The sequence below is a fragment of the Pseudomonas sp. NMI542_15 genome, from assembly GCF_021283425.1.
GTDB lineage: Bacteria > Pseudomonadota > Gammaproteobacteria > Pseudomonadales > Pseudomonadaceae > Aquipseudomonas > Aquipseudomonas fortuita.
On record NZ_JAJSRO010000003.1, the window covers coordinates 1 to 115,343 of the forward strand.

The following is a 115,343-nucleotide window of genomic DNA, read 5'->3' on the forward strand; positions in this document are numbered from 1 at the left end:
GCGCCGCCCGCGCGGCGCATCGCGACGCAAGGCCGCTCCCACATCTGTTTCGGGCCAGTCTCTCCTGTGCCTATGGCGCGCGCACCCTGGGTGCATGGCTGGAGATCGATAAAGAGCGACTGCGCCCACTTCAATACCGCATGGAACAAACAAGGCGGACAGCGGTGGCCTCACAGAATGGACTGGCCCGGAACAAATGTGGGAGCGGCCTTGCGTCGCGATGCGCCGCGCGGGCGGCGCTCGGTCTTGCAGGCGCAGAAAATGTTGTGACTAACACCTGGCCGCCTTCACGCAACCGGAAGGCAAGCCCTCACTGCTTCATGCCCAACTCGGCATCATCCATCAGTGCCTTTGCCATGGCACTCAGGTAATGGGCAGCCCATATCATCATTGGCTTCTCATCCATCAGCCCGGTAATGGTCAGTTCGCGCACATAGCCCATCAATTCCGACGACTGCTCGCGGGCATCCCTGCACGGGATACCGGGCTCGATGCGGAACAATGGATGCGTGCCGTTTTCGCCCTGGTAGGAAGTTGTCTTGCCGACGGTGAACTGGGTGTCTTCTGTTGTCATTGTTCAATCCCCTGATAATTCTCGACTGCCTGGCCTGGCCTCAGCGGGCATCTGCACCTGAACCAATGCAGACTCAAGCAAAGCCCGCAGCGCCTCCAGTTCATGCATCGTGGTCATCATCAGGATCGAAGCCGGCGACCTGGGCTGCAGCTGTATGGCGTGGTGCACCACGGTTGCGGCACACAGCGCGTGATCCGTGGCCTGGATCAGGGTGTCTTCAAGGGAATGGGCGTTAAGGGGTGGATCGGGGACTATCTTCAGCATCATGGTTCACCTAGTGATAAAGGCCACTACACACCTGCTGTCAAACAAGAGGGTGGCAGCTGTACATGGGTTGACAGACCGGTAGGCAAACCAAAACCCGGCGCACACGAAGTGCCCCATGTACAGCTGCCATAAAGGCAAAGCGATGCGGTTTGACCTAAGCGGCCTGTCAAAGCCGGTCACTGATTTGGCAGCGACCACCCGAGACTAGGGCCCGATCCAGAGCACCGCAATGGCTTGAAGGGGGTTGGGAGTATGTTTGGGAAATGGACTACATGGAATAGGTGAAAACCTAAAATGATCTGCCGAAACTGGCCGGAATGCGGTGAGGCTGGAAGGTGTTCGCCTCACCTTTTGCAGCGCCTGTGAAATCGCGCGCCGCCCGCGCGGCGCATCGCGACGCAAGGCCGCTCCCACATCTGTTTCGGGCCAGTCTCTCCTGTGCCTATGGCGCGCGCACCCTGGGTGCATGGCTGGAGATCGATAAAGAGCGACTGCACCCCCTTCAATACCGCATGGAACAACCAAGGCGGACAGCGGTGGCCTTACAGGATGGATTGGCCCGAAACAAATGTGGGAGCGGCCTTGCGTCGCGATGCGCCGCGCGGGCGGCGCTCGGTCTTGCAGGCGCAGAAAAAATCAAGGCAAGCACCTGTATGCCCCACCCGTTCTAAACCCATATCACCCAAACCTATTAACCTCCCCCCACCCCACCCGATTCCCTACACTCGCAGCATCCCGCCTCAGGACCGCCCCCATGCCCGAGACCCTGCTCAGCCCCCGCAACCTGGCCTTTGAGCTCTACGAAGTGCTCGACGCCCAAGCCCTCACCCAGCGCCCGCGCTTTGCCGAGCACAGCCGCGAAACCTTCGACGCGGCACTGGCTACCGCCCGCATCATCGCCGAAAAGTACTTCGCCCCGCACAACCGCAAGGCCGACGAAAACGAGCCGCGCTACGTGGACGGCCGCGCTGAACTGATCCCCGAGGTCAAGCCTGCCGTCGACGCATTCCTCGAAGCCGGCTTCCTCAACGCCAACCGGGACTTCGAGTTCGGCGGCATGCAACTGCCCAGCCTGGTCTCGCAGGCCTGCTTCGCTCACTTCCAGGCTGCCAACGCCGGGACCACGGCCTACCCGTTCCTGACCATGGGCGCAGCCAACCTGATCGAAAGTTTCGGCACAGAGGAACAGAAGCGTCTGTTCCTGCAGCCAATGATCGAGGGCCGCTACTTCGGCACCATGGCGCTGACCGAGCCCCACGCTGGCTCGTCTCTGGCCGACATCCGCACCCGTGCCGAACCTGCGGGCGACGGCAGCTACCGGCTCAAGGGCAACAAGATCTTCATCTCCGGTGGCGACCACGAACTGTCGGAAAACATCGTGCACATGGTGCTGGCCAAGCTGCCGGACGCACCGCCCGGGGTGAAAGGCATCTCGCTGTTCATCGTGCCCAAGTACAACGTCAACCCCGACGGCAGCCGTGGCCCGCGCAACGATGTGCTGCTGGCCGGGCTGTTCCACAAGATGGGCTGGCGCGGTACCACCTCCACCGCGCTGAACTTCGGCGACAACGACCAGTGCGTCGGCTACCTGGTCGGCCAGCCGCACCAGGGCCTGGCCTGCATGTTCCAGATGATGAACGAGGCGCGTATCGGCGTTGGCATGGGCGCGGTGATGCTCGGATACGCCGGCTACCTGTATTCGCTGGAATATGCCCGCCAACGGCCGCAAGGCCGGCTGCCGGACAACAAAGACCCGCTCAGCCCGGCGGTGCCGATCATCGCGCACACCGATGTGAAACGTATGCTGCTGGCACAGAAGGCGTACGTGGAAGGCGCCTTCGACCTGGGCCTTTACGCCGCGCGCCTGTTCGACGATACCCACACCGCCGATGACGAAACGTCCCGCACACAAGCGCAGGCGCTGCTCGACCTGCTGACCCCGATCGTCAAGTCGTGGCCCTCGACGTTCTGCCTCAAGGCCAACGAACTGGCCATCCAGATTCTCGGCGGCCACGGCTACACCCGCGAATACCCAGTGGAGCAGTACTACCGCGATAACCGCCTGAACCCGATTCACGAGGGTACCGAGGGCATCCAGTCTCTCGACTTGCTTGGGCGCAAACTGGCCCAGAACAATGGTGCCGGGCTCAAGCAACTCATTCGGCTTATGGCAGCAACTGGCGAGCGCGCCAGCCACAACCCAAACCTTGACCCCCTGCGCCAGCCGCTGGAGCAATTGGTCAACCGCCTGCAAAGCGTAACCTTGGTACTGCTCGGCGATCTGGCCAAAGGCAAAGTCGCTGACACCTTGGCCAATTCGGCCCTGTACCTCAAAGCCTTCGGTCACTGCGTGATCGGCTGGCGCTGGCTGGAGCAGGCGATTCACGCAGAGCTCGGCATGCTCAAAGGCAACACCGCCGACCGCGACTTCTATCAGGGCAAGCTGCAGGCCGCGCGTTATTTCCTGACCTGGGAAGTACCGGGCTGCCATAATGAGCTGGCATTGCTAGAGGCGCGCGACAACACTTGCCTCACCATGCAGGACGAGTGGTTCTAAGGGGGAGCCACCGTGTACACGGAGGCTTTTGCATGTTCGATTCCAGCGCCCTGCTGCGCCAGCGCTTTGCCGCGCTGCGCAGTACGGCCGAGTTGTTTTCCCTGCGCCATGTGAAACAGTCGCACCAGGCGCTGTCGGTTCGCCGCAATGTTGCCGAACCGCCGCTCTTCAGCCAGGACGAAGGCGCCATGCTCACCGCGCGGGTCAATGGCGTGGAGGCCTATGCGGCCACCGCCGACCTCTCCCAGGCTGGCCTGCAACGCGCATTGGAACAAGCCGAGGCGCTGGCCCGGCAGATTGCCCGACACAGCCTGCTGGACCTGCGCAACCAGCCGGTGACCAGCGCACGCCACGACCATATCTCGCCCAACTTCGACCAGCCCGTCCCCTCCCTCGCCGACTGCCTTGGCCTGCTCGCCGCCGAATCGGCCAGCGTGCCCAAAGACAGCCGTCTGGTGGACTGGCAGGCCAGTCTGGGCCTGAGCCTGGTGGAGCAAACCTACCTGAACTCCGCGGGCGCCGAACTGCGCCACGCACAGCGTTTCCTGTTCCCGGGGCTGGGCGTAACCGCCAGCGATGGCCAGGACAGCCAGAGCCGCAGCCTGGGCCGCGACAACTTCGGCCAGCAGGGCGGTTTCGAAATCATCGAGCGCTGCGGGCTGGTCGGCGCCGCCCGGCGGGTGGCCGACGAGGCACTGCAACTGCTGCTGGCCCCCAACACCCCCAGCGGCCCGCGCGACCTGCTGCTGATGCCCGACCAGATGATGCTGCAGATCCACGAGTCCATCGGCCACCCGCTGGAAATGGACCGCATCCTTGGCGACGAGCGCAACTACGCGGGCACCAGCTTCGTCAAAGCCAGCGACTTCGGCCACCTGCAGTACGGCTCCCGTCTGTTGAACGTGACCTTCGACCCGAGCATCGGCGAAGAACTGGCCAGCTACAGCTTTGATGATGACGGCACCCCGGCCAGCAAGCAGTTCCTGATCCGCGACGGCTTGCTGCTGCGCCCACTGGGCGGCGCGCTGTCGCAGTTCCGCTCAGGCCTGGACGGCGTGGCCAACAGCCGCGCCTGTGGCTGGAACCGTGCGCCGATCGACCGTATGGCCAACCTCAACATCGAGCCGGGTGACCAGAGCCTGCACCAGCTGATCCAGGGCATCGAGCACGGCATCCTGATGCGTACCAACCGCTCCTGGTCCATCGACGATGCGCGCAACAAGTTCCAGTTTGGCTGTGAATGGGGCCAGTTGATTGAAAACGGCGAGCTCAAAGGCATCGTCAAAAACCCCAACTACCGTGGCATCTCCGCGCAGTTCTGGCGCAACCTGTCGGCGGTCGGCGACCGCAGTACCTTCCAGGTGCTGGGCACGCCCAACTGCGGCAAGGGCGAACCCAACCAGGTGGTGCGGGTCGGCCACGCATCGCCGGCCTGTGTGTTCCGCCAGATCGATGTATTCGGAGGAGACGCCTGATGAAGCACGCTTTCGAAACCCTGGTTGCGGATGTGCGCGCCGCCCTGCAAGCAGGCGAGCAGTTCACCCTCGGCTACAGCGCAGAACAGTCGCAATTCGTGCGCTTCAATCACGCCAAGGTTCGCCAGGCCGGTGAAGTGAGCCAGGCCAGCGCGCAGCTGCGGCTGGTGCGCGATGGGCGCCAGGCGGAACAGCAGGTGACCTTGAGTGGCGACGTGCAACTGGATCGCCAGCGCCTGAGCGATGCGCTTGAGCAGCTGCGCCAGACCTTGCCGCTGCTGGCCCTCGACCCTTACCTGCGCCTGGACCAAAGCGCCTGGCACAGCCACAGCCAGCAGGAACACCCCCTGCCCGCACTGGACGAAGTACTGGCCCTGCTCGACCGTGAAGCTGGCGACCTGGACCTGGTCGGCATCTACGCCGCCGGCCCGATCTGCCGGGGCTTTGCCAGTTCCTTCGGGGCCTTTGGCTGGCACCAGGCCAACAGCTTCAACTTTGACTGGAGCCTGTTCCACGAAAACGGCCAGGCGGTGAAGGCCAACTGTGCCGGCCAGCTGTGGAGCGTCGACGACTTCATCGCACGCTTGCGCCAGGCACGTGAACAACTGGGGTTCCTAGGTCGCACGGCGGTCACCCTCAAGCCCGGCAGCTACCGCGCCTACCTGGCGCCTGCGGCCATGGACGAAATTGCCGGCATGCTGTGCTGGGGCGGGTTTTCCGCGCAGGCCCTCGCCACCGGCAACAGCGCCTTGCAGCGCCTGTACAACGGCGATGCACGGTTAAGCCCGCTGGTGAGCTTCACCGAACAGGTCAGCGGCTCGCTGAGCCCGGCGTTTTCCGATGAAGGAGCGCCACGCCTGGATGTGCCGTTGATCCAGCAAGGCGCAGCGCTGCAACGCTTGGTCAGTGCGCGCAGTGCGGCCGAGTTCGAACTGCAGGCCAACGGTGCCGACAGCTACGAGTCGCCCTGCGCGCTCAGCCTGGCGCCTGGCAACCTGGCCAGCGAACAGATCCTTGAGCGGCTAGGCACCGGGCTGTACATCAGCAACCTGTGGTACCTGAACTACTCTGACCTGCCGGCAGCGCGGATGACCGGGCTGACCCGCTTCGCGACCTTCTGGGTGGAAAACGGGCAGATCCAGGGGCCGGTGAGCACCATGCGCTTCGATGACAGCCTGTACAGCCTGCTGGGTAGCCAGCTGGAGGACCTGACCCGGGAGCGCGAGATGATCTTGTCGACCAGCACCTATGGGCAGCGCAGCACCGGGTCGAGTCATTTACCCGGGGCACTGGTCAAAGGCCTGACCCTGACATTGTGATTGGCATTACCGACCCTTTCGCGGGGCAAGCCCGCTTCCACAGAGATCTCACCACATCAGAGGGCAGTGGAGATCTTGTGGGAGCGGGCTTGCCCCGCGAAGAGGCCGGCACAGACAAAAGAGGACGTCATGCCTGAGCGCACCCCGCTGGACCCCGTCACCGCCCGCTGGATCCCCTGGGTGGTAGCCATCGCTTTCTTCATGCAATCCCTGGACGGCACCATCCTCAACACTGCGCTGCCGGCCATGGCCCGTTCACTCGCTGAAGACCCGCTGCGCATGCAGGGTGTGATCATCGCCTACATGCTCACGGTGGCCCTGCTGATCCCCGCCTCGGGCTGGATTGCAGACCGCTTTGGCACCAAGCGCATCTTCTTCAGCGCCATCTTGCTGTTCAGCTTCGGCTCGCTGCTGTGCGCCGCCGCCAACAGCCTCGGTTTTCTGATCTTCGCCCGCGTCGTGCAGGGCCTGGGCGGTGCGCTGATGCTGCCGGTCGGGCGGCTGGTGGTGCTGCGCGCCTACCCGCGCAGCGAGCTGGTGCGGATCATGAGCTTCATCACCATCCCAGGCCTGCTCGGGCCATTGCTAGGGCCAACCGTCGGCGGCTGGCTGGTGGAAATCCTCAGCTGGCACTGGATCTTCCTGCTCAACCTGCCAGTAGGGCTGATCGGCTGCATTGCCGTGTGGAAGTTCATCCCGGACCTGCGCGGCGCGGAGCGAACCTCGTTCGACGGCCCTGGATTCCTGCTGTTTGGCGCAGCCATGGTACTCATCACCATCGCCATGGAAGGCCTGGGCGAATTGCACCTGCCGCACCTGCGGGTGATGTTGTTGCTGTTCGCCGGCATGGCCTGCCTGGCCGCCTACTGGCTGCGTGCCGGGCGCGACCCCGAGCCGCTGTTCTCGCCCAGCCTGTTCCGCGTGCGCACCTTCGCCATCGGGATCCTCGGCAACCTGTTCGCTCGCCTGGGTAGCGGCGCCCTGCCGTTCCTCGTGCCGTTGCTGCTGCAGGTGGCGCTGGGGTACTCGCCGGCGCAGGCCGGCATGAGCATGATCCCGCTGGCAGCGGCGGCCATGCTGGCCAAGTCGATTGCCCGGCCGCTGATCGAACGGTTCGGTTATCGCATCATTCTCACTGGCAACACGTTGCTGCTGGGGGTGCTGCTGGCAAGCCTGGGGCTGGTGGACGAGCAGACGCCCTATTGGCTGCTGCTGGTACAACTTGGCCTTCTGGGCGCGGTGAACTCCATGCAGTTCACCGCGATGAACACGGTTACCCTGATCGACCTCGACGACGCCAGCGCCAGCAGTGGCAACAGCCTGCTGTCAGTAGTCGCACAGTTGGCGCTGAGCTTGGGCGTAGCCTGTGCCGGCGCCCTGCTGGGCGGCTTTACCGCAGCGGGCAGTGCCGAAGGCGTGGAGACCACCCTCGGCGCCTTCCAGCTGACGTTTGTCACCATTGGCATAATGGCGATGCTGGCGGCAGCGATCTTCCTGCAACTGGCGCCGACGGACGGAAGGCGTGCCCGTCGTCCGGAACAACACATGGAACCGTAGGGCGAATGGCCACGAGGCTGGTAGACTGTGCGGCATTTTTTCGCTTCGCAACGCAGGCCCGCCTCGTGACCACCGAATCCACCGCCTTTGCCACTTTGCCGTTGTCCGCCGCCATGCTGGCGAACCTGGACGCCCTCGGCTATGCCTCGATGACGCCGATCCAGGCCCAAAGCCTGCCCGTCATCCTCAAGGGTCAGGACCTGATCGCCCAGGCCAAGACCGGCAGCGGCAAGACCGCCGCCTTCGGCATCGGCCTGCTCAACCCGATCAACCCGCGCTACTTCGGCTGCCAGGCGCTGGTGCTGTGCCCTACCCGCGAGCTCGCCGACCAGGTGGCCAAAGAGCTGCGCCGCCTGGCCCGCGCCGAGGACAACATCAAGATCCTGACCCTGTGCGGTGGCGTTTCGCTGGGCCCGCAGATCGCTTCGCTGGAGCACGGTGCGCACATCATCGTCGGCACCCCGGGGCGCATCCAGCAGCACCTGGACAAAGGCACCCTGGTGCTCGACGGCCTGAACACGCTGGTGCTGGACGAAGCCGACCGCATGCTCGACATGGGTTTCTTCGACGCCATCGCCAGCATCATCGGCAAGACCCCATCGCGCCGCCAGACCCTGCTGTTCTCGGCCACCTACCCGTCCGGCATCAAGCAGCTGGCCGCCGACTTCATGCGCAACCCGCAACAGGTCAAGGTCGAGAGCCTGCACACCGACAACCAGATCGAACAGAGCTTCATCGAGATCGACCCACAGCACCGCCTTGAAGCCGTCACCCGTGTGCTCGGCCACTACCGCCCGCAATCCTGCGTGGCGTTCTGCTTCACCAAGCAGCAGTGCGAGGACGTGGTTGCCCACCTGACGGCCAAGGGCATCGTCGCCCAAGCCTTGCACGGTGACCTGGAGCAGCGCGACCGTGACCAGGTACTGGCCATGTTCGCCAACCGCAGCAGCTCGGTGCTGGTGGCCACCGACGTGGCCGCACGCGGCCTGGACATCGATGGCCTGGACATGGTCATTAACGTGGAACTGGCGCGTGATGCGGAAATCCACGTGCACCGCGTGGGCCGTACAGGCCGTGCCGGCGAGAAAGGTGTTGCGGTCAGCCTGGTGGCGCCAGCCGAAGGCCACCGTGCCCAGGCCATCGAAGACCTGCAGAAAAGCCCGCTGCGCTGGGACTCGCTGGACAGCTTGAAGAACAAGGGCGGTGAACCGCTGCTGCCCGTGATGACCACGCTGTGCATTGCCGCAGGCCGCAAGGACAAACTGCGCCCTGGGGATATTCTTGGTGCGCTGACCGGTGATGCCGGCATCCCGGGCAAGCAGGTGGGCAAGATTGCCATCTTCGACTTCCAGGCGTTTGTTGCCGTCGAGCGCGCCCTGGCCAAGCAGGCCATGCAGCGGCTGAACAGCGGCAAGATCAAGGGCCGCGCCCTGAAAGTCCGTATTCTCTAAAATTCGGCAAGGTCCCTGTGGGCGCTCCGATTAACCCGCTTCCACAGGGTTCAGCATTTCAAATCTGAAGGTTCATACCGTGCACTCCACCGACGTGATCATCCTCGGCGCCGGCGCCGCAGGCCTGATGTGCGCCCAGCTCAGCGCCCGCCGTGGCCGCCGGGTGCTGCTGCTCGACCACGCCAACAAGCCCGGCAAAAAAATTCTCATGTCCGGCGGCGGCCGCTGCAATTTCACCAACATGTACACCGAGCCAGCCAACTTTCTGTCGCACAACGCGCACTTCTGCAAGTCGGCCCTGGCCCGCTACACCCAGTGGGACTTCATCGAACTGGTGTGCAAGCATGGCGTTGCGTATCACGAGAAGAAACTCGGCCAGCTGTTCTGCGACAACAAGGCCAGCGACATCCTCGACATGCTGCTGGCCGAATGCGACGAGGCCGGCGCCGAGATCCGCATGCACACCAGCATCGAACACATCGAGAAGACCGAAAGCGGCTACCTGCTGCAGACCAGCGGCGGCCAGTTCGCCTGCCAGTCACTGGTGATCGCCACCGGCGGCCTGTCGATCCCGACCCTGGGCGCCACCGGCTTCGGCTACCAGGTGGCGCGCCAGTTTGGCCACACCCTGCTGCCAACCCGCGCCGGGCTGGTGCCGTTCACCATCACCGAGCCCCAACTCAAGGCACTGTGCACCGAGTTGTCCGGCACCTCGCTGGACTGCACCGCCAGCTGCAACGGCACCAGCTTCCGCGAGAACCTGCTGTTCACCCACCGCGGGCTGAGCGGCCCGGCGATCTTGCAGATTTCGTCGTTCTGGGAAGCCGGTGACACGGTCGAGATCAACCTGCTGCCGGACCGCGATGCGCTGACCTGGCTGCAACAGATGCAGGCCGAACGTGCCAATGCCGAGCTGAAGACCGTGCTGGGCGAGGTATTCACCCGCAAGCTGGCCAACCTGCTGGCCGAGCAATGGTTCGAGTCCAGGCCGATGAAGCAGTACACCCCTGCGGAACTGGCACAGATCGCCGAAAAACTGGCGAACTGGCAAGTGGTGCCGGCCGGCACCGAAGGCTACCGCACCGCCGAAGTGACCCTGGGCGGCGTGGATACCCGCGAGGTGTCGTCCAAGACCATGGAATCGCTGAAAAGCCCCGGGCTGTATTTCATCGGGGAAGTGCTGGATGTCACTGGCCACCTGGGTGGCTTCAACTTCCAGTGGGCGTGGGCGTCGGCCAACGCCGCAGCGCAGTTCGTGTAGAGTAGAATCCATTCAGCAGCACGGAACGCTTCTTGCTGGCCCGTGCTTGGAGCCGTTACTGGGGCCGCTGCGCGCCCCAATAACCGGCCCTGAAAGGTATTCTTCTGATCACTGCCTAGCAGGCCATCATGTCATCGAGCTCGTTCCGTCAGTCACTGCGTCGCCTGTGGGGCCAAGACAAGTTCAGCTACAGCATCCGGGTCACCATCGCCCTCACCGGCAGCCTGGCCCTGTGCTGGTACCAGAACGAGATGGCCCTGCTGATTCCGCTGTTCCTCGGCATTATCGCCAGCGCCCTGGCCGAAACCGACGATAGCTGGCAGGGCCGCCTCAGCGCCCTGGCCGTTACATTGGTGTGTTTCGCCATCGCTGCACTGGCGGTCGAGTTGCTGTTCCCCTACCCCTGGATCTTTGCCGTCGCCCTGGCCTTGGCGGCGTTTGGCCTGACCATGCTCGGCGCCTTGGGCGAGCGCTATGGTGCGATTGCCTCGGCGACACTGATCACGGCGGTTTACACCATGATCGGGGTGGACCAGCGCGGTGGCCAAGTCACGGACTTCTGGCACGAACCGCTGCTGCTGGTGGCTGGGGCGGCCTGGTACGGGCTGCTTTCGGTACTGTGGCAGGCACTGTTTTCCAACCAGCCTGTGCAGCAGAGCCTGGCCAAGCTGTTCTTCGAACTGGGCAGTTACCTCAAGCTCAAGGCCAGCCTGTTCGAGCCCATCCGCACCCTCGACGTCGAGGCCAGGCGCCTGGAGCTGGCCCAGCAGAACGGCAAGGTGGTGGCAGCGCTCAACGCAGCCAAGGAGATCATCCTGCACCGGGTGGGCAACAGCCAGCCAAACTCCAAGGTCAGCCGCTACCTCAAGCTGTACTTCCTGGCCCAGGACATTCACGAGCGGGTCAGTGCCTCGCACTACCCCTACAACGGCCTGACCGAGGCGTTTTTCCACAGCGACGTGATGTTCCGCTGCCAGCGCCTGCTGCGTAAACAAGGCTCGTCCTGCCAGGAGCTGGCCCGCTCGATCCGCCTGCGCCAGCCGTTTGTGCTGGCCAGTGGTTACCCAGAAGCCCTCGAAGACCTCAACGCTTCGCTGGAGCACCTGCGCCTCCAGAACAACCCGGCCTGGCGCAGCCTTTTGCGCTCGCTGCGGGCGCTGGCCGCCAACCTGGCAACACTGGACCGCCTGCTGAGCGCCGCCAGCAACCCGGACAGCCTGGCCGATGCCAGCGACAGCAGCCTGCTCGACCGCTCGCCTCGCTCGCTGAAAGACGTATGGACACGCCTGCGCACCCAGCTCACGCCGACCTCGCTGTTGTTCCGCCATGCCCTGCGCCTGCCGCTGGCGCTGTCGATCGGCTACGGCATGGTGCACCTGATTCACCCGACCCAGGGCTACTGGATCATCCTGACCACGCTGTTCGTGTGCCAGCCCAACTACGGGGCAACCCGGCGCAAACTGGTGCAGCGAATTTTCGGCACCGCCGTCGGCCTGACAGTGGGCTGGGCCTTGTTCGACCTGTTCCCCAACCCGGTCATCCAGTCTTTGTTCGCCGTGGTCGCCGGGGTGGTGTTCTTCGTCAACCGCACCACCCGCTACACCTTGGCCACGGCCGCGATCACCTTGATGGTGCTGTTCTGCTTCAATCAGATCGGCGATGGCTATGGGCTGTTCCTGCCACGCTTGTTCGATACCCTGGTGGGCAGCCTGATCGCCATTCTGGCGGTGTTCCTGTTCCTGCCTGACTGGCAAGGACGACGGTTGAACAAGGCACTGGCCAATACCCTGGCCTGCGCCAGCGTGTACCTGCGCCAGATCATGCAGCAGTATGCCCATGGCAAGCGGGACGACCTGGCCTACCGCCTGGCCCGGCGCAATGCCCATAACGCCGACGCGGCGCTGTCCACTACCCTGGCCAACATGCTGATGGAGCCAGGGCATTTCCGAAAGGAGGCCGACGTTGGCTTCCGCTTCCTGGTGTTGTCGCACACCTTGCTCAGCTACCTCTCGGGGCTGGGCGCGCACCGCGACACGGCCTTGCCGGCAGAGGTGCAGGAGCAGTTGATCGAAGGCGCCGGGCAAAGCCTGGCCAGCAGCCTGGACGAGATTGCCAACGGCCTGGCCGCGCGGTTACCGGTGGCCATTCACAGCGATGCTGAAGAGGCGCTGGCCAATGCACTGGAGCAGATGCCTGAAGAGCTGGATGAACATCAGCGGTTGGTGCAGACACAGTTGGCGTTGATTTGCCGACAGTTGGGGCCGTTGCGGACCTTGGCGGCACACCTGATCAAGGAAGGTGCTCCGGCCTGATTTTAGGGTGCCTGTGATTGCCTCTTCGCGGGTAAACCCGCTCCCACAGGGACTTCACAGGGCTTGAGACATATGGAGTGCCCGCGAAGAGGCCGGCACAGGCGATACAGATCAGAAGCCATGCTGGCGCATTAGCCGGGCATAGCTGCCATCGGCCTTCATCGCCGCAATCGCCTGCTCGAAGCGCTCGACGATGCGCTTATGTTCCGGGTGCTTCAGGCTCACCAGAATATGCAGGGTGTTCTCCCCTAGCGGCGGCTCGACCAGCATCACCCCATCACGCACTTCCTGCGGCTCACGCTGCAGGTTGTAGCGGGCCACATACTCGTCTTCCACCGCCAGGTTCACCCGCCCTGCCGCCAGCATTCGCACCGCCGATGAAAAGTTGCGCACCGGCACCTTGTGCAGGCGGGTATCGCCGTCAAATTCCGGCGAGTAGGCGTAATCACGCACCACGGCGATGCTGTAGGCGTACAAATCCGACTGGCGCTTGTAGTGGAATGTCTCACCCTTGCGTTGCAACAGATGAATACGGTTAGTCAGGTAAGCGTTGGAAAACTGCCCGATGTTGGCGCGTGAGTCGTTGTACCAGGCATTGATCAGTACGTCGTAGCGCCCCTCACCTACCCCCAGCAGCGCCCGCGCCCAGGGCGCCTCTTCATAGCCGCTGGTGTAGCCGGCACGGGCCAGCGCCGTGGTGACGATGCTGGTCGCCAGGCCGCCGCCCGGCATATTGGCATCAGTAAACGGTGGCCAGCTATCAGCCACCAGGCGCAGCTTGCCGTGACCCGGTGCGGGGGTTGCCAGCATCATTGCCAGTAACCCCAGAACACAAAGCAGTGGCCGCATGCTCACGTCCTTTCGTTATGGAGGGCACACACTGCCGACGAGATTACACAAAGCTGCCGCCGAGGGCAGCCGCCAATAGTGTCATTTAGCCTCTATTTTGGCCGAAGGGCATAGACCATGCGATGATCGAAGGCCCACTCAAGGAGTTCGCGCCAATGTCCGTCGACTGGCTCTGCAAGCACCACACCGACCTCGGCAAAGACCAGCTGTACGCCATTCTGCAATTGCGCACGGAAGTGCTCGTGGTGGAGCAGCGCTGCGCCTATCAGGAAGTCGATGGCCAGGACCTTACGGACGATACCCTGCACCTCATGGCCTGGCAGGATGACAAGCTGGTGGCGTACCTGCGCCTGCTCGATCCGCAGTCCCAAGGCGGGGATGTGGTGATCGGGCGAGTGGTGACTTCACCTGCGGCACGCGAGTCAGGTCTTGAAGAACAGCTGCTGCTCAAAGGGCTAGAGGCAGCGGAGCATTGCTGGCCGGGGGTGCCGGTCTACCTGTCGGCGCAGACGCATTTGCAGGCGTTTTATGCCAGCCATGGGTTTGCGGTGGTGGGCGAGGAACATCTTGAAGATGACATCCCGCACATCGGGATGCGCAAAGGCTGACATTGCCAGGGGTGCTTTGCACCCCTTGCGTCGGCAAGCCAGCTCCCACAGGTTCCGCGCAGGCCCCAGAGACACGCCTTATCTGTGGGAGCTGGCTTGCCGGCGATGAGGCCAGTACAGACGCCAGAAATCTCAGGGGTAACCCAGCACTTCGCGGATCTGGCGCAAGTGGCGGATGATCCACTGCTTGTCGATCGCCCCCCAGTCATGAATGCGGTAATGCCCGGCGTGGTTGCGTGCACCTTCCAGCTGTTCGAACTCGCAGACGATGTCCAGGTCGGCCAGCGCGGCGATGGTGTCCTGGGCCGTGCGCCGTGGCATGCCGGTAGCCTCCATCAGGGCGGGCACGCTGGTCGCGGTCTGGCTGTCAATCAGCCAGGCGACGTACAGGCGACGGTAGAAGCTGCTCTTGGTCTTGCTCACTTCCATGCTGCGTGGTCCTTAGCAGTTGCCCGGCAGCTCCCGATAGGTCAGGTAGACGCGCAGGTCGAATTCCAGTTGGTGGTAGTCCGGCTCCATGTGCTGGCAGAGCTGGTAGAACGCCTTGTTGTGATCGCGCTCGCGCAGGTGCGCCAGTTCGTGCACCACGATCATGCGCAAGAACTGCGGCGCAGCCTCCTTGAATAGCGAGGCAATGCGGATTTCCTTCTTCGCCTTGAGCTTGCCGCCCTGCACCCGCGACACTGCCGTGTTCAGGCCCAAGGCCCGGTGGGTCAGGTCGAGACGGTTGTCGAACAGCACCTTGTCGAGGTTCGGCGCACTGCGCAGGTACTGCTGGCGCAGATCCTGGGCATAGCCATACAGCGCCTTGTCGCTTTGCACATCATGGCGGTCGGGGTAGCGGCGCTGCAGGTAGTCACCCAGGCGGTCGCTGTCGATCATCTGCCGCACCTGCTCTTGCAGGTGCGGAGGGTAGGCTTGCAGATAACGTAATACGGTCATGGCGCTGCATTCGGCGTAACGAATGCCGATTCTAGCCAATCATGGCCCAGGCCAGGAGAAAATTGCCGGAAAGCCGCTGGCATCCGCCGCGGTCATCGGGTGAGCCACCAGAAAACCCTGCACATACTCGCAACCATTGGCCTTCAGCCAGGCCGCCTGGGCCAGGGTTTCAACACCCTCGGCGATCACCGTGATGCCGTAGTCGGCGCACAGGCCGATCACACTGCGGACCAAGGCAGCATCCACCGCCGAATCAGGCAAGCGCGCCACCAAGTGGCGGTCGAGCTTCAAGGTGTCGATCGGCAAGTCACGCAGCATGCGCAACGAACAGTCGCCTGCGCCAAAATCGTCCAGGGCCACACGTACCCCCAGCTCACGCAAGCGGTGTATCTGCTTGATAGCTGCATCAATGTTGTACATCAGCGAGGTTTCCGCGACTTCCACCTCCAGCTGCGCCGGGTCAAGCTGGTAAAGCTGGATCACCCGCTGCAACTCTTCGACCAGGCCGGGCATGACAAACTGCGCGCGGCTCAGGCTGATGCCGAGCACAAGGTCTGCCGGGAAGCGTTCGTACCAGGCCTGGCGCTGGGCCGCCCCTTGGCGGTAGATCCAGCTGGCCAGGCGGTTGATCAGGCGTGCTTCTTCCAGCAACGGAATGAACAGCCCCGGCGGTACGTCGCCCACGCTGGGATGCTGCCAGCGCAACAAGGCCTCGAAGCCACGCAGACGGCCATCAATGAAAGACACTTGCGGCTGATACACCAAGGTGAAATCCTGCTGTTCGATGGCGGTGCGCACACCGTCTTCCAGCATCAGCCGCGAGCGCGCCCGGCCGTTGAGCTCCTGGTCGTAGAAACGGTACTGCTGGCGCCCAGCCTGCTTGGCGGCGTACATCGCCGCATCGGCTGCGCGCAGCAGGCCTTCGACATTGGCTCCGCAGTCCGGGTAGGTGGCAATGCCGATGCTGACCCCAAGGCACACATCAAGCCCTTCGATCTGGTGGCTGATCGAAATACGCTCAAGCAATTGCTCGGCATAGCGCCCGGCCTGTTCGGGATAGGGCAGGCTGTCGAAAAGCGCGGTGAATTCATCCCCTCCCATCCGTGCCAGCAGGGCCTGGCTGCCCAGGCAATCCTTCAGTTGCTCGCCCACCCAACGCAGCACACGGTCACCGGTGTCGTGGCCCAACGAGTCGTTGATGCGCTTGAAGCCATCCAGGTCCATGTACATCAATGCCTGCGCCTTGTCCGAGCGCTCGTTGCGCAGCAACGCACCTTCGGCAGCCTGGTAGAAACCACGGCGGTTGAGCAGGCCGGTCAGCGGGTCGGTGACGGCCTGATATTCCAGCTGCTGGTGCAGGTTGCGCACCACCGACATGTCCAGCACGGTGACAACCATGGCCTGCTGGTCCGCCGGCAACGGTGCGCAGGACAACGCCACCGGCACCAGTTCGCCATCGAGGGTACGCAACTGAGCATCATGCACGCGGAAAATACGCCGCCCGAGGTAGGCCTGGTAGAAGTCAGACTCCGCCCACAGGCTGGCACTGGCCAGTTGCACGAGGTCGAGCAGGTGTACCCCCTGAAAATGCTGCACCGGGGCCGCCAGCAAGCGCGAAATGGCCGGGTTGGCAAAACTGATCACGCCCTGGGCATCCACCACCAGAATGCCCTTGGCAGCGTTCTCCAGGACCGACGCATTGAACGCCCTGGCTGCCTCCAGCTCGCGGGTCAGGCGCTGCAGCATGCGCCGGTTGCGCTGCTGGTCGAGCAAGGCCTGGACCTTGGGCTTGAGAATTTGCGGGTCGAACGGTTTGAACATGTAGTCCACAGCGCCGCTGGCGTACCCTTTGAGTACGGCCGCTTCGGACTGTTCGTTGGCGGTGAGGAATATGATCGGTGTCAGCCGGGTGCGCTGGCTGCCACGCATAAGCCGGGCGACTTCGAAACCATCCATCTCCGGCATCTGTACATCCAGCAACACCAGGTCGACATCGTGTTCGAGCAACGCACTCAAGGCTTCCGTCCCCGAGCTTGCCGTCAACACCTGCCAATCCTGCCGGGCCAGCAACGCCCGCATGCTGATGAGGTTCTCGGGGTAGTCATCTACCACCAGAAGGACCGAGCTGCCATCCAGTGGCTGTGGTTGAACTTGAGCTTGAGCGCCATCCATGCTGCTTCTCTGTTATGTGACCGACTTCAAAATACGGTTGGATCCATGAGTACTCTAGCCCTGAGGTGTCAACACGCAATGGAATCAGAACGCTATCAGTGGTTCAACTGTACGGTAGCCGACTAACGGTCGGTTTGCCGGAATTATGTTCCGCCTTTTTGTTGCCCATAAAAAAACCCGCATCGCTGCGGGTTTTTTTACTGCTGCCAGTCGATCAGTTGACCTTGGCGGCTAGCTCACCTTTCAGGTAGCGCTGGTACATGCCTTCCAGGGAGATCGGCTTGATCTTCGAGGCATTACCGGCAGTGCCGAAGGCTTCGTAACGGGCGATGCACACGTCACGCATGGCCTTGACGGTTTCACCGAAGAACTTGCGTGGGTCGAACTCGCTCGGGTTTTGCGCCATCAGGCGACGCATTGCACCGGTGGACGCCAGGCGCAGGTCGGTGTCGATGTTGACCTTGCGCACGCCGTGCTTGATGCCTTCGACGATCTCTTCGACCGGGACGCCGTAGGTTTCCTTGATGTCGCCGCCGTACTGGTTGATGATCGCCAGCCACTCTTGCGGGACCGAGGAAGAACCGTGCATCACCAGGTGGGTGTTGGGGATGCGCTTGTGGATTTCCTTGATGCGGTCGATGGCCAGCACGTCACCGGTAGGTGGCTTGGTGAACTTGTAAGCACCGTGGCTGGTACCGATGGCGATCGCCAAGGCGTCCACCTGGGTCTTCTTGACGAAATCGGCCGCTTCTTCCGGGTCGGTCAGCATCTGGCTGTGGTCCAGCACGCCTTCGGCACCGATGCCGTCTTCTTCACCGGCCATGCCGGTTTCCAGCGAACCCAGGCAGCCCAGCTCGCCCTCAACCGAAACGCCGCAAGCGTGCGCCATGGCAACGGTTTGCTGAGTAACGCGGACGTTGTACTCGTAGTCGGTCGGGGTCTTGCCGTCTTCACCCAGCGAGCCGTCCATCATCACCGAGCTGAAGCCCAGCTGGATGGAGCGCTGGCAAACGTCAGGGCTGGTGCCGTGGTCCTGGTGCATGCACACCGGGATGTGCGGGAATTCTTCGATGGCGGCCAGGATCAGGTGACGCAGGAACGGGGCACCGGCGTATTTGCGGGCGCCGGCCGAGGCCTGGACGATCACCGGGGAGTCGGTCTTGTCAGCCGCTTCCATGATGGCGCGCATCTGCTCGAGGTTGTTGACGTTGAAAGCTGGTACGCCGTAACCGAACTCGGCGGCGTGGTCCAGCATCTGGCGCATGCTAATGAGTGCCATTGTGTATCTCTCTCCCGACAAGCGTCGTTTGTTTCGTGCAAGCCTGCCGCAGGGGCGGTTGCTGTTCAAGTAGTGTGGGCCATTCACGCAGCCCGGCCAGTCACGGTGCCTTGCAGCCCCGCCCAATCAGATCGTTGGTTGCCACCCAGTACACCAGGCCTTCTTCGCCCTTGGTGTGGAAGGCCAGCATGCCATCGCTGTACAACGCACCCGAAGCACCCGGCTCGGACTTGAGCCGGTAGACCTGATCACCGCCGCCAAGGCGCACGTCGACCTGGTCGCGTTGTGCATCGGCGAAGCGCCACAGCACTTCGACCTGGGTGTCGCAGACCCAACGGGTCCAGTTGTCTGCCGGGGCGGGTGGCGCCGGCTGCAGCAGTGAGCATCCTGCCAGTGTCGCCAGGGCCGTTACGGCCAAAAGCGCTTTCATTACAATTCCTCTAGATGACCACAGAGCAGCCGCTTGGTTGCCTGGCCCGACGAAACGCGGGGTCATGGGCAACCCGGCGCCTTGCGCTGGTGGTCTTCGTCGTACTTTTCCAGGCCTTCCGGGCCTACGCGCTTGCTGATGACCGGCACCGTTTCGGCCTGCCACTCGGACTGGTAGCAACCACCCTTGGGCGGATGCGCCGGGTCGCCATCCGAGGCCGGGCTGCCGGAGCAGGCGCTCAGCAGGCCAGCCAGCATCATCACAGGCAATTGCTTGACCATCAGGCCACTCCCTTTGCCAAGCGCCGACGTCATCAGGCTTTGGCCCGCTCTTCCAGGATTGCTACCGCTGGCAGGACCTTGCCCTCGACGAACTCGAGGAAAGCACCACCACCGGTAGAAATGTAGGAGATTTGCTCGCTAACGCCATATTTGTCGATGGCGGCCAGGGTGTCACCGCCACCGGCGATAGAAAACGCTGCGCTCTCGGCAATGGCTTTGGCCAGCACCTTGGTGCCGTTGCCGAACTGGTCGAACTCGAACACGCCGACCGGGCCGTTCCACAGGATGGTCTTCGACGACTTCAGCAGCTCAGCGAAGTTGGCCGCGGTTTGCGGGCCGATATCCAGGATCATGTCGTCGGCAGCAACGTCGGCAATAGCCTTGACGGTAGCTTCGGCGCTCTCGGCGAACGCCTTGGCAACCACCACGTCGACTGGCAGCGGTACACTGACCTTGGCGGCGATGGCCTTGGCGGTGTCTACCAGGTCCGGCTCGTACAGCGACTTGCCCACCGGGTGGCCGGCCGCAGCCAGGAAGGTGTTGGCAATACCGCCACCGACGATCAGCTGGTCGCACACACTGCTCAGGCTGTTCAGCACGTCCAGCTTGGTAGACACCTTGGAGCCGGCAACAATGGCCGCCATCGGCTTGGCCGGGGCTTTCAGAGCTTTGCCCAGGGCATCCAGCTCGGCCGCCAGCAGCGGACCGGCAGCGGCAACCTTGGCGAACTTGGCCACACCGTGGGTCGAACCTTCGGCGCGGTGAGCGGTGCCGAAAGCGTCCATGACGAACACATCGCACAGGGCAGCGTACTTCTGCGCCAGCTCGTCGGCGTTCTTTTTCTCGCCCTTGTTGAAGCGCACGTTCTCGAACAGCACCAGCTCACCGGCTTGTACCGCGACACCGTCCAGGTAGTCGGCCACCAGCGGCACATCACGGCCCAGGGCCTTGCTCAGGTAGTCGGCAACCGGCTTGAGGCTGTTCTCGGCAGAGAATTCGCCTTCGGTCGGGCGGCCCAGGTGCGAGCAGACCATTACCGCCGCGCCCTTCTCCAGCGCCAGCTTGATGGTCGGCAGCGCTGCCAGGATACGCGCGTCGCTGGTTACCACACCGTCCTTCACAGGCACGTTGAGGTCTTCGCGGATCAGTACGCGCTTACCTTGCAGGTCGAGGTCGGTCATCTTCAACACGGTCATGAATGCAGTCCTTCAGGGCTGTTTGTTGCGGGTTGGGTGAACGACGTGCAGAAAGTGTTCGGCAACGTCGAGCATACGGTTGGCAAAACCCCATTCGTTGTCGAACCAGGCCAGCAAGTTCACCAGGCGGGGGCCGGAAACACGGGTCTGGCTGGCATCGACAATCGCCGAATGCGGGTCATGGTTGAAATCACAGCTGGCGTGCGGCAACTCGGTGTAGGCCAACAAGCCTTTCAGCGGGCCTTCCAGCGCGGCCTCGCGCAACACCCGGTTGACCTCGGCCGCGCTGGTGTCCCGGGCGGTCTGCAGGGTGATGTCCAGGCACGAGACGTTGACGGTCGGTACACGTACCGCTTTGGCCTGGATTCGCCCGGCAAGTTCCGGGAGCAGGCGCTCGATGCCACGGGCCAGACCAGTGGACACCGGGATCACCGACTGGAAGGCCGAACGCGTGCGGCGCAGGTCTTCGTGGTGGTAGGCGTCGATCACCGGCTGGTCGTTCATCGCCGAGTGGATGGTGGTGATCTGCACGTATTCGATGCCGAACGCCTGGTCCAGCACACGCAGCAGTGGCACGCCGCAGTTGGTGGTGCACGAGGCATTGGACACCAGGCGCTCGCTGCCGGTCAGGCACGCCTGGTTGATGCCGTAGACCACCGTGGCATCGACGTCGGCTTCACTGGCCATCGGTTGCGAGAACAGCACGCGCGGCGCGCCGGCGTCGAGAAAGCGCTGGCCATCAGCACGGGTGTTGTAGGCACCGGTGCACTCCAGCACCAGGTCGATGTCCAGCGCAGCCCAGTCGATGCCTTCGGGGGTGGCACTGCGCATAACCTTCACGCAGTCGCCATTGATATGCAGACAGTCACCGTCGACTTTCACCTCGCCGGGGAAACGCCCGTGGGTGGAGTCGAAGCGTGTCAGGTACTCAAGGCTGGCCTGGTCGGCCAGGTCGTTCAGCGCGACGATCTCGAACCCGGCCTTTGCCCCCCGCTCGACCAGCGCGCGCAGGACACAGCGGCCGATGCGGCCATAACCGTTGAGTGCAACTTTGTAGGGACGCAGGTGGGGCATAGGTAGCTCTTGAACTCCGGCAGTTGAACGGGGCCGCCATGCGGCCCATTCGCGACACAAGGCCGCTCCCACAGAGAACGGCATGCGCAATACCCTGTGGGAGCGGCCTTGTGCCGCGAACGAGGGCCAACGGCCCTCGCCTTCCTTGTATCAGTCTTCCAGCAGCTCTTCGGCAGTACCGAGGATGTTTTCCAGGGTGAAGCCGAACTCTTCGAACAGTGCCGAAGCTGGCGCCGACTCACCGTAAGTGGTCATGCCAATGATACGGCCTTCCAGGCCGACGTACTTGTACCAGAAGTCGGCGTGGGCAGCTTCGATGGCGATGCGCGCACCCACTTCCAGCGGCAGCACGGACTGCTTGTAGGCTGCATCCTGAGCGTCGAACACGCTGGTGCTCGGCATCGACACGACACGCACCTTGCGGCCTTGCTCGGTCAGTTTGTCGAACGCCTGAACAGCCAGGCCCACTTCCGAACCGGTGGCGATCAGGATCAGCTCAGGCTCGCCAGCGCAATCCTTGAGCACGTAACCGCCACGGGCGATGTCGGCGATCTGCGCATCGCTGCGCACCTGATGCTGCAGGTTCTGACGCGAGAAGATCAGCGCCGACGGGCCGTCCTTGCGCTCCAGAGCGTGCTTCCAGGACACGGCGGATTCCACCGCATCGGCCGGGCGCCAGGTGTCCAGGTTTGGCGTGCTGCGCAGGCTGGCCAGTTGCTCGATCGGCTGGTGGGTCGGGCCGTCTTCGCCCAGGCCGATGGAATCGTGGGTGTAGACGTGGATCACGCGCTGCTTCATCAGGGCAGACATGCGCACGGCGTTGCGGGCGTATTCCATGAACATCAGGAAGGTCGCGCCGTAAGGCACCAGGCCACCGTGCAGGGCAACGCCGTTCATGATCGCGGTCATGCCGAACTCGCGCACGCCGTAGTACATGTAGTTGCCATTGGCATCTTCATGGCTGACGCCCTTGCAACCTTTCCACAAGGTCAGGTTGGAGCCGGCCAGGTCGGCCGAGCCGCCCAGCAATTCCGGCAGCAGCGGGCCAAAGGCGTTCAGGGTGTTCTGGCTGGCCTTGCGGCTGGCAATGGTCTCGCCCTTGGCCGCGACTTCAGCAATATAGGCAGCGGCTTTTTCTGCGAAGTCGGCCGGCAGCTCACCGCTCAGGCGGCGCTTGAGTTCGCTGGCCAGCTCCGGGAAGGCAGCGGCATAGGCATCGAAACGCTGGTTCCATTCGGCTTCAGCCTTGGCACCGGCTTGCTTGGCGTCCCACTCGGCGTAGATGTCGGCAGGGACTTCGAACGGACCGTGGTTCCAGTTCAGTTCCTTGCGCGCCAGGGCGATTTCGTCGTTGCCCAGCGGAGCACCGTGGCAGTCTTCCTTGCCCTGCTTGTTCGGCGAACCGAAACCGATGATGGTCTTGCAGCAGATCAGGGTCGGACGGTCGCTCTTGCGGGCGGTCTCGATGGCGGTACGGATCTCGTCGGCGTCGTGGCCGTTGACGTTGCGGATCACCAGCCAGTTGTAGGACTCGAAACGCTTCGGCGTGTCGTCAGTGAACCAGCCTTCCACTTCACCGTCGATGGAAATGCCGTTGTCGTCGTAGAAGGCGACCAGCTTGTTCAGGCCCAGGGTGCCGGCCAGCGAGGCGACTTCGTGGGAAATACCTTCCATCATGCAGCCATCGCCCAGGAACACATAGGTGTGGTGGTCGACGACGTTGTGGCCTTCACGGTTGAACTGGGCGCCCAGTACTTTCTCGGCCAGGGCAAAGCCCACGGCGTTGGCCAGGCCCTGGCCCAGCGGGCCGGTGGTGGTCTCGACACCCGGGGTGTAGCCGAACTCCGGGTGGCCCGGGGTACGGCTGTGCAGCTGGCGGAACGACTTGAGGTCATCGAGGGTGACGTCGTAGCCGGTCAGGTGCAGCAGCGAGTAGATCAGCATCGAGCCGTGGCCGTTGGACAGCACAAAGCGGTCACGGTCGGCGAAACTCGGGTTGCTCGGGTTGTGCTTCAGATAGTCGCGCCAAAGCACTTCGGCGATATCCGCCATGCCCATGGGGGCACCTGGATGGCCGCTGTTGGCCTTTTGCACGGCATCCATGCTGAGGGCACGAATGGCGTTGGCACGTTCACGACGGCTGGGCATCGCTGATCTCCTGGGGGCTTGAATAGGTAGTGTTACGAAAAAGGCGGCCATTTTCGCCCACTGGGGGGGCTTGGGGCAATGACGTATGGTCGCAGTCGGGGGATTTTCCTGTGATTGGCATTCAATTCGGGGCAAAACCGGGTTAACCGCCCCGCCCATCACCCAATATCAAAACTTTTTGATATTGGCCTTGCTAGGGCATCGATGCCTGTCTAGACTGCCGCCCCATGAACCTGCGTGCGCAATCGAACCCCGAGCAACACGAAACATTGGCCGCCTTGTGCAAAGCCAGTGGGGACGCGCTGCGACTGAATGTATTGCGCGCCCTGGCCAACGACTCGTTCGGCGTGCTGGAGCTGGCGCAGATCTTCGACATCGGCCAGTCGGGCATGAGCCACCACCTGAAGGTGCTGGCCCAGGCCGAGCTGGTGGCAACGCGCCGCGAAGGCAACGCCATCTTCTATCGCCGCGCACTGCCCGACAGCCTGCGCCTGGGCGGTCGGCTGCATGCGGCGCTGCTCGAAGAAGTCGACGAGCTGGCCCTGCCGCCGGCCGTGCAGGCGCGAATAGCCCAGGTGCAACAACGCCGCGCGGTTACCAGCCAGGATTTCTTCCTGCGCGTGGAAGAGAAGTTTCGCGCACAGCAAGACCTGATCGCCGGGCTGCCGCAGTACCGCGAAAGCCTGCTGGCGCTGCTCGACAAACTGCATTTCGACCCGGCCGCCAGTGCCCTGGAGGTCGGCCCCGGGGACGGTGGCTTCCTCCCCGACCTGGCCCGGCGCTTCGCCCGGGTCACCGCGCTGGACAACAGCCCGACCATGCTCGAACTGGCGCGCCAGGTCTGCCAGCGCGAGGGGCTCGACAACGTGAACCTGCAGTTGGCCGATGCACTGGGTGCAACGGATGTGGCCGCCGACTGCGTTGTGCTGAACATGGTGCTGCACCATTTCAGCGATCCGGCCCTGGCCTTGCGCCAGCTGGCCAAGCGGGTGAAGGCAGGCGGCAGCCTGCTGGTCACCGAGTTGTGCAGCCATGACCAAGGGTGGGCGCGGGACGCCTGCGGCGACCTTTGGCTTGGCTTTGAACAGGACGACCTGGCCCGCTGGGCCAACGCTGCCGGGCTGGCCCATGGGGACAGCCTGTACGTGGGCTTGCGTAACGGTTTCCAGATCCAGGTCCGCCATTTCCAGCGGACGGCTGGCGACATACACCATCGGTAAATTTCAGGAACCTTCGAGATGAGCGAATACTCCCTTTTCACCTCCGAGTCCGTGTCCGAAGGGCATCCGGACAAGATCGCCGACCAGATTTCGGACGCCGTCCTTGATGCCATCATCGCCCAGGACAAATATGCCCGCGTAGCGTGCGAAACCCTGGTCAAGACCGGTGTCGCCATCATTGCCGGCGAAGTCACCACCTCGGCCTGGGTCGACCTGGAAGACCTGGTGCGCAAGGTCATCATCGACATCGGCTACAACAGCTCCGACGTCGGCTTCGACGGCGCCACCTGCGCCGTGATGAACATCATCGGCAAGCAGTCTGTGGACATCGCCCAGGGCGTGGACCGCTCCAAACCTGAAGACCAGGGCGCCGGTGACCAGGGCCTGATGTTCGGTTATGCCAGCAACGAAACCGAAGTACTGATGCCGGCACCGATCTGCTTCTCGCACCGTCTGGTTGAGCGCCAGGCCGAAGCGCGCAAGTCCGGCCTGCTGCCGTGGCTGCGCCCGGATGCGAAGTCGCAGGTCACCTGCCGCTACGAAAACGGCAAGGTGGTCGGTATCGACGCCGTGGTGCTGTCGACCCAGCACAACCCTGAAGTCTCGCAGAAAGACCTGCAAGAAGCCGTGATGGAGCTGATCGTCAAGCACACCCTGCCTGCCGAGCTGCTGCACAAGGGCACCCAGTACCACATCAACCCGACCGGCAACTTCATCATCGGTGGCCCGGTGGGTGACTGTGGCCTGACCGGCCGCAAGATCATCGTCGACTCCTACGGCGGCATGGCCCGCCATGGTGGTGGTGCGTTCTCCGGCAAGGACCCGTCCAAGGTCGACCGTTCCGCCGCCTATGCCGGCCGCTACGTAGCCAAGAACATCGTTGCCGCCGGCCTGGCCGAGCGTTGCGAGATCCAGGTGTCGTACGCCATTGGCGTGGCCCAGCCGACCTCCATCTCGATCAACACCTTCGGTACCGGCAAGGTCTCCGACGACAAGATCATCCAGCTGGTGCGCGAGTGCTTCGACCTGCGTCCGTACGCCATCACCACCATGCTCGACCTGCTGCACCCGATGTACCAGGAAACCGCTGCCTACGGCCACTTCGGCCGCGAGCCGCAGCAGAAGACTGTCGGCGACGACACCTTCACCACCTTCACCTGGGAGCGCACCGACCGCGCCCAGTCGTTGCGTGACGCTGCCGGCCTGTAAGCTTCCTACAGCACCAGGCGAAAGCCCCTGCCGAGCAATCGGCAGGGGCTTTTTTGTGACATATCGGCTGACAATCGCGCGGGGGCAAGCGCCCGCGAACCTGCCTAGGCTGGAGGGCCCACCCGCCATGCAAGGATGCTGGCCATGCCGTATCTGCTGTTGTTCACCCTGCTATTTACGCTGAACGCCCCATTGGCCAGGGCTACCTCATGCCCTGACTGGAACCCGCAACAGGCCGAGGCCGAAGTTGCGCAGCTGCGCGCCACGCTCACCCGATGGGACGAGCACTACCATCGCCAGGGTGTTGCCCTGGTCGCCGATGAACTGTACGACCAAAGCCGCGAGCGCCTGAATCACCTGCAGCAGTGCTTCGCGGTTGGCAGCAGCCCCTCCCCTTTGGCCAGCGCTCGTGGCCCGGTCACCCACCCCGTGCCGCATACCGGCGTCGACAAGCTGGCAGACCGCCAGGCCGTAGCGCGATGGATGGCCGGCAAGACCGGCGTGTGGGTACAGCCCAAGGTCGACGGTGTTGCAGTTTCCCTCACTTACCAGCAGGGTCGATTGGTGCAGCTCACCAGCCGGGGTGACGGTGTACATGGCCATGACTGGAGCCGACACATTCCACAACTGGGCGCAGTCACCCGACAGTTGCCCATGCCGATTGACCTGCACTTGCAAGGTGAGCTGTATCTGCGCCTGAACGAACATATACAAGCCAAGGCAGGCAGTACCAACGCCCGCGGCACTGTGGCCGGGCTGCTCGCACGCAAGCAACTGACCGCCGAGCAAGGGGACACTATCGGCCTGTTCGTATGGGGCTGGCCGCAGGGCCCCGACCAACAAGCCGAACGCCTCGCACAGCTCGCGCACCTGGGTTTCCCGGATAGCCAGCGTTACAGCATCGCCATCGACACGTTGGAAGATGCAACGCACTGGCGTGGGCACTGGTACAACTCCCCCCTGCCCTTCGCCACCGACGGCGTGATCCTGCGCCAGGGCCGCCGGCCGCCCGCCAAGCGCTGGCAGGCCAAGGCACCGTACTGGATCGCGGCCTGGAAATACCCCTATGTACAAGCCTTGGCCGAAGTGCGCGACGTGCGCTTTCGGGTTGGCCGCACCGGCAGGGTCACGCCCATTGTGCAGGTACAGCCGGTAACCCTCGATGACCGGCGCATTTCCCAGGTAAGCCTTGGCTCGCTGGCGCGCTGGCAAGCCTTGGACATCCGCCCCGGCGACCAGGTGGCCATCAGTCTTGCCGGGCTGACCATTCCACGCCTGGACCACGTCGTGCACCGCGCTGTCGAGCGCCAGCCACTGGCCGCGCCTGCACCCGACCAGCATCATGCCCACAGCTGCTGGCAGGCCAGCGAAGGCTGTGAAGAGCAATTCATCGCCCGGCTTACCTGGCTTGGCGGAAAACAAGGCCTGGCCTTGCCGCGTACCGGGCCCGGCACGTGGCGCCGGCTGGTCGAAGCGGGCTTGGTAACATCAATGACCGATTGGCTGCATCTTGATGCCGAGCGCCTGCAGCAGGTACCCGGCATAAGTAGCCTGACGGCCGCACAGCTGCTGGGCAGTTTCGACCAAGCACGCTCACGGCCATTCGATCTGTGGCTGCGGGGCATTGGCGCGCCCGTCAGCAAGCATCTGCAACTGACGGGCGACTGGGCAGAGCTGGCTTCACGCAGTGCCGGGCAATGGCAAACCGTGCCCGGCATTGGCGCAAAACGCTCGCGCCAACTTGTGGATTTCTTCGCGGCCCCTGAGGTGCAGGCCATTGCTGCACGGTTGGCGAAAACCGGCATAGAGGGGTTCCCCGCTAGCCCCCAGCGCATTGAGCAATGATTTTTTACCATTTAGCTCGTAGGAAAAACCCGAGATTCAAGCCGAAAACCTCACCAAGGGTTCCTAAATGGGCAAAACCAAGGCAGGATTTCCACCAACTTTTGCTGCCCCGCCCCGTTCAGGAGGCTTTTCATGAAACGCATTTCGACTCTTTTCCTGCTCGCATCACTGGGTTTGGCTGCGGGAGCTGTACAAGCGGCCCAGCCGGACCCAGGCCTGACCGGTTGCGCCGCCAAGCGCAGCGCCATCGAGAACCAGTTGAAAATCGCCCGCGACCACGGCAACAGCGACCAGGTCGCAGGGCTGGAGGAAGCACTGCGTGGCGTGGACAACTGCACCGACGCGAGCCTGCGCAAAGAGCGTGAGCAGAAGGTGCTGGATGCACGTCACGAAGTGGTGCAGCGGGAAAAAGACCTGAAGAAAGCCGAGAAAAAAGGCGACGCGGAGAAGATCAACAAGCGCAAGGACAAGCTTGCCGAATCGCGTAAAGAATTGCAGAAAGCGGTAGACGATCTGGATCACTGACAGCGATTTGCGTTGCCCTTACTGGCCTCATCGCCGGCAAGCCAGCTCCCACAGGTATCACACTGCCCTCAATTACTGCGCAGTACCTGTGGGGGCTGGCTTGCCGGCGATGAGGCCACAGCAGGCCATCAATGATTACGAAACTCGGTATGGCACGCCTTGCACGCCGCTTCGACCTTGTCCATCGGCGCTTTCAGCTGTGCAGCGTCCAGCGGCTGGCTGCGGCTGACATCGACCAGCTCGCCCGTAACGCTTTCCAGCTGCCGGGCCAGTTCATGAAAGCGCGCCTGGCGCTCCCATACCGCTGCGCGCGCGGCGCTATCACCGCCATCGCGTACCTCGGGGAAGTGCTGCCAGGGCTGGTGCGAAAGGCTGTCCAGCTTCAGCGCGCCATCGGCAAACTTCAGCCCGTCGAACGGCAGCCGGCCACGCAGCATACCGCCCAGGTCTTCGCTGGTCTTGAGCATGTCCTTGAAGATTACCTTGCGCTTGCCCAGCGGCGAGTTCGGGTCAACCCGGTCGCAACCGCTCAGGGCCAGGGCTGCCAGCAGAACAACGGTCAATCGCTTCAACATCACGCTCACTTCGGCCTACGCAAATGGGCGGCCAGTATCGCCGTCCAAGGGCCAAACACCAATAGCCACATAAAAAACAGGGGCGAATCTTCATGTTCGCCCATGACAGGAATGCACACATGACATCTGCCTTGCGCCACCTGGCCTGGACACTTCCGGTGCTGGCGTTGCTGGCCGGCTGCAACGGCGGCGAGACCGCCAAGCCCGAGCCCCACGCCATCGCCACTTATGCTCCGGCCACATTCAAAGACCTGCCCGCAGTCAGCGACGAAGACCTGCTGGCCGGTTTCTACGCCTGGCGCAACGGCTGTGAGAAACTCAAGCGCGACCCAGTGTGGGCCGCCACCTGCGAAGCGGCCGGCAACGCCACGGCGAGCGCCGCCCAGGTACGTACATTCCTTGAACAGAACCTGCAGGTATACGGCCTGCGCTCCGCCGAGAACAAGGCCAACGGCCTGATTACCGGCTACTACGAGCCGGTCTACCCCGGCAGCCTGAGCCAGTCAGCGACCAACCATGTGGCGGTCTACGGCATTCCTGATGACATGATCGTGGTCGACCTTGCCAGCGTGTACCCCGAACTCAAGGGTAAACGCCTGCGCGGCCGGCTTGATGGCCGGGTGCTCAAGCCATACGACACTGCCGAAGTGATCAACCGTAACGGCGTCAAGGCACCGGTGCTGGCCTGGCTGACCGACCCGATGGACCTGCAATTCCTGCAGATCCAGGGTTCTGGGCGGGTACAACTGGAAGACGGCCGTCAGCTGCGCCTGGGCTACGCCGATCAGAACGGCCACCCCTACCGGCCGATCGGCCGCTGGCTGGTGGAGCAGGGTCAGTTGAAAAAAGAAGACGTGAGCATGGGTGCCATTCATGCCTGGGCCCAGGCCAATCCGCAGCGAGTACCGGAACTGCTGGCCAGCAACCCCAGCTATGTGTTCTTCAGCACCCGCCCGGACAGTAACGAAGGCCCGCGCGGTTCGTTGAACGTACCGCTGACAGCGGGCTACAGCGTGGCCATCGACCGCAAGGTGATTCCGCTGGGCAGCCTGTTGTGGCTTTCCACCACGCGCCCGGACGGCTCGCCAGTGGTGCGCCCGGTGGGTGCGCAGGACACGGGAGGGGCGATTGCGGGTGAAGTGCGCGCCGACCTGTTCTGGGGCACCGGGCCGGAAGCCGGCGAGCTGGCGGGGAACATGAAGCAGCAGGGGCAGATCTGGATGCTCTGGCCTAAAGGCCAGCCACTACCTGAGGTACCTAAGGTACCTTGATCGGCGGTGGATTCTTCGCGGGCTCGCCCGCGAAGCAGGCAACGCGGTTTCAGATGGAAACCACGAAGAACGACACGATAATTGCCAACCCGGCAAACCACACCAGCGAGCGCAAGGCCGCCCAATCGGCCAGGTAGCAGATGATGTAAAGCAAGCGGCTGGTGATGTACATCACCCCCAGCACATCCTGCGTCACCTGCTCGGCATTGCCGACGATATCCGCCACCAGTACCGCAGCAGCAAACGCCGGGAACGCCTCGTAGCCATTCTGCTGCGCTGCATGGGCCCGCCGCGGCAAGCCCGACAAGGTATCAAGGAAAGCGCGCGGGTCGTGATTGTCCTTGAGGCCAAACCGGCCGCTGGCCACTTTGGCGATCAAGGCACACAGCGGGTTCAGCATCAGCGCGATCAGGATGCACCACAGGGCAACGGTCATGCTCAGGACTCCTTGTTCGAAAATAGGTTAGAGCTTCATCACCAGCATGCCTGCAAGGACCAGCCCGCAAGCTAGGAGTCTTGGCCCGCCAAAAGGTTCTTTGAGGTAACGCATACCCAGCAACACCACCAGGATCACGCTCAACTCCCGCAACGCAGCCGCCTCGGCCACCGACCCCAGGTGCATGGCCCACAACACCAGGGCATAGCTGAACAATACGCAGAACCCTACCGCCAGCCCGAGCCGCCATTGTGTACGCCAGAACAGTACAAACGGCGCCCGCCGCGCTATGCCAGCCAACAATGGAAATTGCCAAGCACTGAGCAGGGTCAGCCACACCAGGTAATCCCACGGTTTGCCCCACAGTCGCACGGCCTGGCCGTCGAACCAGGTGTAGCAACCAATGCACAGGCCAATCAACGCAACCACCGGCAACATCGACCAGGGCAGCCGGTCACCGCCGCCGCCCTGCCACAACAGGCAGGCCATTCCACAGGGGATCAACAGGATACCGATGATCTGCTGCTGGCTCAGCGACTCCCCGGCAAAGGCCAGAGTCAGCCCCAGCACCACCAGCGGCGACAGCCCGCGCATCAGAGGATAGACCAGCCCCAGGTCGCCCACGCGGTAGGCCTTGATCAGCAGATAGCGGTACAGCTGCTCGGCCAGCGCCGAGGCAACCAACCAGGGCCATATTTCCGCCGGCGGCACATCGACGAAGGCGACCGCCAGCACCGCGAACACCAAGGCCACCGTGTCCATGCTGGCGATCACCAGCAAGCGCTCGCCGCTGAATTTGATCAGGGTATTCCAGGTCGCATGCAGCAGGGCGGCGACCAGCACCAGGGATGTTGCCAACACGCCTTCTTATCCTTAATGGCTTTTTTATTGCTGTGAATATATAGCGTTCAGGGGCCGCTGTGCGGCCCCCTTACATGGGAACGATTGGAACGAATCCGGTCAAAGCTTGTGTCCCGAACCCCGTGCCAGGTCATCAAAGAACTGCCCGAGCCATTCGGGTAACGACTTGGAAGCCACTGTCACAGGATTCGGGATGCTTGAATTAGTTGCCGCGTTTATCTGCCTCACCACCCTCCTTACCTATGTAAATTACCGTTTCATCGGCCTGCCGCCCGCCATCGGCGTGATGGTCACGGCACTGCTGTTCTCCCTGATACTGCAAGGCCTTAGCCTGATCGGCTTCCCTGGCCTGGAAGAGCGCGTCGAAGGGCTGATGAACCAGATCGATTTCAACGACCTGTTGATGCACTGGATGCTGGCGTTCCTGCTGTTTGCCGGCGCCTTGCACGTGAACCTCAGCGATTTGCGCAGTTACCGCTGGCCGATAGGGTTGCTCGCAACGATTGGGGTGCTGATCGCCACCGTGGTCATCGGCTACCTGTCGCACTGGGTATTCGCGATGTTTGGCTGGCAAGTGCCGCTGATCTACTGCCTGCTGTTCGGTGCGCTCATCTCGCCCACCGACCCGATTGCCGTGCTGGGCGCGCTGCGTACCGCCAACGCCTCCAAACCGCTCAAAACCACCATCGTCGGCGAGTCGCTGTTCAACGACGGCACTGCGGTAGTGGTGTTCACCGTGTTGCTGGGCATCATCCAGCTGGGTGAAACGCCGAGCATGACCGACACGGCGATCCTGTTCGCCCGCGAGGCCATCGGTGGCGTGGTGTTTGGTGGCCTGATCGGCTACGCCACCTACCGCATGATCAAGAGCATCGAGCAGTACCAGGTGGAAGTCATGCTGACCCTGGCGCTGGTCATCGGTGGCTCGGCCATGTGCTACGAGCTACACGTTTCGGCGCCGATCGCCATGGTGGTGGCCGGCCTGATCATCGGCAACCTGGGACGCAACCTGGCGATGAACGACATGACCCGTCGCTACATGGACGGTTTCTGGGAGCTGATCGATGACATGCTCAATGCCCTGCTGTTCGCACTGATCGGCCTGGAGCTGTTGCTGCTGCCGTTCAACTGGATGCACCTGGCGGCCGGCAGCGTGCTGGCGCTGGCGGTGCTGCTGTCGAGGCTGCTGACCGTGGCCCCGGCCATCGTCCTGCTGCGCCGCTGGCGCCCGGTGCCCAAAGGCACGGTGCGGGTGCTGACCTGGGGTGGCCTGCGTGGCGGGGTGTCGGTGGCCCTGGCGCTGTCGCTGCCACTGGGCGAGGAGCGTGACCTGCTGCTGTCGATCACCTACATCGTGGTGTTGTCGTCGATCCTGGTGCAGGGCTTGAGCATCGGGCGAGTGGTGCGCAAGGTCAGCGCCCAGCCTTGAGATTGCCGGGGCCGCTTTGCGGCCACTCACGGCACAAGGCCGCTCCCACAGCGAGAATGCGACTTCCTGTGGGCGCGGCCTTGTGTCGCGATGGGCTGCGGAGCAACCCCAGAAAATCACTCGACTGCCGAATCCGGGAACTGGTCCTGGACATACTTGATCTCGGTGCGCCCGTGCGCTGCCGGCAAGCCGTCGTCACCGAGGTTGACGAACACCATCTTGTCGACGGTAAGAATGCTCTTGCGGGTGATCTTGTTGCGCACTTCGCACTTGAGGGTGATCGAGGTGCGGCCGAATTCGGTGGCAGTAATGCCCAGTTCGATGATGTCACCCTGACGCGAAGCACTGACGAAGTTGATTTCGGAAATGTACTTGGTCACTACACGCTGGTTGCCCAACTGGACGATGGCGTAGATGGCCGCCTCTTCGTCGATCCAGCGCAACAGGCTGCCACCGAACAGGGTGCCATTAGGGTTGAGGTCTTCGGGTTTAACCCACTTACGGGTGTGAAAGTTCATCTTTGCTCCTGACCTGCTTGGCTAACGTGTAGCAATGATGGCAGAGCGGCTGCCCTCGCTCCATTGAACATCGACTATCGTCGCGATTAATCGACGGAAAACCTTGGGCAAGCTGCCGGGGGCGGCTATAATCTGCGCCGCTTCACATGGTTGCCCACAGCGGTGCCATGCCCGCCACCTGTCCGAGGGGCGCTGCAGCAGGCTAGGCCTGTCAGGCTCGGATGGGGCGTTGCTCGCTCTCGCGGGCGCTTAACGCACAACGGCGCCCATTCGCACACTACGAATGGAGGCTCTCATGAGCGCTGCAAACATGCCTGCTGGTTTTACCGATTACAAAGTCGCTGACATCTCCCTGGCCGCCTGGGGCCGTCGCGAAACCATCATTGCCGAATCGGAAATGCCTGCGCTGATGGGCCTGCGTCGCAAGTACCTGGCCGAGCAACCGCTCAAGGGTGCGAAGATCCTGGGCTGCATCCACATGACCATCCAGACTGCCGTGCTGATCGAAACCCTGGTTGCCCTGGGTGCCGAAGTGCGCTGGTCGTCCTGCAACATCTTCTCTACTCAAGACCAGGCCGCCGCTTCGATCGCCGCCGCCGGTATCCCGGTATTCGCCTGGAAAGGTGAAACCGAAAAAGAGTACGAGTGGTGCCTGGAGCAGACCATCCTCAAGGATGGCCAGCCATGGGACGCCAACATGATCCTCGACGACGGTGGTGACCTGACCGAGCTGCTGCACAAGAAATACCCGCAAGTGCTGGACCGCGTGCACGGTGTAACCGAAGAGACCACCACTGGCGTGCATCGCCTGCTGGACATGCTGGCCAAGGGCGAGCTGAAAGTCCCGGCGATCAACGTCAACGACTCGGTCACCAAGAGCAAGAACGACAACAAGTATGGCTGCCGTCACAGCCTGAACGACGCCATCAAGCGTGGTACCGACCACCTGCTGTCGGGCAAGCAAGCGCTGGTGATCGGCTACGGTGACGTGGGCAAGGGCTCGGCCCAGTCCCTGCGTCAGGAAGGCATGATCGTCAAGGTCACCGAAGTTGACCCGATCTGCGCCATGCAGGCCTGCATGGACGGCTTCGAGCTGGTCTCGCCGTTCATCGACGGTATCAACGACGGCACCGAAGCCAGCATCGACAAGGCCCTGCTGGGCAAGATCGACCTGATCGTCACCACCACCGGTAACGTCAACGTCTGCGATGCCAACATGCTCAAGGCCCTGAAGAAGCGTGCCGTGGTCTGCAACATCGGCCACTTCGACAATGAGATCGATACCGCCTTCATGCGCAAGAACTGGGCCTGGGAAGAGGTCAAGCCGCAGGTGCACAAGATCCACCGCACCGGCGCTGGCAGCTTCGACCCGCAGAACGACGACTACCTGATCCTGCTGGCAGAAGGCCGCCTGGTCAACCTGGGTAACGCCACTGGCCACCCAAGCCGCATCATGGACGGTTCGTTCGCCAACCAGGTGCTGGCACAAATCTTCCTGTTCGAGCAGAAGTACGCCGACCTGTCGGCCGAGCAGAAAGCCGAGCGCCTGACCGTTGAAGTACTGCCGAAGAAACTCGACGAAGAAGTGGCCCTGGAAATGGTCCGCGGCTTCGGCGGCGTGGTCACCAAGCTGACCAAGCAGCAAGCCGACTACATCGGCGTGACCGTCGAAGGCCCGTTCAAGCCGCACGCCTACCGCTACTAAGTAGTCGCAGGCAACGCTTCGCAACGATGCCCAAGCCAGGCCGGCCCACACCGCCCTGGCTTTTACTTGCAACCTGCCGCTTGAAGCAGGCTGCTTGAGGAACGAGTGATGTCACAAGAACGCCGCTACAGTTTCGAGTTCTTCCCGACCAAGACCGACGCCGGTCACGAAAAGCTGATGGGCGTCGCTCGCCAGCTGGCCACCTACAACCCGGACTTCTTCTCCTGCACCTACGGTGCCGGTGGCTCGACCCGCGACCGCACGCTGAACACCGTGCTGCAGCTGGAGAGCGAAGTGAAGGTACCGGCCGCACCGCACCTGTCGTGCGTGGGCGACTCCAAGGACGACCTGCGCGCCTTGCTGGCGGAATACAAGGCTGCCGGCATCAAGCGCATCGTCGCCCTGCGTGGCGACCTGCCCTCCGGCATGGGCATGGCCAGTGGTGAACTGCGCTACGCCAGCGACCTGGTCGAGTTCATTCGCCAGGAAACCGCTGACCACTTTCACCTGGAAGTGGCCGCCTACCCCGAAATGCACCCGCAGGCTCGTAATTTTGAAACCGACCTGGCCAACTTCGTGCACAAGGTCAAGGCGGGCGCCGACAGCGCCATCACCCAGTACTTCTTCAACGCCGACAGCTACTTCTACTTCGTCGAGCGCGCACAGAAGCTGGGCGTGGACATCCCGGTGGTACCCGGCATCATGCCGATCACCAACTACAGCAAGCTGGCGCGCTTCTCCGACGCCTGTGGCGCCGAAATCCCGCGCTGGATCCGCAAGCAGCTGGAAGCCTATGCCGACGACACCGCCAGCATCCAGGCATTCGGCGAAGAAGTGATTACCCGCATGTGCGAACAGCTGCTGCAAGGCGGCGCACCGGGCCTGCACTTCTACACGTTGAACCAGGCCGACCCAAGCCTGGCGATCTGGAACAACCTGAAGCTGCCGCGCTGAAACTTTTTGGCAAAGTCTGCTTAAGAAATGATTAAGGCTTTGGACATAGACTAAAGCCTTAATCTTTTTCGGGTATACAGGTCTTGCCAGCCATGCAGCATCCCCAGCCATCGCGCCCACAGCTTGTCTACCTGGCTTTTGGCCCGGCAACCTATCATCAGGAAGCCTGCTTCAGCATTGTCAGCGCCCTCGCCCACTTGGGGACGACAGCAGCCGATGCCATTGGCATCCAGGTGTACACCGACAACCCACAGCCCTACGCCAAGCTGCCCGTCACTGTCCACTTGCTGGACGAAGCCACGCGCCAGGCATGGAACGCTCCTCACGGTTATCATTTTCGCAGCAAGCATGTGCTGCTGTGCCAGGTGCTACAACAACACCCGCTGGCAGTGCTGATCGACACCGATACCTTCTTCCGCACATCGCCGCTGCACCTGTTCGCCCGAGTGGCCCCAGGCAAGCTGCTGTGCAATGCCATCGGCCCGCGCTATGGCGCAAACCAGAAGTGCCTGCTGTACCGGAACCTACTGTCCATCCTGCAAACCCGGGGCCTGGCCGACTGCCAGATGCCACTGGTCAACTCTGGGGTAATTGGCCTCACAGCCGAGGACGCCGGTACCCTGGACCGCTCCATCGACATGATGGACGAGTTCTACCCCTTGGCTCGCGAGGCCTATACCCTCGAGGAGTTCTGCCTGGCAGTGGCGGCATACCGCAAACTGGAGGTGGCCGAGTGTACCGACGTCATCCACCACTACTGGAGCCGCAAAGCCCAGTTCCGTGCCAAGATCCAAGCCTGGCTGCGCAAGCACGGCCACGACCCATTGGGCGGCGAAGCGCTGGCTGACGTTGCGTTGGTCAACGACCAACTGCCGCGCCCCCCTACCCTGCACCGCTTGGGTTACAAGGCACTGAGCCTGACCCTGCCCAGCCACGAGCGCCAGTTTGCGCGCGAATTGCTCTATGGCTGCTACCCCTATCCCAATGAATTCGACCGCGCCTGCGCGCCGGCCTGGTGGGACAAAGCCCTGGAAAACCTCCATGCACGCCATGGCCGTATGGCACCCGAGCGGCTACGTCAATGCCTGCGTCACCCGGGGCTGCGGTTGTCGCTGGGCGAACGGCGCAAAGATGTCGAGGCATATTTGCTGAGGTCTTCCCAGGCTTGAGCAGCCCTGTGCTGGCCTTGAATCGGCCGAGCGCGTAATCTGCGGCCATGCCACTCGTCGCCCGCCTGTTCTGGATCCTGCTGCTCGCCTGCCTGAGCCCGTTGGCTCTGGGCGAGCGCCTGCGCCTGGTATCCGATGACTGGGCGCCCTACATTTATCAGCACGAGGGCCAGCCCCTCGGTATCGACTACGAAGTCACCACCGAGGTATTCAAACGCCTTGGGGTTGAGGTGGAATGGCAGTTCCTGCCATGGAAGCGCTGCCTGGCAATGATCGAGAAAGGCTTGGCCGACGGTATTCTGGACATCTTCCAGAGCGAGACGCGGCGGCCCTATCTGGTGTACGCCCCCGAGCCCATGTCGGAGGTCGAGTTCGTGCTGTTTCAGGCCCGCGCACGCCGCCATGCCGTGGCCGGGTTCAAGGACCTGGCGGGCCTCACCGTCGGCACCTCGCCCGGCTACGCCTATGGCGACGCGTTCAACCAGGCGACCCATTTTCGGCGTGAAGCCGCGCCAACGCAGGAAGCCAACTTCGGCAAACTGCTGCTGGGCCGTATCGACCTGGCAATCACCGACCGCGTGGTCGGGCATTACCTGATTCGCCGTCTGGGCCTTGAACAACAAGTCGAGGAACTCCCGCTGGCAATCAGCCGCCAAGCCCAGTACCTGGGCTTGGTGCGCAAGCCAGGGCGCGAAACACTGGCCCTGGCCTTTGCCGAAGAACTGCAGAGGTTCAAGCACGAACCGGCCTTTGCCGCCATCAGCCACCGTTACACAGGCGACATCGGAAACATTCTCAACGCCGTTGAGCAGCAGGAAAGCAGCACAGCGCGATAGCTCTGTTATACTCGGGCCTTCCCGCCCGGCTCACGCCCGGACGCTCGGCCTCGTAACAGGCATCCCGATCGGCACCGACGCACCTTCGCGTCACCCTCCGTTTCCCGGATGTGCAGTGAAAGCCCAGCTGGACCGGACGCGATCGCATCCCACCGATGCCCGTCGCGCCAGGCAGAACATCCCAACGGGCCCAGCCCACACGAGAACAGGATCGCCCATGTCCTTTGCTTCCCTCGGTCTCTCCGAGGCTCTTGTCCGCGCTATCGAGGCTGCGGGCTATACCCAGCCGACCCCCGTGCAACAGCGGGCGATTCCCGCCGTGTTGCAAGGCCGCGACCTGATGGTTGCCGCTCAGACAGGTACTGGTAAAACCGGCGGCTTCGCCCTGCCGATTCTCGAGCGCCTGTTCCCCGCCGGTCACCCCGACAAGTCGCAGCGCCACGGCCCTCGCCAGCCTCGCGTGCTGGTCCTGACCCCGACCCGGGAGCTGGCAGCCCAGGTGCACGACAGCTTCAAGGTCTATGCCCGTGACCTGCCACTGGTCAGCGCCTGCGTCTTCGGCGGCGTAGGCATGAACCCGCAAGTCCAGGCGATTGCCAAGGGCGTTGACGTGCTGGTTGCCTGCCCGGGCCGCCTGCTCGACCTGGCCGGCCAAGGCAAGGTCGACCTGGCCCATGTCGAAATCCTGGTGCTCGACGAAGCCGACCGCATGCTCGACATGGGCTTCATCCACGACGTCAAGAAGGTACTGGCGCGCCTGCCATCCAAGCGCCAGAACCTGCTGTTTTCGGCCACCTTCTCCAAGGACATCACCGACCTCGCCGACAAGCTCCTGCATAACCCGGAGCGTATCGAGGTCACGCCGCCGAACACCACTGTCGAACGTATCGAGCAGCGTGTCTACCGCCTGCCTGCCAGCCACAAGCGTGCGCTGCTGGCACACCTGATCACCCTGGGTGCCTGGGAACAGGTACTGGTGTTTACCCGTACCAAGCACGGCGCCAACCGTCTGGCCGAGTACCTGGAAAAGCAAGGCCTGACCGCTGCCGCGATTCACGGTAACAAGAGCCAGAACGCCCGCACCAAGGCCCTGGCCGACTTCAAGGCCAACAGCGTCCGCGTACTGGTCGCCACCGACATCGCTGCCCGCGGCCTGGACATCGACCAGTTGCCCCACGTGGTCAACTTTGAGCTGCCGAATGTTGAGGAAGATTACGTGCACCGCATCGGCCGTACTGGCCGCGCCGGTCGCTCGGGCGAGGCCATTTCGCTGGTCGCGCCAGATGAAGAGAAGTTGCTCAAGAGCATTGAGCGGGTTACCCGGCAGAAGATCGCGGACGGCGACCTGATGGGCTTCGACGCCAGCCAGGTAGAAGCCGAAAAACCGGAAGTACGCGAACGCCCGCAGAACAACGGCCGTGGCGGTCGCAACCAGCCCCGCGGCGAAGGTGGCAAAGACGCCAACGGTGGCCGCAAGGACAAAGGCAAGGATAAAGGCAAGGCCAAGCAGCCAGCGGCCGGCAAGCCTGCAGACAAGGAAAAGTCCGGCGACAAGCCGCAGCAACGCAAGCCGCGTGACAACAAGCCGCGCCAGCAGCAGGCCAGCCAGAACAGCGTGCCCAAGCCGCCAGCCGACCGTGCCCCGGATGAGTTCCTGGATGACGAAGTCGACAACTTCGGTAACCGCGCCGATTACGTCAGCCCGTACCAAGGCAAGAACCAGGGACGTAACCGTCGTCCTGGCGGTGGTACTGGTGCAGGCCAGAGCCAAGGAGGTGCTGCCCCGCGTAGCAACGGTGGCGGTGGTCAGGCTCGCAATGGCGGCCAGCCACGCACTGCAAACGGTGAGAAGCGCCCGCCGCGCAATAACAACGGTGGTGCTCGCCGTGATGGCGGTGGCCGTGGCCGCCCGGCCCGTGACGATGCTGCCCGGCAAGAGCCGGCCGTGCGCAACACGCGCCAGCCGGAAAAACAGCCGGTGATCATCCGCAAGGAGTCCAAGCTCGACCGTTTCCCGACGCCTGAGCAACTGGATGATCTGCCGAGCCGCCCGCGCGGTGAGCGTCCCGCCCTGTTGACCCGAAAAGGTTAAGCCAGAGGCAGCCTGTAGCGGCCCTGTCAGGGCCCTGAACGGGAAATGAAAACGCCGCCCAATGGGCGGCGTTTTCTATTGCCAAGGCAATGCTTACTTCTGCTTCACACCTTCGACACTGATATCCAGGTCGAGGGTCTGCGAAGTCGGGCCTGGGCCTTTGATACCGAAGTCGTTCAGGTTAAGGGTGGTGGTGGCGTTGAAACCAGCACGCTCACCACCCCATGGGTCCTTGCCTTCACCGTTGAAGGTGGCCTTGAAGGTGACCGGCTTGGTCACGCCGTGCAGGGTCAGGTCGCCGGTCACGTCAGCAGTCTTGTCGCCAGTCGACTTGACGGCGGTGGAGACGAACTTGGCTTCAGGATACTTCTTCACGTCGAGGAAGTCGGCGCTGGCGATGTGCTTGTCACGCTCGGCATGGTTCGACCACAGGCTGGCGGTTTTCAGGTCGACGCTGATCTTGCTGGCTTCAGGCTTGGCGCTATCCCAGGTGAAGTTGCCGTCGAAATCCTTGAAGGTACCGTGAATAAAGCTGTAACCCAGGTGGCTGATCTTCCAGTCGACAAACGCGTGCTGGCCTTCCTTGTCGATCTTGTACTCGGCAGCCATGACCTGGCCGGCGGAAAGCAGAGCGGTACCGAGCGCCAGAGCGGCAAAAGTCTTTTTCAACATCCTTATTTCCTTCCTATGCAATTGAGGTTGAGAGTCAAGCTTTGCGGCCCAACATGCGGGTCAGGGTCGCGTCACGGTCGATGAAATGGTGCTTGAGCGCTGCCAGGCCATGCAGCACGGCAAAAATCACCAGGCCCCAGGCAAGCCACAGATGAATCACGCCAGCCACATCTGCCTGATCAGGCAGGTCGCTGACCAGTGCCGGTACTTCGAACAGGCCAAACACCGATATGCCGACGCCGTCAGCGGTAGAAATCAGGTAACCGGCAGCCATCACCGCAAACAGGCCAAGGTACAGCGCCAGATGGCCCAGCTTGGCCGCTAGCCGTGTGGCCGCGCCGTGGTTGGCAGGTGCCGGTGGTGGCGGGCTGATGAAACGCCAGACTACCCGCAACAGCATCACCGCCAGCAGCACCAGGCCGATGCTCTTGTGCAGGTCCGGGCCGGCCTTGCGCCAAGGGCTGTAGTAGTCGAGGCCGACCATCCACAGGCCGAGGCCGAACAGGCCGAAAACTGCCAGCGCCACGCCCCAGTGCAGGATGATGCTGACCACGCCGTAGCGAGAAGGTGAATTGCGCAGTTGCATGTTGGCGTGTTTCTCCGTGGAAGCTGTGCACAGACTAACGCGTAACGTATCGAATAAAAGCGGAAAAAATTGCTTCGGATTATCGATAAATCCGATATGTATTGTGTAAGCTTCCCATTAAGGAAACATTAACGATAGTCGGGGAGAACACCGGCAACAAGCAAGCTGCTGTGGAAGCGGGCTTGTTCCGCGAAGGAGGGCACGCGGTGTCTGGCACCGGCTTTGCCGGTGTTCGCGGGGCAAGCCCGCTCCCACAGAGTCCCCGCTAACTCAGGGAGTTAGCGGGGACTCTGTGGGAGCAGCCAGCACCTTCGATCAATCAGCCAGCCTTGGCCTGGTTATTGGCCACAGGTTTCTTGGTCGGCTCGGATTTGGCTGTCGCCTTCTTGGTTTCGGCAGGCTTGGGAGCTGGCTTGTGCGCCGGGGCATGCTTGGCCGGGGCGGCCTTGGTTGCCGCAGGCTTGGCAGCCGGTTCCTTGGCTACAGGCGCAGGCGCTGCCGGGGCCGGCGCGGCCTGTGGAGCAGGCGCAGGTGCCGGCGCCACTTCCTCAGCTTTGGCGATTGGCTCAGCCTTCACCTCTGGCGCTTGCGCCCCACCGAACAGGCGTTTGAAGAAGCCTGGCTTGTCCTGCTTGGCCTCTTCGGGCTGCTTAGGCTCAGCTTTGGCCGGCGCCTTGTCAGCCTTGTCGCCCTTATCGGACGAACCACCAAACATATTGGAGAAGAACCCGCCCTTGCTGTCCTTGGTGGCCGCTGCACCGGCTGCCGCTGCCGCCGCAACCGGCACCGCCTTGGCGGGGTCGAACGACTTGCCGGCCAGCAGGTCCTGCGCCTGGCTGGCCGCACGCTGGCCACTGCGCAGGGCGCCTTCCAGGGTGCCTGGGTACAGGGCGTCGGTGTGCTCACCGGCAAAGGTGATGCGCTGCACTGGGCGCTCCCACAGGCGCCAGTACTTGCTGATCTGCCCCGGGCCATAGGCCAGGTACGCGCCGCCAGTACCAGCATCGGTGCTGTAGCGCTTCACCTCGTAACCGGTAAAGGCACCGCGGGCTTGCGGGTAGAACGCATGCAGGCGGATCAGCACCTGGTCGACCATCTGCTTGTCGCCAAACGCCTGCAGCAGGCGGGCATTGTCGCCGGAAAGGTTGATCACCACGTTGGCGCCGCCCTTGAGCGCGGGCTCGATCCACAGCATGCCGAGGCCGGTATTACTGAAGATTTCGCCCGACATGCGCGCGCGGCTTTCCCACACGGGCTTCTTGAACTTGAGCATCAGCTGGTCGCGCCAGCCATAATTGGTGCCTTTGAGCGCCGCCAGGTGCTGGTTGTCCAGGCCTGGAGTCATCTGGATCTTGGCCAGGGCGCGCAGTGGTACGGCCATGACCAGGTAATCCGCCTGGTAGCCGACACTGCCAACTTTGACCGTTACACCATCCTTGTCCTGGACGATGGCAGTGACAGGTGAGCTGGTCTTGATGGTCTTCAGCTGCTTGACGAAGGCCTGGGCCAGCACCGGGCTGCCACCGGGCAGGCGCGCGGCACGCAGGTCGCGGTCGCTGACACCACGGTACACTCGATTCTGCTGGGCGAAATACAGCAGCGACAGACGCGACGGCTCATCGTAACGGGTACGGATCTGCTGGTTGATCAGCTGACGGGCAGTGGCCGGCAGTTGCAGTTTGTCCAGCCAGGTGGAGACGTTGATCTGGTCGAGTGCGAACAGCGTGCTGGTTGCCTGCGGGTTCAGCGGGTCATCGATTGAACGGGCCAAGTCATCGAGGGTTTTCTCGTAGCGCTTGAGCGCTTCGGCGGTAGCCGGTTGCTTGGTGGCCAGGTCGGTGGCGCTGAAGTACTCACCGTCGATGAGGTAACCAGGGGTACGCACGAACTCCGGTGCCGCCAGTGTTTCAAGCTTGAAACGGTCCAGGTAATGGTTGAGCACCGGCTGCGCCTTGGCATTGCCGATCCACTCGCTGGTGGCCAGGCCCGAACGCCCACCCATGCCCGATTTGGCCTCCAGCAGGGTCACCTGCCAGCCTTTGTCCTGCAGCTCATAGGCTGCCGTCAGGCCAGCCAGGCCGCCACCCACGACAATCGCCGTGGGCGTCTTGTCCTTTGCCAGCGCGGCGCCGCTGGTGACACCAATCAATACCAACGCGCACAGGCGCACCCAAGCAGCAGCCATGTCGGCGAACTCCGAGTCAGAGGTTACAGAAACAGGGAGAGGCAGGAATGCCCCGAGAGAGATGCGTTAAGAATACGTCAGCTCCGCCGGCCCTGCCAGCGCAGTGACATCAAGTCCTTTTGGCAACTGACATTTTTGCCAGTAGCCATGTCACACGGCGGCAGGCGAAGCTGGCGAAACTGGCCAGAAGCCCCGCCAGGAGGGCATGCGCATGATCTTCGAGGAGCACTTCCAACACGTCGAACGGCAGTTTCTATGGCACAAAAAAACGCTTCATACAGCCTCCGGCCTAAGTATCCGCTCCAACAGCACCTCTTGGACCGGCTTTCATGAAGCGTTCAAGGGTGAAGACGGTACCGAACTGGTCATCGGTGAACACAGCGACGTAGAAATCGTCTTCGCCCAGGAAGTCGAGTGCCTGCGCCTGGAATACTACGTAGTCAGCGACTTTCTCTGCGACGACCTGCACATGCTGTTCGATGCTGAAAGGGTTGATTACGACCTGGTCGCCCCGGTCCCGCGCACCTTTTACTGGCTCACAGTGGAAGGCAGCGGGTTTAGCGACCTGCGCCCCGGCCCCATTGCCACGTACCCCTACCACCAGGTGATCGACGGCCCCTTCCGCCGCCTGACCATCTCCACTTCGCAGGCCGGAACCGTGCACATCCGCCGGCTGGAATGGACCGGCACCCAACGTCATTGAAAGGCAGCGGTTGTCCTGCCCTGCGGCATTGCTTAGGCTTACGCGGTCGAACCACGCCGCAAAGCCAGGAGAAGTGCCCATGGGCCTCAACGATCAGTGGATGCAACGTGACCTCAAGGTCCTGTGGCACCCCTGTACCCAGATGAAAGACCACGAGCAGCTGCCGCTGATCCCGATCAAGCGCGGCGAAGGCGTGTGGCTTGAGGACTTCGAAGGCAAGCGCTACCTGGACGCGGTGAGCAGCTGGTGGGTCAATGTGTTCGGCCACGCCAACCCGCGCATCAACCAGCGCATCAAGGACCAGGTCGACCAACTGGAGCACGTGATCCTGGCCGGTTTCAGCCATCAGCCGGTAATCGAGCTGTCCGAGCGCCTGGTGGCCATGACCCCGGCCGGCCTTGACCGGGTGTTCTACGCCGACAACGGCTCGTCCTGTATCGAAGTGGCGCTGAAGATGAGCTTCCACTACTGGCAGAACGTCGGCAAGCCGGGCAAGAAGCGCTTCGTCACTCTGACCAACAGCTACCACGGCGAAACCATCGCCGCCATGTCGGTAGGTGATGTGCCGCTGTTCACCGAAACCTACAAGGCGTTGCTGCTGGACACGATCAAGGTGCCTAGCCCCGACTGCTACCTGCGCCCCGAGGGCATGAGCTGGGAGGCGCATTCGCGCAACATGTTCGCCGCCATGGAGCAGACCCTGGCCGAACACCATGCCTCGATCAGCGCCGTGATCGTCGAGCCGCTGATCCAGGGTGCCGGCGGCATGCGCATGTACCACCCGGTGTACCTCAAGCTGCTGCGCGAGGCCTGCGACCGCTATGACGTGCACCTGATCCACGACGAAATCGCCGTGGGCTTTGGCCGCACCGGCACGATGTTCGCCTGCGAACAGGCCGGTATCCGCCCGGACTTCCTGTGCCTGTCCAAGGCCCTGACCGGTGGCTACCTGCCGCTGGCCGCCTGCCTGACCACCGACAAGGTCTACCAGGCGTTCTATGACGACTACCCGACCCTGCGCGCGTTCCTGCACTCGCACAGCTACACCGGCAACCCGCTGGCTTGTGCTGCGGCGCTGGCGACCCTGGATATCTTCGAGCAGGACAACGTGATCGAAGCCAACAAGGCCCTGGCCACGCGCATGGCCACCGCCACTGCGCACCTGGCCGAGCATGCTCACGTTGCCGAAATCCGCCAGACCGGCATGGCCCTGGCTATCGAAATGGTTCAGGACAAGGCTGGCAAAGTGGCCTACCCCTGGCAGGAGCGTCGCGGCCTGAAGGTGTTCGAGCATGCCCTGACCCGCGGCGCCTTGCTGCGGCCGCTGGGCAGCGTGGTGTACTTCCTGCCACCGTACGTGATCACCCCTGAGCAGATCGATTTCCTTGCCGAGGTCGCCAGCGAAGGCATCGACATCGCCACCCGCGACAGCGTCAGTGTTGCCGTGCCGGCCAACTTCCACCCCGATTTCCGCGACCCGGGCTAGCCCGGCAATTCGCCACACCACTTTTCCTGTGGGTGCGAGCGTGCTCGCGAACAAGGGCGAAGCCCTTGCCAGGCACCGCAGCGCCTGATTCGCGGGCACGCCCGCTCCCACAGGGGATCTGTGTCTCTCTATTTACCGAGCAAACCCATGAGACTGTCCCGCTTCTTCATCGACGCCCCCCTGAGCCTTGGCGAGCACGACCTGCCTGAAGCCCAGGCCCACTACATCGGCCGCGTACTGCGCATGGCCCCCGGCGACGCCGTGCAGCTATTCGACGGCAGCGGCCAGGAATACCTCGGTCAGCTGCTTGAAGTGGGCAAGAAAACCGTACGCGTCAACCTTGACCGGGCCATTGCCGGCCAGGCCGATTCACCGCTGCACGTGCACCTCGGCCAAGGCCTGTCCCGCGGCGAGCGTATGGATTGGGCGATCCAGAAGGCCACCGAGCTGGGCGCCAATGCAATCACCCCGATCGTCAGCGAGCGCTGCGAAGTGCGGCTGAAAGACGAGCGCGCCGACAAGCGCCTGGCCCATTGGCGGCAAGTGGCAATCAGCGCCTGTGAACAATGCGGTCGTTCTACCTTGCCGGTCATCCACCCACCCGTGACCCTGGCCGAATGGCTGGGCAGCACCAAGGCGGACCTGAAACTGGTCCTGCACCCGGTGGCCGAGCCGCTTACCAGCCACGAAAAACCTGCGACCCTGGCGTTTCTGATCGGCCCCGAAGGCGGCCTGAGCGAGGCCGAAGTCGAGCAGGCCAAAGCGTCCGGCTTCCACGCCGCCCGCCTCGGCCCGCGCGTGCTGCGCACTGAAACTGCGCCCGTTGTGGCGCTGTCGGTGGCACAGCAACTGTGGGGCGACTTTTGACTAGAGCACGTAGAACGACACCGCCACGAAATGCAGCAGGCTGCCGGTAATCACGAACAGGTGCCAGATGCCGTGAGCGTGGCGCAAGCGGCTGTCGAGCGCGAAGAAGATGATGCCCACGGTGTAGAACACCCCGCCGGCGGCCAACCAGGCAAAGCCGGCGCTGCCCAGCGATTGCAGCAACGGTTTCACTGCCACCAGCACGATCCAGCCCATCACGGCATAAATGATGATCGACAGGATCCGCGCCTCGGAACGCGGCTTGATCTCTTGCAGCATACCGATCACCGCCAGCCCCCAGACCACGCCGAACAGGCTCCAGCCCCAGGGGCCGCGCAGGCTGACCAGGCAGAATGGCGTGTAACTGCCGGCGATCAGCAGGTAGATAGAAAGGTGATCGAGCTTGCGCATGATTACCTTGGCCCGCCCGCGGGTGCTGTGGTACAGGGTGGAAATGCTGTACAGCAACAGCAGGGTGCTGCCGTAGATGGAGAAACTGACGATCTTCCACGGGTCCCCTTGCAGGCCCGCGACCACGATCAGCCAGATGGCACCGATACAGGCCAGGACAGCACCGACCAGGTGGGTCCAGGCATTGAAGCGTTCACCGTAATACATGCAAACACAGACCTCTTCAGGTGGGCTGGGTTCCTGATGTGATGCTGATGGCCTCTTCGCGGGCATGCCCGCTCCCACAGGTAATGCACAGGACTCAAGGTCAGTGGTGTACCTGTGGGAGCGGGCTTGCCCGCGAAGAGGCCCGCACAAGCATCATCCTAGCCAAGGTCAGGTTGCAGATCCGCGTCACGCACCAGCCTTTCCAGTGCAACCAGGTCCGGCACCCGAGCCACCTGCTCGCCCACCTGCACCGCCGCCAGCTCCAGCCTGCCCAGCGCCACGTCCACGTAGTTCAGCTGGCTGTCGAGCTTGCACGAGCGCGGGATGTCTTGCAGCAACAGCGCCAGGTAGCGCAGGCCGGTATCACCCAGTGCGTTGAGCACGACTACCCGGGCCCGCTCACCGCACGGGGTTTCACCCCCACACGCCGCCTCGAAGCCGATCAGCGGCAGGCGCTGCTGCCGCCAGTCGATCCAGCCCAGGTGCCAGGCGGGGTCGCCGGGCTGGCACACCAGGTTGCGCTGCCCGCTCAACTCAGCCACCGCCACGTTGGGCAGCACCAGGGTGCGATCACCCAAAGGCAGCAACAGCCCGGTCAGGCTGCTGCGCTGGCCGGAAATCAGTTCAAGCATGGGGCTGGCTCCAATGGGCGATACTCTGCAACAGCAGCGACTCCTGGTACGGTTTGCCCAGGTATTCGTTGACGCCGATGGCCATGGCACGGTCGCGGTGCTTCTGCCCGGTGCGCGAGGTGATCATGATGATGGGCAGGTCTTTCAGCCGCTCGTCACGGCGAATGCGTGTGGCCACCTCGAAGCCGTCCATGCGCGGCATTTCGATGTCCAGCAGCAACACGTCGGGGCGGTGGTCTTCCAGCAGGGCCATGGCATCAACCCCGTCCTTGGCCGTCAGCACGCTCATGCCGTGGCGTTCCAGCAGGCGGCTGGTGACTTTGCGCACGGTCACCGAGTCATCCACCACCATCACCAGCAACGCACGCCGCGGCGCCGGGCCGAGCAGTTGGCGCTGGGCTTCGCCGCCGGGCAAACGTGCCAGGCGCCGCTGCTGGCCGCGCAGCTGGCCGAGCAGGTCGAGAATCAGCACGACCCGCCCGTCACCCAGCAATGTCGCCCCCGACAACCCGGCCACCGCAGCAAACTGTGGCCCCAGGCTCTTCACCACGATCTCGCGGCTGGGCGACAGGCTGTCGGCCTGGATGGCGAACGACTGCTCCTTGGAATGCACCAGCAGCACTGGCAACGGCACGCTCTGCCCCAGCAGCGCGGGGCGCGGCACACCTTGCAGCAACTCGCCCAGGTAACGCAGCTCGTATTCGTGGCCGCCGTAGACATAGCGCGGCGTGTCCAGCTGATAGCACGCTGCGAGCTCTGCCGGCGGCACGCGGACAATGCCCTCGATGGTATTGAGCGGGATGGCGTACTGCTCTTCGCCCAGGTGCACCATCAGCGCACGGTTGATCGATACGGTGAACGGCAGCCGGATCAAGAAGCGTGCACCCTTGCCCTGGGCCGACTCGATGCTCATCGAGCCACCGAGCTGCTTGACCTCCTCGTGCACCACATCCATGCCCAGACCGCGCCCGGAAATCTGGGTGATCTTCTCGGCGGTGGAAAACCCCGGGCGCAGGATGAACTGCAGGATCTCGTGATCGCTCAAGTCTGCGTGCGGATCCAGCAGGCCGCGCTTGATGGCCTTGCGCCGTACCGCGTCGAGTGGCACACCGGCACCGTCGTCAGTCATTTCGATAACGATATCGGCACCTTCGTGCAGCAAATTCAGGTGGATGGTGCCCTGCTCCGGTTTGCCAGCGGCCAGCCGTGCTTCGCGGCTTTCCAGGCCATGGTCGACAGCGTTGCGCAGCATGTGCTCCAGCGGTGCGACCATGCGCTCGAGCACACTGCGGTCCAGTTCGCCCTCGGCGTTGCCGACCACCAGTTCCACCTGCTTGCCCAGTTCGCTGGCCACCTGCCGCACCACACGCTGCAGGCGTGGCACCAGGCGTTCGAAGGGCACCATCAAAGTGGCGGTCAGGCCTTCCTGCAACTGGCTGTTCACCCTGGCCTGCTGCTGCAGAAGGCTGTAGGCCTCCTGGGCGCGTTGGGCCAGGGTTTCCTTCAGGTCGAGCAAGTCCGAGGCAGACTCGAACAAGGCCCGCGACAATTGCTGCAACTGCGAATGGCGGTCCATTTCCAGGGGATCGAAGTCGTCGTAGGCATCGCCTTCGAACGGCTGCCGGCTGGAGATCCGCCCCTGGGTCTCGTTATCCAGGCGCAGCAACTGGTCGCGCATGCGCTCCAGGGTGGTTTCCATCTCGTTGAGGGCGAACTGCGCATCGTTGACCTGCTGCTCGATGCGCCCACGAATGATCGAGTGCTCGCCAGCCAGGTTGCCCAGGTCATCGAGCAACTCGGCATCAACCTTGACCATGTCGCCTGCGGCCCGCTCTGGCGCTGCCGCCGGCAACTCGCTGGCGGCTGCCTCGACAGGCCCTTGGCCGGCCGCACTGTCGGTCAGGGCCGCGCTGCTGAAGTTACGGATATAGTCGATCAGTGCCGTGGCCGCATGCAACGGCTGCCCCAGGCGTACGGCATCCAGCATGTGCGCCAGGCGATCATGGCAATTCTGCAACAGCGCGAACAGTGGCGGGCTCGGCGGCAAACGCCCGGCAGCCAGCAGCTCGTACAGAAATTCCAGTTCGTGTGCCAGGTCACCGATGGGGGCAATTTCAACCATGCGCGCCACACCCTTCAGGGTGTGCAGGTCGCGCATCAGGTTGTCCACCTCGACGCTGCTACGCGGGTCGGCCTGCCAGCGCGCCAGGGCGGCAGCGGCGCTCTCGACAATGTCCGAGCTTTCTTCGAGGAACACTTCCAGCAACTCTTCGCCTGGGCTTTCCGGCTCGTCTGGCAGTGGCTCACCCACCTCTGGCAGCGAAGGGTCATGCGACAGCCCCAAAGTACCGCTCAGGTCCATGTCCGGGTGCAGCGGTGTCACCTTGTCGATGCCCACCAGGCCGGTGGTATCCGGTGCCAATGCCTGGTCCAGCAGCGTGCGCAGGCCATCGACCAGTTCCGGGCGTGACACGATGTCCTGCCCCGCCGCTACTTCGTCGAGCATGTCCAGCAGTGCCTCATGGGCCCGCTGCGTGTGGGCGAAAAAGCGTGCATCGGCTGGCAGGCTGCCCTCTTCCACGGCGCCATACAGATCGAGCAAGGCCTCGCACACGTCATCCATCTGCCACAAGTCGGCCAGGTGCGCGGCATGGCCCAGGCTGGTCATCTGGTCGAGCAGGGTATCCAGCGCGTCGCGCTGGCCGGGCTGTTGCTGCCAGCGCGACAACAACGACTCGGCATCAAGCAGAATGTCCATGGCCTGGGCCAGAAAACTGGCAACCAGCTGCGGGTCGCGCTTGCTACGCCGGGCATGCTGCGGGTCGTCATGCCCGCTGGCCAGGCGGCTATCGACTGCCTGGCCAACCGCTTCGATCAGCTCCGCGGCGCCAGGGATGGCGGCCAGTGGTGTGCTGTCGAGTTGCGCCAGGCCCAGATGGAACAGCGAGCGCGCGGCTTCCAGCCATTCGATCTCGGCCATTTGCAGTGGCAACTGATGGCCCTTGTATTCACGGGCCAGGCGGTCGAAGGCGGTGGCCAGCTCAGCGATCGGCATCACCCCGGCCATGGCGGCACTGCCCTTGAGCGTGTGCAGGGCACGTTGCAGGCCATCGCTGACCGGCGTGTCGTGGCCGTCGGCGCCCTGCAGGAAATCATCAAGGCTGGCCAGGTGGCCCTGCGCCTCACTGCGGAAGATATCCAGCAACTGTGGCTCAAGGCCATCGATACTGGCCGCCGGTGCATCGTTTTCAGCCAAGGCATGCAGGTGCCCGGCCAGTTGTTCGATTTCGGTCAATTGCGGCAGCTGGCCGGTGGCAAAGTCCGCCAGCAGATCGGGCAAATGGACGAACACCTGTTGCAGGGCCACCACGCCTTCCGGGCTGAGCGCGCTGCGGCCCTCCAGCACCCGGTTCAGCAGGTGCTCGGCGCCCCAGGCAAGTTCGGCCACCGCCTCGGCATGCACCATGCGGCCACTGCCTTTGAGGGTATGCAGCGCACGGCGCACTTCCCCCAGCGCCCCGCGCTGCTGGTTATCGGCACGCCAGCGCAGCCAGTGACGCTCGATTTCCGGCAGCAACTCGCCCGCTTCCTCGAGAAACACCTCGCGCAGTTCGTCATCGATGCCATCGCCATTGGCATCCAGGCCCGCTCGGGCATCCGCCTGCGCACAGTGCACACCCAACGCCGCCAGGCTGGCACACGCCATGTCGATGAACGGCTGGCCATCCGCCAGCGGGTCGGCCACCCGCCACTGCAGGTAGCATTCAGCGGCGCTGAGGGCCTCGGCCAGGTGGGTCAGCTCGTCGGCAGGCGGCTCCTCCTCCAGGTGCTGCAACCAACGCTGCACATAGCTTGCACAGCCGGCAAGCAGCTCGGCCACGGCGGGCAGCATCAACATGGCCAAGGCCCCGCGAACCTGCTGCAACAGCCCTGGCAAGGGCTGCAGGCGCTGCCGGGGCCAGTCGGACTCCACATAGTCACCGATCAGGTCCTTGGCCTGCTGCAACACGTTCAGCGATTCGTTCAGCACCAGCTGGCGTATCTCGGCCAGGTCCGAGCCTGGCAGGCCGGCCTGGCCGTTTTCCTCCAGTGGGCCGACCATGCCATTCAGGGAGGCTTCCACATACAACAAGGCGCCCGCTACATCCATCAACACCGCGTCGTCCACGGCTCGTTCGCCCTGAGCCAGGGCCTGCAGCGCCAACACCTGGTCGATGATCACCCGCCGTGGTTGCTGGAAGCCCAGTACAGCCAGCGTATCAGCCACGTGGCGCAGCGGCGCCAGCAGGGCATCAAGCTGCTCGCTGTGCTGGCGGTCGCTGCGCACGAACTGGTCCAGGCGCTCCTTGATGCGCATAAGGTCGTCGCACAGTGCGGTCACCACCGAGCGCAGGGCATCGCGGCCCGGCCCGGCCTGCAACTGTTCGCGCCAGTTGCCCAGCGAGAGGTCGAGGTTGGCCAGGTCGTCAGAGCCGGCAAAGCGCTGCGCAGCACCGCTGATCAGGCTGGCCTGGGCCAGCGGCTCGATGCCACGGCAGGCGCGCAGCTGGTTGAGCAGCGGCAGCATCACCAATGGCAGGTCGTGGCGGGCACCGCGCAAGCGCTCAAGGTATGAGGGCAACTGCTCCAGGCCCCGGAACAGCGCACCCAGGCAATCACCCCGTGGGCTCACCTGGCCGTCGGCCATGGCCTTGGCGAACAGCTCCAGTTCTTCGGCCAGACGCGTCGCACCTCGCAGCTCGAGCATGCGCAGGCAGCCATGCACCTGGTGCAGGTTGTCGACCACAAAGGCGAGTATCGACAGGTCGCCTGGCTCGCCGGCGAAACGCTCCAGCGCCTGACGCGCCTGGCCCAGGCAGTCGAGGATGGCAGCCTTGGTCCAGGCCAGCGCCACCGTGTCGTGGCGCTCGGGGCTTACAGCAACAGATGCCATTGTCACTTCCTCAAAGCGGCGCTTCACTTGGGCTCGGCAGGTGGCGGCAGGGTGAAGCCGGACACCGACCGGCGCATCTCGCTGGCCATGCGGGCCAGGTGGCGGATGCTGTCGGCAGTGGCCCCGGAGCCGGCGGAGGTCTGCGCGGTAATCTGCTGGATGACCGCCATGGTGTGTGAGATCTGCCCGGCCGACGAGGTCTGCAACTGGGCAGCGTCGGAGATGCTGTGGATCAGGTCGGCCAGGTTCTGCGATACGCCTTCGATTTCGGCCAGCGCCACCCCGGCATCCTGGGCCAGGCGGGCGCCGCGCACCACTTCGGCGGTGGTCTGCTCCATGGAGATCACGGCCTCGTTGGTGTCGGCCTGGATGGTGCGCACCAGCGCCTCTATCTGGCGGGTAGCCGATGATGAGCGTTCGGCCAGGCGCTGCACCTCGTCGGCGACCACGGCAAACCCACGGCCGGCCTCACCGGCCAGCGAGGCCTGGATCGCCGCGTTAAGGGCAAGGATGTTGGTCTGGTCGGCAATGTCGTCGATCAGGCTGACAATGTCGCCGATTTCCTGAGAAGACTCACCCAGGCGCTTGATCCGCTTGGCGGTGTCCTGGATCTGCTCGCGAATGTTGTCCATGCCATTGATGGTGTTGTGGACCACCTCGTTACCCTTGTTGGCGATGGCCACCGAGCGTTCGGCCACCTTGGCCGATTCGTAGGCATGCGCGGATACCCGGTCGATCGACTCGACCATGTCGCCGACGGCTTCGGAGGCCTCGCTGATCTGCTCGGCCTGGTGCTCGGAGGCCTTGGCCAGCTGGCGAGCGGTGTTTTGCGTGTCCTGCACGGCTGCGGCCACCTGCACGGCGCTGTGGTTGATGGTGGCCACAAGGTCGCGCAGCTGGTCTACGGAATAGTTGATCGAGTCGGCAATGGCGCCGGTAAAGTCTTCGGTTACCGATACGGTCACGGTCAGGTCGCCATCGGCCAGCTCTTCGATTTCGTCGAGCAGGCGCATGATCGCCTGCTGGTTGCGTTCGTTCTTTTCCGCCGTTTCGCGCAGCTGGCGGTTGGTGGTGCGCACCATGACCAGGCCGATGAGAATGATCGAGGCCAGCGCCAGCACGCCCAGGGCATAGCCGCCCACAGTATCGAGGGTGCGCCCGCCGGCCAGGTTCTCGAAACCGTTGGCCAGGTGCGACGCTTCGTCGAGCAGGGTTTGCGACAGGCTGAAGATGTTGCCGGCAGCTTCGCGCACGCGGAACAGTTCGGGCGAGGTTTCGAGGATTTCATCCACAGAACCGGCGACGAACTGGAACAGTTCGGCGATTTCCGCCAGCCGCGCGCGGGCGTCGGCGTCTTCGACGCGGGTTATCTGGATTGCCGCGTTGCCGCTGAGCATGCCCTCCAGCACCTGGCCAAAGCGGCCGGCATCACGGCCAAAAGCGTCGGCCGCCTGGGCTGCGGCATCGTCACCGGCCAGCACAGTGTTGACCGAACCGAGGATGCGCTCGGCCAGCAACAACTGGCGCTGGGCCACCGCCACCTGGTTGGCCGGGGCGCCGCTTTGCAGCAGGATCTCAACCACCTTCTCGTATTCCACCTGCAACTGCGGCACGGTTTCGGCCAGCGTCGCCGCCACCTGGTGCAGCGACAGCACGGTCTGCTCGCTGGCCAGGATGGTGTCGGTGTTCTTGCGCAGGTTTTCCCAGTCGCGGCGTACCGATTCCATCTCGTCACGCACCGTGGGCGGCGCGGGCGGCAGCCCGGTGGACTTGTCACCCTGGCGCAGGTAGCCCCAGCGCCGCTCAAAATCGTTGCGCGCATCCGACAGCAGCTTGAATGCAAGGGCCTTGCCGGTGGCGGCTTCAGTGGCGTTCTTGGCGATGCGTTGCGACAGCACCCGCAGTTCCCCGGCATGGCCGATGTACTGCTTGTCGTAATTGGATTGGGTGTTCAGGTACGCGAAGTTGGCGAATAACAGGATGATCGACAGGATCAGGATCAAAAACAGCACAGTGATCTGCGCGATGCTGCGGGTACGCGGGCTCACGGTGGTCGCGGTAACGGAGGTGGCAGGCTTGTTCACGTTCGCAGGTCCTATAACGCCACATCGAGAAAGCCCGGCGCCTGGGCCAGGGCGAAGGGGCTGAAGATCGCCCAATTGCGTTCACGCGGGAAATGCCCCTGCACAAAACGAGCAGCGGCGCGCAGCAGTGGCTGCGGCGGCGACAGCTGCAGGCTGTCCAGGTCAAAGTGCTGCAAGCCCAGTACCTCGTCCACCAGCAGGCCGACGAACAGGGCCTCGTGGTCCAGCACCAGTACCCGCCGTTGCTTGCCCGGGGCGGCGTGGCCCAGGCCGAAGAAGCTGCTCAGGTCCATCACCGGCAACAACCGGCCGCGCAGGTTGGCTACCCCGCACACCCATGGCTGCACACCGGGGACGCGGCTGCTGCGCGGTTCACGCAGCACCTCGGCCACCTCACCCATGGGCGCGACAAACCACTGCCCGGCAATGCGAAAACCGATACCGCTCCACTGTTGCAGGCGGTTGTCTTGCGGCGGTTGGTCGGCAACCAGCAGGCGGCAGCGCCGGTCAATGTCCAGCAACAGCTCGAAGGCGGTCAGCGACGCGCCTTGCGGGCGGGTGGTCAAGCGCCCAGCACTTCTTTGAGCTTGGCGATCAGGTCGTCTTCTTCCACGGGCTTGGTCACGAAACCCCTCGCACCCTGGCGTTTTGCCCAGATGCGATCGGTTTCCTGGTCTTTGGTGGTAACGACCAATACTGGAATGGCGCTGGTCTCGGGGTCCTTGCTCAATTGCCGGGTGGCCTGAAAGCCGTTGAGAACAGGCATGACGATATCCATCAACACTGCATCGGGCTTTGCCTGACGCGCCAGCGCCACGCCATCGGCACCGTTGCTGGCTTTGAGCACCTCATGACCGTGCTTTTCAAGCCATCCGGCCAATTTGTACATCTCTGTCGGCGAGTCGTCGACAATCAGAACTCGGGCCATGCTGTTTCCCCATCAGGAAAGTAAGGCCGTGCCATGGCGGGGCGCGGTCAGGGTGCGTGTTGTGGAGGCGCGGTAAACCCGGGCACGTGGGCGCGGATCGCGTCGAGCAGCTCTTCCTTGCTGAACGGTTTGGTCAGGAACTGATCAGAGCCGACCACCCGGCCGCGGGCCTTGTCGAACAGGCCATCGCGCGACGACAGCAGGATCACCGGGGTGTCCTTGAAAGCACTGTTGTGCTTGATCACGGCGCAGGTCTGGTAGCCGTCCAGGCGCGGCATCAGCACATCAACGAAGATGATGCTGGGCTGGTGGTCGACGATCTTGGCCAGGGCATCGAAGCCATCGCTGGCGGTGATCACCTCGCAGCCCGCTTCACCGAGCAACATCTGGGCGGTGCGGCGGATCGTGCGCGAATCGTCGATCACCATCACCTTCAGGGGTTGTTCCATAGACGCCTACCAATGGAAATTAGCTGCACTTTTAGCATACTCCGGGTGGCCATTCCATCTGCGCCGCCCCTTGACCGGCGGCGTTCGCGGCGCCACCCTGAGCCACTTTTCTTTCGCCATCGCGGCCACCTGCCGCCAAGAGGAACCACCCCATGAGCGTTCGCCTCGGCATTGTCATGGACCCCATCGCGTCCATCTCCTACAAGAAGGACAGTTCGCTGGCCATGCTGCTGGCCGCCCAGGCACGCGGCTGGAGCCTGTTCTACATGGAACAGCAAGACCTGTACCAGGGCGAAAGCAAGGCCCGCGCCCGCATGCGCCCGCTGAAGGTGTTTGCCGACCCGGCGCACTGGTTCGAGCTGGGCGAGGAGCAGGACAGCCCGCTGGCCGAGCTGGACGTGATCCTGATGCGCAAGGACCCGCCCTTCGACATGGAGTTCGTCTACAGCACCTACCTGCTGGAGCAGGCCGAGAATGAGGGGGTGCTGGTGGTCAACCGCCCGCAGAGCCTGCGCGACTGCAACGAAAAAATGTTCGCCACGCTGTTCCCGCAGTGCACCACCCCAACCCTGGTCAGCCGCCGCCCGGACATCATTCGCGAATTCGCGGCCAAGCATGTTGACGTGATCCTCAAGCCACTGGATGGCATGGGCGGCACGTCGATCTTCCGCCACCGGGCTGGCGACCCCAACCTGTCGGTGATCCTGGAAACCCTGACCGCGCTGGGCACCCAGCAGATCATGGCCCAGGCCTACCTGCCGGCGATCAAGGACGGCGACAAACGCATCCTGATGATTGATGGCGAGCCGGTGGACTATTGCCTGGCGCGTATTCCGGCCAGCGGCGAAACCCGTGGCAACCTGGCCGCTGGCGGGCGTGGCGAAGCGCGCCCGCTGACCGAGCGCGACCGCTGGATTGCCGCCCAGGTCGGCCCGACCCTGCGCGAGAAGGGCCTGTTGTTCGTGGGCCTGGACGTGATCGGCGACTACCTCACCGAAATCAACGTCACCAGCCCCACCTGCATCCGCGAGATCGATGCTGCCTACAACACCGATATCGGTGGCAAATTGATGGATGCCATTGATCGCAAGCTCAAGGCGCGCTGACAGCCAACGCGAAGCTAAACCGCAGAGTGGGGTATGATGCCGGTCCTAATCGACTGAGCTGCTGCCCCGCCCTGCAGTTGCTGGATACCTGATGACGCTGCCCGCTGACATCCCCTCCGACCTGCTGCCGCCCCGTGTTCGCCCGGTGGACCGGCTCGGCTTTACCCTGTTCCTGGCTGCCCTGGTGCACCTGGCGCTGATTCTTGGCGTCGGCTTTACCGTGGTCAAGCCTGCCGAAATCCGCCACACCATGGACATCACCCTGGCCACCTTCAAGAGCGAGAAAGCGCCCGAGAAGGCCGATTTCCAGGCTCAGGAAAACCAGCAGGGCAGCGGCACGCTGGACAAGAAAGCGGTGCCCACCACCACCGAACTGGCGCCGTTCCAGGACAGCAAGATCAACAAGATCACCCCGCCACCCGCCGCCAGGCCCGAGGTGGTACCCCCCCCTACCCCACAAAAGTCGGCGGTAGTAACGACTGCGCCCAAGCCGCAGAAGGTCGAACCCAAGCCCAAGGAAAGCAAGGCACAGCCCAAGCCGGCGGCGCCCGCGCCAGACTTCGACAGCTCCCAGCTGTCCAGCCAGATCGCCAGCCTGGAGGCGGAGCTGTCCAACGAACAGCAGATGTACGCCAAGCGCCCGCGCATCCACCGCCTGAACGCCGCCTCGACCATGCGCGACAAGGGCGCCTGGTACAAGGAAGAGTGGCGCAAGAAGGTCGAACGGGTGGGCAACCTGAACTACCCCGACGAAGCACGTCGGCAACAGATCTACGGCAACTTGCGCATGATGGTGTCGATCAACCGCGATGGATCGCTGTACGAAGTGCTGGTACTGGAATCGTCCGGGCAGCAGGTGCTGGACCAGGCAGCGCAACGCATCGTGCGGCTGGCAGCGCCGTTTGCACCGTTCACCGGGGATTTGGCCGAGTTTGACCGGCTGGAGATCATCCGCACCTGGCGCTTTGCCCGTGGGGACCGTTTGTCCAGCAACTGACTCAGGGCCTCGGTGTAGGGCTTGCTATATGCGGTGGCGCTCGATCTCATAAGCGCCAAAAACCTCAAGACAGCCGCCAACCAAGCGACACAAATCCGCACCTTGTCAGCCTCGCCGCCTGGCGCCACACTATCCCCATGAAAACCCTCGCCCCGAGCTATCTCAAGCACCAGTTCCTGATCGCCATGCCGCACATGGCCGATCCGAACTTCGCCCAGACCCTCACGTACATTGTCGAGCACAATGAACATGGCGCCATGGGCCTGGTGGTCAACCGGCCGCAGGAACTGAGCCTGGCCGACATCCTCGAGCAGCTGCGCCCGGACGAAACGCCGCCGGCCAGCACCCTGCAGGTGCCGATCTACCAGGGCGGCCCGGTGCAGACCGATCGCGGCTTCGTGCTGCACAGCAGCGAATGCAGCTTCCAGGCCACCGTGGCCCTGGAAGGGCTGTCACTGAGCACATCGCAGGATGTGTTGCTTGCGATTGCCGCAGGGGTAGGCCCGAAACAGAGCCTGATCACACTGGGTTATGCCGGCTGGGAGGCGGGCCAGCTGGAAGCGGAACTGGCCGACAACGCCTGGCTCAACTGCCCGTTCGACGCGCAAATCATCTTTGACCGGGCCAGCGACCTGCGCCTTGAAGCAGCGGCCGCCAGCCTGGGGATCAACCTGCACTTGCTGACCAGCCAGGCGGGCCACGCCTGATGGCCGAACTACGCCTCTTGCTGGGTTTCGACTACGGCAGCAAACAGATTGGCGTGGCCGTCGGCCAGGTGATCACCGGGCAGGCACGCGAGCTGTGCACCCTGAAGGCGCAGAACGGCGTGCCGGACTGGGCTCAGGTGGAAAAGCTCATCAATGAGTGGAAACCCGATGCCATTGTCGTCGGCCTGCCGTTGAACATGGACGGCACACCCAGCGAAATGAGCGCCCGCGCCGAGAAGTTCGCCCGCCGCCTTAACGGCCGTTTCAACCTGCCGGTTCATACCCACGACGAACGCCTGACCACCTTCGAAGCCAAAGGCGAACGCATGGCCCGTGGCGGCCAGCGCGGCAGCTACCGCGACAACCCGGTCGATGCCATCGCCGCCGCCCTGTTGCTGCAAGGCTGGCTGGAGGCCAATACCTGATCATCTTTGCCGCCGGGCCCGCCCGGCGCACCCTTCCGAGGAGCCCGCAATGAGCCTACCCAATCCCGCCGACCTGATTCGGCAGATGGCTGTCGACCTTCGTGCCCACCTGGCGCGCCGGGCAATCACCGAGCCCCGTTATATCGGTATCCGCACCGGCGGTGTCTGGGTTGCCCAGGCCCTGCAGGAAGCCATGGGCGACAGCAGCCCCATGGGCACCCTGGACGTCTCGTTCTACCGCGACGACTTCAGCCAGAACGGCCTGCACCCACAAGTGCGCCCGTCCGAGCTGCCGTTCGAGGTCGAGGGCCAGCACCTGGTGCTGGTGGATGATGTACTGATGAGCGGTCGCACCATCCGCGCGGCGCTCAACGAACTGTTCGATTACGGCCGCCCGGCCAGCGTCACCCTGGTCTGCCTGCTGGACCTGGACGCCGGCGAATTGCCGATCCGTCCGAATGTGCTCGGTGCCACCCTGTCGCTGGCCGCCCATGAACGGGTAAAATTGACCGGACCCGCACCGCTCGCCCTCGAGCGCCAGGACCTCGCCTCCGCTTCCGCCCTTTAAGAGTCCCCCGCGATGACGCCAATCGACGCCAAGCGCCCGCTGCAGCTCAATGATCAGGGCCAGCTGCGCCACTTCCTCTCGCTTGACGGTTTGCCCCGCGAACTGCTCACCGAGATCCTCGACACCGCCGACTCCTTCCTGGAAGTCGGTGCCCGGGCCGTGAAGAAAGTCCCGTTGCTGCGCGGCAAGACCGTGTGCAACGTGTTCTTCGAGAACTCGACCCGCACCCGCACCACCTTCGAACTGGCAGCCCAGCGCCTGTCGGCCGACGTGATCAGCCTGAACGTGTCGACCTCCTCGACCAGCAAGGGCGAGACACTGTTCGACACCCTGCGCAATCTCGAGGCCATGGCGGCCGACATGTTCGTGGTGCGCCATTCCGACTCCGGCGCCGCGCACTTCATCGCCGAGCACGTGTGCCCGGATGTCGCCGTGATCAATGGCGGTGATGGCCGCCACGCGCACCCGACCCAAGGCATGCTCGACATGCTGACCATTCGCCGCCACAAAGGCAGCTTCGAAAACCTCTCGGTGGCCATCGTCGGCGACATTCTGCACTCGCGCGTGGCGCGCTCCGACATGCTGGCGCTCAAAGCGCTGGGTTGCCCGGACATCCGCGTGATCGGCCCGAAAACCCTGATCCCGATCGGCATCGAACAGTACGGCGTGAAGGTCTACACCGACCTGGCCGAAGGCCTGAAGGATGTCGACGTGGTGATCATGCTGCGCCTGCAGCGTGAGCGCATGGCCGGCGGCCTGCTGCCCAGCGAAGGCGAGTTCTACCGCCTGTTCGGCCTGACCACCGCGCGCCTGGCCGGGGCCAAGCCTGATGCCATCGTCATGCACCCGGGCCCGATCAACCGGGGCGTGGAAATCGAATCAGCGGTGGCCGACGGCAAACACTCGGTGATCCTCAACCAGGTCACCTACGGCATCGCCGTGCGCATGGCCGTGCTGTCCATGGCCATGAGCGGGCAGAACGCACAACGTCAATTCGACCAGGAGAACGCCCAGTGACCATCAGCATTCTTGGCGCCCGGGTCATCGATCCCACGACCGGCCTGGATCAGGTGACCGACCTGCACCTGGACGGTGGCCGCATTGCCGCCATTGGCGCCGCACCGGCCGGTTTCAACGCCAGCCGTACGATACAGGCCGATGGCCTGGTCGCCGCACCGGGCCTGGTCGACCTTGGCGTGTCCCTGCGTGAGCCGGGTTACAGCCGCAAAGGCAACATCGCCAGCGAAACCCGCGCTGCCGTTGCCGGCGGTGTCACCAGCCTGTGCTGCCCGCCGCAGACCAAGCCGGTGCTGGACACCTCGGCGGTGGCCGAACTGATCCTGGACCGCGCCCGTGAGGCCGCCAACAGCAAGGTGTACCCGATCGGCGCCCTGACCAAAGGCCTTGAAGGCGAGCAACTGGCCGAGCTGGTGGCCCTGCGCGATACCGGTTGCGTGGCCTTCGGCAACGGCCTGAAACAAATCCCCAACAACCGGACCCTGGCCCGCGCCCTGGAGTACGCCGCCACCTTCGACCTGACCGTGGTGTTCCACTCCCAGGACCGTGACCTGGCCCAGGGCGGCCTGGCCCATGAAGGTGCCATGGCCAGTTTCCTCGGCCTGCCGGGCATCCCGGAAACCGCAGAAACCGTGGCCCTGGCGCGCAACCTGCTGCTGGTAGAACAGACCGGTGTGCGTGCGCACTTCAGCCAGATCACCAGCGCCCGTGGTGCACAGCTGATTGCCCAGGCGCAGGAGCTCGGCCTGCCGGTGACCGCCGATGTGGCGCTGTACCAGCTGATACTCACCGATGAGTCGCTGCGCGAGTTTTCCAGCCTGTACCACGTGCAGCCACCGCTGCGCACTGCCAAAGACCGGGATGGCCTGCGCGCCGCCGTCAAATCGGGCGTGATCCAGGCGATTTCCAGCCATCACCAGCCGCACGAGCGCGACGCCAAGCTGGCACCGTTCGGTGCCACCGAGCCGGGTATCAGCAGCGTCGAGCTGTTGCTGCCACTGGCCATGACCCTGGTGCAGGACGGCCTGCTCGACCTGCCAACTTTGCTGGCCCGCCTAAGCAGCGGCCCGGCAGCCGCCCTGCGCCTGCCGGCGGGCGAGCTGAAGGTGGGTGGCGCAGCTGACCTGGTGCTGTTCGACCCACAAGCCTCGACAGTGGCTGGCGAGCAGTGGTTGTCGCGGGGCGAGAACTGCCCGTTCATCGGCCACTGCCTGCCGGGTGCGGTGCGTTATACCTTGGTCGATGGCCACATCTGCCACGAGGCCTGAGTAACCCTCACAGGCCCCATCGCCGGCAAGCCAGCTCCCACAGGCAATCACTGCCCTCAAGCCCTGTGATGATCTGTGGGAGCTGGCTTGCCGGCGATCAGGCCTGTGCTGGAGAGCATTAACCATTCATCCCCCCCGGTTGAAATCTTTCACCCCACCCCCATATGAGTCTGCATCAGGCACTTTCGCCCCGCTGCGTGGAGACTCTCCCCTTGACCACCATCGTTTCTGTCCGCCGTAACGGCAAAGTCGTCATGGGCGGCGACGGCCAGGTTTCCCTCGGCAATACCGTGATGAAAGGCAACGCCAAGAAAGTGCGCCGCCTGTACCACGGCCAGGTCATCGCCGGCTTCGCCGGTGCCACAGCCGATGCGTTCACCCTGTTCGAGCGCTTCGAAGGCCAGTTGGAGAAACACCAGGGCCACCTGGTCCGCGCTGCCGTCGAACTGGCCAAGGAATGGCGTACCGACCGCTCCCTGAGCCGCCTGGAAGCCATGCTGGCCGTGGCCAACAAGGATGCCTCCCTGATCATCACCGGTAACGGTGACGTGGTCGAACCCGAAGATGGCCTGATCGCCATGGGTTCCGGCGGCGCCTATGCCCAGGCCGCAGCCCGCGCCCTGCTGAACAAGACCGACCTCTCGGCCCGTGAAATCGCTGAAACCGCCCTGAACATCGCCGGCGACATCTGCGTGTTCACCAACCACAACCTGACCATCGAGGAGCAGGACCTGGCCGACTGATTCAGCTGCTCTGGCGCCTCTTCCCGGTGAAGGGGCTTTTCCACGCTGACTCATCTGCCCAAGGACCCTATTGATCATGTCCATGACCCCCCGCGAGATCGTCCACGAACTCAACCGCCACATCATCGGCCAGGACGACGCCAAGCGCGCCGTGGCCATTGCCCTGCGCAACCGCTGGCGCCGGATGCAGCTGCCTGTCGAGCTGCGTGCCGAGGTGACCCCCAAGAACATCCTGATGATCGGCCCTACCGGTGTCGGCAAGACCGAAATCGCCCGTCGTCTGGCCAAGCTGGCCAACGCACCGTTCCTCAAGGTCGAAGCCACCAAGTTCACTGAAGTGGGCTACGTGGGCCGCGACGTCGAGTCGATCATCCGTGACTTGGCCGACGCCGCGCTGAAGATGCTGCGCGAGCAGGAAATCATCCGCGTGCGCCACCGCGCCGAAGACGCCGCCGAAGACCGTATCCTCGATGCCCTGCTGCCGCAGGCGCGGGTGACCAGCTTCAGCGAGGAAGCCGCGCAGACCAGCAGCGATTCCAACACCCGCCAGCTGTTCCGCAAACGCCTGCGTGAAGGCCAGCTGGACGACAAGGAAATCGAAATCGAAGTGGCCGATGCCGTGGGCGTCGAAATTGCCGCGCCGCCCGGCATGGAAGAAATGACCAATCAGCTGCAGAGCCTGTTTGCCAACATGGGCAAAGGCAAGCGCAAGGCGCGCAAGCTGAAGGTGAAAGAGGCGCTGAAGATGGTTCGCGATGAAGAAGCGAGCCGCCTGGTCAATGAGGAAGAGCTCAAGGCCAAGGCCCTGGAAGCAGTCGAGCAGCACGGTATCGTGTTCATCGACGAAATCGACAAGGTTGCCAAACGCGGCAATGTTGGCGGCGCCGATGTGTCCCGTGAAGGCGTACAGCGCGACCTGCTGCCGCTGATCGAAGGCTGCACCGTCAACACCAAGCTGGGCATGGTCAAGACCGACCATATCCTGTTCATTGCCTCGGGTGCGTTCCACCTGAGCAAGCCGAGCGACCTGGTGCCCGAGCTGCAAGGCCGCCTGCCGATCCGTGTCGAACTCAAGGCACTGACCCCGGAAGACTTCGAGCGCATCCTGCAAGAGCCGCACGCTTCGCTGACCGAGCAGTACCAGGCCCTGTTGAAAACCGAAGGCCTGAACATCGAGTTCATCGCCGACGGCATCAAGCGCCTGGCCGAGATTGCCTACCAGGTCAACGAAAAGACCGAAAACATCGGTGCCCGTCGCCTGCACACACTGCTTGAGCGTTTGCTCGAAGAAGTGTCGTTCAGCGCCGGCGACCTGGCCAGCGCACATGACGAAACGCCGATCCAGATCGACGCTGCGTATGTGAACAGCCACCTGGGTGAACTGGCGCAGAACGAAGACCTGTCGCGTTACATTCTGTAAGACCGCAGGGGGCCGCTGTGCGGCCCAATCGCCGGCAAGCCAGCTCCCACAGGATTATCACAACTCTGATGCTGTGAAGTACCCGTGGCCGCTGGCTTGCCGGCGACTGGGCTGCAAAGCAGCCCCCTTGCACAATCCCCAGAATGTCCCGAAGCTGTGCATCATCAGCTCCCGAGAGATTCTGCCCATGGCCCGCCTGCCCACTGCCATCAACCTGCACAAAGCCTCGAAAACCCTCACCCTCACCTACGCCCCCGGCGAGGTCTACCACCTGCCCGCCGAACTCCTGCGCGTGCACTCCCCCTCCGCCGAGGTCCAGGGCCACGGCAACCCCATTCTGCAGTTCGGCAAGATCAACGTCGGCTTGGTCGGCCTGGAGCCTGCCGGCCAATATGCACTGAAACTGACCTTCGACGACGGCCATGACAGCGGCCTGTTCACCTGGGAATACCTGGAACAGCTGTGTCTGCGCCAGGAACAGCTGTGGGCCGAATACCTCGACGAGCTGCACAAGGCCGGAAAATCCCGCGACCCGGCCGAATCGGTGGTCAAACTCATGCTCTAGCGCAAGGTCTTCAGGGTTTAGAGCGCATTTTCTAAATTCATCTGTTTGAATGACTTACAGACAGCCCAGTGAAGGGCTGTCTTGCGCATTACATGAAAGTCGGGTAACCAATGGGTGTGGCAAGTTCCCTGCATCACTTTGCAGGCAGTCAGAACCCCCGCAGCACCGCTGTTCCTTATCACTGGTCACCCGAGTAGCAGTACCGGGCTCAGGGCTGTGCCCCCGCCACAGCAACCGGTACTCGTCTCAGGACAACGGAGCGTCGTAGATGAGTAACAAGAACAACGATGAGCTGCAGCGGCAGGCCTCGGAAAACACCTTGGGGCTGAACCCGGTCATCGGCATTCGCCGCAAGGACCTGTTGAGCTCGGCACGCACCGTGCTGCGCCAGGCCGTGCGCCAACCGCTGCACAGCGCCAAGCATGTGGCCCACTTTGGCCTGGAACTGAAAAACGTGCTGCTGGGCAAGTCCAGCCTGGCCCCGGAAAGCGACGACCGCCGTTTCAACGACCCGGCCTGGAGCAACAACCCGCTGTACCGCCGCTACCTGCAAACCTATCTGGCCTGGCGCAACGAGTTGCAGGACTGGATCGGCAACAGCGACCTGCCACCCCAGGACATCAGCCGCGGCCAGTTCGTCATCAACCTGATGACCGAAGCCATGGCGCCGACCAATACCTTGTCCAACCCGGCAGCGGTCAAGCGCTTCTTCGAAACCGGCGGCAAGAGCCTGCTCGATGGCCTGTCCAACCTGGCCAAGGACATGGTCAACAATGGCGGCATGCCCAGCCAGGTGAACATGGACGCCTTTGAAGTGGGCAAGAACCTGGGCACCAGTGAAGGCGCAGTGGTGTACCGCAACGATGTGCTGGAGCTGATCCAGTACAGCCCCATCACCGAACAGGTGCATGCTCGCCCGCTGCTGGTGGTGCCACCGCAGATCAACAAGTTCTACGTGTTCGACCTGAGCCCGGAAAAGAGCCTGGCGCGCTACTGCCTGCGCTCGCAGCAGCAAACCTTCATCATCAGCTGGCGCAACCCGACCAAGGCCCAGCGGGAATGGGGCCTGTCCACCTACATCGATGCACTCAAGGAAGCCGTCGACGCCGTACTGGCGATTACCGGCAGCAAAGACTTGAACATGCTCGGCGCCTGCTCTGGCGGCATCACCTGTACTGCGCTGGTGGGCCACTACGCCGCCATTGGCGAAAACAAGGTCAATGCCCTGACCCTGCTGGTCAGCGTGCTGGACACCACCATGGACAACCAGGTCGCATTGTTCGTCGACGAACAGACCCTGGAAGCCGCCAAGCGCCACTCGTACCAGGCTGGCGTGCTGGAAGGCAGCGAAATGGCCAAGGTGTTCGCCTGGATGCGCCCCAACGACCTGATCTGGAACTACTGGGTCAACAACTACCTGCTCGGCAACGAGCCGCCGGTGTTCGACATCCTGTTCTGGAACAACGACACCACGCGTCTGCCGGCCGCCTTCCACGGCGATTTGATCGAGATGTTCAAAAGCAACCCTTTGATCCGCCCGAACGCACTGGAAGTGTGCGGCACCCCGATCGACCTGAAGAATGTGCACTGCGACATCTTCAGCGTTGCCGGCACCGCCGACCACATCACCCCGTGGCAATCGTGCTACCGCTCGGCGCACTTGTTCGGCGGCAAGATCGAGTTCGTGCTGTCCAACAGCGGCCACATACAGAGCATCCTCAACCCGCCGGGCAACCCCAAGGCACGCTTCATGACCGGGGCTGATCGCCCGGGTGACCCGGTGGCCTGGCAAGAAAACGCCACCAAGCACGCCGACTCCTGGTGGCTGCACTGGCAAAGCTGGCTGAGCGAGCGGGCCGGGGAGCTGAAAAAAGCGCCAACCCGCCTGGGCAACCGTGCCTATGCAGCTGGCGAAGCCGCCCCAGGCACCTACGTTCACGAGCGTTGAGTTGCATTGCCGTGGCAGCCATGAGCGCGCCACGGCACTTTTTTCACGAAAGAGTCGAACGCATGCCGGAACCCTATATCTTCAGGACCGTCGAGCTGGACGACCAGTCCATTCGCACCGCCGTCCGCCCAGGCAAGCCGCACCTGACCCCGTTGCTGATCTTCAACGGCATCGGCGCCAACCTGGAGCTGGTGTTCCCCTTCATCGAGGCGCTGGACCCGGACCTGGAGGTCATTGCCTTCGATGTACCCGGCGTGGGTGGATCATCCACACCGCGCCACCCTTATCGTTTTCCTGGCCTGGCCAAGCTCACAGCGCGCATGCTCGATTACCTGGACTACGGCCAAGTCAACGCCATCGGTGTGTCCTGGGGCGGCGCCCTGGCCCAGCAGTTCGCCCACGACTATCCGGAACGCTGCAAAAAACTGGTGCTGGCCGCCACTGCCGCCGGCGCGGTAATGGTGCCGGGCAAACCCAAGGTGTTGTGGATGATGGCCAGTCCACGGCGCTACGTGCAGCCCTCCCATGTGATCCGTATTGCACCGCTGATCTACGGCGGTGCCTTCCGCCGCGACCCGGACCTGGCCATGCATCATGCATCCAAGGTGCGCTCGGGCGGCAAGCTGGGCTACTACTGGCAATTATTCGCCGGCCTGGGCTGGACCAGCATCCACTGGCTGCACAAGATCCATCAGCCGACGCTGGTACTGGCCGGTGACGACGACCCGCTGATCCCGCTGGTCAACATGCGCCTGCTGGCCTGGCGGATTCCCAATGCCCAGCTACACATAATCGACGATGGCCACCTGTTCCTGATTACCCGGGCCGAGGCCGTCGCACCGATCATCATGAAGTTTCTCCAGGAAGAACGTCAGCGCGCGGTCATGCACCCGCGCCCCGCCTCTGGCGGTTGATTGTCGCTGCCCAAGCATCGGGAAGACGAGGGAGTGTTGCCATGACAGACAAACCGGCCAAAGGAACGAAACCGCTGCCCGCCACCAGCATGAACGTGCATAACGCCATGCTTGGCCTGCGTGGGCGCGACCTGGTGTCGACCCTGCGCAGGGTTGGCCGCCACGGCTTGACCAACCCGCTGCACACTGCGCGGCACCTGTTGGCGCTCGGCGGCCAACTGGGCCGCGTGATGCTGGGCGACACGCCCTATCAGCCCAACCCTCGCGACAGCCGCTTCAACGACCCTACCTGGAGCCAGAACCCGTTTTACCGCCGGGGCCTGCAGGCCTATCTGGCCTGGCAGAAGCAGACGCGCCAGTGGATCGACGAAAGCCACCTGGATGACGATGATCGGGCACGCGCCCACTTCCTGTTCGGCATGATCAACGACGCCCTGGCGCCGAGCAATTCGCTGCTCAACCCGCTGGCCGTCAAAGAGCTGCTGAACACCGGCGGGCAAAGCCTGGTGCGTGGCCTGGCCCACTTGCTGGACGACCTGCGTCACAATGACGGCCTGCCGCGCCAAGTGGACGAACGCGCTTTCGAGGTGGGTGGCAGCCTGGCGGCGACACCCGGTGCGGTGGTGTTTCGCAACGAGCTGCTGGAGCTGATCCAGTACAAGCCGATGAGTGAAAAACAGCACGCCAGGCCCCTGCTGGTGGTACCACCGCAAATCAACAAGTTCTACATCTTCGACATGCAGGCGCACAACAGCTTCGTCCAGTACATGCTCAAGAACGGCCTGCAGGTGTTCATGATCAGCTGGCGCAACCCCGACCCGCGCCACCGCGAATGGGGCTTGTCCTCGTACGTTCAGGCGTTGGAAGAAGCACTGAACGCCTGCCGCAGCATCAGCGGCAACCGCGACCCCAACCTGATGGGTGCCTGTGCCGGCGGCCTGACCATGGCTGCACTGCAGGGCCACCTGCAGGCCAGACATCAGCTGCGCAAGATCCGCAGCGCCACTTACCTGGTCAGCCTGCTCGACAGCAAGTTCGACAGCCCGGCCAGCCTGTTCGCCGACGAGCAGACCGTCGAGGCGGCCAAGCGCCGTTCCTATCAACGGGGTGTACTGGACGGCGGCGAGGTGGCGAGGATTTTCGCCTGGATGCGCCCCAACGACCTGATCTGGAACTACTGGGTCAACAACTACCTGCTTGGCAAAGCCCCACCCGCGTTCGACATCCTCTACTGGAACGCCGACAACACACGGCTGCCGGCGGCACTGCACGGCGACTTGCTGGACTTTTTCAAGCACAACCCGCTCACCCACCCGGCCGGCCTTGAAGTATGCGGCACGCCCATCGACCTCAAGCAGGTCGACCTTGACAGTTTTACCGTGGCCGGCAGCAACGATCACATCACCCCGTGGGACGCCGTGTATCGCTCTGCCCTGCTGCTCGGTGGCGACCGGCGTTTCGTGCTGGCCAACAGCGGGCACATTCAAAGCATCATCAACCCACCGGGCAACCCCAAGGCCTACTACCTGGAAAACCCCAAGCTTGCGAGCGATCCGCGCGCCTGGTTCTACGAGGCCAAACGCAGCGACGGCAGTTGGTGGCCGTTGTGGCTGGAATGGATCACTCCGCGCTCTGGTCCGCTCAAGGCTCCCCGTACCGAGCTGGGCAACAGCACCTACCCACCGCTCGGCCCGGCGCCAGGCACCTATGTCCTGACCCGATGAGCCCGACGACCGGATGAAGACCCGCGACCGTATCCTGGAATGCGCCCTGCAGCTGTTCAACCAGCAGGGCGAACCGAACGTATCCACCTTGGAGATTGCCAACGAACTGGGCATCAGCCCGGGCAACCTGTATTACCACTTCCACGGCAAGGAACCCTTGGTGCTGGGCCTGTTCGAGCGCTTCGAGGACGCGCTGATGCCCTTGCTTGACCCACCCCTGGAAGTGCGCCTGGACGCCGAGGACTACTGGCTGTTCCTGCACCTGATTGTCGAGCACATGTCGCAGTACCGCTTCCTGTTTCAGGACCTCTCCAACCTCACTGGCCGCCTGCCAAAGCTGGCACGCGGCATGCGCAGCCTGATCAATGCCCTCAAGCGCACGTTGGCGGCGCTGTTGGCCAGCCTCAAGGGCCAGGGGCTGGTAGAGAGTGGTACGCAGGCGCTGGGGCAGCTGGTGGAGCAGATCACGATGACGCTGCTGTTCTCGCTGGATTACCAGCGTGTGCTGGGGCGCGAGGGGGATGTGGGGATCGTGGTATACCAGGTGATGATGCTGGTGGCGCCGCATCTGCAGGCACAGGCGCGGGCGGCGGCGGAGCAGTTGGCTGTGCGCTACCTGGAGGGGTAGGCCTGCTGTTTCGGCGCTGGGGCCTTCGCGGGCATGCCCGCTCCCACAGGGCCTGCGCTGACCCGTTGATCGGCGCTGTCCCTGTGCGAGCGGGCAAGCCCGCGAAGAAGGCGATGCGGTATCAGATCAAGGTACCGGTGCCGTTTGGTGCCGACGGGGCGCTGCTGGCCGGGGCGGTGGCAGGTGTCGGTGCTGTGGTAGCGGCCGGGGCCGCGCTGGCCGCTGGGGCTGCCGGTTTCGCGGCTGCCGGCTTGGCCGGTGCTTTCTTCACCGCAGGTTTCTTCGCTACCGCTGGCTTGGCCGCCGCAGCCTTGGCGGCGGCAGGTTTGGCCGCCGGCTTGGCAGCAGGTTTGGCCGCTGCCGTTTTAGCTGCAGGTTTGGCTGCCGCGGTTTTCGCCGCAGGCTTGGCCGCTGCTGCCTTGGCCAGTGGCTTGGCCGCTGCCTTGCTCGCAGCCGGTTTGGCCGCCGCAGCGCGCGACGAAACCGGCGTAACCGAAGCACCGGTCAGTTTCTCGATCTGCTTGGTCAGGCTGTCCACCTGCTGGTGCAGGGCCTTGATCTCGTTGCGGCTTGGCACACCCAAACGCGATATGGCGCTGTTCAGGCGCTTGTCGAAGGCTTCTTCGAGCTCGCTCCATTTGCCCAGCGCACGGTCTTTCACACCAGACACACGCGAGGTGGTCGAAGCCTTGGCGGTGTCGGCCACATCTTCAGCGGTCTTCTTCGCCTGTTTCTCGGCCTTCTCGCCATCCTTCACCAGCGAGTCGAACAGCTTGGGGCCGTCCTGGTCGATCTTCGAATAGATACCCAGCCCCGCCAGCCAGATCTTGCGGGAGTACTTCTCGATCCCGCCGACCCAGGAGCTGCTTTCTTTATCGGAATTCTTCTTGCCAGCCATCCTGCTCTCCTTATGGTTTGTGCGCGACGCGCTCAAGCAGCTCGTGCAGCTGTTCAAGCTTCACCGACAACGCCTCAACGTCATGTTTAGACGGAATGCCGAGGCGATTCAAGGCGCGTCCTACCCGCGCGTCGAAAGCTTTTTCGATCTTGTCGAGTTGAATTTCGACCTTGCCGCGTACGCGGCTGACTTCTTCAGCGGCGTCGTCGATCTGGTGGTTGGCAGCATCGAGCTCTTTGTCGATGCGTTTCTTGCCACGTTTTTCAACACCTTCGCCGGCCTTGACCAGCTCGCTGAAATACTCGGAACCTTCCTGGCCGACGCGGGCATAAGCGCCGATACCTGCCAGCCAGATCTTGCGCGCGTAGCCGCGCACCTCACCCAGCGTGCCCTGGGCGTCTTCCTTTTTCTTCACAGTCACTTTGGCCATGCTCAGTGCCTCATGTTCATCAGTGGAGGAGGATGCGCCCATGAACGCTGGGCTGATGCCTAAGGTAGGGAACAAAATTAGAAACCACACCCTAAGAACACGCATCACGACCTATCTACCTCACCCGTTACCCATGCAGCTTCTACCGTTCGCGCTCATTGACTAAACGGAGCTCGACTCGCATGGCTGTTTCCTCCTCGACAACCACCTATCGGCAGCTGGTGGCCAGCCGCTTCGCCAAACGCCCCACGCTACGTCAGCTGCTGGCTAGCGAAGGCTTCAGCGTGCTTGCCGATCGCTACCCGTGGATCGTTCGCAACTATCCGGACCTTGAAGGCCTCGAGCGTTTCACCGTGCTCAGGGCAGCACCTTCCGAGCCGCCAGTACAGCCACTGGTGCCCCTGCTGCTCGAGCACTACCTGAACGGCCGCCCCATGGACCTGGGGTCGGCGGATCAGCTCAGCATCGCACCACCGCAACCCTTCTACCCCCAGGAGCAAGGTGAAAACCCTGCCAGTCAGCCGCGAATCACGCTTGATATGGCAATGCTCAACCAGGATTTCGACACACTGCTGGCCGCTCTGGGCGATGCGTTCGAGCAGGCCCAAATCAGCTTCTGGGCCGGCACTGACGGCATTTCCGAGCGCTCCAACGTGCGCTGGCTGGCACACCTGCTGAAAGCTTCGCTGCTGAACGGGGTTGAACGCCAAGGGCTGGATGACACCGCCAAAGGCACGCTCTATCGCTTGCTGGAGAATGGGGCCGACACCCCCGCCGTCAGCGGCCTGCAGATATCGCTGGGCATGTCGGGCAACACCCAGTCGTTCACCCTGGCGGACCTTGTATTGTTCGGCCCCGATCAGGTGCTGTGGTGCAGCCCTGCGGGCAAAGTACGCCGCTACGTGGATGCAACCACCTTTGCCAGCGCCCTGCGCGACCAGTTGGCGCAAGCCTATCGCTTCGAGGCGTTCAGCTGGGCACATCGCCCCTTGCTGGGCGACCCCTTCGAACACCAGGCCACCGCCATGCTCAACAGCATTCTTGAGCGCCTCGGCCGCCTGAGCCTGGCCTCGTTCAGCACCGTCGAGGAGCTGGAACAGACGCTCGACGCCGTTACAGACCCCGCCTCCGATATTTCCGGCCAGTGGCTGGTGAACGAAGCCCAACCAGACATCGCCCTGCCGGCCTGGCTGGCTTCGGCGGCCGCCAGTGACCGCCTGCTGTACAGCGACGCAGTGCTGCGGCTATGCGCTCGCCAGGCGCAGGCGGGCAGCAAAGGTTCGCTGGACGACATCGAACCCCTGGACACCTATGCCAGAAGGCGCCTTCGCGAGCGCATGCAGCTCGACCACCCCGACCAGGCGCCGCTCGACCCTGACCTGCTGCTGATAGAGATTTCCGTCGTGGTTCCTGTGTCTTCGACAGGGCCGGCCGTGCTGCGGCACCTCAAACGCATAACCCTGACCGAGATGGCCGTAGTGCGCCTGCACACCGACCTGAACGAAGTGGCATCTGGCCTGACCTATCAGGGGCGCCAGCCGGAGCAAGCCTGGATGACCCTTGATTACCTCCAGGCACTGGTCACCGAGGTGGACATCGGCGGCCAGTACCCGGTGCACGTGGCGGCCCAGTTGCAGGCATTCGAGCATGACCCCGAACAAGTCCAGCGCTTCGCCCGAGAATGGCGTGGCAATCTGGCGTTCACGGCCCTAAAGGCGAAAATTGACGGCCAGATTGGCGAGACCGCCTGCCTGGCTGTTGTCGAATTCTGCCTGGGCAAAGCGCTGCCAGCAGAACCGTTGACCTTCTCGCCACTGGTGCTGCAACCGTTCAAGGGTGCCCCTGAAGGCGACACTGTGCAGGGCATGTTTGTGCTGCACGTCCAGGCCAGCGCCAGCTATTTGCTTTACCGCCCGTTGTTTGCCGAACAACCCTTGGCAGAACATGCCAGCCTGGATGCACTGATGGCTCAGATCCAGACCAATCCACAACTGCAACAGGACGTGCTCGACTGGGTAGATGACGAAAACCGAGCCGTCTATCAGAATGGCGGCTTCCTTCGGCCCCACCTGCATCCGCGCATGTCGAAACTGGCACACTGGCTGGGCGGTGGCACAGCGTGGACAGATGCTGCGCTGGAGTCGCTGCGGACCCCGGTTACCGTGGTGCATGAGCCTTGGCAGGGCGATCTGGACATCAAGCTGCACGAGTCGAGAGTCCAGGCGCTATTGCTTCTTGCCTCGCGCCAGACGGTCTCGAACTCACAGCAGCGCTGGGCGCTGGCCTGGCAGCTTGGCTGGATGCTGTTCAACGCCACCACGCCACTGCTGCGAGGTCCGGCGGCGGCCGTGGCCTGGGTGGTGGCTGCAGTGGCAGCATTGAAGGACGATTTGTCTGCCCTCACTCAAGGCACACCCGAAGCGCAGGCCTTGGCAGTCACTGACCTGCTGGCCAATGTCGCCATGTTGTTGATTCATGACGTTGGCAGCGTCACACCTGAGCCCCCTTCGGCCCGGCTGCAAGGCCCTCTGCCACGGCTTGAAAGCCTGGAAGCCCGACCGTCAGCTGCTGCGGCCTGGCGGGAGGCACCGGACGAAGGCGCCTGGCAATCGCCGGTTCCGACCCAAACCCACGTCACGCTGTTGAGCTGGGGCGACAACCAACGCTTGGGCAACCTTCCAGCGCCAACCCGACAAGCGCTGGGTCAACTGCAGGCCAACATTTCCCTGCAGGGGCGCACGGTGCAGCGCCAAGGCAGGCTTCGAGGGCTGTATGCCATCGAAGACCGCTACTACGTGAAGTTGCACGAGGTCGCCTACGAGGTGCTGGAAAGCGAGACAGGCCTGCGGATCATCGGCCCGCCGCAAAACGTGGATGAATGGCAAGCCCGCTGGGGTGGCAACCCGGACGGCTACCATATCGTTGGCCGCCAACGCAGTTACGGCCCCTGGCTGACACGCCGGAACGATACCTGGGTACTGGACCTCGCCCTGGCAGGTGGCATGCCGAAAAGCCGGCAGCAGATCATTGCGCAAAACCAACAGCAGTTCGACAGTTTGAACCAAGCGGTGTCTGCCAATCACAATGCCCTGAAAAAGATCAAGCCGCTGCTGGATGCCAACCAGCAATTGATGACCGACTACGATGCCGAGGCGAACGCCTTCGGGAAGGCCCTGGCCAGGGCAGGTGGCCAGGCAGCCATGGACGAACACTTGCAGCAACAGAACCGGGACCTGGCTGCCCGGCGTCTCGAGCTTATGCCGCAGATTCGCACGATATCGCTGTGCCTGGAAAAACAAGCGTCACTGCTGCAGACCAATGCCTCCCTCCTGCGCCAGCTGATGGAGCCCAGGTTCGCCAGGCTCGACCCGCTAGGCACCGCCCGACGCAGCCTGGGTGTCCTTTCCGAAACGCAGGTCGAGAACGACATCCTCTTGCTTCGCCGTCTGCTGGAACAATCGGACCACCAGGGCCTTGAGCAAAAATCTGTCGGCCTGAAAAAAGTGCCTGTGACCGATGAGCAAAAACAGCGCCATGTTTCGTTTCGCCAGGCAGTGCGTGACACGCTGGACATCGTCAGCCGCCTGCGCACGGTCAGTGAGCGGCTTGACACCCTCTTGCCCCGAATGCTGGAGGACCCGCTGATCACGTTCCCGAACAAGGACAAGAAAGCCAAGGTCGAAGCGGCCATCGCGCTGCGGCCCTATTCAACACTGGTCATTCGTGCGCAGCAGCTGAGCGACATGGCGTACCTGTTGCTGGACAAGACGCGCCTGACCGAACAGGTGGCCATCGATCTTCTACCGGTGCAGCAATCACTGGACAGCAGGCAGTTCTCACAAACCGTCTGGACACATGATGGGATCGCGACTGCAAACCTGCCCCAGGAAGAGCAGGCAGCGTTGCTCGGCGACGCATTGCGCGAGTATGAGACCACGCTCGGCAAGGCCCAGTACCTACAATCCTTCGAGCATCCGGCCATCGACCAGACCATACTGCAAGCGTACATCGAGGAATTGTCGGTACTGGTGCACATCACGGAATCACAACTAGCCAGCGCCCTGGTCAACGTCGACAGCGGCGCAAGCCCCGCCCCCGCCCCAGTGATGTACCGTGTACATCCTCGCAAGAGCATGGTGATCAGGACGGCGCAAGGTCGCAGGTTACTGGTTGACCGGGCGCAAGGCAGCAACCGGGCGGTTCAACATGACCCCGTCACTCAGCAACCTGCCAGCACCTTCGAGCAGCGCGACGGCGAGTGGTTCGAGCTGGCACCGGCGGAACCACCGGTGGCCCTCGACACCTCCGAACTGCGCCAGCGCGCCACCAGCCTGCTCGCCAGCCGTGAGGAGCGAATCGCCAAGGCCGCACGCCATATCCACGAGCCGAATGCCCTGTCCAACCTCATGGACTGGCATATCGAAGACATGCTCGAGATCGCCGTCAAAATCAAGGGCATCAAGGACGATCCCCGGTTGGCCGCGTTAACTGGCGAACTGCGTGAAGCGGTAGCCTACGTGCGGGCGGAGAAACAACGGCTGCTTACCCAGTCCTACCTCACCACACATCACCCCGATGCCACCGCATTGCGCTACCTGCATGAACAACAGCGCCTGCAGATCACGCCAACCGTGGCAAGGAAACCGACGCGTCGCGCGGATGATTTTCTGGACGTGTATGAGATCAGAGACACGCATGCCCCCACAGCGGTGCTTTGGGAGGCGCATTTTCATTACCGCAGCAAGCAGGCCAGCGCCCTCGACTTCGCCAAGGGTCACTTGAAGTTCTGGGAGCCCCGGAGCCTGGAGCGAGAGGAACAACTCAAGCAGGCCACAACCGCCGAGCGGATCAAGATCTACCGGGGCGATCTGAAGCGCGAAGATGTGGCAGACATCATACCGTTCCCTGCCGATTGATCGTGGGACGGGCCGACCTCGGTCGGCCCGTCAGGCTCAGACCAGCGCCTTGTCCAGCGCCCGCTCGATTTCACCCTTGATGGTGCCGCTCATCATCGACAGCATCATGCCCAGTTTCAGCTCCACACGGATGATGTCTTCGCCAATGTGCACGCTGCCGTTGGCGCCGCTGCGCGCCACATCGACCCGGTCACCGTTCCAGGTGGCCTTGAGGTCGTATTCGCGGCTGAGCTTGTCGACCAGCGCTTGCGCCTTGGCGCGGGCAGCATCGCGGCCGAGGGAGTGTTTGCGTTCAACGCTGATCTGGGTCATACGGGCATTCCTGAAGATGTAGACATAATTGGCATTATGCCCGCCCCTGCCCACTGGCACACCCCGCCAAGACAAATCCGCCCGTTCGCCCTAGAATGGCGGTAATTTTTTCCGGTGAAGCGATATGAACGACCAGCGCAAAGGCGACCACGCCGAACCCACCACCCACTTTGGTTACCAGGACGTACCTGAAAGCCAGAAGGCGAAAAAAGTCGCCGAAGTGTTCCACTCGGTGGCAGCCAAGTACGACCTGATGAACGATGTGCTTTCCGGCGGCATGCACCGCCTGTGGAAGCGCTTTACCATCGAGCTGTCGGGCGTGCGCAGCGGCAACCGGGTGCTGGACATCGCCGGCGGTACCGGTGACCTGGCTGCCAAGTTCTCGCGCCTGGTCGGCCCGACGGGTCAGGTGGTGCTGGCCGACATCAACGAGTCGATGCTCAAGGTTGGCCGTGACCGCCTGCTGGACCGTGGTGTAGCCGGCAACATCGAGTTCGTCCAGGCCGACGCCGAAAAACTGCCGTTCCCGGACAACCATTTCGACTGCGTGACCATCGCGTTCGGCCTGCGCAACGTCACCCACAAGGACGAAGCCATCCGTTCGATGCTGCGCGTGCTCAAGCCCGGTGGCCGCCTGCTGATCCTGGAATTCTCCAAACCGACCAGCAAGCTGATGTCCAAGGCCTACGACGCCTATTCGTTCGCCTTCATGCCGCTGGCGGGCAAGCTGATCACCAACGACGCCGAAAGCTACCGTTACCTCGCCGAATCGATCCGCATGCACCCGGACCAGGAAACCCTGAAGAGCATGATGGTCGAGGCCGGTTTCGACCGCGTCACCTACCACAACATGACCAGCGGCATCGTTGCCGTGCACCGGGGGATCAAACCCTGATGCTGCTGGCCGGGCTGCTCGCCAGCGTCGAACATGGCCTGAACCGCGTCCTGCGCATGGACAGCACGGCCCTGCCGCGGCTGGCCGCGCTGGAAGGCAAGGTCATCGAGATAGACTGCCGCCAACCGGCCCTGCAGGTCTTCATCCTGCCCGATGAAGACGGCCTGATGCTCGCCGCCCACTGGGAGGGCGAGGTCGACTGCAGCCTGCGCGCACCGGCCGGCAGCCTGGCGCAACTGGCCTTGGCCGGGGACAAGACCGCCGTGCTGCACAGCCCGCAGGTCGAACTGCATGGCGACAGCGCCGTGCTGCTTGACCTGTTCGGCGTGCTGCAGGACCTGGAACTGGACTGGGAGCACGAACTGCAACGCTGGCTCGGCCCGGTCGCCACGGCGCTGCTGGCAGGCCACATCCGCCTGCGTGCACGCTGGACCCGGCAGGGCCTGGCGCGCTTCAGCCAGAACCTTTCCGAGTACCTGGCCGAAGAGTCCCGCGCCCTGGTAGGCAAACGCGAAGCCGAAGCCGCCTTCAGCGAACTCGATGCCCTGAAGCTCGATACAGAACGCCTCGAGGCGCGCATCAAGCGCCTCTCCCGATCCCTTGATACCAGCGAAAACGCATGAAGCTGCTCGCCGTCCGCCGTCTTTTTCGCATCCAGCGTGTGGTGATTCGCTACCGTCTCGATGACCTGCTGTTCGATCAGCCATTGCTGCCCTGGTGGCTGGCCAGCCTGCGCCTGCTGATGCCGTGGCGCTGGCTGCCACGCAAGCCCACTGAGCTCAGCCGTGGCGCGCGCCTGCGCCTGGCGTTGCAGGACCTGGGCCCGATCTTCATCAAATTTGGCCAACTGCTGTCCACCCGCCGCGACCTGCTGCCCACCGATATCGCCGACGAGCTGATGTTGCTGCAGGACCGCGTGCCGCCGTTCGACCCGAAACAGGCCGTGGCACTGATTGAAGCGCAGCTGGGCGCGAAGGTTGGTGAGGTGTTCAGCCGCTTCGACGTCGAACCGCTGGCCTCGGCCTCGGTGGCCCAGGTGCACGCCGCACGCCTCAAGACGGGCGAAGAGGTGGTGGTCAAGGTCGTGCGCCCGGGCCTGAAGCCGGTGATCGCCCAGGACCTGGCCTGGCTGTTCCTGATTGCCAAGGCCGCCGAGCGCGCCTCGGCGGATGCCCGCCGCCTGCACCCGGTGGAAATCGTCGGCGACTACGAAAAAACCATTTACGACGAGCTCGACCTGCTGCGCGAGGCTGCCAACGCCAGCCAGCTGCGGCGCAACTTCGAAGGCTCCGAGCTGATGTACGTGCCCCAGGTCTACTGGGACCTGTGCCGCCCTAAAGTGCTGGTGATGGAGCGCATCTACGGCGTACCGGTGACCGACATGGCCACCCTGGCCGACCAGCGCACTGACATGAAGCTGCTGGCCGAGCGCGGGGTGGAGGTATTCTTCACCCAGGTCTTCCGCGACAGCTTCTTCCACGCCGACATGCACCCGGGCAACATCTTTGTCAGTACGGTCAAGCCGTGGAGCCCGCAGTACATCGCCATCGACTGCGGCATCGTCGGCAGCTTGACCGCCGAGGACCAGGATTACCTGGCGCGCAACCTGTTTGCCTTCTTCAAGCGTGACTACCGACGCGTTGCCGAGTTGCACATCGACTCCGGCTGGGTGCCGGCGCATACCAAGGTCAACGAATTCGAAGCGGCGATCCGCACCGTGTGCGAACCAATCTTCGAAAAACCGTTAAAGGATATTTCCTTCGGCCAGGTGCTGATGCGCCTGTTCCAGACGGCGCGGCGCTTCAACATGGAAGTGCAGCCGCAACTGGTGCTGCTGCAAAAGACCCTGCTCAACATCGAGGGCCTGGGCCGCCAGCTGTACCCCGACCTGGACCTGTGGAGCACCGCCAAACCCTACCTCGAACGCTGGATGCGCGACCGCTACAGCCCCAAGGCCGTGCTCGGCAACATTCATGGGCAGGTGGAGCAGTTGCCGCACCTGACCAACATGGCCCGAGACCTGCTCGAACGCCTGTCGCAACCGCACCTGCACGATCCGCAAATGCCGGAACGCCGCCGCCAGGGTGACCGCTGGGCACTGCGCCTGCTGGGCGCCGGCCTGCTCAGTGGCGGCGCGGTGCTGGCCGCTGGCGCCGCCGAGGCCGCCAGCCTGGCCGCCCCTGCAGCCTGGCCGGCCTGGCTGATGCTGGCCGCAGGCCTTTACCTGATCGTGCGCCAATAGCCAGCCGCGCCTGCGGCTGGCACACTAGCGCAAAGGGCCCGATACAGGAGCGGGCCCGCTTTGGAGTCGACGATGAAAGACTGGCTGGACGAGATCAAGTGGAACAGCGACGGCCTGGTACCGGCAATCGCCCAAGACCACAAGACCGGACGCGTGCTGATGATGGCCTGGATGAACCGCGAATCGCTGGCGCTGACCGCCAGCGAACAGCGCGCCATCTACTGGTCGCGTTCGCGAGGCAAGCTGTGGCGCAAGGGCGAAGAGTCCGGGCATGTGCAGAAGCTGCATGAAATGCGCCTGGACTGCGACGCCGACGTGATCATCCTGATGGTCGAACAACTGGGCCATATCGCTTGCCATACCGGTCGGGAAAGCTGCTTCTACCGCGCCCATGAAGACGGCCAGTGGAAAATCGTCGACCCGGTCCTCAAGGACCCGGATGCCATCTACAGCGCAGGACACTGACATGAGCGACACCCTCAACCGCCTGGCCGAAGTGCTTGAAGAACGCAAGCAAGCGGCGCCTGACAGCTCCTATGTGGCCAGCCTGTACCACAAAGGCCTGAACAAGATCCTCGAAAAGCTCGGCGAAGAGTCGGTCGAAACGATCATTGCCGCCAAGGATGCTGCCGTCAGCAAGGATTACAGCGATGTCATCTACGAAACCGCCGACCTGTGGTTTCATAGCCTGGTGATGCTCAGCGCGCTGGGCCAGCATCCACAAGCCGTGCTGGATGAGCTGGACCGCCGTTTCGGGCTGTCCGGGCACGATGAAAAGGCCGCTCGACAGCCTTCGGCTTGAGCACAACGCATTCTAGGAGAGCACCATGGGTATTTTTGACTGGAAACACTGGATCGTCCTGCTGGTTGTCGTGGTCCTGGTGTTCGGCACCAAGAAGCTGAAAAACTTCGGCAGTGACCTGGGCGAGTCGATCAAGGGCTTCCGCAAGGCCATGAACGAAGAAGAGACCAAGCCGGCCGAGCAAACGCCGCCGCCAGCCCAACCGGTGCCGCCGGTGCAAAACACTGCCCAGCCGCAACAAGGCCACACCATCGAAGGCCAGGCCCAACCGGTCCAAGAGCCGCAGCGGAAAGACTGACCCATGTTCGGCATCAGTTTCAGCGAGCTGCTACTCGTAGGTCTGGTCGCGCTGCTGGTGCTCGGCCCCGAGCGCCTGCCCGGAGCCGCGCGCACGGCAGGCCTGTGGATTGGCCGGCTCAAACGCAGCTTCAACAGCATCAAGATGGAAGTGGAGCGCGAAATTGGCGCCGACGACATCCGCCGCCAGCTGCACAACGAGCACATCCTGCAGATGGAAGAGGAAGCCAAGCGCATCCTCAACCCGATGACGCCACCCGCGCAGCCGCCGGTAACCACGGCCAGCGTGCAGCCACCTGCCGGGCTCGAAGCCAGGCCGGTCGAAGCACCTGCTGCCCCGGCCGTACCCTCTGAACCGCCTCAACCGCCGCGAGCCCCATGAGCGAGAATCCGGAACACGACCAGCCGATGCCGCTGGTCTCGCACCTGACCGAACTGCGCACCCGCCTGCTGCGCTGCGTTGCCGTCATTTTCCTGATCTTTGCCGGGCTGTTTTCCTTCGCCCAGCAAATTTACACCTTGGTCTCGGCGCCGCTGCGCGACCATTTGCCGGCCAACGCGACGATGATCGCCACCGACGTGGCCTCGCCGTTCCTTACGCCGTTCAAGCTGACCATGATCGTGTCGCTGTTCCTGGCCATTCCGTTCATTCTCCAGCAGATCTGGGGCTTTATCGCGCCAGGCCTGTACCGCCATGAAAAGCGCATTGCCATTCCGCTGCTGGTGTCGAGCATTCTGTTGTTCTACGCCGGTATGGCCTTTGCCTATTTCCTCGTGTTCCCGCTGATGTTCAAGTTCTTTGCCGCCGCCACCCCGGCAGGCGTGGCAATGATGACCGACATCGCCAACTACCTCGACTTCGTGATGACGCTGTTCTTCGCCTTTGGCGTTGCCTTCGAAATCCCGGTGGCGGTGGTGTTGCTGGTGTGGATAGGCGTGGTCGACGTGAAGTACCTGAAGAAGATCCGCCCTTACGTGATCATCGGCTGCTTCGTGGTCGGCATGATCCTCACCCCGCCGGACATTTTCTCCCAGACCCTGCTGGCCGTACCTATGTGGCTATTGTTCGAGGTCGGCGTGCTATGTGGCAGCCTGATCCGCAAGCGTAGCGCCCACGACGAAGCAGCCAACGACCACAACGACCAGCCGCCAGCGACCCAACCGTGAACCTGTTGCTCCTCGAAGAGGCCGACTTCGTCTCGGCCGACCGCGTCGTTCTCGCCGACCGGCGCTTCACCCACATGCAGGAGATCCACCGCGTGGCGGTGGGCGACCACCTGCGGGTGGGCCGGATCAACGGCCTGATGGGCCAAGCCACGGTACTGCGCCTGGAAAAGCACGAAGCCGAACTTGAAGTGACCTTCGACCAGCAGCCACCGGCCAAGCTGCCGTTGACCTTGGTACTGGCAGTGCCGCGGCCAAAAATGCTGCGACGGCTGTTCCAGACCGTGGCGACCCTCGGCGTATCACGGCTGATTCTGGTGAACAGCTACAAGGTCGAGAAAAGCTTCTGGCAAACACCTTTCCTGCAGCCCGAGAGCATTCGCGAAAACCTGATCCTCGGCCTGGAACAGGCGCGTGACACGGTGCTGCCCGAGGTGATCATCGAGAAACGGTTCAAGCCTTTCGTCGAAGATCGGCTGCCCGCCATCGCCGCGGGCACCCTGGGCCTGGTCGGTCACCCCGGCCCCTACCCTGCCTGCCCGCGTGCCGTGGAACAACCCGTAACCCTGGCCATCGGCCCCGAGGGCGGCTGGATACCCTACGAAATCGAGCTGCTGGGCAAGGCTGGCCTGGCACCGGTGCAACTGGGTGATCGCATCCTGCGGGTAGAGACCGCCGTGACTGCGCTGCTTTCGCGTATTTTCTGACGCAAACGCCACTTTTTTGGCCATCAAGTTTCCCTCCCCCGGGCCGATGGCCTTGGCAACACAACAACTATTTGTGCTGCCAAGCCGCCGGGGAGTCGTACATGTATCAATGGTTAGCCCAATCGCTGGGCAATGTGAGCGTGAATCGCAAACTGGGGCTGGGTTTCGGCCTGGTGCTGCTGTTGACCCTGGCTATTACCCTGGCCGGCTGGCACGGCATGGACAGCATCATCGACCGCGGCGACAAGCTGGGTAACATCTCGGTCATCCAGCAGTACACCCAGGAACTGCGCATCGCCCGCCAGCATTACGAGCGCCGCAGTGATGACGCATCGGTGGCCGAGCTGGAGAAAGCACTGGCCAACCTCGACCGCCAGGTGCAGCTGATGCTCGGCCAGATCGAACACCCCGCCGACCGCCAGCGCCTGGAGCAGCAGCGCGAGGCAGTGCGCATCTACCAGCAGGCGTTCAACGAGCTAAAGCAGGCGGGCCAGCGCCGCGAGGCCAGCCGTAGCGTGCTCGGCGACAGCGCCGACAAGGCGGCAGAGCTGATCGGGCGCGTCCAGCGCGGCCTCCTGCAAGCTGGCGATATCAGCCAGTACCAGCACGCGGTAGACGTCAGCGCCCTGCTGCAACAAGCGCGCTTCCAGGTGCGTGGCTACACCTACAGCGGCAATACCGACTTCCAGCAAACAGCGCTGAAGGCCATCGACCAGGCCCTGGCCGAGCTGCGTGCATTGCCAGCCAAAGTGCCGGCCGAACATGCCGCCGGTCTCGACGATGCCGCCACCGCCATGGGCGGCTACCGTGATGCGGTCACCCAGTTCGGCAATGCCCAGGCTGCCAGCGAGCAGGCCCTGCAGCACATGGCCGAGCAAGGTACGTTGCTGCTGCAGACCAGCCAGGCGATGACCACCTCGCAGACCGCCGTGCGGGACGCCGGGGCCACCCAGGCCAAGACCCTGCTCGCCGTGGCCACCGGGTTGGCCTTGGCCCTCGGCCTGCTGGCGGCATGGGCTATTACCCGGCAGATCATCATTCCCCTGCGCCAGACCCTGCGCGCCGCGGAGCGGGTCGCCAGTGGCGACTTGACCCAGAACCTGCAGGTAAACCGCCGCGACGAACTGGGCCAGTTGCAAGCGAGCATGCAGCGCATGACCCAAGGCCTGCGCGAACTGATCGGCGGCATCGGTGACGGTGTCACTCAGATTGCCAGTGCCGCAGAGGAGCTGTCGGCGGTGACTGAGCAGACCAGCGCCGGGGTCAACAACCAGAAGGTCGAAACCGACCAGGTTGCGACCGCCATGAACCAGATGACGGCCACCGTGCACGAAGTGGCACGCAATGCCGAACAGGCCTCGGAAGCTGCCTTGATGGCCGACCAGCAGGCCCGCGAAGGCGACCGTGTGGTGGGCGAGGCCGTGGCGCAGATAGAGCGGCTGGCGGGTGAAGTGATCAACTCCAGCGAAGCGATGAACCAGCTCAAGACTGAAAGCGACAAGATCGGCAGTGTGCTCGACGTGATCAAGTCGGTAGCCCAGCAAACCAACCTGCTGGCCCTGAACGCCGCGATCGAAGCCGCCCGCGCTGGGGAGGCCGGGCGTGGTTTTGCCGTGGTCGCCGACGAGGTGCGCAGCCTGGCCCAGCGCACCCAGCAGTCGACTGAAGAGATCGAAGAGCTTATCGCCGGCCTGCAAAGCGGCACACAACGGGTGGCCAGCGTGATGGACAACAGCCGCCAGCTGACCGACAGCAGCGTCGAGCTGACCCGCCGTGCCGGTACCTCTCTGGAAACCATCACCCGCACGGTGTCTTCGATCCAGGCGATGAACCAGCAGATTGCAACTGCTGCAGAGGAACAGACCGCCGTCGCCGAGGAGATCAACCGCAGCGTGATGAATGTGCGGGATATATCCGACCAGACCTCGGCGGCAAGTGAAGAGACGGCCAGTTCCAGTGTGGAGCTGGCGCGGCTGGGGACCCACCTGCAGGGGTTGGTGGGGCGGTTCAAACTCTGACCCCGCCATTTCAGCTTCGCCGCACCTATTGCCGGGGCCGCTTTGCGGCCCTTTTTGCGACGCCTGGCAGCCTCCGCAGAGGCTGCGCCGCAGGGCGATTCTTCCTACAGTCGCCAGTGATTATTCCTACCTGATTATCAGGTCAAGTCCTACAGCTCCCCTGCCGATTGGCAGAGATGTGATGCCAGCAATGCGCCTGCATCCTCCCTCTCATTCGCTCGGAGACGCTCTATGTTCGCCTACCTCAACCGCAAGCTTGGCAATATCAGTGTCGCTGCCAAGCTGGCCCTCGGCTTCGCCGTAGTGCTGCTGCTCACACTGGCCACCACCATCAGCGGGTGGCGCGCCCTGGATGACGCCATCGTGCGCTCACAGCAACTCAGCGAAATAGGCCTGATCAACGACCTGACCAAAGACCTGCGGGCAGAACGCATCACCTACCGCGTGCTCAACGACGACACCAGCAAAGCGCGCATCAGCAGCATCCTCGAACAACTCAACAGCATGCTGACCACCCTGCAAAAACGCAGCAACGTCGATGAATCAAGACAGTTGCTGACCGAAAAGCTGGCGCTGTTACAGCGCCTGCGCGGCGATTTCAGCGAATTGCAACGTAGCACCGGTAACCGCAGCACGCTGCGCGAAGCCATGCAGGCTCGGGAACAGGCACTTAATGATGCGATCGACGAGCTGCAGACCCAAGCCCTGCTGAGGATGCCAGCCGACAGCCAGCAAAGTGGTGTACTGGGCCTGATGGACACCCTCACCCGACAGGTCGAAGGGGCCAATCAGCAAAGCCTGGTGCCAGCCTATACCTTCACTCCGGTCGAGGATTTCGCAAAAGTCGGCGACAACGCCCTGGATGCTGCCAAAAATAGCCTTGGGCAACTGCTTGCCGGCCTTGCGCCGCTGGGTTTGCCACGCGCAGTCAGCGAGCAGCCCGGTGTCGAGCTGGCCAAGTACCGCGCCGCCCTGGACGAGTACCGCCACGCCGCCATACGTGTCGAGCAGCTGCAGAACAATATTGAAAATATGGGCAATGAGCTGCGCGCGGTCAGCCTCGAATTGGGTAAACGCAAGGTCGAACAACGTGACAGCGAAGCCTTGGCCGCACGCTCGCTGCTGACCAGTGTGGCGCTGCTGGCACTGGCGGTGGGCGTATTGGCTGCGTGGCTGATCACCTTGCAGATCACCCAACCGCTGCGCCAGACGCTGGCCGTAGCCGCACGTATCGCCAAGGGTGACCTGAGCCAGGTTGACGCAGTGCAACGCCGTGATGAAATGGGCCAGCTGCAAACCCGCATGCGCGAAATGACCTTGAGCCTGCGCGAGTTGATCGGCGGCATCGACCAGGGGGTCGGGCAGCTGTCACAGGCTGCTACACAGCTGGCGGCCAGCAGCGAGGACACCAAGCTGCGCATCAACCAGCAGCCCGAGGAAACCGACCAGGTGGCTACCGCCATGAACCAGATGAGCGCAACCGTGCAGGAAGTGGCACAGAATGCCGAACAAGCCTCGCAGGCCGCGACCAACGCTGACCAGCAGGCGCAGATGGGCGACCAGGTCGTGTCCGAAGCCATCGGCCGTATCGAGCAACTGGCCGGGCAGATGGATCATTGCCTGGCAGCCATGCAGCACCTGGCGGGCGAAAGCCAGCGCATTGGCAGCATCCTTGACGTGATCAAGTCGGTGTCCGAACAGACCAACCTGCTGGCGCTGAACGCCGCCATCGAGGCGGCCCGTGCAGGCGAAGCCGGCCGTGGCTTTGCCGTGGTGGCCGATGAAGTACGCGGTTTGGCCCAGCGTACCTCGACGGCGACCGAGGAGATTGGCCAGCTGATCGACAGCCTGCACAGCGGTACGGACGACGTGACCCGTTTGCTGGACAGCAGCAAGCGCCTGACCGAGCAGAGCGTGGCGCTGAGCCGCAGGGCCGGGCAGGCGCTGAGCCAGATCACCGACACAGTGTCGAGCATCCAGGGCATGAACCAGCAGATTGCCACGGCCAGCGAAGAACAGAGCGTGGTGGCCGAGCAAATCAACCGAAGCGTGATCAATGTGCGGGATGTGTCGGATCAGACCAGTGCGGCCAGTGAACAGACGGCGGCTTCGAGCGGGGAGCTTGAGCAGCTGGGGCAGCAGTTGCGGGGGATGGTGGGGCGGTTCAACCTGTGAAATGCCGGGGCCGCGTTGCGGCCCATTCGCGGGACAAGCCCGCTCCCACAAGCATCACGCACCCTGACAGAAGCCGGGCACCTGTGGAAGCGGGCTTGTCCCGCGAAGAGGCCGGTGCGGTTACAGCACCTGGCGCAGGAACGCCTGCGCGCGCGGGTCCTTCGGCGCATCGAAGAACGCCCCAGGCGCGGCATCTTCAAGCAGCTTGCCATGGTCGAAGAACAGCACCCGGTCCGCCACTTCGCGGGCAAACCCCATTTCGTGGGTGACGCAGACCATGGTCATGCCTTCCTGGGCCAGGGTCTTCATCACGTCCAGCACCTCGCCGACCATTTCCGGGTCCAGCGCCGAGGTCGGCTCGTCGAACAGCATCACTTTCGGGTCCATCGCCAGGGCGCGGGCAATTGCCACCCGCTGTTGCTGGCCGCCGGACAGGCGCGACGGGTACTCGTTGGCCTTCTGCGAAATACCCACCTTCTCCAGCAACGCCCGGGCCTTGGCTTCACGCTCGGCCTTGTTGCGCTTGCGCACCACCTTCTGCGCCAGGCACAGGTTTTCGAGCACGGTCATGTGCGGGAACAGGTTGAAGTGCTGGAACACCATGCCGACTTCGCGGCGGTAGGCGTTGATGTCGGTCTTCGGATCGGCCAACTGCAGGCCGTCGATGGCCACATGGCCTTCGTCGAAATGCTCCAGGCCGTTGAGGCAGCGCAGGAAGGTCGACTTGCCCGAGCCCGATGGGCCGAGCACTACCACCACTTCGCCCTTGGCGACCTGGGTGGTGACATTGTCCACAGCCCGGACCACTTGGCCACGGGTGTCGAACACTTTCAGCAGGTCACGGACTTCAATCACTTTGCGCAAGCCTCCGCTCGAGCCGGCTGGCCAGGTGCGACAGCGGCAGGTTGATCAGCAGGTACAGACCTGCCACGCAGAACCAGATCTCGAAGGTCGAGAACGAGGTGGTGATGGCCTCGCGGCCGCTTTTGGTCAGTTCGGTAATCGCAATCACCGAGACCAGCGAGGTGTCCTTGACCAGGCTGATGAACTGGCCAGCCAACGGCGGCAGCACGCGTTTGAAGGCTTGCGGCAAGATCACGTGCCGCATTGACTGGCCAGCGTTCAGGCCCAGCGAGCGGGCGGCTTCGTTCTGGCCTTTGGCGATGGACTGCACGCCAGCACGGACGATTTCCGCCACGTAGGCGCCCGTGAACAGTGCCAGCGCGGCCACCCCGGCAAACTCGCGGGACAGGTTGAGGACGGTGCCGATGAAGAAGTAGAAAATGAAAATCTGCACCAGCAGCGGCGTGCCACGCACCAATTCGACATAGACGGTTGAAAGGTCGCGCAGGGTCGGGTTGCTGGACAACCGGCACAGCCCAGCGAACAGGCCGATGACCAGGCCCAGGGCGCCAGACACCACCGACAGCCACAATGTGGTCCACAGGCCCCAGGCCAGCGGGCCGGCTGCCCAGTGGCGGGTGACACCGATCTGGTCGCCTTCGGCAACATCGTCGCCGCGGCTCAGTTGCAGGCTGTCCTTGGCCACGTCGAGCACCTGCTCGTCACCTTGCTCGTCCTTCAGGGTGACGCGAGCGTTATCGCCGGCAATGACGATGTCCTGCACGGTGCCGTTACCGGCGGCGCGCTGTACGTCCTCGGCCTTGTAGGCGAAGTACTGGGGTACACGGTTCCAGCGCCACTCGTAGGACATCATCGAGGTGGCCATGTACAGGCTGATCGCCAGGCCGACCAGCACCAGGGCGGTCAGCCCGTGCCAGGGCCACTGGGCTTTCTTGTGTTTGATCACGTGGGGTACTTCCGTAAATGCGAACGCGCAGGGTTTGCCTGCGCGTCGGGGTCAAAGCCGGGCTTGTGGCCTGGGCCTTATTCCATGTCCTTCAGCCAGTCCTTGTTCTTGAACCACTTGTCGTGAATACGATCGTAGGTCCCGTCATGCTTGATCTGGTGCAGGAAGTTGTTGATGAAGTTGATGCTGTCGTAGTCGCCTTTCTTCAGGCCGAAGGCCAGCGGCTCGTAGGTGAAGGGCTCTTCGAGGAACAGCAGCTTGCCGGCACCGGCCTTCTCCACGGCGACCACGTTGTATGGCGCGTCATAGACGAAGGCGTCAGCCTTGCCGTTGACCACGTCCATGACCGCTTCCTGTTCGTTGTCGTAGCCGTGGTACTTGGCTTTGCCGATCAGCTTCTTGGAGACCATTTCGCCGGTGGTGCCCAGCTTGGACGTCAGGCGGTACTTCTCGTTGTTCAGGTCCTTGTACGACTTGATCTCGCCCGCCAGCTCCTTGCGGATCAGCAGGGTCTGGCCAACCACGATGAAGGGTTCGCTGAAGTTCAGGCGCAGGTTGCGTTCCTGGGTCAGGGTCATGCCGCTGCCGATCATGTCGAACTTGTCGGTCAACAGGGCCGGGATGATGCCGTCATAGGCGGTGGACACTGCCTCGAACTTGACGCCCATGGACTTGGCCATGGCCTTGAGAATGTCGACTTCGAAGCCGATGATCTCGCCACGCTTGTTGGTCATCTGGAACGGCATGTAGGTCGGGTCCATGCCCACCTTCAGGGTACCGCGCTTGACCGCGTCATCAATGGCGCCTGCCTGGGCCGCAGTTACAGCGACCAGGGCGGTTACACCGACCAGCAGTCGCGAAAGGTATTGCTTGATCATCACCAAGTCCCCTAGCAAGAAAAGTAGCGAATCTTATTGTGTTGGCACGGCCGTACTGGCCGAGGCGTCGTATCGGAATGGGATGCTAACGCATGGCGGCTCGGGGACCTAGCGCCGGGGGGGACTTTGTTGGCCAAAATCGAATGCATGGGCTGTTAAAAGCTTCGCGGGGCAAGCCCGCCCCCACAGGGACCGCACAGCATTCAACAACTGTGAGGTCCCTGTGGGGGCGGGCTTGCCCCGCGAATGGACGGATCAGGCGCCGACGAGTGCCGGTTGGCCTTCATTCTCCGGATGCAGCGGCAACAACGGCGAGTGCGGGTCATTTTTGATCGACGCGCGCCACACATCGATCCACGCCGCGTTGTGCTCTGCCCATACCTGCTCGTGCAGGCGGGTCAGCGCAACCGGGTCGCTGAGCAGGGCCAGGCGAGTATTGAGGTCCAGCCCTTTCGGCCCGACTTCCATGGCCTTGGCCACGCGCTCGGCACGCAGCGCTTCGATCGGCGCCGCCTGGCCATGACGGGCAGTGGCCATGGCACAGGCCAGGGCGTTCTGCCGGGGGTCGACCACAGCCCGCACAAAGCCGTCATGCAGGGCATGCCAGCGGTTTTCGTGGGTGTACTGGTCGGTGGCCAGCAACTCTTGTGGGGTGGCGTATTCCTCCGGGATGAGGAACAGCTTCTCGTCCTTGGCCGCCAGGCCCAGGCGAGTGCGGCTGGAAATCACCGAAACCGGGATCGACAGCACCAGCGAGCCAACGATTGGCGCCAGCCACCACAGGAAGCTCGGGTTCAACCACGCCACCAACGCGGCCCAGGCAATACCCAGCAGGGTTTGCGGACCATGGCGACGCACAGCCTCGCTCCACGGCGTGGAGTCGTCGTCACGCTGTGGCGAGTTCCAGGTCGCCGCCCAGCCGAGGAACGCGGCCAGCACGAAGCGGGTGTGGAAGATCATGCGCACCGGTGCCAGCAGCATGGAGAACAGCATCTCCATCAGCATCGACAGGGTGACCTTGATCCGCCCGCCAAACTCGACGGCGCCCTTGGCCCAGATCAGGATGATGCTGAGCAGCTTGGGCAGGAACAGCAGCACGATGGTGGTGGAGAACAGCGCCACGGCCTTCTCCGGGTGCCACTGTGGCCATAGCGGGTAGAGCTGGTACGGCTCGATGAAGTACTGCGGCTCCATCAGGGTGTTGGTCGCCAGCAACGCCGTCGACAGCACCAGGAACAGGAACCACAGCGGCGCCGACAGGTACGACATCACCCCGGTGAGGAACACCGCACGGTGCACTGGGTGCATGCCCTTGACCAGGAACAGGCGGAAGTTCATCAGGTTGCCGTGGCACCAGCGCCGGTCGCGCTTGAGCTCGTCGAGCAGGTTGGGCGGCAGCTCTTCGTAACTGCCCGGCAGGTCGTAGGCGATCCATACGCCCCAGCCGGCCCGGCGCATCAGCGCAGCTTCGACAAAGTCGTGGGAGAGAATCGCACCGGCAAACGCCCCCTTGCCCGGCAACGGCGCCAGGGCGCAGTGCTCGATGAACGGCTTCATGCGGATGATCGCGTTGTGGCCCCAGTAGTGCGACTCGCCCAGCTGCCAGAAGTGCAGGCCAGCGGTGAACAGCGGGCCGTACACGCGGGTGGCAAACTGCTGCATGCGTGCATACAGGGTGTCCATGCCCGAGGCTCTAGGCCCGGTCTGGATGATGCCGGCGTCCGGGTTGGCCTCCATCAGGCGCACCAGGCTGCTCAGGCACTCGCCGCTCATGACGCTGTCTGCGTCCAGCACGACCATGTACTTGTACTCGCCCCCCCAACGACGGCAGAAGTCGTCGAGGTTACCGCTCTTGCGCTTCACACGGCGCCGACGGCGGCGGTAGAAGATGCGGCCGAAGCCTTTGGTTTCGCGGCACACGTCCAGCCAGGCTTGTTGTTCGGCCACGGCAATGTCGGTGTCGTTGGTGTCGCTGAGCACGAAGAAGTCGAAGCGGTCGAGGTTGCCGCTGGCGGCCACCGACTCGAACGTTGCGCGCAGACCGGCGAACACGCGAGGCACGTCTTCGTTGCAGATCGGCATCACCAGTGCGGTACGCGCCTCGGGTGCAATCGGCTCGTTGCCGGCGCTGCTGCCCGAAATCTTGTATTTGTCGCGCCCGGTAAGCAGCTCAAGGAAGCCCATCAGCGCGGTCCAGAAGCCCGCCGACACCCAGCAGAACAGGATACCGAAGAGGATCAGGATGGAAGTTTGCAAGGCATACGGCCACACCTGCACCACGGTATCCCACAGCGGCTGGCTGAGGACTTCGTCAAGGTCGACGAACGACCAGCCCTGGTACGGCAGGATGCCCTTCATGTACCAACCGGCGATGATGGTCTGGCCGATCATCAGGGTCAGCAGGATGTAACGGCGGATAGAGCCCACCGTGCGCCAGCGTGCCGGCGGCAGCTCGCGCTTGGGCGGCTGCGGCGCGTTGGTGCGGCCGGTCATGCGCCGCCACATGCGGATCAGCACGTTGGTGCGCCAAGGCTCGGGCACAACTTTGGTGCGTTTGATCGGCGGGGCGATCTTCAGGCAAAGGCGGCCGCTGCCGTCGACGCCGAGCATTTCGGCCTCTTCCAGCTCGGCGGCGCTGCCCACGGTCAGGCGCGGGCCCACCGAGGCCTGCACGGCCTCGGCAGCGTTGGCGGCCGGGTTGGCCGCCAAGCGTTGGTGCAGCTCACTGAACGACGTGCAGCTGGCGAGTTCCGCCCGTTGCTCGTCACTCAGTGGTAGGTGAGCCAGGTACTCGCCAAGCGATACTGGCCTTGCGTTTGAGTTACTCATCGGCAGGCAACTGATAGCTCCAGGTCTCGGTCAGCACCTTCTCGGTGGTGGCCGGGGTCCCGTTGGTGGGCGCCGCATCGGCGGCAGGTTGTTCGGCCTTGGCATGTTGCTCAGCCTTGACGGCTTTCTCGGCCTTGGCATGCTTGGCTGCGGCCTTGTCCTGCTTGGCGTCCTGGGCAGGCTTGGCGGTTTCGGCCGGCACATCACGCACCAGCGCGGCACGCATTTCGGTCGACTTGTTAGCTTCCTTGATCTTCAGGCGCAGGGTCAGGCGCCAGCCCTTGGTCTCAGGGTTATAGCGCAGATTGTTCTCGACCACCTCGGCATTGTCGCCAACGCTGATCTGGCTGCGCACCGCGGTGTCTTCCGGCAATGCGGCCAGGGCCGGCCCGGCGAAGTCGACCAGGAAGGCCACGCTGCCGTCTGGCTGGCGGATCAGGTTGGACTGTTTCACGTCACCGGTGGAACGCAGGGTCTGCTTGACCGAGCCCAGCTCAGGGGCCTGGAACTTCGCCTCGTCGATGGTCCAGTGCAGGCGGTAAGCGTACTCGAACGGCTTGCCTGGCTCCGGCAGTTTCTCCGGGCTCCAGAAGGCTACGATGTTGTCGTTGGTCTCGTCGGCGGTCGGAATTTCGACCAGGTCGACGGTGCCCTTGCCCCAGTCGCCCTTCGGCTCGATCCAGGCGCTTGGGCGCTTCTGGTAGTTGTCGTCGAGGTCTTCGTAGTCGCTGAACGCGCGCTGGCGCTGCATCAGGCCGAAACCACGCGGGTTCTCGACGCTGAAGTTGCTCACGGCCAGGTGTTTAGGGTTGTTCAGCGGGCGCCACAGCCACTCGCCATTGCCGGCGTGAATCGACAGGCCTTCGGAGTCGTGCAGGGCCGGACGGTAGTTGAGGACCTTGGACGGCTGGTTGGGGCCGAACAGGAACATGCTGGTCAGCGGGGCAATGCCCAGGCGGCTGACCTGGTCACGCAGGAACACGCGGGACTGCACGTCGACCACGGTGTCGTTGCCCGGGCGCAGGGTCAGCTTGTAGGCGCCGGTAGAGCGCGGCGAATCCAGCAGGGCGTAGATCACCAGATGCTTGTCGGCCGGCTTGGGCTTCTCGACCCAGAACTCGGTGAAGCGCGGGAATTCCTCGCCCGACGGCAGCGCGGTGTCGATGGCCAGGCCACGGGCCGACAGGCCATAGACATGGCCCTTGCCGACCACGCGGAAATAGCTGGCGCCAAGCAGGGTCATGATCTCGTCCTGCTTGTCGGCCTTGTTGATCGGGTACAGCACGCGGAAACCGGCGTAACCCAGGTTCTTGGTGGTTTCCGGGTCGTGGGGCACGTCACCGAACTCGAAGCGGCTCGGGTCGTACTTGATTTCCTCGACCTTGGTAGCGGTGACTTCGTTGATTTTCACCGGGGTGTCGAAGTGCATGCCCTGGTGGTAGAACGACAGTTTGAACGGGGTCTTGTCCTTGGCCCACTCGGCCTTTTCCTGCAGGAAATGGATTTTCTGGTAGTCCGCGAACTTCATGTCGCGGAACACCGCCGGCAGGTTGCTTTTGGGTACGTCGTACTTCTGGCCGGCCAGATCCTTTGCCTTGGCTGCAACATCGTCAAGATTGAATGCCCACAGCTGGCCCGCGCTCATCAGGCCGACCAGTGCCACACTGGCCATCAGGGCCTTGCGTAGCCGGATGCCGGGGATTCTTGATGCTTTTTGGGGACTAACAATCACGAGCAACCCTCGCCGAAAACAGATCATGAAACCAACGGCCAGCGACAAATGCCGGGTTGGCGAGCACTGTTCGGACCCCGTGAGGGCGTAATGATTCCCCAAACGGATCCAGACAATGCTCGAGTCAGAGTGAAACGAACCTGCGAACGCAGGTCCATGCAGCGCGCGATTATCCAGCAGGTCGCGTGACAACGCATCAGGCTGAACCAACTATTTATCGTACAAAACCCCTTGTTTTCTTATAAACAAAGGGTTTTTGACCTCATATTTGTAACATAAATGTTACGGGGCCATCATTGACCAGATGCACCTGCATGTCCGCACCGAACTGCCCGCTCGCCACGTTGGCATGCTGGCTCTTCGCTCGCTGCAAAAGATAGTCGAACAATTCAGCTCCGAGGGCCGGCGGCGCTGCCGTCGAGAAGCTCGGGCGCATGCCGTTGCGGGTGTCTGCGGCCAAGGTGAACTGCGACACCAGCAGCAAATCACCCCCGACATCCTTCAACGACAGGTTCATCTTGCCCTGCTCATCGCTGAAAACACGGTAGTTCAGCAGCTTGTGCAACAGTTTGTCGGCCTGCTCGCGGGAATCTTCAGGCTCGACTGCCACCAGCACCAGCAAACCCTGGTCGATGGCGCCGACCACCTCCCCCGCCACTTCAACCCGCGCACCGCGCACGCGCTGCAGCAAGCCCCTCATGCTTCTTCCAGGGGCAGGTCAAGCAGGCGGCGGGCCATCTGGTCGGCGGCACGCACCAGCGCATCGGTGATGCCCGGCTCGGACGCAGCGTGGCCAGCGTCACGAATGACCTTGAGTTCGCTGTTCGGCCAGGCCTGGTGCAGGGCCCAGGCGTTATCCAGCGGGCAGATCACGTCATAGCGACCGTGCACGATCACCGCTGGCAGATGGGCGATCTTCGGCAGGTCGCGGATCAGCTGGTCCGGTTCGAGGAAGGCGTTGTTCATGAAGTAGTGGCACTCGATACGCGCAATCGACAGCGCCCGCTGCGGCTCGGAGAAGCGGTCGACCACCAGCGGGTTCGGGCGCAGGGTGGCGGTACGGCCCTCCCAGGTTGACCAGGCCTTGGCAGCGTGCATCTGGGCAATCTGGTCATTGCCGGTCAGGCGCTTGTGGAAGGCCTTGACCAGGTCCCCGCGCTCTTCCGGCGGAATCGGTGCGATGTAGTCTTGCCAGTAGTCGGGGAACAAGCGGCTCGCACCCTCCTGGTAGAACCACTCGATCTCCTGCGGCCGGCACAGGAAGATGCCACGCAGGATCAGCCCATGGACACGCTCGGGATGGGTCTGGGCGTAGGCCAGGGCCAGGGTCGAGCCCCACGAGCCGCCAAACAGCACCCATTTGTCGATGCCAAGGTGCTCGCGAATGCGCTCCAGGTCCTCGACCAGGTGCCAGGTGGTGTTGTTTTCCAGACTCGCATGGGGCGTGGAGCGACCACAGCCACGCTGGTCGAAGGTGATGATGCGGTACAGGTTGGGGTCAAAGTAGCAGCGGCTCTGGGCGTCGCAGCCAGCACCCGGGCCTCCATGGATGAACACCACGGGCAGACCTTCGGGCGAGCCACTTTCGTCGACATACAGCACATGCGGCGCTTCCACGGCCAGATCGTGCCGGGCGTAGGGTTTGATCTGCGGGTAGAGGGTCTGCATTGCGCACTCCGTGTGAGGATATTGACTGCCGTTGGGCATCATAAACCTGAATTGCGCTTTGAGCATGTTCTCGTACCCTCGAACATGAAAGTTCGAGGACCACCGTACGAATATCTACCACATTCTCCCTGGCCATGTAGCCATAGTCGCTGAGCCTTTCACTGCACACAGGTTCATATGACCATGGAACAAGACACCCGCCTCCCGTATGCGCTGATCGCAGGTAAAACCCCCAACTGGTTGAAAACCGCGGCGCCATCGACCCACGCCCTCATGAAGCAGGTCATGAGCACCCGTGCAACTGCACTGGAGCAGGCATGCCAGACCCAACCGGCCATCGCCAGCGCGCTGACAAGCGAGCATGCGCGGCTGCAGGCGGCCATGGCCGAGGTGCAGGCGCTGTATCGTGCCTTGCCGAACCTGGAAGCATTCGCCAGCGAACAATTGAGCACAGCCATCAAGCAAACCTTCGGGTTTGAGGTAGACGTCTGCAACAACTATCTGCTGGACGTCCGTCACCTCGACAAGCAACCCGGACAAGCGCTGGAAGCTTACAAACATGCCACCCATACATTGCTGGAAAGTGCGCTGCACAACTTCGAGGCCAGCGCAGCAGAGCCCGGTGGCATGGACAACGATAATGCCCTTCTGAAGAAATCGGTGATCCTTGACCACAAAGGTTTCATGGGCACAGTGCCCATCCCCAATTCCCTCGACATCGCACCCGAACGCTTCGCCCGTCTGTGCCGCGAGCTGGATATCGGTGGCCAGTACCAGGCAAAGTTGCAGGCAATCTACTACAGCGACATCAAGACCGGTGCGAGCAACCCGGCAACCTTCGACAAGCTCGCCGAGCTCGAACGCTGCACTTTCACGCAAAGCCTGCACCTCGCCCGGCTGCAGAATGACATCAGCCAGGCTCTCTATGAAACCGCTCTGGCGCTGCCCCTGGATGTTCCAGTGCAGTCCTCCAGCCTGACGTTCAGTGCACTTTCGCTGTGGGATGTGCAGCTGACCCGACTGCGCCTGTTCGATTACCAGGCAACGGACGGGCACCCATCAGTGGCGCTTTACATTCCGGACGATCCTGAAACACCGCTCAAGGAATTTGCGTCGCAGACAGAATGCGAGCAATGGCTGCGCGATCGCCTGCTTGGCGACATTCACTACCTCGACCACTGCATGAAAGAACGAGACAAGGCCCACCTGAGGGTCCGGCTGCTCGACCGACTGATGCCGTTGACGCTGACGGTAACGGGCGCCCATGAGCGCACCGCAGACCCACATGCCAAGGTGTTGTTGCAGGCACGCCAGCTCAGTGGCTCCCTGTTACAGGGGCTGGTGACGGAAAAGGTGTTTCGCCATGAAGAAGACGTCGCCTTCCATGCCCTGCCCACAACGCTCATGGATACCATCAGTGCGGTAAGTCACCGCGAGCACCTGCTGCAAAAAGCACTGACCACGCTCAACATTGCCGGGTTCTTCGTGCCTGCGATCGGCGAGGTCATGCTGGGGATCTGCGCACTGCAACTGGCTTACGAGGTTTATGAAGGTATCGAAAGCTGGGCCCACGACGATAAGCAGCAGGCTTACCAGTACCTGCTGGACGTGGTGCAAAACGTTGCGCAGATGGCCGCATTCAGCCTGGCCATCAAAGCGGCCGAGGGCGGCGTGAGGGCCGCTGCTGGCGGGCCGGGCGAGCCAACGGTGTTACCAGAGCCAATGCCCGTTGAGACCCCTTCTTTCATCGAAGAGCTCGACGATGTAGAACTCCCCGAGGGCCAGATCAAGCTCTGGAAACCCGACTTGGCGCCCTATGCCCAGCCCATCGACATACCCGACACACTCGGACCAGACGAGCTGGGCCTGCATCATCACCAAGGTAGAACCTGGCTGAAGCTGGACGGCCAGACCTACGCGGTCAGGCGCTTACCCCAAGGCGATGGATATCGCATCGAACACCCAACCCGGGCGAATGCCTACCAGCCACCACTGCGTCACAACGGCGCCGACATCTGGCTGCACCCACTGGAACATCCCGAACAATGGCAGGAACAGCAATTGTTGCGTCGCTCCGGAACAGCCAACGAAGGGTTTGACGACGACACCGCGCAGCGCATCTTGCGGGTCAGCGGCATCAGCGAGGATGTGCTGCGCAAGGTGCTGTGCGACAGCCAGCGCCTGCCTGGACAGCTGGAAGATACCTTCACCCGCTTCAAATTGTACCGGGCCATTGAGCAGGCGAACGCCCAGGCATTACCCGGTCAGATTCAACGCGACTTTTACCAGCAGTACCAGCGCCTTCCTGCCAGCCAGGCGCCGGGGGCAGACCTGCTGCGCACCCGCTATCGGCAGCTCCCTTCCCCGGTCATCGAAGAGCTGCTACACAATGCTACCGCCAGCGAACTGGCCGACCTGGGCGATGGCAAGGTCCCCAGGCGCCTGGCCGACGAAGTCCGCCTGCTCCAGCAACAGCTCAGGCTCAACCGTGCTTACGAAGGGTTGTACCTTGAGCAGTTGCGCAACTGGGACACCGATTGCCTGGTCCTGCATACCCTTGCGCGATTGCCCGACTGGCCGGCGGATACCGGCATCACCCTGGAACAGCGCATGCACTCGCCCAACCAGAGCGCCCGTATCGGTCCCGTTGATGCGGCGCAGAATCCGACGATCATCAGTGCCCGGGCTGGCTACTTGCTGATGCACAGCGAAACACCCGATGCCCCCTTGAATGCCCATGCCACCTTGTATGGCGCCCTGTTCGAAGCCCTCAGCGAAGCACAGCGCACGGCGCTGGGGATCGACGATGAGGCGGCACTCAAGGCATTGGTGGTAAACGCCCAGTGGCTGCCACGCCCAGCCCTGAGGCAGGTATTGGGCATGCAGCCGATAAAGCCTGAATTCCGTTCGCCCATGCGCCTGGCCGATGGCCGTCTCGGCTACCCGCTGGGCGGAGCCCGCCCGCGCGCCACCAGTTTTTCACGGCATACACTGCTCAACAGAATCAGGCAGATCGGCCTGTACCTCCCCCTGCCCCACCCCGCCGAACAGACGCTGGCAACGCTGGAAAGCCGCAACCTGGACCGCAGTGCGATCAACGACCTGCTCGACACGCTCCTGGAGCAACGCCACCAGTTGCAGTCGAGCCTTGACAACTGGCGGCAGAGGGGCGAAGCGCTGACCCACCAGAGTGCGAACGAATTCGAGCAGTTGGCAGGTAGCATTTTGCAGCACTGGTATGATCGAGCCTTCGCAGCAAGCCCCGATCCGGGCAATCCGTTAAGGCTGCAGCGCCTGTCCCTGTTGGATTTCCCCCTTGAGTTACCGACGTTCTTCACCGCAGGCGTACGTGAGCTGCAATTGCTCGAGACCCAGCCCGAGCGCTTTGAAGGCTTAGGCGAACACACCTCACGCCTGAACAGCCTGCTGCGGCAATTCGCCAATCTCACAACGCTGGAGATCAGCCGCGCCTACCGGCCTGAGGCGCCTCCTTCGCCGTTCCAGTCCAGCTTGCCCCTGATCGCAGAGCATCTGCCCTCACTGCAATCGCTGAGCCTGATCAACCAGAATATGGTAATTGCCACCTCCGATATCGACAGCCTTACGGCCTTGGGCGAGCTGCGCCGCCTGGACCTCAGCGGAAATCGCTTTTCCGACGACTCGCCGCCCGATTTCAACCGCCTGGAGCTGACTCATCTCGGCCTCGATAACATGCAGCTGGAGCATTGGCCCAACGGGCTTGGCTGGCACGTTGCCCACGAAATCCGCGAAATCTCCCTGCGCAACAACCGGATCACCTTACTGCCCCATTTCCTGCTGCAACACATTGTCGGCATTACCCGACATCCCCAGCTCTTTCTGCAAGGCAACCCGATCAGCTATGACGACATGCTGACCGTGATGCTCCGCAGAGACGAATTTCAGACACGTTTCGAGTGGGACCAGCCAGCCGATTTTCGTGAGCTCCTTGACCAGCACCTGCAGATGCGTCAACAGTTGCACGACCTTCTGGACAACTATGTCAACGCTTCCTCCTCCACCACAGTGGTCAGCCAGGCTGTATTGGCGGGCAGAATGCGCATCGAGAATGCCTTGAATCAGTTCTGGATTGCTCAGGAGACGCGTCAGTACAGCCCCGCGCTGTACCTGTCAGGCATTGCACTGGAGCTGTTCCCGACTCGTCTGCCCACATTCCTCAACGAACGCGTACATACCCTCTACCTGAACAATGTCAGCGGCACCACAGCACAGTTGCAAGACCTGCTTGGTCGATTCCCGCACTTGGTCCGCTTGACTGTAGATAATTTCGTCCGGGCTCAACAAGACCTGCCGATGGCACTGCAGCGGTCCTCTGAACTTCATTCTCTGTCCTTGAACAATGTCGGGCTGGAGATCGATCAGCGTTTCATGGATGCCTTGGCACCCCTGCAAAGACTCGAAGCGCTGGACCTCAGCAACAACCGCTTGGGCACGATCGTCAGTGCGCCACCTGCGCTGGGGTCGCTGCGACGCCTTGATCTTTCCCGGGCGGACCTCGAGCAGTGGCCCGCCTGGGTGGATCGTCTGTTGCCCCTGGAGGTGCTGGACCTACGCCATAACCATATCAGGGAGCTGCCACAGCACATTCAGGAAAACCTTCACAACAACGTGCTCGTCAGCACGATCGACCTGGGCGGCAATCCATTGTCGGAGCAAGCGGTTCACCGCGCACGAGGGATATCGGAGAGCGAAGGCAGCTTCACCCTGAGGTACGATGCCCCAGACGAATGGGACCAAGACTTGCTTGACGAATTTTTCCGCAACTTTGGCGGACAGGTCATCGACGACGCCCCCGTGCTCACGGACTGGCTGCAGGCCTCGGAGCCTGAAAACGAAGCCCTGCGCGACATTTGGGAGCAACTTCAGGCGTCGGGCGACGCCCAGGACCTGCTTGCCCTGATAGGCCGGTTGAAAAACACCTCCACCTACCAGAATAACGAAACCCGCGTGGCGTTCTGCAAGCGGGTGCGACAGGTGCTGGTCAGGGCGTTGCTCAACCCGGACGAGCGGGCGCTGTTCAACATCCAGGCCAGTGAAGCCCTGACGCAGGAAAATGGCAGCCGAACCTGTCACGACGGTGCACTGCTGACATTCAAGAACATCGAGTTCTACATCGCCAGCGAGTACCTGCAGTTCGAAGGCGCGGACAACCAGGCCAACCTCTACCGTGAAGTGCGCCGGCTGTACCGCGTGCATGCGGTGGATGAACTGGCGACCCGCGAAGCCGGGGACCGGGATATAGCCGAAGTGCGCCTGACTTACCTGCGTGAACTGAATGCGCCCCTGCAGCTAGGCCTGCCTGTCGACAGGCTGCGCTATGCGATCAACCCCAGTATCGACGAATTGATCGATGCCGAGGTGCAGGTTCAGCGCGGCGAGCTCGGGGAGGACTTCCTGCGCTTTGCCTCCGCCAATGAAGTGTGGGTCCAGCATTTGCGCGAGGCCTACCCAGAGCGTTTCGCGCAAATCGAAGACAGCTACCGAGGTCAGGTGATCGAATTGCAGGATCGTTATCCAGAACGGTCACTGGACACACTGGCGGATGAGTTCAACGCACTGGAAAGAAGACGGCAGGCTCGCGAATTACACTTGATCCGCGAACTCACCGTCTGGGCCGACCCTGATCGCAGGCCTCGTTCTTCAAGCGAGTGACCTGGCTCAAGGCCCTAAGCGGCCGGCTTCCATGCCAGCATGGTTTCGAGCAGTTTGCGCAGCACACCCTGGGTTTGGTGCGCAAGCTGTTCGCAATAGGCAAACGGCTCGCACTCTTGCATATAGGTGCTTTGCGCCAGCTCCAGCTGCACGGCGTGGATGCCGTCGCATGGCTGGCCGTAATGACGGGTGATGTAGCCGCCCTTGAAGCGCCCGTTCAGCACATGGCTGAAATCCACCGCCTCGGCGCAAACGCCTTGCAGTTGCTCTGCCAGTCGCGCATCGCAACTGGCGCCATTGAACGTACCGAGGTTGAAGTCCGGCAACTTGCCCTCGAACAGGTGCGGGATCTGGGAGCGGATCGAGTGGGCGTCCCATAGCAGTGCATAACCGAACTGATCACGCAGGCGCAGCAGCTCTTCATGAAGGGTGTCGTGGTACGGCCGCCAGATACGTTCCAGATAGCTCGCGCGCTCGGCTGCCGAGGGTGCCTTGCCCTCCTTGAACAACGGCTCGCCGTCGAACAGCGTGGCCGGGTACAGCCCGGTGGTCGCGCCGACATACAGCGGTTGGTCATCTTCAGGCCGGTTCAGGTCGATTACAAAGCGCGAATACTCCGCCGCCACCACGCTCGCACCCAGTTCCCAGGCAAAATCGTACAGACGCGGGATGTGCCAGTCGGTGTCGGGCAAGCTGCGCGCCGCATCGACCAGCCCCTCGTCCACGGCGGGAGTCAGTTTCAGGCCGGCGTGCGGCATGCTGATCAACAGCGGCAAGCGGCCTTGGTGAAAACTCAGAACCTTGTCCATCGTGCCTCGCTCAGTTGGAGATTTCGTGGCCCTTGCGCACCACGCGCTTGGGCAGGTCGCCACCCAGCCAGTAGGCCAGGTCGGCGGGGCGTTCGATTTGCCAGGCGACGAAGTCGGCTACCTTGCCCACTTCCAGCGAGCCGTGGCTGTCCCCCAGGCCCAACGCCGTGGCGGCATGCACAGTGACGCCGGCCAAAGCTTCTTCCGGGGTCATGCGGAAACAGGTGCAGCCCATGTTCAACATCAGCCGCAGCGACAGCCCTGGCGAAGTACCGGGGTTGAGGTCGCTGGCCAGGGCAATCTTCACCCCGTGGCGGCGCAGTGCATCCATGGGTGGCAACTGGGTTTCGCGCAGGAAATAGAAGGCGCCCGGCAGCAGCACGGCGACCGTGCCGGCTGCAGCCATGGCAATGGCGTCCTCCTCGGTCATGAACTCCAGGTGGTCGGCCGACAGCGCCTGGTAGCGGGCCGCCAGGCTGGAGCCATGCAGCGACGACAGCTGTTCGGCGTGCAGCTTGACCGGCAGGCCCAGTTCGCGGGCCTTGATGAACAGCCGCTCGACCTGGGCCGGGGAGAACGCCAGGTGTTCGCAGAAGGCATCCACCGCGTCCACCAGGCCTTCGGCGGCCAGGGCCGGCAGCATCTCGTCACAGATGTGCGCGATGTAGTCGTCGGCCCGGCCGGCATACTCCGGCGGCAGGGCATGCGCAGCCAGGCAGGTGGCGCGCACCGCCAATGGCAGCTCGTCTGCCAGGCGCCGGGCCACGCGCAGCATCTTGCGCTCGTTGGCCAGGTCCAGGCCGTAGCCGGACTTGACCTCGAGGGTGGTTACGCCATCGCGCATCAGCGCCTGCACCCGCTGGCGGGCACTGGCGAACAACTCGTCCTCGCTGGCCGCACGGGTGGCCCGCACGGTGCTGGCGATACCGCCGCCCTGCGCGGCGATTTCAGCGTAGCTGACGCCTTGCAGGCGCTGCTCGAACTCGCCGCTGCGGTTGCCACCGAACACCGCGTGGGTGTGGCAGTCGATCAGCCCCGGTGTAACCCAGGCGCCGCCCAGGTCCACCGTGCGGTCAGCGTCAACCGCTGCCAGCTCGGCGCGTGGGCCGATCCATTCGATCAGGCCGGCGCTGGTGACGATGGCCGCGTCTTCGATGGCCGAATAACGGCCCTCGGCCATGGTTGCCACATGGCAATGCTGCCAGAGGGTTCTCATGCACAATCTCCTTTGCTAGCGGTGCAGCTCGACCGGCTCTGCTACTGGCTGGCCCTGCCCTGCGCGCGGCTTGCACCACAGCAGGTAGGACGCCACCAGGAACACCACCCATATCACGCCGACGATCAATGCCGCCTGGGTATCCGGGAAGTAGCCGAGCACGCCAAAGATGAACACCATGAACGCAATGGCCATGGCTGGGCCATAAGGCCAGAAGGGTACCGGGAACTTGAGCTGGGCCACTTCTTCACGGCTCATGCTGCGGCGCATGGCCACCTGGGTGAGCAGGATCATCAGCCACACCCAGACGGTGGCGAAGGTGGCGATCGAAGCGATCAGCAGGAACACGTTCTCGGGGATCAGGTAGTTGAGCAACACGCCGATCAGCAGCGCAGCGCCCATCACCACCACGGTCATCCACGGCACACCGTGTTTCGACAGCTTGCCGAAGCTGCGTGGCGCATGGCCTTGCTGGGCCAGGCCATACATCATGCGGCCTGCGCCAAAGATGTCACTGTTGATGGCAGAGATCGCGGCAGAAATCACCACCACGTTCAGCACTGCGGCGGCAGAGCCAATCCCCAGGTGGCTGAAGATCTGCACGAACGGGCTACCTTCGCTGCCGATCTGCGGCCACGGGTACAGGCACATCAGCACAAACAGGGTGAGCACATAGAACAGCAGGATGCGCAGCGGCACGGCGTTGATTGCCTTGGGGATAACACGCTGCGGGTCCTTGGCCTCACCGGCAGTGACACCAATGATCTCGATACCGCCAAAGGCGAACATCACCACGGCAAAGGAGGCAATCAGCCCGCCCACGCCATTGGGCATGAAGCCACCGTGGTCGAACAGGTTGCTTACCCCCACGGCATGCCCGGTACCGACCTGGCTGAAGCCGAAGGCCATGATGCCGAGGCCGGCCAGGATCATCGCGACGATGGCGCCGACCTTGAGCAGCGACAGCCAGAATTCCATCTCGCCAAAGACCTTGACGTTGCACAGGTTGAGGCCGCCGATGACGAAGACGATGCCCAGCACCCAGACCCAGCGGGCTACCTCCGGGAACCAGAAGCCCATGTAGATACCGAAGGCGGTAACGTCGGCGATGGCGACGATGACCATCTCGAAAGCGTAGGTCCAGCCGAGGATAAAGCCGGCCATGGGGCCGAGGTAGGTGCTGGCGTAGTGGCCAAAGGAGCCGGCCACCGGGTTGTGCACAGCCATTTCGCCAAGGGCGCGCATGACCATGAACACGGCGGCGCCGCCGATCAGGTAGGCCAGCAGCACGGCCGGGCCGGCCATCTGGATGGCCGAGGCCGATCCGTAGAACAGCCCGGTACCGATGGCGGAACCGAGGGCCATGAAACGGATGTGGCGGGCACTTAGCCCGCGCTTGAGACCTTGAGCTTGTTGCATGTCACGTCCTTAAATTGTTTTTGTGGTCGTGAGATCAGGGGGGCGCCATGCAACCCCATCGCGAGCAAGCTCGCTCCTACAAGGGAACGCGTTGCCTTTGGAGGAGCGAGCTTGCTCGCGATGGGCCGCAACGCGGCCCTAGGGGCATTACAGACTTGGCAGTACACCCGCCGGCAGCAAACCGGTCAGACTACCCTTGGCCAACAGTTCCACAGCCTTTTCGATGTCTGGTGCAAAGAAACGGTCACGGTCATAGTGCGGCACTTCGCTACGCAGCGCCTGGCGCGCTTGCTCCAGCTTGGCGGAAGTTTTCAGGCCTTTGCGCAGGTCCAGGCCCTGGCAGGCGCCCAGCCATTCGATGGCCAGCACGCCACGGGTGTTTTCGGCCATTTCCCACAGGCGCTTGCCGGCAGCCGGGGCCATCGACACGTGGTCTTCCTGGTTGGCCGAGGTCGGCAGGCTGTCCACGCTGTGCGGGTGCGACAGGGCCTTGTTCTCGCTGGCGAGAGCGGCAGCGGTAACCTGCGCGATCATGAAGCCGGAGTTGACCCCACCGTTTTCCACCAGGAACGGCGGCAGCTGGGACATGTGCTTGTCCATCATCAGCGAGATGCGGCGCTCACTGAGCGAACCGATTTCGGCGATGGCCAAGGCCAGGTTGTCGGCGGCCATGGCCACCGGTTCGGCGTGGAAGTTGCCGCCGGAAATCACGTCACCTTCGGCAGCGAACACCAGCGGGTTGTCGGACACGGCGTTGGCTTCAATGCCCAGCACCTCGGCGGCCTGGCGCAGCTGGGTCAGGCACGCGCCCATGACCTGCGGCTGGCAGCGCAGCGAGTACGGGTCCTGAACCTTGTCGCAGTTCTTGTGCGACAACGACACTTCGCTGGCTTCGCCCAGCAGGTCGCGGAAGCAGGCGGCGGTGTCGATCTGGCCGCGCTGGCCACGCGCTTCGTGAATACGCGCATCGAACGGCGAACGCGAGCCCAATACGGCCTCGACGCTGAGGCCGCCGCAGGCGATGGCCGCCGCGTACAAGTCTTCGGCATGGAACAGGCCGCGCAGGGCATAGGCGGTGGACGCCTGGGTGCCATTGAGCAGGGCCAGGCCTTCTTTTGCAGCCAGGGTCAGCGGTTCGAGGCCGGCAACTGCCAGGGCTTCGGTGGCCGACAGCCACTGGCCCTTGTAACGGGCTTTGCCTTCGCCCAGCAGCACCAGTGACATATGTGCCAGGGGCGCCAGGTCACCGGAAGCACCCACCGAGCCTTTCAGCGGGATGTGTGGGTAGACTTCGGCGTTGACCAGGGTGATCAACGCGTCGATGACTTTGCGACGAATGCCGGAGAAGCCACGGCTGAGGCTGTTGATTTTCAGCACCATGATCAACCGCACCAGGTCGTCATCCAGCGGCGCGCCGATACCGGCGGCGTGGGACAGCACCAGCGAGCGCTGCAGGTTTTCCAGATCGTGGCTGGCGATGCGGGTCGAGGCCAGCAGGCCGAAACCGGTGTTGATCCCGTAGGCGGTGCGGTCTTCGGCAATGATCTGCTCGACACAAGCGACGCTGGCGTCAATGGCCGGCGCGGCGCTGGCATCCAGTTGCAGGCGCACAGGCGCGGCATGGATCGCGCGCAGCTGGGCCAGGGTCAGGGTGCCGGGCTTGAGGGTGAGTTCGGTCACGTTACTACTCCAAATCGCGTGGAGCCGCAGGCCCGTTCGTGGGTGCCTGCGCGCTCCTTCTTGTTGTTCAGTATCACCCCTGGCGGGGTGCGATCCAAAGCGTGGCAATCAGCCAGTGATCATCGGCAGGTCCAGGCCCTGCTCCTTGGCGCAGTCGATGGCGATGTCATAACCGGCATCGGCGTGGCGCATGACGCCAGTCCCTGGGTCGTTGGTCAGTACACGGGCGATGCGCTCGGCGGCTTCATCGGTGCCGTCGCAGACGATGACCATGCCCGAGTGCTGCGAGAAGCCCATGCCCACGCCACCACCATGGTGCAGCGACACCCAGGTAGCGCCGCCTGCGGTGTTCAGCAGGGCGTTGAGCAGCGGCCAGTCGGACACAGCGTCCGAACCATCACGCATGGCTTCGGTTTCGCGGTTGGGGCTGGAGACCGAACCCGAGTCCAGGTGGTCACGGCCGATCACGACCGGCGCCGACAGCTCGCCGCTGCGGACCATTTCGTTGAAAGCCAGGCCCAACTTGGCGCGCAGGCCCAGGCCAACCCAGCAGATACGTGCTGGCAGGCCCTGGAAGCTGATGCGCTCGCGGGCCATGTCCAGCCAGCGGTGCAGGTGGGCGTCGTCGGGGATCAGTTCCTTGACCTTGGCGTCGGTCTTGTAGATGTCCTCGGCCTCGCCAGACAGCGCCGCCCAGCGGAACGGGCCTACGCCGCGGCAGAACAGCGGACGGATATAGGCAGGGACGAAGCCCGGGAAGTCGAAGGCATTGGCCACGCCCTCTTCCTTGGCCATCTGGCGGATGTTGTTGCCATAGTCGAAGGTCGGGACACCCTGCTTCTGGAAGTCCAGCATAGCCTGCACGTGCACAGCCATCGACTGCTTGGCCGCCTTGACCACAGCAGCAGGTTCGGTCTGCGCGCGGTCGCGGTACTGTTCCCAGGTCCAGCCCGCAGGCAGGTAGCCGTTCAGAGGGTCGTGGGCGCTGGTCTGGTCGGTGACCATGTCGGGGCGTACGCCACGCTTGACCAGCTCTGGCAGGATTTCGGCGGCGTTGCCATGCAGGGCGATGGAAATGGCCTTGCCTTCGCCGGTGTATTTGGCGATACGCGCCAGAGCGTCGTCGAGATCAGTGGCCTGCTCGTCGACGTAGCGGGTTTCCAGGCGGAAGTCGATGCGGCTCTGCTGGCATTCGATGTTCAGCGAGCAGGCGCCGGCCAGGGTAGCCGCCAATGGCTGGGCGCCGCCCATGCCGCCGAGGCCTGCGGTGAGTACCCACTTGCCTTTCAGGCTGCCACCGTAGTGCTGGCGACCGGCTTCGACGAAGGTTTCATAAGTGCCCTGGACGATGCCCTGGCTGCCGATGTAGATCCAGCTGCCGGCGGTCATCTGGCCGTACATGGCCAGGCCTTTGGCGTCCAGTTCGTTGAAGTGCTCCCAGTTGGCCCAGTGCGGCACCAGGTTGGAGTTGGCAATCAGCACGCGCGGGGCATTGCTGTGGGTCTTGAACACGCCGACCGGCTTGCCCGACTGCACCAGCAGGGTTTCGTCGTCTTCCAGGCGGGTCAGGGTTTCGACGATCTTGTCGTAGCATTCCCAGTTACGCGCGGCGCGGCCGATACCGCCGTACACCACCAGTTCTTTCGGGTTTTCCGCAACCTGTGGGTCGAGGTTGTTCATCAGCATGCGCAGTGGCGCTTCGGTCAGCCAGCTTTTGGCGGTCAGCTTGTTGCCACGTGGGGCACGGATTTCAACGTCACGGTATTTGTTGTTGTCGGTCACGGGAAAGGTCCTCTGCGGTCGTCCGCGGGCGGGTATGTCGTGGTCAATATACAAACACACCTTTACTTGTATGTACAAGCATGGACAACCAAAATAATTGGACCTTGCCGTTCCTGGCTTGAGTTGTGTGGCGGCGCATAGATCGAGCGCCGCCCGCGCGGCGCTTCGCGGGGCAAGCCCGCTCCCACATCTGTTTCGGGCCAATCATTCCTGAGTCAGGTGGGTTGCAGCCTTGGTGCATGGCTGCAAATCGGGGAGCTGCCCTTGTGCAACCCTGGATATCAAACAAAACATACAGGGCGGGCAGCAGTGACTTCCCAGGAGAAACTGGCCCGAAACAAATGTGGGAGCGGGCTTGCCCCGCGAAGCGCCGCGCGGGCGGCGCTCGATCTCACAGGCGATGAAAATGTATCGCCAAGCCCATCAGCGAGAAATGAGCTCAATCAAGCAAAACCGCCCCTGAACCTCCAACCCAAGCAACTCATCGTTGCCCTCCAGGCGCAGGCAGTCATACAACCCCAACCGCTGCACCTCACGCCCCGCCATGGTCACTTCCACGTGGCTGCTGGCAGCAAACAACAGCACCGTCGACGCCGAGCTGTACAAGCGGTTTGTGCCATCGAACCACTGCAACCGCGCCCGGTACCGCTGCGGTGCATAGATCAGGTTGAAATCGCGGATCGCCCCACCCAGCAGCGTGCAGCTGACCTGGCTCTCACCGCCGAAGGCAAAGGCATCGAACGGCAGCAACGGCCGGCTGGGTTGGTCATCGACCAACAGCCGCATGCCATCGCCCTGCAGCACTGTGATGATCCGCTGGTAACCGGCGAAGGTGGAAAAGCCGCCAGACTCTTCGATATCGGCAATCGACAGGCGCCAGCCAAAACCGTCCAGGCCCTCACCACTGTCGCGGGTGATCTCTTCGGTGAAACCGCCACCGTTCTTCCACGGCATGCGCGGGTAATCCTGCGCGCGCAACAACTGCAACTGGCTCATTTGCTGAAACGTCCTTCCAGGCGATGACGGGAACCGGGGTGGATCAGCCGTGCAGCGGTCACCGGCTGGCGACCGGACCAGGTACGGCGGCGAATGAGCAGGCATGGTTCGCCCCGCTCGATCTGCAGCAGGCGACATTCTTCCGGCTCTGCCACGATGGCTTCGACCACGTGCTCACCCTCGGTCAGCGGCGCTACCTGGGACAGGTAGGCATATGGCGTCTGCCGGGTGAAATCCTGCTTGAGGTAGTCGGGTGCGATCGCGGCGTTGACGTAGCGGTCCTCGATCTGCACCGGCACACCGTTCTCGAAATGCACGATCAGCGAGTGGAACACTCGCTGGCCTTCGCGCATGTCCAGGGCCAGGGCCCGTTCGGAACCGGCTGCTTCCTCGGTGAGCGTGATCACCTGGCAGCTATGCTGATGGCCGCGTGCGGCAATTTCATCGGCAATGTTGTTGACTTCGAACAACGCCGAACGGCCCTTGGGCTCGGCTACGAAAGTGCCAACCCCTTGCATGCGCACCAGCAGGCCTTCGGCCGTGAGTTCGCGCAGGGCACGGTTGATGGTCATGCGGCTGAAACCCAGTTCGTTGACCAGTTCACTCTCCGAGGGGACCCGGTGATGGGGTGGCCAGCTGCCGTTGTCGATCTGCTGGATGATCATCTGTTTGACCCGGGCGTACAGCGGCGCCGGGCCCTCGCCCATCTGGGCAACCAGCGCGGAGACAGGAGGTGTCGGCACGGCGTTGGATCCTTGTGCGTATGGAATGAGCGGTAGCTTGCCGCAGTTTACCCGGCAGGCAAACGCCTGTATATGTATATACAAGTTAACAATAACAGGATTTCACCGATGTCCGCCTATTTCGCCGAACGCGCCCTGCTACCTACGGGCTGGGCCCGCCATGTCCGTATCGAGGTCGCCAGCGATGGCCATGTGACCCGCATCGAGCCGGACGCTTCGGCCGAAGGCGCCGAGCGCCTGGCAGGCCCGTTGCTGCCCGGTATGCCCAACTTGCACTCACATGCCTTCCAGCGTGCCATGGCGGGCTTGGCGGAAGTCGCCGGCAACCCCAACGACAGCTTCTGGACCTGGCGCGACCTGATGTACCGCCTGGTCGGGCAGATCACCCCGGACCAGTTGCAGGTCATCGCCCGCCAGCTGTATATCGAAATGCTCAAGGCCGGCTACACCTCGGTGGCCGAATTCCATTACGTACACCACGACCAGGCAGGCACGGCCTACGCCGACCCGGCCGAGCTGTCCCGCCGCATCAGCACGGCCGCGGCCGACAGTGGCATTGGCCTGACCCTGTTGCCGGTGCTGTACAGCTACGCCGGGTTCGGCGGCCAGGCACCGAACGACGGGCAGCGGCGCTTCATCAACACCACCGAACAGTACCTGCAACTGCAAACGCAGCTGGCCCCGCTGCTGGCCGCGCAACCTGCGCAGCAACTGGGCCTGTGCTTCCACTCGCTGCGTGCCGTGACGCCGGGGCAGATCGCCGAAGTGCTGGCGGCCAGCGACAAACAATGCCCGGTGCATATCCATATCGCCGAGCAGCAAAAGGAGGTGAACGACTGCCTGGCCTGGAGCGGCCTGCGCCCGCTGCAATGGTTGTACGAGCATGTGGATGTGGACCGTCGCTGGTGCCTGGTGCATGCCACCCATGCCGAGCCGGATGAAGTCACCGCCATGGCCCACAGTGGCGCGGTGGCCGGGTTGTGCCTGACCACCGAGGCCAACCTGGGCGACGGGATTTTCCCGGCGGTGGACTTCCTGGCCCAGGGCGGGCACATTGGCATCGGCTCGGACAGCCATGTGTCACTAAGCGTGGTGGAAGAACTGCGCTGGCTGGAATATGGCCAGCGGCTGCGGGACCAACGACGCAACCGCTTGTACCGTGGCGACCAGCCGATGGTCGGGCGCACGCTGTACGACGCCGCGCTGGCGGGCGGTGCACAGGCACTGGGCCAAGCGGTCGGTGAACTGGCCGTGGGCAAGCGCGCCGACTGGCTGGTACTGGATGGACAAGACCCTTACATCGCCATGGCGGATGGCGATGCCATTCTCAACCGCTGGCTGTTTGCTGGCGGGGATCGCCAGGTGCGCGATGTGATGGTGAATGGGCAATGGGTGGTGCGCCAGGGGCGGCATGCCCAGGAAGAGGAAAGCGCGCGGGCGTTTGCCGGGGTGCTGCGGCAGCTCTTGGGGTGAGCGTATTGGGGCTGCTTTGCAGCCCTTTCGCGGCACAAGGCCGCTCCTACAGGGGAACGCGTATCCCTGTAGGAGCGGCCTTGTGCCGCGAAAGGGCCGCAAAGCGGCCCCAAAAATCAGTGCATTTTTACGATTTGCTGATCGGACGCCCGCCAGATAAGCCGGCTGGTGTCATACCCCTGCTGGCGTGCCTTGGCCAGCAGGTGCTCGCGCTCCCAGGCCGGCAACGTCGGCGTGCGTGACAGTATCCACAGGTACTTGCGGTCCGGGCTGCCGACCACTGCCGTGCGGTAGCGATCGTCCACGTACAGAATCCAGTATTCGCCCCGCGCCACGCCAGGCACCAGCCTGGTGAACCAGTTATCGAACTCTACCCACAGCTTGTCGGTGTGCCCCGGCTCCTGGATGCTTGCGTGCCCCTCGGCACGCAGCCACTCATCACCCATGGTGCGGCAGCGGTTGAGCACACCAAACGTGCCATCAGGCTTGAGGTTGTAATGCGCCTCGGATTGCTCGCAGCCGGTCTGGTAGCGCATGGGCAGGCGCGCCAGCTCGAACCATTTGCCCTGGTAGCGCTTGAGGTCGACGTTGCCAGCGGTCTTCGGCGCCAGCGGGTCGTGCACGGAGCCTGCACAACCGCCCAGCAGCAATGCCAGGCATACCCCCATCAGCAGGTACAGACGCCTCATTTGAGGCCCTGCCCTGAATACATCAGCACCTTGTCAGCCGCGTACTGCACGCTGATGAAGCTCTTCTCGTCCCCCCAGGTGCAGCTGCTCATGCCCAGCGCGCCAGAGCACTCGGTCGGCGTACCGAGCAACTGCTCGACCTCGGCCTTGTTCATACCGGCCTTGATCTTGGAATAGTTTTCCTGGTTGATCTTGCTGCAGGCAGTCAGGACGACGCACAGCGACAACAGGGCGAGGGAACGCAACGACATGAAGGACACTCCTGAAGAGGGGAAACAGGCGAGTGGCCTGCAGTGACCTTCGACGGGAAAATCCCTCCCAGGTTCCCTGCCCTACCCACTTTACCCCTACACCATTGGTCGGATGGCCACTACTGTGCGATTAATCACAAAGCATTAATCACTTCCCAATAAAAAGGCCGCACCTTTGCAGGTGCGGCCTCGCATCGCGATGGCCTGCGCAGCAGGCCCGGTGGGCATCAGAACCTGGACCCAGGCTCCAGCAAAAAGTCCATCTCTTCGCTGGTGCTTGGCCGCTCAAGCGCCAGGTTGCGGTGCGGGAAGCGGCCAAATCGGGCAATCACCCGCTGGTGCTGCTCGGCATAGTCCAGGAAGCCTTCGAACAGCCGCCGGCTGGCTTCGGGCTGCTCGTCCAGCAACAACTGATAGCGCTCGACACACAGGTTCTGCCAGTCCAGCACCTCGGCATGCTCCAGCACCAGCAGCACGAACACACGCTGTATCGGCAGCAACTGGTAGTCCCAGCCCTTCTGCAGGCCCTGCATCGCCACCACCTGGGCGCGCCGGTCGCCCTCGAAGGCGCGCGGCGTGTCGCGGTAGATCATGCGCGGCAACTGGTCCAGCAAGATCAACAGGCCCAGCCAGCCCTGCGGGCTTTGCTGCCATTCATCGAGCCCGCCCGCCAAGGCGTGCTCGACCAGGTCGCCAAACAGCGCATGGGCATCGGCATCGTGGTGCTTGCCGAACCACAGCGTGCTCTTCTCGTCAGCCACGGCCTGGGCACTGGTGCCCCAACCGAACCACCATTCCAGCAACGGCTGCCAAGGTGCGAGCATGACTTACTCCTTGTGGTAGGCGGTGACGCGCTCTACTTCTTCCTTCGAGCCAAGGATCACCGACACGCGCTGGTGCAGGCTCTCTGGCTTGATGTCGAGGATGCGATCGTAACCGTTGGTAGAGGCGCCGCCTGCCTGTTCGATAATGAACGACATCGGGTTGGCTTCGTACATCAGGCGCAGCTTGCCCGGCTTGCTTGGCTCGCGGGCGTCACGTGGGTACATGAACAGACCGCCACGGGTCAGGATGCGGTGCACATCGGCCACCATCGAGGCGATCCAGCGCATGTTGTAGTTCTTTTTCAGCGGGCCGGTTTCGCCGGCCAGCAGTTCGCCCACGTAGCGTTGTACCGGGGCTTCCCAGTGACGCTGGTTGGACATGTTGATGGCGAATTCGGCGGTGGTTGCCGGCACCTGGATGTTTTCGTGGGTCAGGACGAAGCTGCCCAGTTCACGGTCCAGGGTGAAGCCCTTGACGCCGTTGCCCAAGGTCAGGATCAGCATGGTCTGCGGGCCGTAGATGGCGTAACCGGCGGCGACCTGCTCGGTGCCTGGCTGCAGGAAGGCTTCTTCGTTGAGGCTTTCGTTCTGGCTCAGGTACTGGTTAGGGCAACGCAGCACCGAGAAGATGGTACCGACCGAGACGTTGACGTCGATGTTCGAAGAACCGTCCAATGGGTCGAAGACCAGCAGGTACGCACCTTTCGGGTACTTGCCCGGAATCTGGTAGGCGTTGTCCATTTCTTCGGAGGCCATGCCGGCCAGGTGGCCGCCCCACTCGTTGGCTTCCAGCAGGATATCGTTGGAAATCACGTCCAGTTTCTTCTGGACTTCGCCCTGCACGTTTTCAGTGCCCATGCTGCCCAGCACGCCACCGAGGGCGCCTTTGGACACGTGATGGCTGATTTCCTTGCACGCACGCGCCACCACTTCGATCAGGAAGCGCAGATCGGCAGGGGTATTGTTGCTGCGGGTCTGCTCAATCAGATAGCGACTCAGGGTAACGCGGGACATGTATGGCTCCGAAAGGATTGTGGGAGTAAAAACCCCCGCAGTTTACAGGGAGAGTGGCAGGCTAGCGAGCAATGAGACTCGCCACGGCTCTCAGACGGCACAATAGGTCGCTAGTTCAGCCTGCGCCAGGCCGGCTGTCGAGTGAAGCTGCTTTACAGTCCAATCGCGGGGCAAGCCCGCTCCCACAGGTTTGCGCTGCCTTCAAGACAACGCAGATCCTGTGGGAGCGAGCTTGCCCCGCGAATGGGCCGCAACCCGGACCCACATGCTCAATCCAGTGCCTTCCAGATCTCGGTCGCATATTCGCGAATGGTCCGGTCCGACGAGAACCAGCCCATCCGCGCCGTGTTCAGCACGGCCATACGCCACCACTCCTGCGGTGTGTGCCACAGTTCTTCGACCCGCCGCTGGGC

Annotated in this window: 98 protein-coding genes, 2 pseudogenes and 1 riboswitch (1 of these 101 running past the window's edge); of the genes and pseudogenes, 52 read left to right on the forward strand and 48 right to left on the reverse strand. The window is 63.2% G+C overall.

The genetic code is table 11. The features are described 5' to 3' along the window. Positions 1-310 precede the first annotated feature (310 nt). Positions 311-574, reverse strand: coding sequence for a DUF3077 domain-containing protein (locus tag LU684_RS06055; RefSeq protein ID WP_144175243.1), 264 nt, complete (start codon positions 572-574; stop codon positions 311-313). A gap of 3 nt (positions 575-577) precedes the next feature. Beyond that, entirely contained in the window at positions 578-838 is a 261-nt protein-coding gene (locus tag LU684_RS06060; protein ID WP_024717357.1) for a hypothetical protein, read from the reverse strand. A 757-nt stretch (positions 839-1,595) separates the two neighbouring features. Here LU684_RS06060 and LU684_RS06065 point away from each other — a divergent pair. The 7 genes from LU684_RS06065 to yccS all read left to right on the forward strand — a co-directional run bounded on the left by LU684_RS06065 (position 1,596) and on the right by yccS (position 12,773). Next, positions 1,596-3,398 carry an acyl-CoA dehydrogenase gene (locus tag LU684_RS06065; RefSeq protein WP_232894261.1) on the forward strand — a complete coding sequence of 601 codons (1,803 nt, stop codon included), beginning with the start codon at positions 1,596-1,598 and terminating at the stop codon, positions 3,396-3,398. Between the two features lie 32 nt (positions 3,399-3,430). After that, on the forward strand, positions 3,431-4,873 hold the full coding sequence (locus LU684_RS06070; protein ID WP_210667760.1) for a TldD/PmbA family protein: 1,443 nt from the start codon (positions 3,431-3,433) through the stop codon (positions 4,871-4,873). Beyond that, entirely contained in the window at positions 4,873-6,192 is a 1,320-nt protein-coding gene (locus tag LU684_RS06075) for a TldD/PmbA family protein (protein WP_232894262.1), read from the forward strand. Before LU684_RS06070 ends, LU684_RS06075 begins: the two co-directional genes overlap by 1 nt. Before the next feature lie 129 nt (positions 6,193-6,321). Further along, on the forward strand, positions 6,322-7,749 hold the full coding sequence (mdtD, locus tag LU684_RS06080; protein ID WP_016489500.1) for a multidrug transporter subunit MdtD: 1,428 nt from the start codon (positions 6,322-6,324) through the stop codon (positions 7,747-7,749). Positions 7,750-7,862: 113 nt separating this feature from the next. Then, positions 7,863-9,200 (forward strand): ATP-dependent RNA helicase DbpA, encoded by a 1,338-nt coding sequence (gene dbpA, locus LU684_RS06085; RefSeq protein WP_231995348.1) that lies wholly within the window; start codon positions 7,863-7,865, stop codon positions 9,198-9,200. 79 nt (positions 9,201-9,279) lie between these two features. Then, entirely contained in the window at positions 9,280-10,461 is a 1,182-nt protein-coding gene (locus LU684_RS06090) for an NAD(P)/FAD-dependent oxidoreductase (RefSeq protein ID WP_016489502.1), read from the forward strand. A 128-nt stretch (positions 10,462-10,589) separates the two neighbouring features. Further along, on the forward strand, positions 10,590-12,773 hold the full coding sequence (gene yccS / locus LU684_RS06095) for a YccS family putative transporter (RefSeq protein ID WP_016489503.1): 2,184 nt from the start codon (positions 10,590-10,592) through the stop codon (positions 12,771-12,773). Between the two features lie 111 nt (positions 12,774-12,884). On the opposite strand, the gene LU684_RS06100 is transcribed toward yccS, so the two are convergent. Next, complete coding sequence (locus tag LU684_RS06100; RefSeq protein WP_016489504.1) at positions 12,885-13,622, reverse strand: substrate-binding periplasmic protein; 738 nt, start codon at positions 13,620-13,622, stop codon at positions 12,885-12,887. 155 nt (positions 13,623-13,777) lie between these two features. Between LU684_RS06100 and LU684_RS06105 the strand changes: the two genes are divergently transcribed. Then, on the forward strand, positions 13,778-14,230 hold the full coding sequence (locus LU684_RS06105; RefSeq protein WP_024717355.1) for a GNAT family N-acetyltransferase: 453 nt from the start codon (positions 13,778-13,780) through the stop codon (positions 14,228-14,230). 132 nt (positions 14,231-14,362) lie between these two features. On the opposite strand, the gene LU684_RS06110 is transcribed toward LU684_RS06105, so the two are convergent. From LU684_RS06110 to tkt, 9 genes are all read right to left on the reverse strand, one after another. Further along, entirely contained in the window at positions 14,363-14,659 is a 297-nt protein-coding gene (locus tag LU684_RS06110; RefSeq protein WP_016489506.1) for a winged helix-turn-helix domain-containing protein, read from the reverse strand. A 12-nt stretch (positions 14,660-14,671) separates the two neighbouring features. Further along, positions 14,672-15,172 (reverse strand): M48 metallopeptidase family protein, encoded by a 501-nt coding sequence (locus LU684_RS06115; RefSeq protein ID WP_031311603.1) that lies wholly within the window; start codon positions 15,170-15,172, stop codon positions 14,672-14,674. A gap of 39 nt (positions 15,173-15,211) precedes the next feature. Next, positions 15,212-17,344: a putative bifunctional diguanylate cyclase/phosphodiesterase gene (locus LU684_RS06120; RefSeq protein WP_232894263.1), complete on the reverse strand. Its 2,133-nt coding sequence runs from the start codon at positions 17,342-17,344 to the stop codon at positions 15,212-15,214. Positions 17,345-17,558: 214 nt separating this feature from the next. Continuing rightward, a complete protein-coding gene (gene fba / locus LU684_RS06125) occupies positions 17,559-18,623 on the reverse strand; it encodes a class II fructose-bisphosphate aldolase (RefSeq protein ID WP_016501943.1) in 1,065 nt (354 codons plus the stop codon). A gap of 100 nt (positions 18,624-18,723) precedes the next feature. Then, positions 18,724-19,053 carry an MliC family protein gene (locus tag LU684_RS06130; protein ID WP_016489510.1) on the reverse strand — a complete coding sequence of 110 codons (330 nt, stop codon included), beginning with the start codon at positions 19,051-19,053 and terminating at the stop codon, positions 18,724-18,726. A 62-nt stretch (positions 19,054-19,115) separates the two neighbouring features. Next, positions 19,116-19,367: a hypothetical protein gene (locus tag LU684_RS06135; RefSeq protein WP_016489511.1), complete on the reverse strand. Its 252-nt coding sequence runs from the start codon at positions 19,365-19,367 to the stop codon at positions 19,116-19,118. Further along, positions 19,367-20,530 carry a phosphoglycerate kinase gene (locus LU684_RS06140; protein ID WP_016489512.1) on the reverse strand — a complete coding sequence of 388 codons (1,164 nt, stop codon included), beginning with the start codon at positions 20,528-20,530 and terminating at the stop codon, positions 19,367-19,369. Before LU684_RS06140 ends, LU684_RS06135 begins: the two co-directional genes overlap by 1 nt. Positions 20,531-20,542: 12 nt before the next feature. Beyond that, on the reverse strand, positions 20,543-21,604 hold the full coding sequence (epd, locus tag LU684_RS06145; RefSeq protein WP_023046981.1) for an erythrose-4-phosphate dehydrogenase: 1,062 nt from the start codon (positions 21,602-21,604) through the stop codon (positions 20,543-20,545). 150 nt (positions 21,605-21,754) lie between these two features. Next, the gene (gene tkt, locus LU684_RS06150) at positions 21,755-23,752 is read right to left on the reverse strand and encodes a transketolase (protein WP_023046980.1); all 1,998 of its coding nucleotides are present in this window, start codon (positions 23,750-23,752) and stop codon (positions 21,755-21,757) included. A gap of 227 nt (positions 23,753-23,979) precedes the next feature. Here tkt and LU684_RS06155 point away from each other — a divergent pair, with 227 nt between their 5' ends. The 4 genes from LU684_RS06155 to LU684_RS06170 all read left to right on the forward strand — a co-directional run bounded on the left by LU684_RS06155 (position 23,980) and on the right by LU684_RS06170 (position 28,551). Next, positions 23,980-24,972, forward strand: coding sequence for an ArsR/SmtB family transcription factor (locus LU684_RS06155; protein ID WP_016489515.1), 993 nt, complete (start codon positions 23,980-23,982; stop codon positions 24,970-24,972). An 18-nt stretch (positions 24,973-24,990) separates the two neighbouring features. Continuing rightward, the gene (gene metK, locus LU684_RS06160; RefSeq protein ID WP_016489516.1) at positions 24,991-26,181 is read left to right on the forward strand and encodes a methionine adenosyltransferase; all 1,191 of its coding nucleotides are present in this window, start codon (positions 24,991-24,993) and stop codon (positions 26,179-26,181) included. Between the two features lie 144 nt (positions 26,182-26,325). Further along, positions 26,326-28,026 (forward strand): NAD-dependent DNA ligase LigB, encoded by a 1,701-nt coding sequence (ligB, locus tag LU684_RS06165; RefSeq protein ID WP_024717353.1) that lies wholly within the window; start codon positions 26,326-26,328, stop codon positions 28,024-28,026. A 132-nt stretch (positions 28,027-28,158) separates the two neighbouring features. Next, positions 28,159-28,551, forward strand: a complete 393-nt coding sequence (locus LU684_RS06170; RefSeq protein WP_023046978.1) for a DUF1090 domain-containing protein — start codon at positions 28,159-28,161, stop codon at positions 28,549-28,551. 128 nt (positions 28,552-28,679) lie between these two features. On the opposite strand, the gene LU684_RS06175 is transcribed toward LU684_RS06170, so the two are convergent. Beyond that, complete coding sequence (locus LU684_RS06175; protein WP_016489519.1) at positions 28,680-29,126, reverse strand: c-type cytochrome; 447 nt, start codon at positions 29,124-29,126, stop codon at positions 28,680-28,682. Between the two features lie 119 nt (positions 29,127-29,245). Here LU684_RS06175 and mltA point away from each other — a divergent pair, with 119 nt between their 5' ends. Further along, positions 29,246-30,397, forward strand: coding sequence for a murein transglycosylase A (gene mltA / locus LU684_RS06180; RefSeq protein ID WP_016489520.1), 1,152 nt, complete (start codon positions 29,246-29,248; stop codon positions 30,395-30,397). Between the two features lie 49 nt (positions 30,398-30,446). Here the strand turns inward: mltA and LU684_RS06185 are convergent, their stop codons facing one another. Both LU684_RS06185 and LU684_RS06190 read right to left on the reverse strand, forming a co-directional pair. Then, the gene (locus LU684_RS06185) at positions 30,447-30,833 is read right to left on the reverse strand and encodes an MAPEG family protein (RefSeq protein WP_016489521.1); all 387 of its coding nucleotides are present in this window, start codon (positions 30,831-30,833) and stop codon (positions 30,447-30,449) included. A 27-nt stretch (positions 30,834-30,860) separates the two neighbouring features. Then, on the reverse strand, positions 30,861-31,694 hold the full coding sequence (locus LU684_RS06190) for a DMT family transporter (RefSeq protein ID WP_232894264.1): 834 nt from the start codon (positions 31,692-31,694) through the stop codon (positions 30,861-30,863). 193 nt (positions 31,695-31,887) lie between these two features. On the opposite strand from LU684_RS06190, the gene LU684_RS06195 reads away from it, so the two are divergent. Further along, complete coding sequence (locus LU684_RS06195) at positions 31,888-33,123, forward strand: cation:proton antiporter (RefSeq protein WP_023046976.1); 1,236 nt, start codon at positions 31,888-31,890, stop codon at positions 33,121-33,123. A 116-nt stretch (positions 33,124-33,239) separates the two neighbouring features. Here LU684_RS06195 and LU684_RS06200 read toward each other — a convergent pair whose 3' ends face one another. Continuing rightward, complete coding sequence (locus LU684_RS06200) at positions 33,240-33,641, reverse strand: acyl-CoA thioesterase (RefSeq protein WP_016489524.1); 402 nt, start codon at positions 33,639-33,641, stop codon at positions 33,240-33,242. Between the two features lie 178 nt (positions 33,642-33,819). Then, a riboswitch (S-adenosyl-L-homocysteine riboswitch) is annotated at positions 33,820-33,916 on the forward strand. 20 nt (positions 33,917-33,936) lie between these two features. On the opposite strand from LU684_RS06200, the gene ahcY reads away from it, so the two are divergent. The 5 genes from ahcY (at position 33,937) to LU684_RS06225 (ending at position 40,397) form a co-directional block, all read left to right on the forward strand. After that, complete coding sequence (ahcY, locus tag LU684_RS06205; RefSeq protein ID WP_232894265.1) at positions 33,937-35,346, forward strand: adenosylhomocysteinase; 1,410 nt, start codon at positions 33,937-33,939, stop codon at positions 35,344-35,346. Between the two features lie 108 nt (positions 35,347-35,454). Continuing rightward, positions 35,455-36,300: a methylenetetrahydrofolate reductase [NAD(P)H] gene (gene metF / locus LU684_RS06210; protein ID WP_023046975.1), complete on the forward strand. Its 846-nt coding sequence runs from the start codon at positions 35,455-35,457 to the stop codon at positions 36,298-36,300. Between the two features lie 92 nt (positions 36,301-36,392). Next, entirely contained in the window at positions 36,393-37,469 is a 1,077-nt protein-coding gene (locus LU684_RS06215) for a hypothetical protein (RefSeq protein ID WP_232894266.1), read from the forward strand. 47 nt (positions 37,470-37,516) lie between these two features. Beyond that, positions 37,517-38,305 carry a substrate-binding periplasmic protein gene (locus LU684_RS06220; RefSeq protein ID WP_016489528.1) on the forward strand — a complete coding sequence of 263 codons (789 nt, stop codon included), beginning with the start codon at positions 37,517-37,519 and terminating at the stop codon, positions 38,303-38,305. Between the two features lie 217 nt (positions 38,306-38,522). Beyond that, entirely contained in the window at positions 38,523-40,397 is a 1,875-nt protein-coding gene (locus LU684_RS06225) for a DEAD/DEAH box helicase (protein WP_095116415.1), read from the forward strand. 93 nt (positions 40,398-40,490) lie between these two features. Here LU684_RS06225 and LU684_RS06230 read toward each other — a convergent pair whose 3' ends face one another. From LU684_RS06230 to LU684_RS06240, 3 genes are all read right to left on the reverse strand, one after another. Then, positions 40,491-41,069, reverse strand: a complete 579-nt coding sequence (locus tag LU684_RS06230) for a YceI family protein (protein ID WP_016489530.1) — start codon at positions 41,067-41,069, stop codon at positions 40,491-40,493. A gap of 34 nt (positions 41,070-41,103) precedes the next feature. Further along, on the reverse strand, positions 41,104-41,655 hold the full coding sequence (locus tag LU684_RS06235) for a cytochrome b (RefSeq protein WP_095116411.1): 552 nt from the start codon (positions 41,653-41,655) through the stop codon (positions 41,104-41,106). A 319-nt stretch (positions 41,656-41,974) separates the two neighbouring features. Further along, on the reverse strand, positions 41,975-43,840 hold the full coding sequence (locus tag LU684_RS06240) for a flavin monoamine oxidase family protein (RefSeq protein ID WP_232894267.1): 1,866 nt from the start codon (positions 43,838-43,840) through the stop codon (positions 41,975-41,977). 211 nt (positions 43,841-44,051) lie between these two features. On the opposite strand from LU684_RS06240, the gene LU684_RS06245 reads away from it, so the two are divergent. The 3 genes from LU684_RS06245 to LU684_RS06255 all read left to right on the forward strand — a co-directional run bounded on the left by LU684_RS06245 (position 44,052) and on the right by LU684_RS06255 (position 46,896). Continuing rightward, a complete protein-coding gene (locus tag LU684_RS06245) occupies positions 44,052-44,543 on the forward strand; it encodes a hypothetical protein (RefSeq protein WP_016489533.1) in 492 nt (163 codons plus the stop codon). Between the two features lie 79 nt (positions 44,544-44,622). Continuing rightward, positions 44,623-46,029: an adenosylmethionine--8-amino-7-oxononanoate transaminase gene (locus LU684_RS06250; protein WP_232894268.1), complete on the forward strand. Its 1,407-nt coding sequence runs from the start codon at positions 44,623-44,625 to the stop codon at positions 46,027-46,029. Between the two features lie 147 nt (positions 46,030-46,176). Continuing rightward, on the forward strand, positions 46,177-46,896 hold the full coding sequence (locus LU684_RS06255) for a 16S rRNA (uracil(1498)-N(3))-methyltransferase (protein WP_023048334.1): 720 nt from the start codon (positions 46,177-46,179) through the stop codon (positions 46,894-46,896). Here LU684_RS06255 and trhA read toward each other — a convergent pair whose 3' ends face one another. From trhA to LU684_RS06290, 7 genes are all read right to left on the reverse strand, one after another. Continuing rightward, the gene (gene trhA / locus LU684_RS06260) at positions 46,897-47,514 is read right to left on the reverse strand and encodes a PAQR family membrane homeostasis protein TrhA (RefSeq protein WP_070086476.1); all 618 of its coding nucleotides are present in this window, start codon (positions 47,512-47,514) and stop codon (positions 46,897-46,899) included. A 158-nt stretch (positions 47,515-47,672) separates the two neighbouring features. Beyond that, positions 47,673-48,146 (reverse strand): chemotaxis protein CheW, encoded by a 474-nt coding sequence (locus LU684_RS06265; protein ID WP_016489537.1) that lies wholly within the window; start codon positions 48,144-48,146, stop codon positions 47,673-47,675. Beyond that, complete coding sequence (locus tag LU684_RS06270) at positions 48,139-53,079, reverse strand: hybrid sensor histidine kinase/response regulator (protein WP_232894269.1); 4,941 nt, start codon at positions 53,077-53,079, stop codon at positions 48,139-48,141. The genes LU684_RS06265 and LU684_RS06270 overlap by 8 nt, the downstream gene beginning before the upstream one ends. Before the next feature lie 23 nt (positions 53,080-53,102). After that, positions 53,103-55,127 carry a methyl-accepting chemotaxis protein gene (locus tag LU684_RS06275; RefSeq protein ID WP_224372594.1) on the reverse strand — a complete coding sequence of 675 codons (2,025 nt, stop codon included), beginning with the start codon at positions 55,125-55,127 and terminating at the stop codon, positions 53,103-53,105. Between the two features lie 47 nt (positions 55,128-55,174). Further along, positions 55,175-55,729, reverse strand: coding sequence for a chemotaxis protein CheW (locus LU684_RS06280; protein ID WP_016489540.1), 555 nt, complete (start codon positions 55,727-55,729; stop codon positions 55,175-55,177). After that, entirely contained in the window at positions 55,726-56,091 is a 366-nt protein-coding gene (pilH, locus tag LU684_RS06285) for a twitching motility response regulator PilH (RefSeq protein WP_016489541.1), read from the reverse strand. Before pilH ends, LU684_RS06280 begins: the two co-directional genes overlap by 4 nt. A 47-nt stretch (positions 56,092-56,138) precedes the next feature. Further along, positions 56,139-56,540 (reverse strand): response regulator, encoded by a 402-nt coding sequence (locus LU684_RS06290; protein ID WP_016501972.1) that lies wholly within the window; start codon positions 56,538-56,540, stop codon positions 56,139-56,141. Positions 56,541-56,692: 152 nt separating this feature from the next. Here LU684_RS06290 and gshB point away from each other — a divergent pair, with 152 nt between their 5' ends. From gshB to LU684_RS06360, 14 genes are all read left to right on the forward strand, one after another. Continuing rightward, complete coding sequence (gene gshB, locus LU684_RS06295; RefSeq protein ID WP_060516883.1) at positions 56,693-57,646, forward strand: glutathione synthase; 954 nt, start codon at positions 56,693-56,695, stop codon at positions 57,644-57,646. A gap of 91 nt (positions 57,647-57,737) precedes the next feature. Beyond that, the gene (locus tag LU684_RS06300) at positions 57,738-58,643 is read left to right on the forward strand and encodes an energy transducer TonB (RefSeq protein ID WP_016489544.1); all 906 of its coding nucleotides are present in this window, start codon (positions 57,738-57,740) and stop codon (positions 58,641-58,643) included. Between the two features lie 137 nt (positions 58,644-58,780). Beyond that, positions 58,781-59,350 (forward strand): YqgE/AlgH family protein, encoded by a 570-nt coding sequence (locus tag LU684_RS06305; RefSeq protein WP_016489545.1) that lies wholly within the window; start codon positions 58,781-58,783, stop codon positions 59,348-59,350. Further along, entirely contained in the window at positions 59,350-59,775 is a 426-nt protein-coding gene (gene ruvX / locus LU684_RS06310; protein ID WP_016489546.1) for a Holliday junction resolvase RuvX, read from the forward strand. Before LU684_RS06305 ends, ruvX begins: the two co-directional genes overlap by 1 nt. 49 nt (positions 59,776-59,824) lie before the next feature. After that, positions 59,825-60,343 carry a bifunctional pyr operon transcriptional regulator/uracil phosphoribosyltransferase PyrR gene (pyrR, locus tag LU684_RS06315; protein ID WP_016489547.1) on the forward strand — a complete coding sequence of 173 codons (519 nt, stop codon included), beginning with the start codon at positions 59,825-59,827 and terminating at the stop codon, positions 60,341-60,343. A 12-nt stretch (positions 60,344-60,355) separates the two neighbouring features. Further along, complete coding sequence (locus tag LU684_RS06320; protein WP_008099987.1) at positions 60,356-61,360, forward strand: aspartate carbamoyltransferase catalytic subunit; 1,005 nt, start codon at positions 60,356-60,358, stop codon at positions 61,358-61,360. Further along, positions 61,357-62,628 (forward strand): dihydroorotase, encoded by a 1,272-nt coding sequence (locus LU684_RS06325; protein ID WP_145913597.1) that lies wholly within the window; start codon positions 61,357-61,359, stop codon positions 62,626-62,628. Before LU684_RS06320 ends, LU684_RS06325 begins: the two co-directional genes overlap by 4 nt. 212 nt (positions 62,629-62,840) lie before the next feature. Further along, the gene (gene hslV / locus LU684_RS06330; RefSeq protein WP_003249309.1) at positions 62,841-63,371 is read left to right on the forward strand and encodes an ATP-dependent protease subunit HslV; all 531 of its coding nucleotides are present in this window, start codon (positions 62,841-62,843) and stop codon (positions 63,369-63,371) included. A 76-nt stretch (positions 63,372-63,447) separates the two neighbouring features. Beyond that, positions 63,448-64,791 carry an ATP-dependent protease ATPase subunit HslU gene (hslU, locus tag LU684_RS06335; RefSeq protein WP_016489549.1) on the forward strand — a complete coding sequence of 448 codons (1,344 nt, stop codon included), beginning with the start codon at positions 63,448-63,450 and terminating at the stop codon, positions 64,789-64,791. Between the two features lie 187 nt (positions 64,792-64,978). Next, positions 64,979-65,356: a gamma-butyrobetaine hydroxylase-like domain-containing protein gene (locus LU684_RS06340; protein WP_016489550.1), complete on the forward strand. Its 378-nt coding sequence runs from the start codon at positions 64,979-64,981 to the stop codon at positions 65,354-65,356. 268 nt (positions 65,357-65,624) lie between these two features. Continuing rightward, positions 65,625-67,304 (forward strand): class II poly(R)-hydroxyalkanoic acid synthase, encoded by a 1,680-nt coding sequence (gene phaC, locus LU684_RS06345; protein ID WP_016489551.1) that lies wholly within the window; start codon positions 65,625-65,627, stop codon positions 67,302-67,304. 62 nt (positions 67,305-67,366) lie between these two features. Further along, entirely contained in the window at positions 67,367-68,218 is an 852-nt protein-coding gene (gene phaZ / locus LU684_RS06350) for a poly(3-hydroxyalkanoate) depolymerase (protein WP_016489552.1), read from the forward strand. Positions 68,219-68,259: 41 nt separating this feature from the next. Next, positions 68,260-69,942: a class II poly(R)-hydroxyalkanoic acid synthase gene (phaC, locus tag LU684_RS06355; RefSeq protein ID WP_016489553.1), complete on the forward strand. Its 1,683-nt coding sequence runs from the start codon at positions 68,260-68,262 to the stop codon at positions 69,940-69,942. Between the two features lie 13 nt (positions 69,943-69,955). Next, the gene (locus LU684_RS06360) at positions 69,956-70,570 is read left to right on the forward strand and encodes a TetR/AcrR family transcriptional regulator (protein WP_016489554.1); all 615 of its coding nucleotides are present in this window, start codon (positions 69,956-69,958) and stop codon (positions 70,568-70,570) included. A gap of 121 nt (positions 70,571-70,691) precedes the next feature. Here the strand turns inward: LU684_RS06360 and LU684_RS06365 are convergent, their stop codons facing one another. Continuing rightward, positions 70,692-71,468 (reverse strand): phasin family protein, encoded by a 777-nt coding sequence (locus LU684_RS06365; protein WP_016489555.1) that lies wholly within the window; start codon positions 71,466-71,468, stop codon positions 70,692-70,694. Between the two features lie 10 nt (positions 71,469-71,478). Continuing rightward, a complete protein-coding gene (locus LU684_RS06370) occupies positions 71,479-71,898 on the reverse strand; it encodes a phasin family protein (protein ID WP_016489556.1) in 420 nt (139 codons plus the stop codon). Between the two features lie 182 nt (positions 71,899-72,080). Between LU684_RS06370 and LU684_RS06375 the strand changes: the two genes are divergently transcribed. Next, entirely contained in the window at positions 72,081-76,814 is a 4,734-nt protein-coding gene (locus tag LU684_RS06375) for a DUF6543 domain-containing protein (RefSeq protein ID WP_102689459.1), read from the forward strand. Between the two features lie 36 nt (positions 76,815-76,850). Here LU684_RS06375 and LU684_RS06380 read toward each other — a convergent pair whose 3' ends face one another. Beyond that, complete coding sequence (locus LU684_RS06380; protein WP_016489558.1) at positions 76,851-77,126, reverse strand: polyhydroxyalkanoic acid system family protein; 276 nt, start codon at positions 77,124-77,126, stop codon at positions 76,851-76,853. A 124-nt stretch (positions 77,127-77,250) separates the two neighbouring features. Between LU684_RS06380 and ubiE the strand changes: the two genes are divergently transcribed. The 13 genes and pseudogenes from ubiE (at position 77,251) to LU684_RS30685 (ending at position 87,426) form a co-directional block, all read left to right on the forward strand. Continuing rightward, positions 77,251-78,021, forward strand: a complete 771-nt coding sequence (ubiE, locus tag LU684_RS06385; protein ID WP_016489559.1) for a bifunctional demethylmenaquinone methyltransferase/2-methoxy-6-polyprenyl-1,4-benzoquinol methylase UbiE — start codon at positions 77,251-77,253, stop codon at positions 78,019-78,021. Beyond that, positions 78,021-78,644 carry a ubiquinone biosynthesis accessory factor UbiJ gene (locus LU684_RS06390; RefSeq protein WP_016489560.1) on the forward strand — a complete coding sequence of 208 codons (624 nt, stop codon included), beginning with the start codon at positions 78,021-78,023 and terminating at the stop codon, positions 78,642-78,644. The genes ubiE and LU684_RS06390 overlap by 1 nt, the downstream gene beginning before the upstream one ends. Continuing rightward, the gene (gene ubiB / locus LU684_RS06395; protein ID WP_070086471.1) at positions 78,641-80,263 is read left to right on the forward strand and encodes a ubiquinone biosynthesis regulatory protein kinase UbiB; all 1,623 of its coding nucleotides are present in this window, start codon (positions 78,641-78,643) and stop codon (positions 80,261-80,263) included. The genes LU684_RS06390 and ubiB overlap by 4 nt, the downstream gene beginning before the upstream one ends. Before the next feature lie 72 nt (positions 80,264-80,335). After that, the gene (hisI, locus tag LU684_RS06400; RefSeq protein ID WP_232894277.1) at positions 80,336-80,728 is read left to right on the forward strand and encodes a phosphoribosyl-AMP cyclohydrolase; all 393 of its coding nucleotides are present in this window, start codon (positions 80,336-80,338) and stop codon (positions 80,726-80,728) included. Position 80,729: 1 nt separating this feature from the next. After that, entirely contained in the window at positions 80,730-81,065 is a 336-nt protein-coding gene (locus LU684_RS06405; protein ID WP_016489563.1) for a phosphoribosyl-ATP diphosphatase, read from the forward strand. 25 nt (positions 81,066-81,090) lie between these two features. Then, entirely contained in the window at positions 81,091-81,363 is a 273-nt protein-coding gene (locus LU684_RS06410) for a twin-arginine translocase TatA/TatE family subunit (RefSeq protein ID WP_016489564.1), read from the forward strand. 3 nt (positions 81,364-81,366) lie between these two features. Continuing rightward, positions 81,367-81,744, forward strand: coding sequence for a Sec-independent protein translocase protein TatB (gene tatB, locus LU684_RS06415; protein ID WP_016489565.1), 378 nt, complete (start codon positions 81,367-81,369; stop codon positions 81,742-81,744). Beyond that, the gene (tatC, locus tag LU684_RS06420) at positions 81,741-82,529 is read left to right on the forward strand and encodes a twin-arginine translocase subunit TatC (RefSeq protein WP_023047997.1); all 789 of its coding nucleotides are present in this window, start codon (positions 81,741-81,743) and stop codon (positions 82,527-82,529) included. The genes tatB and tatC overlap by 4 nt, the downstream gene beginning before the upstream one ends. After that, the gene (locus LU684_RS06425) at positions 82,526-83,233 is read left to right on the forward strand and encodes a 16S rRNA (uracil(1498)-N(3))-methyltransferase (RefSeq protein ID WP_060516890.1); all 708 of its coding nucleotides are present in this window, start codon (positions 82,526-82,528) and stop codon (positions 83,231-83,233) included. The genes tatC and LU684_RS06425 overlap by 4 nt, the downstream gene beginning before the upstream one ends. Before the next feature lie 218 nt (positions 83,234-83,451). Continuing rightward, a pseudogene (locus tag LU684_RS30670) lies at positions 83,452-84,396 on the forward strand (methyl-accepting chemotaxis protein); the annotation flags it as partial. Between the two features lie 141 nt (positions 84,397-84,537). Then, on the forward strand, positions 84,538-85,251 hold the full coding sequence (locus LU684_RS30675; protein ID WP_371262275.1) for a methyl-accepting chemotaxis protein: 714 nt from the start codon (positions 84,538-84,540) through the stop codon (positions 85,249-85,251). Between the two features lie 231 nt (positions 85,252-85,482). Then, positions 85,483-86,571: pseudogene (locus LU684_RS30680) on the forward strand (methyl-accepting chemotaxis protein); the annotation flags it as partial. Between the two features lie 141 nt (positions 86,572-86,712). Further along, on the forward strand, positions 86,713-87,426 hold the full coding sequence (locus LU684_RS30685) for a methyl-accepting chemotaxis protein (RefSeq protein ID WP_442964199.1): 714 nt from the start codon (positions 86,713-86,715) through the stop codon (positions 87,424-87,426). 120 nt (positions 87,427-87,546) lie between these two features. Here LU684_RS30685 and LU684_RS06440 read toward each other — a convergent pair whose 3' ends face one another. From LU684_RS06440 to pip, 7 genes are all read right to left on the reverse strand, one after another. Next, positions 87,547-88,281: an amino acid ABC transporter ATP-binding protein gene (locus LU684_RS06440; protein WP_024717350.1), complete on the reverse strand. Its 735-nt coding sequence runs from the start codon at positions 88,279-88,281 to the stop codon at positions 87,547-87,549. Continuing rightward, positions 88,274-89,236 (reverse strand): amino acid ABC transporter permease, encoded by a 963-nt coding sequence (locus LU684_RS06445; protein ID WP_016489571.1) that lies wholly within the window; start codon positions 89,234-89,236, stop codon positions 88,274-88,276. Before LU684_RS06445 ends, LU684_RS06440 begins: the two co-directional genes overlap by 8 nt. 77 nt (positions 89,237-89,313) lie before the next feature. Continuing rightward, entirely contained in the window at positions 89,314-90,111 is a 798-nt protein-coding gene (locus LU684_RS06450) for a transporter substrate-binding domain-containing protein (RefSeq protein WP_024717349.1), read from the reverse strand. Positions 90,112-90,369: 258 nt separating this feature from the next. Beyond that, positions 90,370-92,943, reverse strand: a complete 2,574-nt coding sequence (gene mdoH / locus LU684_RS06455) for a glucans biosynthesis glucosyltransferase MdoH (protein ID WP_016489573.1) — start codon at positions 92,941-92,943, stop codon at positions 90,370-90,372. Further along, entirely contained in the window at positions 92,936-94,675 is a 1,740-nt protein-coding gene (locus LU684_RS06460) for a glucan biosynthesis protein G (protein ID WP_332880188.1), read from the reverse strand. Before LU684_RS06460 ends, mdoH begins: the two co-directional genes overlap by 8 nt. 262 nt (positions 94,676-94,937) lie before the next feature. Further along, positions 94,938-95,375: a D-aminoacyl-tRNA deacylase gene (gene dtd, locus LU684_RS06465; protein WP_016489575.1), complete on the reverse strand. Its 438-nt coding sequence runs from the start codon at positions 95,373-95,375 to the stop codon at positions 94,938-94,940. Further along, entirely contained in the window at positions 95,372-96,343 is a 972-nt protein-coding gene (gene pip / locus LU684_RS06470; RefSeq protein WP_016489576.1) for a prolyl aminopeptidase, read from the reverse strand. The genes dtd and pip overlap by 4 nt, the downstream gene beginning before the upstream one ends. 183 nt (positions 96,344-96,526) lie before the next feature. On the opposite strand from pip, the gene LU684_RS06475 reads away from it, so the two are divergent. Then, positions 96,527-102,034, forward strand: a complete 5,508-nt coding sequence (locus LU684_RS06475) for a dermonecrotic toxin domain-containing protein (protein ID WP_232894281.1) — start codon at positions 96,527-96,529, stop codon at positions 102,032-102,034. Between the two features lie 14 nt (positions 102,035-102,048). Here LU684_RS06475 and hutG read toward each other — a convergent pair whose 3' ends face one another. From hutG to hutC, 7 genes are all read right to left on the reverse strand, one after another. After that, positions 102,049-102,843, reverse strand: coding sequence for an N-formylglutamate deformylase (gene hutG, locus LU684_RS06480; RefSeq protein ID WP_232894282.1), 795 nt, complete (start codon positions 102,841-102,843; stop codon positions 102,049-102,051). 10 nt (positions 102,844-102,853) lie between these two features. Continuing rightward, on the reverse strand, positions 102,854-104,059 hold the full coding sequence (gene hutI, locus LU684_RS06485; protein ID WP_060516896.1) for an imidazolonepropionase: 1,206 nt from the start codon (positions 104,057-104,059) through the stop codon (positions 102,854-102,856). Between the two features lie 15 nt (positions 104,060-104,074). Continuing rightward, positions 104,075-105,478, reverse strand: a complete 1,404-nt coding sequence (locus LU684_RS06490; RefSeq protein WP_016489580.1) for an amino acid permease — start codon at positions 105,476-105,478, stop codon at positions 104,075-104,077. A gap of 147 nt (positions 105,479-105,625) precedes the next feature. After that, positions 105,626-107,158, reverse strand: a complete 1,533-nt coding sequence (hutH, locus tag LU684_RS06495) for a histidine ammonia-lyase (protein ID WP_016489581.1) — start codon at positions 107,156-107,158, stop codon at positions 105,626-105,628. Positions 107,159-107,266: 108 nt separating this feature from the next. Then, complete coding sequence (gene hutU / locus LU684_RS06500) at positions 107,267-108,940, reverse strand: urocanate hydratase (protein WP_023048244.1); 1,674 nt, start codon at positions 108,938-108,940, stop codon at positions 107,267-107,269. Positions 108,941-109,363: 423 nt separating this feature from the next. Beyond that, the gene (locus tag LU684_RS06505; RefSeq protein WP_232894283.1) at positions 109,364-109,936 is read right to left on the reverse strand and encodes a HutD/Ves family protein; all 573 of its coding nucleotides are present in this window, start codon (positions 109,934-109,936) and stop codon (positions 109,364-109,366) included. Beyond that, positions 109,933-110,643, reverse strand: coding sequence for a histidine utilization repressor (hutC, locus tag LU684_RS06510; protein ID WP_232894456.1), 711 nt, complete (start codon positions 110,641-110,643; stop codon positions 109,933-109,935). The genes LU684_RS06505 and hutC overlap by 4 nt, the downstream gene beginning before the upstream one ends. A 144-nt stretch (positions 110,644-110,787) precedes the next feature. On the opposite strand from hutC, the gene LU684_RS06515 reads away from it, so the two are divergent. Beyond that, positions 110,788-112,152 (forward strand): formimidoylglutamate deiminase, encoded by a 1,365-nt coding sequence (locus LU684_RS06515; protein ID WP_232894284.1) that lies wholly within the window; start codon positions 110,788-110,790, stop codon positions 112,150-112,152. 116 nt (positions 112,153-112,268) lie between these two features. On the opposite strand, the gene LU684_RS06520 is transcribed toward LU684_RS06515, so the two are convergent. The 5 genes from LU684_RS06520 to LU684_RS06540 all read right to left on the reverse strand — a co-directional run. Further along, positions 112,269-112,841, reverse strand: a complete 573-nt coding sequence (locus tag LU684_RS06520; protein WP_191087062.1) for a lipocalin family protein — start codon at positions 112,839-112,841, stop codon at positions 112,269-112,271. Next, complete coding sequence (bamE, locus tag LU684_RS06525) at positions 112,838-113,092, reverse strand: outer membrane protein assembly factor BamE domain-containing protein (protein WP_003249234.1); 255 nt, start codon at positions 113,090-113,092, stop codon at positions 112,838-112,840. The genes LU684_RS06520 and bamE overlap by 4 nt, the downstream gene beginning before the upstream one ends. Before the next feature lie 227 nt (positions 113,093-113,319). Continuing rightward, positions 113,320-113,916, reverse strand: coding sequence for a DUF924 family protein (locus LU684_RS06530; protein ID WP_232894286.1), 597 nt, complete (start codon positions 113,914-113,916; stop codon positions 113,320-113,322). Between the two features lie 3 nt (positions 113,917-113,919). Continuing rightward, complete coding sequence (locus tag LU684_RS06535) at positions 113,920-114,930, reverse strand: class 1 fructose-bisphosphatase (RefSeq protein WP_012274595.1); 1,011 nt, start codon at positions 114,928-114,930, stop codon at positions 113,920-113,922. Positions 114,931-115,199: 269 nt separating this feature from the next. Beyond that, positions 115,200-115,343 carry the 3' end of a glycogen/starch/alpha-glucan phosphorylase gene (locus LU684_RS06540; protein WP_232894287.1) on the reverse strand. 2,307 nt of this gene lie beyond the right edge of the window, so 144 of the gene's 2,451 nt are visible here — the last part of the coding sequence; the start codon falls outside the window, past its right edge; its stop codon occupies positions 115,200-115,202.

Excerpts from the sequence above, each read along its gene's own strand:
- phaC (WP_016489553.1), top strand. The coding sequence starts at position 68,260 with ATGACAGACAAACCGGCCAAAGGAACGAAACCGCTGCCCGCCACCAGC.
- LU684_RS06360 (WP_016489554.1), top strand. The coding sequence starts at position 69,956 with ATGAAGACCCGCGACCGTATCCTGGAATGCGCCCTGCAGCTGTTCAAC.
- LU684_RS06365 (WP_016489555.1), bottom strand. The coding sequence starts at position 71,468 with ATGGCTGGCAAGAAGAATTCCGATAAAGAAAGCAGCTCCTGGGTCGGC.
- LU684_RS06505 (WP_232894283.1), bottom strand. The coding sequence starts at position 109,936 with ATGAGCCAGTTGCAGTTGTTGCGCGCGCAGGATTACCCGCGCATGCCG.
- pilH (WP_016489541.1), bottom strand. The coding sequence starts at position 56,091 with ATGGCCCGAGTTCTGATTGTCGACGACTCGCCGACAGAGATGTACAAA.
- LU684_RS06130 (WP_016489510.1), bottom strand. The coding sequence starts at position 19,053 with ATGAAAGCGCTTTTGGCCGTAACGGCCCTGGCGACACTGGCAGGATGC.
- yccS (WP_016489503.1), top strand. The coding sequence starts at position 10,590 with ATGTCATCGAGCTCGTTCCGTCAGTCACTGCGTCGCCTGTGGGGCCAA.
- LU684_RS06380 (WP_016489558.1), bottom strand. The coding sequence starts at position 77,126 with ATGACCCAGATCAGCGTTGAACGCAAACACTCCCTCGGCCGCGATGCT.
- LU684_RS06375 (WP_102689459.1), top strand. The coding sequence starts at position 72,081 with ATGGCTGTTTCCTCCTCGACAACCACCTATCGGCAGCTGGTGGCCAGC.
- LU684_RS30685 (WP_442964199.1), top strand. The coding sequence starts at position 86,713 with ATGAACCAGATGAGCGCAACCGTGCAGGAAGTGGCACAGAATGCCGAA.
- LU684_RS06100 (WP_016489504.1), bottom strand. The coding sequence starts at position 13,622 with ATGCGGCCACTGCTTTGTGTTCTGGGGTTACTGGCAATGATGCTGGCA.
- LU684_RS06270 (WP_232894269.1), bottom strand. The coding sequence starts at position 53,079 with ATGGCATCTGTTGCTGTAAGCCCCGAGCGCCACGACACGGTGGCGCTG.
- LU684_RS06220 (WP_016489528.1), top strand. The coding sequence starts at position 37,517 with ATGCCACTCGTCGCCCGCCTGTTCTGGATCCTGCTGCTCGCCTGCCTG.
- LU684_RS06105 (WP_024717355.1), top strand. The coding sequence starts at position 13,778 with ATGTCCGTCGACTGGCTCTGCAAGCACCACACCGACCTCGGCAAAGAC.
- phaZ (WP_016489552.1), top strand. The coding sequence starts at position 67,367 with ATGCCGGAACCCTATATCTTCAGGACCGTCGAGCTGGACGACCAGTCC.
- LU684_RS06410 (WP_016489564.1), top strand. The coding sequence starts at position 81,091 with ATGGGTATTTTTGACTGGAAACACTGGATCGTCCTGCTGGTTGTCGTG.
- mdtD (WP_016489500.1), top strand. The coding sequence starts at position 6,322 with ATGCCTGAGCGCACCCCGCTGGACCCCGTCACCGCCCGCTGGATCCCC.
- LU684_RS06070 (WP_210667760.1), top strand. The coding sequence starts at position 3,431 with ATGTTCGATTCCAGCGCCCTGCTGCGCCAGCGCTTTGCCGCGCTGCGC.
- LU684_RS06475 (WP_232894281.1), top strand. The coding sequence starts at position 96,527 with ATGGAACAAGACACCCGCCTCCCGTATGCGCTGATCGCAGGTAAAACC.
- LU684_RS06320 (WP_008099987.1), top strand. The coding sequence starts at position 60,356 with ATGACGCCAATCGACGCCAAGCGCCCGCTGCAGCTCAATGATCAGGGC.
- LU684_RS06370 (WP_016489556.1), bottom strand. The coding sequence starts at position 71,898 with ATGGCCAAAGTGACTGTGAAGAAAAAGGAAGACGCCCAGGGCACGCTG.
- LU684_RS06265 (WP_016489537.1), bottom strand. The coding sequence starts at position 48,146 with ATGCTTGAACTGATTTCCGGCCAGCGCAGCAGCCTGACCGGGCTGTTG.
- LU684_RS06230 (WP_016489530.1), bottom strand. The coding sequence starts at position 41,069 with ATGTTGAAAAAGACTTTTGCCGCTCTGGCGCTCGGTACCGCTCTGCTT.
- hutI (WP_060516896.1), bottom strand. The coding sequence starts at position 104,059 with ATGAGAACCCTCTGGCAGCATTGCCATGTGGCAACCATGGCCGAGGGC.
- LU684_RS06300 (WP_016489544.1), top strand. The coding sequence starts at position 57,738 with ATGACGCTGCCCGCTGACATCCCCTCCGACCTGCTGCCGCCCCGTGTT.
- LU684_RS06200 (WP_016489524.1), bottom strand. The coding sequence starts at position 33,641 with ATGAACTTTCACACCCGTAAGTGGGTTAAACCCGAAGACCTCAACCCT.
- LU684_RS06115 (WP_031311603.1), bottom strand. The coding sequence starts at position 15,172 with ATGACCGTATTACGTTATCTGCAAGCCTACCCTCCGCACCTGCAAGAG.
- hutC (WP_232894456.1), bottom strand. The coding sequence starts at position 110,643 with ATGGGCGAGGGCCCGGCGCCGCTGTACGCCCGGGTCAAACAGATGATC.
- ruvX (WP_016489546.1), top strand. The coding sequence starts at position 59,350 with ATGGCCGAACTACGCCTCTTGCTGGGTTTCGACTACGGCAGCAAACAG.
- gshB (WP_060516883.1), top strand. The coding sequence starts at position 56,693 with ATGAGCGTTCGCCTCGGCATTGTCATGGACCCCATCGCGTCCATCTCC.
- LU684_RS06215 (WP_232894266.1), top strand. The coding sequence starts at position 36,393 with ATGCAGCATCCCCAGCCATCGCGCCCACAGCTTGTCTACCTGGCTTTT.
- hslU (WP_016489549.1), top strand. The coding sequence starts at position 63,448 with ATGTCCATGACCCCCCGCGAGATCGTCCACGAACTCAACCGCCACATC.
- LU684_RS06075 (WP_232894262.1), top strand. The coding sequence starts at position 4,873 with ATGAAGCACGCTTTCGAAACCCTGGTTGCGGATGTGCGCGCCGCCCTG.
- LU684_RS06155 (WP_016489515.1), top strand. The coding sequence starts at position 23,980 with ATGAACCTGCGTGCGCAATCGAACCCCGAGCAACACGAAACATTGGCC.
- mltA (WP_016489520.1), top strand. The coding sequence starts at position 29,246 with ATGACATCTGCCTTGCGCCACCTGGCCTGGACACTTCCGGTGCTGGCG.
- LU684_RS06250 (WP_232894268.1), top strand. The coding sequence starts at position 44,623 with ATGGGCCTCAACGATCAGTGGATGCAACGTGACCTCAAGGTCCTGTGG.
- pyrR (WP_016489547.1), top strand. The coding sequence starts at position 59,825 with ATGAGCCTACCCAATCCCGCCGACCTGATTCGGCAGATGGCTGTCGAC.
- LU684_RS06185 (WP_016489521.1), bottom strand. The coding sequence starts at position 30,833 with ATGACCGTTGCCCTGTGGTGCATCCTGATCGCGCTGATGCTGAACCCG.
- LU684_RS06405 (WP_016489563.1), top strand. The coding sequence starts at position 80,730 with ATGAGCGACACCCTCAACCGCCTGGCCGAAGTGCTTGAAGAACGCAAG.
- metF (WP_023046975.1), top strand. The coding sequence starts at position 35,455 with ATGTCACAAGAACGCCGCTACAGTTTCGAGTTCTTCCCGACCAAGACC.
- dtd (WP_016489575.1), bottom strand. The coding sequence starts at position 95,375 with ATGAGGGGCTTGCTGCAGCGCGTGCGCGGTGCGCGGGTTGAAGTGGCG.
- tkt (WP_023046980.1), bottom strand. The coding sequence starts at position 23,752 with ATGCCCAGCCGTCGTGAACGTGCCAACGCCATTCGTGCCCTCAGCATG.
- tatB (WP_016489565.1), top strand. The coding sequence starts at position 81,367 with ATGTTCGGCATCAGTTTCAGCGAGCTGCTACTCGTAGGTCTGGTCGCG.
- LU684_RS06255 (WP_023048334.1), top strand. The coding sequence starts at position 46,177 with ATGAGACTGTCCCGCTTCTTCATCGACGCCCCCCTGAGCCTTGGCGAG.
- LU684_RS06120 (WP_232894263.1), bottom strand. The coding sequence starts at position 17,344 with ATGGATGGCGCTCAAGCTCAAGTTCAACCACAGCCACTGGATGGCAGC.
- fba (WP_016501943.1), bottom strand. The coding sequence starts at position 18,623 with ATGGCACTCATTAGCATGCGCCAGATGCTGGACCACGCCGCCGAGTTC.
- LU684_RS06055 (WP_144175243.1), bottom strand. The coding sequence starts at position 574 with ATGACAACAGAAGACACCCAGTTCACCGTCGGCAAGACAACTTCCTAC.
- ligB (WP_024717353.1), top strand. The coding sequence starts at position 26,326 with ATGCCGTATCTGCTGTTGTTCACCCTGCTATTTACGCTGAACGCCCCA.
- trhA (WP_070086476.1), bottom strand. The coding sequence starts at position 47,514 with ATGTATTACGGTGAACGCTTCAATGCCTGGACCCACCTGGTCGGTGCT.
- LU684_RS06535 (WP_012274595.1), bottom strand. The coding sequence starts at position 114,930 with ATGTCCCGCGTTACCCTGAGTCGCTATCTGATTGAGCAGACCCGCAGC.
- LU684_RS30675 (WP_371262275.1), top strand. The coding sequence starts at position 84,538 with ATGAACCAGATGACGGCCACCGTGCACGAAGTGGCACGCAATGCCGAA.
- LU684_RS06290 (WP_016501972.1), bottom strand. The coding sequence starts at position 56,540 with ATGGAACAACCCCTGAAGGTGATGGTGATCGACGATTCGCGCACGATC.
- LU684_RS06235 (WP_095116411.1), bottom strand. The coding sequence starts at position 41,655 with ATGCAACTGCGCAATTCACCTTCTCGCTACGGCGTGGTCAGCATCATC.
- hisI (WP_232894277.1), top strand. The coding sequence starts at position 80,336 with ATGAAAGACTGGCTGGACGAGATCAAGTGGAACAGCGACGGCCTGGTA.
- pip (WP_016489576.1), bottom strand. The coding sequence starts at position 96,343 with ATGCAGACCCTCTACCCGCAGATCAAACCCTACGCCCGGCACGATCTG.
- LU684_RS06065 (WP_232894261.1), top strand. The coding sequence starts at position 1,596 with ATGCCCGAGACCCTGCTCAGCCCCCGCAACCTGGCCTTTGAGCTCTAC.
- LU684_RS06240 (WP_232894267.1), bottom strand. The coding sequence starts at position 43,840 with ATGGCTGCTGCTTGGGTGCGCCTGTGCGCGTTGGTATTGATTGGTGTC.
- tatC (WP_023047997.1), top strand. The coding sequence starts at position 81,741 with ATGAGCGAGAATCCGGAACACGACCAGCCGATGCCGCTGGTCTCGCAC.
- LU684_RS06245 (WP_016489533.1), top strand. The coding sequence starts at position 44,052 with ATGATCTTCGAGGAGCACTTCCAACACGTCGAACGGCAGTTTCTATGG.
- ahcY (WP_232894265.1), top strand. The coding sequence starts at position 33,937 with ATGAGCGCTGCAAACATGCCTGCTGGTTTTACCGATTACAAAGTCGCT.
- LU684_RS06110 (WP_016489506.1), bottom strand. The coding sequence starts at position 14,659 with ATGGAAGTGAGCAAGACCAAGAGCAGCTTCTACCGTCGCCTGTACGTC.
- LU684_RS06520 (WP_191087062.1), bottom strand. The coding sequence starts at position 112,841 with ATGAGGCGTCTGTACCTGCTGATGGGGGTATGCCTGGCATTGCTGCTG.
- epd (WP_023046981.1), bottom strand. The coding sequence starts at position 21,604 with ATGCCCCACCTGCGTCCCTACAAAGTTGCACTCAACGGTTATGGCCGC.
- metK (WP_016489516.1), top strand. The coding sequence starts at position 24,991 with ATGAGCGAATACTCCCTTTTCACCTCCGAGTCCGTGTCCGAAGGGCAT.
- phaC (WP_016489551.1), top strand. The coding sequence starts at position 65,625 with ATGAGTAACAAGAACAACGATGAGCTGCAGCGGCAGGCCTCGGAAAAC.
- LU684_RS06060 (WP_024717357.1), bottom strand. The coding sequence starts at position 838 with ATGCTGAAGATAGTCCCCGATCCACCCCTTAACGCCCATTCCCTTGAA.
- LU684_RS06225 (WP_095116415.1), top strand. The coding sequence starts at position 38,523 with ATGTCCTTTGCTTCCCTCGGTCTCTCCGAGGCTCTTGTCCGCGCTATC.
- hutG (WP_232894282.1), bottom strand. The coding sequence starts at position 102,843 with ATGGACAAGGTTCTGAGTTTTCACCAAGGCCGCTTGCCGCTGTTGATC.
- LU684_RS06140 (WP_016489512.1), bottom strand. The coding sequence starts at position 20,530 with ATGACCGTGTTGAAGATGACCGACCTCGACCTGCAAGGTAAGCGCGTA.
- bamE (WP_003249234.1), bottom strand. The coding sequence starts at position 113,092 with ATGTCGTTGCGTTCCCTCGCCCTGTTGTCGCTGTGCGTCGTCCTGACT.
- LU684_RS06135 (WP_016489511.1), bottom strand. The coding sequence starts at position 19,367 with ATGACGTCGGCGCTTGGCAAAGGGAGTGGCCTGATGGTCAAGCAATTG.
- ubiB (WP_070086471.1), top strand. The coding sequence starts at position 78,641 with ATGAAGCTGCTCGCCGTCCGCCGTCTTTTTCGCATCCAGCGTGTGGTG.
- LU684_RS06515 (WP_232894284.1), top strand. The coding sequence starts at position 110,788 with ATGTCCGCCTATTTCGCCGAACGCGCCCTGCTACCTACGGGCTGGGCC.
- LU684_RS06175 (WP_016489519.1), bottom strand. The coding sequence starts at position 29,126 with ATGTTGAAGCGATTGACCGTTGTTCTGCTGGCAGCCCTGGCCCTGAGC.
- mdoH (WP_016489573.1), bottom strand. The coding sequence starts at position 92,943 with ATGAGTAACTCAAACGCAAGGCCAGTATCGCTTGGCGAGTACCTGGCT.
- LU684_RS06390 (WP_016489560.1), top strand. The coding sequence starts at position 78,021 with ATGCTGCTGGCCGGGCTGCTCGCCAGCGTCGAACATGGCCTGAACCGC.
- LU684_RS06195 (WP_023046976.1), top strand. The coding sequence starts at position 31,888 with ATGCTTGAATTAGTTGCCGCGTTTATCTGCCTCACCACCCTCCTTACC.
- ubiE (WP_016489559.1), top strand. The coding sequence starts at position 77,251 with ATGAACGACCAGCGCAAAGGCGACCACGCCGAACCCACCACCCACTTT.
- LU684_RS06305 (WP_016489545.1), top strand. The coding sequence starts at position 58,781 with ATGAAAACCCTCGCCCCGAGCTATCTCAAGCACCAGTTCCTGATCGCC.
- LU684_RS06170 (WP_023046978.1), top strand. The coding sequence starts at position 28,159 with ATGAAACGCATTTCGACTCTTTTCCTGCTCGCATCACTGGGTTTGGCT.
- dbpA (WP_231995348.1), top strand. The coding sequence starts at position 7,863 with ATGCTGGCGAACCTGGACGCCCTCGGCTATGCCTCGATGACGCCGATC.
- LU684_RS06530 (WP_232894286.1), bottom strand. The coding sequence starts at position 113,916 with ATGCTCGCACCTTGGCAGCCGTTGCTGGAATGGTGGTTCGGTTGGGGC.
- LU684_RS06340 (WP_016489550.1), top strand. The coding sequence starts at position 64,979 with ATGGCCCGCCTGCCCACTGCCATCAACCTGCACAAAGCCTCGAAAACC.
- LU684_RS06490 (WP_016489580.1), bottom strand. The coding sequence starts at position 105,478 with ATGCAACAAGCTCAAGGTCTCAAGCGCGGGCTAAGTGCCCGCCACATC.